This window comes from Pantoea sp. T14 (assembly GCF_036663535.1).
GTDB classification, from domain to species: Bacteria; Pseudomonadota; Gammaproteobacteria; order Enterobacterales; family Enterobacteriaceae; genus Pantoea; species Pantoea phytostimulans.
This window is the reverse complement of sequence record NZ_JAWUEB010000026.1, coordinates 57,672-173,014: the sequence shown is the minus strand read 5'-3', so window position 1 is coordinate 173,014 and position 115,343 is coordinate 57,672. Positions and strand designations below refer to the sequence as shown.

At 51.0% G+C, this 115,343-nt stretch carries 115 protein-coding genes, 1 tRNA gene and 3 pseudogenes (2 of these 119 cut by a window edge); 75 read left to right on the top strand and 44 right to left on the bottom strand.

All coding sequences use genetic code 11. The features are described 5' to 3' along the window. From SC127_RS15925 to SC127_RS15885, 9 genes are all read left to right on the top strand, one after another. Positions 1–820: the 3' portion of an HNH endonuclease signature motif containing protein gene (locus SC127_RS15925; RefSeq protein WP_215846556.1), read on the top strand. Its footprint begins 149 nt before the window's first position; the window shows 820 of its 969 coding nt (coding positions 150–969); the start codon falls outside the window, past its left edge; the stop codon is at positions 818–820. Between the two features lie 143 nt (positions 821–963). After that, the gene (locus SC127_RS15920) at positions 964–1,686 is read left to right on the top strand and encodes an RNA polymerase sigma factor FliA (protein ID WP_215846557.1); all 723 of its coding nucleotides are present in this window, start codon (positions 964–966) and stop codon (positions 1,684–1,686) included. Between the two features lie 50 nt (positions 1,687–1,736). Continuing rightward, positions 1,737–2,240 carry a flagella biosynthesis regulatory protein FliZ gene (gene fliZ, locus SC127_RS15915; RefSeq protein WP_215846558.1) on the top strand — a complete coding sequence of 168 codons (504 nt, stop codon included), beginning with the start codon at positions 1,737–1,739 and terminating at the stop codon, positions 2,238–2,240. Between the two features lie 139 nt (positions 2,241–2,379). After that, the gene (locus SC127_RS15910; protein WP_332627109.1) at positions 2,380–3,366 is read left to right on the top strand and encodes a D-cysteine desulfhydrase; all 987 of its coding nucleotides are present in this window, start codon (positions 2,380–2,382) and stop codon (positions 3,364–3,366) included. A 104-nt stretch (positions 3,367–3,470) separates the two neighbouring features. Further along, entirely contained in the window at positions 3,471–4,271 is an 801-nt protein-coding gene (gene tcyJ, locus SC127_RS15905) for a cystine ABC transporter substrate-binding protein (RefSeq protein WP_215846560.1), read from the top strand. Then, positions 4,271–4,939, top strand: a complete 669-nt coding sequence (gene tcyL / locus SC127_RS15900) for a cystine ABC transporter permease (RefSeq protein ID WP_215846561.1) — start codon at positions 4,271–4,273, stop codon at positions 4,937–4,939. Before tcyJ ends, tcyL begins: the two co-directional genes overlap by 1 nt. After that, complete coding sequence (tcyN, locus tag SC127_RS15895) at positions 4,936–5,688, top strand: L-cystine ABC transporter ATP-binding protein TcyN (RefSeq protein WP_243077692.1); 753 nt, start codon at positions 4,936–4,938, stop codon at positions 5,686–5,688. Before tcyL ends, tcyN begins: the two co-directional genes overlap by 4 nt. Positions 5,689–5,916: 228 nt before the next feature. After that, on the top strand, positions 5,917–7,008 hold the full coding sequence (locus SC127_RS15890; RefSeq protein WP_332627108.1) for an acyltransferase family protein: 1,092 nt from the start codon (positions 5,917–5,919) through the stop codon (positions 7,006–7,008). Positions 7,009–7,449: 441 nt separating this feature from the next. Continuing rightward, positions 7,450–8,535: an acyltransferase family protein gene (locus tag SC127_RS15885; protein WP_215846563.1), complete on the top strand. Its 1,086-nt coding sequence runs from the start codon at positions 7,450–7,452 to the stop codon at positions 8,533–8,535. 1,934 nt (positions 8,536–10,469) lie between these two features. On the opposite strand, the gene putA is transcribed toward SC127_RS15885, so the two are convergent. After that, positions 10,470–14,417, bottom strand: coding sequence for a trifunctional transcriptional regulator/proline dehydrogenase/L-glutamate gamma-semialdehyde dehydrogenase (gene putA, locus SC127_RS15880; protein WP_332627107.1), 3,948 nt, complete (start codon positions 14,415–14,417; stop codon positions 10,470–10,472). A gap of 449 nt (positions 14,418–14,866) precedes the next feature. Between putA and putP the strand changes: the two genes are divergently transcribed. From putP to phoH, 5 genes are all read left to right on the top strand, one after another. After that, positions 14,867–16,351 (top strand): sodium/proline symporter PutP, encoded by a 1,485-nt coding sequence (gene putP, locus SC127_RS15875; RefSeq protein WP_243077695.1) that lies wholly within the window; start codon positions 14,867–14,869, stop codon positions 16,349–16,351. A 195-nt stretch (positions 16,352–16,546) separates the two neighbouring features. Further along, on the top strand, positions 16,547–17,374 hold the full coding sequence (efeU, locus tag SC127_RS15870; RefSeq protein ID WP_243077696.1) for an iron uptake transporter permease EfeU: 828 nt from the start codon (positions 16,547–16,549) through the stop codon (positions 17,372–17,374). Between the two features lie 54 nt (positions 17,375–17,428). After that, entirely contained in the window at positions 17,429–18,547 is a 1,119-nt protein-coding gene (efeO, locus tag SC127_RS15865) for an iron uptake system protein EfeO (RefSeq protein ID WP_332627106.1), read from the top strand. 2 nt (positions 18,548–18,549) lie between these two features. Next, the gene (gene efeB, locus SC127_RS15860; RefSeq protein ID WP_332627105.1) at positions 18,550–19,824 is read left to right on the top strand and encodes an iron uptake transporter deferrochelatase/peroxidase subunit; all 1,275 of its coding nucleotides are present in this window, start codon (positions 18,550–18,552) and stop codon (positions 19,822–19,824) included. 576 nt (positions 19,825–20,400) lie between these two features. Next, positions 20,401–21,189 (top strand): phosphate starvation-inducible protein PhoH, encoded by a 789-nt coding sequence (gene phoH / locus SC127_RS15855; RefSeq protein WP_215846568.1) that lies wholly within the window; start codon positions 20,401–20,403, stop codon positions 21,187–21,189. Positions 21,190–21,326: 137 nt separating this feature from the next. On the opposite strand, the gene SC127_RS15850 is transcribed toward phoH, so the two are convergent. Together SC127_RS15850 and SC127_RS15845 are read right to left on the bottom strand one after the other, a co-directional pair. Next, positions 21,327–21,414, bottom strand: a tRNA-Ser gene (locus SC127_RS15850). An 11-nt stretch (positions 21,415–21,425) separates the two neighbouring features. Next, on the bottom strand, positions 21,426–21,644 hold the full coding sequence (locus SC127_RS15845) for a hypothetical protein (RefSeq protein ID WP_243077699.1): 219 nt from the start codon (positions 21,642–21,644) through the stop codon (positions 21,426–21,428). Positions 21,645–21,657: 13 nt separating this feature from the next. On the opposite strand from SC127_RS15845, the gene phoA reads away from it, so the two are divergent. Continuing rightward, positions 21,658–23,064 (top strand): alkaline phosphatase, encoded by a 1,407-nt coding sequence (gene phoA, locus SC127_RS15840; RefSeq protein ID WP_243077700.1) that lies wholly within the window; start codon positions 21,658–21,660, stop codon positions 23,062–23,064. Positions 23,065–23,210: 146 nt separating this feature from the next. On the opposite strand, the gene msrA is transcribed toward phoA, so the two are convergent. The 5 genes from msrA to eptA form a co-directional block, all read right to left on the bottom strand. After that, complete coding sequence (gene msrA, locus SC127_RS15835; RefSeq protein ID WP_215846570.1) at positions 23,211–23,744, bottom strand: peptide-methionine (S)-S-oxide reductase MsrA; 534 nt, start codon at positions 23,742–23,744, stop codon at positions 23,211–23,213. A 60-nt stretch (positions 23,745–23,804) separates the two neighbouring features. Next, positions 23,805–24,371 carry a flavin reductase family protein gene (locus SC127_RS15830; RefSeq protein ID WP_215846571.1) on the bottom strand — a complete coding sequence of 189 codons (567 nt, stop codon included), beginning with the start codon at positions 24,369–24,371 and terminating at the stop codon, positions 23,805–23,807. A 337-nt stretch (positions 24,372–24,708) separates the two neighbouring features. Beyond that, positions 24,709–25,800 (bottom strand): two-component system sensor histidine kinase PmrB, encoded by a 1,092-nt coding sequence (gene pmrB / locus SC127_RS15825; protein WP_215846572.1) that lies wholly within the window; start codon positions 25,798–25,800, stop codon positions 24,709–24,711. Next, the gene (pmrA, locus tag SC127_RS15820; RefSeq protein WP_243077701.1) at positions 25,797–26,477 is read right to left on the bottom strand and encodes a two-component system response regulator PmrA; all 681 of its coding nucleotides are present in this window, start codon (positions 26,475–26,477) and stop codon (positions 25,797–25,799) included. Before pmrA ends, pmrB begins: the two co-directional genes overlap by 4 nt. Beyond that, complete coding sequence (gene eptA / locus SC127_RS15815) at positions 26,474–28,114, bottom strand: phosphoethanolamine transferase EptA (RefSeq protein WP_332627104.1); 1,641 nt, start codon at positions 28,112–28,114, stop codon at positions 26,474–26,476. The genes pmrA and eptA overlap by 4 nt, the downstream gene beginning before the upstream one ends. 522 nt (positions 28,115–28,636) lie before the next feature. Here eptA and otsB point away from each other — a divergent pair. The 18 genes from otsB (at position 28,637) to flhE (ending at position 49,861) form a co-directional block, all read left to right on the top strand. Then, positions 28,637–29,425: a trehalose-phosphatase gene (gene otsB, locus SC127_RS15810; protein ID WP_332627103.1), complete on the top strand. Its 789-nt coding sequence runs from the start codon at positions 28,637–28,639 to the stop codon at positions 29,423–29,425. After that, complete coding sequence (gene otsA / locus SC127_RS15805) at positions 29,422–30,858, top strand: alpha,alpha-trehalose-phosphate synthase (protein ID WP_215846574.1); 1,437 nt, start codon at positions 29,422–29,424, stop codon at positions 30,856–30,858. The genes otsB and otsA overlap by 4 nt, the downstream gene beginning before the upstream one ends. 1,008 nt (positions 30,859–31,866) lie before the next feature. Then, positions 31,867–32,217 (top strand): flagellar transcriptional regulator FlhD, encoded by a 351-nt coding sequence (gene flhD, locus SC127_RS15800; protein WP_215846575.1) that lies wholly within the window; start codon positions 31,867–31,869, stop codon positions 32,215–32,217. After that, a complete protein-coding gene (gene flhC, locus SC127_RS15795; RefSeq protein WP_215846576.1) occupies positions 32,217–32,795 on the top strand; it encodes a flagellar transcriptional regulator FlhC in 579 nt (192 codons plus the stop codon). Before flhD ends, flhC begins: the two co-directional genes overlap by 1 nt. A 131-nt stretch (positions 32,796–32,926) precedes the next feature. After that, positions 32,927–33,814, top strand: a complete 888-nt coding sequence (gene motA, locus SC127_RS15790; protein ID WP_215846577.1) for a flagellar motor stator protein MotA — start codon at positions 32,927–32,929, stop codon at positions 33,812–33,814. Then, positions 33,811–34,755, top strand: a complete 945-nt coding sequence (motB, locus tag SC127_RS15785) for a flagellar motor protein MotB (protein ID WP_215846578.1) — start codon at positions 33,811–33,813, stop codon at positions 34,753–34,755. Before motA ends, motB begins: the two co-directional genes overlap by 4 nt. Positions 34,756–34,765: 10 nt before the next feature. Next, the gene (gene cheA, locus SC127_RS15780) at positions 34,766–36,748 is read left to right on the top strand and encodes a chemotaxis protein CheA (RefSeq protein ID WP_332627325.1); all 1,983 of its coding nucleotides are present in this window, start codon (positions 34,766–34,768) and stop codon (positions 36,746–36,748) included. Between the two features lie 23 nt (positions 36,749–36,771). Further along, positions 36,772–37,266 (top strand): chemotaxis protein CheW, encoded by a 495-nt coding sequence (gene cheW / locus SC127_RS15775; protein ID WP_215846579.1) that lies wholly within the window; start codon positions 36,772–36,774, stop codon positions 37,264–37,266. Between the two features lie 284 nt (positions 37,267–37,550). Continuing rightward, the gene (locus SC127_RS15770) at positions 37,551–39,218 is read left to right on the top strand and encodes a methyl-accepting chemotaxis protein (protein ID WP_332627102.1); all 1,668 of its coding nucleotides are present in this window, start codon (positions 37,551–37,553) and stop codon (positions 39,216–39,218) included. 366 nt (positions 39,219–39,584) lie between these two features. Beyond that, the gene (locus SC127_RS15765) at positions 39,585–41,147 is read left to right on the top strand and encodes a methyl-accepting chemotaxis protein (protein ID WP_243077705.1); all 1,563 of its coding nucleotides are present in this window, start codon (positions 39,585–39,587) and stop codon (positions 41,145–41,147) included. Positions 41,148–41,255: 108 nt separating this feature from the next. Continuing rightward, positions 41,256–42,932 (top strand): methyl-accepting chemotaxis protein, encoded by a 1,677-nt coding sequence (locus SC127_RS15760; protein ID WP_332627101.1) that lies wholly within the window; start codon positions 41,256–41,258, stop codon positions 42,930–42,932. Positions 42,933–43,014: 82 nt separating this feature from the next. Beyond that, on the top strand, positions 43,015–43,887 hold the full coding sequence (cheR, locus tag SC127_RS15755) for a protein-glutamate O-methyltransferase CheR (RefSeq protein ID WP_215846583.1): 873 nt from the start codon (positions 43,015–43,017) through the stop codon (positions 43,885–43,887). Then, positions 43,887–44,936, top strand: coding sequence for a protein-glutamate methylesterase/protein-glutamine glutaminase (locus SC127_RS15750; RefSeq protein WP_215848260.1), 1,050 nt, complete (start codon positions 43,887–43,889; stop codon positions 44,934–44,936). Before cheR ends, SC127_RS15750 begins: the two co-directional genes overlap by 1 nt. A 39-nt stretch (positions 44,937–44,975) precedes the next feature. Next, positions 44,976–45,365 carry a chemotaxis response regulator CheY gene (gene cheY, locus SC127_RS15745; protein WP_215846584.1) on the top strand — a complete coding sequence of 130 codons (390 nt, stop codon included), beginning with the start codon at positions 44,976–44,978 and terminating at the stop codon, positions 45,363–45,365. Between the two features lie 9 nt (positions 45,366–45,374). Beyond that, the gene (gene cheZ / locus SC127_RS15740) at positions 45,375–46,016 is read left to right on the top strand and encodes a protein phosphatase CheZ (protein WP_215846585.1); all 642 of its coding nucleotides are present in this window, start codon (positions 45,375–45,377) and stop codon (positions 46,014–46,016) included. A gap of 212 nt (positions 46,017–46,228) precedes the next feature. After that, positions 46,229–47,377, top strand: a complete 1,149-nt coding sequence (flhB, locus tag SC127_RS15735) for a flagellar biosynthesis protein FlhB (RefSeq protein WP_243077707.1) — start codon at positions 46,229–46,231, stop codon at positions 47,375–47,377. Further along, positions 47,370–49,469, top strand: coding sequence for a flagellar biosynthesis protein FlhA (gene flhA / locus SC127_RS15730; RefSeq protein WP_215846586.1), 2,100 nt, complete (start codon positions 47,370–47,372; stop codon positions 49,467–49,469). The genes flhB and flhA overlap by 8 nt, the downstream gene beginning before the upstream one ends. Continuing rightward, positions 49,469–49,861, top strand: coding sequence for a flagellar protein FlhE (gene flhE, locus SC127_RS15725; protein WP_215846587.1), 393 nt, complete (start codon positions 49,469–49,471; stop codon positions 49,859–49,861). Before flhA ends, flhE begins: the two co-directional genes overlap by 1 nt. 50 nt (positions 49,862–49,911) lie before the next feature. On the opposite strand, the gene argS is transcribed toward flhE, so the two are convergent. After that, positions 49,912–51,642, bottom strand: coding sequence for an arginine--tRNA ligase (gene argS, locus SC127_RS15720; protein WP_243078491.1), 1,731 nt, complete (start codon positions 51,640–51,642; stop codon positions 49,912–49,914). Between the two features lie 186 nt (positions 51,643–51,828). Beyond that, complete coding sequence (locus SC127_RS15715; protein ID WP_256449270.1) at positions 51,829–51,951, bottom strand: hypothetical protein; 123 nt, start codon at positions 51,949–51,951, stop codon at positions 51,829–51,831. 314 nt (positions 51,952–52,265) lie between these two features. Between SC127_RS15715 and SC127_RS15710 the strand changes: the two genes are divergently transcribed. Then, entirely contained in the window at positions 52,266–52,826 is a 561-nt protein-coding gene (locus SC127_RS15710) for a VOC family protein (RefSeq protein ID WP_332627100.1), read from the top strand. Here the strand turns inward: SC127_RS15710 and SC127_RS15705 are convergent. Next, on the bottom strand, positions 52,823–53,968 hold the full coding sequence (locus SC127_RS15705) for a MalY/PatB family protein (RefSeq protein ID WP_215846589.1): 1,146 nt from the start codon (positions 53,966–53,968) through the stop codon (positions 52,823–52,825). The genes SC127_RS15710 and SC127_RS15705 overlap by 4 nt on opposite strands. A gap of 86 nt (positions 53,969–54,054) precedes the next feature. Between SC127_RS15705 and cutC the strand changes: the two genes are divergently transcribed. Next, positions 54,055–54,807 (top strand): copper homeostasis protein CutC, encoded by a 753-nt coding sequence (cutC, locus tag SC127_RS15700; RefSeq protein ID WP_215846590.1) that lies wholly within the window; start codon positions 54,055–54,057, stop codon positions 54,805–54,807. A 167-nt stretch (positions 54,808–54,974) separates the two neighbouring features. Next, positions 54,975–55,826 (top strand): hypothetical protein, encoded by an 852-nt coding sequence (locus tag SC127_RS15695; RefSeq protein ID WP_215846591.1) that lies wholly within the window; start codon positions 54,975–54,977, stop codon positions 55,824–55,826. A gap of 27 nt (positions 55,827–55,853) precedes the next feature. Here the strand turns inward: SC127_RS15695 and SC127_RS15690 are convergent, their stop codons facing one another. Further along, positions 55,854–56,951 (bottom strand): glycerol dehydrogenase, encoded by a 1,098-nt coding sequence (locus SC127_RS15690; protein WP_332627099.1) that lies wholly within the window; start codon positions 56,949–56,951, stop codon positions 55,854–55,856. Positions 56,952–57,120: 169 nt separating this feature from the next. On the opposite strand from SC127_RS15690, the gene SC127_RS15685 reads away from it, so the two are divergent. Then, positions 57,121–57,744, top strand: coding sequence for a LysE family translocator (locus tag SC127_RS15685; protein WP_243077762.1), 624 nt, complete (start codon positions 57,121–57,123; stop codon positions 57,742–57,744). Positions 57,745–57,762: 18 nt separating this feature from the next. On the opposite strand, the gene cmoB is transcribed toward SC127_RS15685, so the two are convergent. From cmoB to SC127_RS15665, 4 genes are all read right to left on the bottom strand, one after another. Continuing rightward, positions 57,763–58,731, bottom strand: a complete 969-nt coding sequence (gene cmoB / locus SC127_RS15680; RefSeq protein WP_332627098.1) for a tRNA 5-methoxyuridine(34)/uridine 5-oxyacetic acid(34) synthase CmoB — start codon at positions 58,729–58,731, stop codon at positions 57,763–57,765. Then, a complete protein-coding gene (cmoA, locus tag SC127_RS15675) occupies positions 58,728–59,456 on the bottom strand; it encodes a carboxy-S-adenosyl-L-methionine synthase CmoA (protein ID WP_215846595.1) in 729 nt (242 codons plus the stop codon). The genes cmoB and cmoA overlap by 4 nt, the downstream gene beginning before the upstream one ends. 82 nt (positions 59,457–59,538) lie before the next feature. Further along, the gene (locus SC127_RS15670) at positions 59,539–59,934 is read right to left on the bottom strand and encodes an MAPEG family protein (RefSeq protein ID WP_332627097.1); all 396 of its coding nucleotides are present in this window, start codon (positions 59,932–59,934) and stop codon (positions 59,539–59,541) included. 68 nt (positions 59,935–60,002) lie between these two features. Further along, a complete protein-coding gene (locus tag SC127_RS15665; RefSeq protein ID WP_215846597.1) occupies positions 60,003–60,824 on the bottom strand; it encodes a DUF72 domain-containing protein in 822 nt (273 codons plus the stop codon). A 220-nt stretch (positions 60,825–61,044) separates the two neighbouring features. Between SC127_RS15665 and aspS the strand changes: the two genes are divergently transcribed. The 6 genes from aspS to ruvB all read left to right on the top strand — a co-directional run bounded on the left by aspS (position 61,045) and on the right by ruvB (position 66,529). Next, on the top strand, positions 61,045–62,823 hold the full coding sequence (aspS, locus tag SC127_RS15660; protein WP_215846598.1) for an aspartate--tRNA ligase: 1,779 nt from the start codon (positions 61,045–61,047) through the stop codon (positions 62,821–62,823). Continuing rightward, complete coding sequence (gene nudB, locus SC127_RS15655) at positions 62,823–63,254, top strand: dihydroneopterin triphosphate diphosphatase (RefSeq protein WP_215846599.1); 432 nt, start codon at positions 62,823–62,825, stop codon at positions 63,252–63,254. Before aspS ends, nudB begins: the two co-directional genes overlap by 1 nt. Before the next feature lie 241 nt (positions 63,255–63,495). Continuing rightward, positions 63,496–64,239: a YebC/PmpR family DNA-binding transcriptional regulator gene (locus SC127_RS15650; protein ID WP_332627096.1), complete on the top strand. Its 744-nt coding sequence runs from the start codon at positions 63,496–63,498 to the stop codon at positions 64,237–64,239. Positions 64,240–64,276: 37 nt separating this feature from the next. Beyond that, complete coding sequence (gene ruvC / locus SC127_RS15645; RefSeq protein ID WP_215846601.1) at positions 64,277–64,804, top strand: crossover junction endodeoxyribonuclease RuvC; 528 nt, start codon at positions 64,277–64,279, stop codon at positions 64,802–64,804. Positions 64,805–64,901: 97 nt separating this feature from the next. Continuing rightward, entirely contained in the window at positions 64,902–65,516 is a 615-nt protein-coding gene (ruvA, locus tag SC127_RS15640; RefSeq protein ID WP_215846602.1) for a Holliday junction branch migration protein RuvA, read from the top strand. 8 nt (positions 65,517–65,524) lie between these two features. Then, a complete protein-coding gene (ruvB, locus tag SC127_RS15635; RefSeq protein ID WP_243077767.1) occupies positions 65,525–66,529 on the top strand; it encodes a Holliday junction branch migration DNA helicase RuvB in 1,005 nt (334 codons plus the stop codon). Here the strand turns inward: ruvB and znuB are convergent, their stop codons facing one another. Both znuB and znuC read right to left on the bottom strand, forming a co-directional pair. Then, positions 66,530–67,315 (bottom strand): zinc ABC transporter permease subunit ZnuB, encoded by a 786-nt coding sequence (gene znuB / locus SC127_RS15630; protein ID WP_215846603.1) that lies wholly within the window; start codon positions 67,313–67,315, stop codon positions 66,530–66,532. Beyond that, positions 67,312–68,067, bottom strand: coding sequence for a zinc ABC transporter ATP-binding protein ZnuC (gene znuC, locus SC127_RS15625; RefSeq protein ID WP_215846604.1), 756 nt, complete (start codon positions 68,065–68,067; stop codon positions 67,312–67,314). Before znuC ends, znuB begins: the two co-directional genes overlap by 4 nt. A 77-nt stretch (positions 68,068–68,144) precedes the next feature. On the opposite strand from znuC, the gene znuA reads away from it, so the two are divergent. The 3 genes from znuA to lpxM all read left to right on the top strand — a co-directional run bounded on the left by znuA (position 68,145) and on the right by lpxM (position 71,549). After that, the gene (gene znuA / locus SC127_RS15620; protein ID WP_243077768.1) at positions 68,145–69,092 is read left to right on the top strand and encodes a zinc ABC transporter substrate-binding protein ZnuA; all 948 of its coding nucleotides are present in this window, start codon (positions 68,145–68,147) and stop codon (positions 69,090–69,092) included. Positions 69,093–69,107: 15 nt separating this feature from the next. After that, positions 69,108–70,439, top strand: a complete 1,332-nt coding sequence (mepM, locus tag SC127_RS15615) for a murein DD-endopeptidase MepM (protein WP_332627095.1) — start codon at positions 69,108–69,110, stop codon at positions 70,437–70,439. A gap of 126 nt (positions 70,440–70,565) precedes the next feature. After that, positions 70,566–71,549, top strand: a complete 984-nt coding sequence (gene lpxM / locus SC127_RS15610; protein ID WP_243077769.1) for a lauroyl-Kdo(2)-lipid IV(A) myristoyltransferase — start codon at positions 70,566–70,568, stop codon at positions 71,547–71,549. 37 nt (positions 71,550–71,586) lie between these two features. Here the strand turns inward: lpxM and SC127_RS15605 are convergent, their stop codons facing one another. From SC127_RS15605 to SC127_RS15595, 3 genes are all read right to left on the bottom strand, one after another. Further along, positions 71,587–72,819: an MFS transporter gene (locus SC127_RS15605; RefSeq protein ID WP_332627094.1), complete on the bottom strand. Its 1,233-nt coding sequence runs from the start codon at positions 72,817–72,819 to the stop codon at positions 71,587–71,589. An 86-nt stretch (positions 72,820–72,905) separates the two neighbouring features. Beyond that, on the bottom strand, positions 72,906–74,348 hold the full coding sequence (gene pyk / locus SC127_RS15600; protein ID WP_215846607.1) for a pyruvate kinase: 1,443 nt from the start codon (positions 74,346–74,348) through the stop codon (positions 72,906–72,908). A 116-nt stretch (positions 74,349–74,464) separates the two neighbouring features. Next, entirely contained in the window at positions 74,465–75,334 is an 870-nt protein-coding gene (locus SC127_RS15595) for a MurR/RpiR family transcriptional regulator (protein WP_332627093.1), read from the bottom strand. Between the two features lie 370 nt (positions 75,335–75,704). Here SC127_RS15595 and zwf point away from each other — a divergent pair, with 370 nt between their 5' ends. Further along, complete coding sequence (gene zwf / locus SC127_RS15590) at positions 75,705–77,180, top strand: glucose-6-phosphate dehydrogenase (RefSeq protein WP_243077772.1); 1,476 nt, start codon at positions 75,705–75,707, stop codon at positions 77,178–77,180. 191 nt (positions 77,181–77,371) lie between these two features. Continuing rightward, the gene (locus tag SC127_RS15585; protein WP_215846609.1) at positions 77,372–78,010 is read left to right on the top strand and encodes a bifunctional 4-hydroxy-2-oxoglutarate aldolase/2-dehydro-3-deoxy-phosphogluconate aldolase; all 639 of its coding nucleotides are present in this window, start codon (positions 77,372–77,374) and stop codon (positions 78,008–78,010) included. Between the two features lie 36 nt (positions 78,011–78,046). On the opposite strand, the gene purT is transcribed toward SC127_RS15585, so the two are convergent. Beyond that, positions 78,047–79,225 carry a formate-dependent phosphoribosylglycinamide formyltransferase gene (purT, locus tag SC127_RS15580; RefSeq protein ID WP_332627092.1) on the bottom strand — a complete coding sequence of 393 codons (1,179 nt, stop codon included), beginning with the start codon at positions 79,223–79,225 and terminating at the stop codon, positions 78,047–78,049. A gap of 165 nt (positions 79,226–79,390) precedes the next feature. Between purT and SC127_RS15575 the strand changes: the two genes are divergently transcribed. Beyond that, positions 79,391–80,047 (top strand): tellurite resistance TerB family protein, encoded by a 657-nt coding sequence (locus SC127_RS15575; RefSeq protein ID WP_215848263.1) that lies wholly within the window; start codon positions 79,391–79,393, stop codon positions 80,045–80,047. A gap of 116 nt (positions 80,048–80,163) precedes the next feature. Then, positions 80,164–82,227, top strand: a complete 2,064-nt coding sequence (locus SC127_RS15570) for a prolyl oligopeptidase family serine peptidase (RefSeq protein ID WP_332627091.1) — start codon at positions 80,164–80,166, stop codon at positions 82,225–82,227. Here the strand turns inward: SC127_RS15570 and exoX are convergent. Both exoX and SC127_RS15560 read right to left on the bottom strand, forming a co-directional pair. Then, positions 82,221–82,889 (bottom strand): exodeoxyribonuclease X, encoded by a 669-nt coding sequence (exoX, locus tag SC127_RS15565; protein ID WP_243077775.1) that lies wholly within the window; start codon positions 82,887–82,889, stop codon positions 82,221–82,223. The two genes, SC127_RS15570 and exoX, sit on opposite strands and share 7 nt — an antisense overlap. A 2-nt stretch (positions 82,890–82,891) precedes the next feature. Continuing rightward, entirely contained in the window at positions 82,892–83,122 is a 231-nt protein-coding gene (locus SC127_RS15560) for a DNA polymerase III subunit theta (protein WP_215846612.1), read from the bottom strand. A 151-nt stretch (positions 83,123–83,273) separates the two neighbouring features. Between SC127_RS15560 and copC the strand changes: the two genes are divergently transcribed. From copC to SC127_RS15545, 3 genes are read left to right on the top strand one after another with little or no spacing between them, the layout of a single operon-like run. After that, on the top strand, positions 83,274–83,651 hold the full coding sequence (copC, locus tag SC127_RS15555) for a copper homeostasis periplasmic binding protein CopC (RefSeq protein WP_243077776.1): 378 nt from the start codon (positions 83,274–83,276) through the stop codon (positions 83,649–83,651). 3 nt (positions 83,652–83,654) lie between these two features. Further along, complete coding sequence (copD, locus tag SC127_RS15550; RefSeq protein ID WP_332627090.1) at positions 83,655–84,530, top strand: copper homeostasis membrane protein CopD; 876 nt, start codon at positions 83,655–83,657, stop codon at positions 84,528–84,530. Between the two features lie 33 nt (positions 84,531–84,563). Beyond that, positions 84,564–84,911: a YebY family protein gene (locus tag SC127_RS15545; RefSeq protein ID WP_215848264.1), complete on the top strand. Its 348-nt coding sequence runs from the start codon at positions 84,564–84,566 to the stop codon at positions 84,909–84,911. 317 nt (positions 84,912–85,228) lie between these two features. On the opposite strand, the gene SC127_RS15540 is transcribed toward SC127_RS15545, so the two are convergent. The 3 genes from SC127_RS15540 to SC127_RS15530 are packed head-to-tail and all read right to left on the bottom strand — an operon-like array spanning position 85,229 to position 86,536. Continuing rightward, positions 85,229–85,735, bottom strand: coding sequence for a tyrosine-type recombinase/integrase (locus SC127_RS15540; RefSeq protein WP_332627089.1), 507 nt, complete (start codon positions 85,733–85,735; stop codon positions 85,229–85,231). Beyond that, positions 85,705–86,382, bottom strand: coding sequence for a phage integrase central domain-containing protein (locus SC127_RS15535; protein ID WP_332627088.1), 678 nt, complete (start codon positions 86,380–86,382; stop codon positions 85,705–85,707). The genes SC127_RS15540 and SC127_RS15535 overlap by 31 nt, the downstream gene beginning before the upstream one ends. 40 nt (positions 86,383–86,422) lie before the next feature. After that, positions 86,423–86,536, bottom strand: coding sequence for an excisionase (locus SC127_RS15530; RefSeq protein ID WP_332627087.1), 114 nt, complete (start codon positions 86,534–86,536; stop codon positions 86,423–86,425). Between the two features lie 338 nt (positions 86,537–86,874). Between SC127_RS15530 and SC127_RS15525 the strand changes: the two genes are divergently transcribed. After that, positions 86,875–87,000: a hypothetical protein gene (locus SC127_RS15525; protein ID WP_332627086.1), complete on the top strand. Its 126-nt coding sequence runs from the start codon at positions 86,875–86,877 to the stop codon at positions 86,998–87,000. Between the two features lie 55 nt (positions 87,001–87,055). On the opposite strand, the gene SC127_RS15520 is transcribed toward SC127_RS15525, so the two are convergent. The 7 genes and pseudogenes from SC127_RS15520 to SC127_RS15490 all read right to left on the bottom strand — a co-directional run. Then, positions 87,056–87,565, bottom strand: a complete 510-nt coding sequence (locus SC127_RS15520) for a hypothetical protein (RefSeq protein WP_332627085.1) — start codon at positions 87,563–87,565, stop codon at positions 87,056–87,058. After that, a pseudogene (locus SC127_RS15515) lies at positions 87,562–87,803 on the bottom strand (DNA polymerase III subunit theta). The gene SC127_RS15520 and the pseudogene SC127_RS15515 overlap by 4 nt, the downstream one beginning before the upstream one ends. A 17-nt stretch (positions 87,804–87,820) precedes the next feature. Next, positions 87,821–88,120 carry a hypothetical protein gene (locus SC127_RS15510; protein WP_332627084.1) on the bottom strand — a complete coding sequence of 100 codons (300 nt, stop codon included), beginning with the start codon at positions 88,118–88,120 and terminating at the stop codon, positions 87,821–87,823. A 3-nt stretch (positions 88,121–88,123) separates the two neighbouring features. After that, positions 88,124–88,444 (bottom strand): hypothetical protein, encoded by a 321-nt coding sequence (locus SC127_RS15505; RefSeq protein WP_332627083.1) that lies wholly within the window; start codon positions 88,442–88,444, stop codon positions 88,124–88,126. Between the two features lie 118 nt (positions 88,445–88,562). Continuing rightward, a complete protein-coding gene (locus tag SC127_RS15500; protein WP_332627082.1) occupies positions 88,563–88,724 on the bottom strand; it encodes a DUF1317 family protein in 162 nt (53 codons plus the stop codon). Between the two features lie 14 nt (positions 88,725–88,738). Further along, a complete protein-coding gene (locus SC127_RS15495) occupies positions 88,739–89,008 on the bottom strand; it encodes a hypothetical protein (RefSeq protein ID WP_332627081.1) in 270 nt (89 codons plus the stop codon). A gap of 30 nt (positions 89,009–89,038) precedes the next feature. After that, a pseudogene (locus tag SC127_RS15490) lies at positions 89,039–89,152 on the bottom strand (recombinase RecT); the annotation flags it as partial. A 363-nt stretch (positions 89,153–89,515) separates the two neighbouring features. On the opposite strand from SC127_RS15490, the gene SC127_RS22635 reads away from it, so the two are divergent. The 8 genes from SC127_RS22635 to SC127_RS15460 all read left to right on the top strand — a co-directional run bounded on the left by SC127_RS22635 (position 89,516) and on the right by SC127_RS15460 (position 93,285). After that, a complete protein-coding gene (locus SC127_RS22635; RefSeq protein WP_442955761.1) occupies positions 89,516–89,608 on the top strand; it encodes a recombination protein NinG in 93 nt (30 codons plus the stop codon). Next, entirely contained in the window at positions 89,571–89,768 is a 198-nt protein-coding gene (locus tag SC127_RS22630; protein ID WP_442955760.1) for a recombination protein NinG, read from the top strand. Before SC127_RS22635 ends, SC127_RS22630 begins: the two co-directional genes overlap by 38 nt. Further along, entirely contained in the window at positions 89,735–90,247 is a 513-nt protein-coding gene (locus SC127_RS15485) for a lysozyme (protein WP_332627080.1), read from the top strand. The genes SC127_RS22630 and SC127_RS15485 overlap by 34 nt, the downstream gene beginning before the upstream one ends. Next, positions 90,228–90,677 (top strand): lysis protein, encoded by a 450-nt coding sequence (locus SC127_RS15480; protein WP_332627079.1) that lies wholly within the window; start codon positions 90,228–90,230, stop codon positions 90,675–90,677. The genes SC127_RS15485 and SC127_RS15480 overlap by 20 nt, the downstream gene beginning before the upstream one ends. A 206-nt stretch (positions 90,678–90,883) precedes the next feature. Then, entirely contained in the window at positions 90,884–91,567 is a 684-nt protein-coding gene (locus tag SC127_RS15475; RefSeq protein WP_332627078.1) for a phage antirepressor KilAC domain-containing protein, read from the top strand. Continuing rightward, the gene (locus tag SC127_RS15470) at positions 91,564–91,737 is read left to right on the top strand and encodes a hypothetical protein (RefSeq protein WP_332627077.1); all 174 of its coding nucleotides are present in this window, start codon (positions 91,564–91,566) and stop codon (positions 91,735–91,737) included. Before SC127_RS15475 ends, SC127_RS15470 begins: the two co-directional genes overlap by 4 nt. A 118-nt stretch (positions 91,738–91,855) precedes the next feature. After that, on the top strand, positions 91,856–92,350 hold the full coding sequence (locus SC127_RS15465; RefSeq protein WP_332627076.1) for a hypothetical protein: 495 nt from the start codon (positions 91,856–91,858) through the stop codon (positions 92,348–92,350). 440 nt (positions 92,351–92,790) lie between these two features. Then, the gene (locus SC127_RS15460) at positions 92,791–93,285 is read left to right on the top strand and encodes a terminase small subunit (protein WP_332627075.1); all 495 of its coding nucleotides are present in this window, start codon (positions 92,791–92,793) and stop codon (positions 93,283–93,285) included. Positions 93,286–93,331: 46 nt separating this feature from the next. Here the strand turns inward: SC127_RS15460 and SC127_RS15455 are convergent, their stop codons facing one another. Further along, positions 93,332–93,550: a YegP family protein gene (locus SC127_RS15455; protein ID WP_442955758.1), complete on the bottom strand. Its 219-nt coding sequence runs from the start codon at positions 93,548–93,550 to the stop codon at positions 93,332–93,334. 98 nt (positions 93,551–93,648) lie between these two features. Between SC127_RS15455 and SC127_RS15450 the strand changes: the two are divergent. Further along, a pseudogene (locus SC127_RS15450) lies at positions 93,649–94,875 on the top strand (TerL protein); the annotation flags it as partial. Positions 94,876–95,276: 401 nt separating this feature from the next. On the opposite strand, the gene SC127_RS15445 reads toward SC127_RS15450, so the two are convergent. Then, entirely contained in the window at positions 95,277–95,606 is a 330-nt protein-coding gene (locus tag SC127_RS15445) for a tyrosine-type recombinase/integrase (protein ID WP_332627074.1), read from the bottom strand. A 420-nt stretch (positions 95,607–96,026) separates the two neighbouring features. Between SC127_RS15445 and SC127_RS15440 the strand changes: the two genes are divergently transcribed. Continuing rightward, positions 96,027–97,112 carry an acyltransferase family protein gene (locus tag SC127_RS15440; protein ID WP_332627073.1) on the top strand — a complete coding sequence of 362 codons (1,086 nt, stop codon included), beginning with the start codon at positions 96,027–96,029 and terminating at the stop codon, positions 97,110–97,112. A 629-nt stretch (positions 97,113–97,741) separates the two neighbouring features. On the opposite strand, the gene SC127_RS15435 is transcribed toward SC127_RS15440, so the two are convergent. Both SC127_RS15435 and SC127_RS15430 read right to left on the bottom strand, forming a co-directional pair. Beyond that, a complete protein-coding gene (locus SC127_RS15435; protein WP_332627072.1) occupies positions 97,742–97,972 on the bottom strand; it encodes a hypothetical protein in 231 nt (76 codons plus the stop codon). Positions 97,973–98,253: 281 nt separating this feature from the next. Beyond that, a complete protein-coding gene (locus SC127_RS15430) occupies positions 98,254–99,018 on the bottom strand; it encodes an SDR family NAD(P)-dependent oxidoreductase (RefSeq protein ID WP_332627071.1) in 765 nt (254 codons plus the stop codon). 320 nt (positions 99,019–99,338) lie between these two features. Between SC127_RS15430 and SC127_RS15425 the strand changes: the two genes are divergently transcribed. The 3 genes from SC127_RS15425 to SC127_RS15415 all read left to right on the top strand — a co-directional run bounded on the left by SC127_RS15425 (position 99,339) and on the right by SC127_RS15415 (position 100,235). Continuing rightward, positions 99,339–99,581, top strand: a complete 243-nt coding sequence (locus SC127_RS15425; RefSeq protein WP_243077779.1) for a hypothetical protein — start codon at positions 99,339–99,341, stop codon at positions 99,579–99,581. Between the two features lie 3 nt (positions 99,582–99,584). Beyond that, positions 99,585–99,905 carry a phage repressor protein gene (locus tag SC127_RS15420; RefSeq protein WP_215846617.1) on the top strand — a complete coding sequence of 107 codons (321 nt, stop codon included), beginning with the start codon at positions 99,585–99,587 and terminating at the stop codon, positions 99,903–99,905. A gap of 117 nt (positions 99,906–100,022) precedes the next feature. Then, positions 100,023–100,235 (top strand): DUF1272 domain-containing protein, encoded by a 213-nt coding sequence (locus SC127_RS15415; RefSeq protein ID WP_243077780.1) that lies wholly within the window; start codon positions 100,023–100,025, stop codon positions 100,233–100,235. 235 nt (positions 100,236–100,470) lie between these two features. On the opposite strand, the gene SC127_RS15410 is transcribed toward SC127_RS15415, so the two are convergent. Further along, positions 100,471–101,205 (bottom strand): class I SAM-dependent methyltransferase, encoded by a 735-nt coding sequence (locus SC127_RS15410; protein ID WP_332627070.1) that lies wholly within the window; start codon positions 101,203–101,205, stop codon positions 100,471–100,473. Between the two features lie 134 nt (positions 101,206–101,339). On the opposite strand from SC127_RS15410, the gene SC127_RS15405 reads away from it, so the two are divergent. Continuing rightward, positions 101,340–101,987: a metallophosphoesterase gene (locus tag SC127_RS15405; RefSeq protein WP_332627069.1), complete on the top strand. Its 648-nt coding sequence runs from the start codon at positions 101,340–101,342 to the stop codon at positions 101,985–101,987. Between the two features lie 3 nt (positions 101,988–101,990). Here the strand turns inward: SC127_RS15405 and rsmF are convergent, their stop codons facing one another. From rsmF to yebS, 3 genes are all read right to left on the bottom strand, one after another. Beyond that, the gene (gene rsmF / locus SC127_RS15400; protein ID WP_252515264.1) at positions 101,991–103,424 is read right to left on the bottom strand and encodes a 16S rRNA (cytosine(1407)-C(5))-methyltransferase RsmF; all 1,434 of its coding nucleotides are present in this window, start codon (positions 103,422–103,424) and stop codon (positions 101,991–101,993) included. 71 nt (positions 103,425–103,495) lie between these two features. Then, entirely contained in the window at positions 103,496–106,135 is a 2,640-nt protein-coding gene (locus SC127_RS15395) for a PqiB family protein (protein WP_243077783.1), read from the bottom strand. Next, the gene (gene yebS, locus SC127_RS15390) at positions 106,104–107,348 is read right to left on the bottom strand and encodes a membrane integrity lipid transport subunit YebS (protein WP_243077784.1); all 1,245 of its coding nucleotides are present in this window, start codon (positions 107,346–107,348) and stop codon (positions 106,104–106,106) included. Before yebS ends, SC127_RS15395 begins: the two co-directional genes overlap by 32 nt. Before the next feature lie 211 nt (positions 107,349–107,559). On the opposite strand from yebS, the gene SC127_RS15385 reads away from it, so the two are divergent. From SC127_RS15385 to htpX, 4 genes are all read left to right on the top strand, one after another. Then, positions 107,560–108,060, top strand: a complete 501-nt coding sequence (locus tag SC127_RS15385) for a GAF domain-containing protein (protein WP_243077785.1) — start codon at positions 107,560–107,562, stop codon at positions 108,058–108,060. 96 nt (positions 108,061–108,156) lie between these two features. Then, the gene (gene proQ / locus SC127_RS15380) at positions 108,157–108,849 is read left to right on the top strand and encodes an RNA chaperone ProQ (protein WP_243077786.1); all 693 of its coding nucleotides are present in this window, start codon (positions 108,157–108,159) and stop codon (positions 108,847–108,849) included. A 19-nt stretch (positions 108,850–108,868) separates the two neighbouring features. Continuing rightward, on the top strand, positions 108,869–110,914 hold the full coding sequence (gene prc / locus SC127_RS15375) for a carboxy terminal-processing peptidase (RefSeq protein WP_243077787.1): 2,046 nt from the start codon (positions 108,869–108,871) through the stop codon (positions 110,912–110,914). A 243-nt stretch (positions 110,915–111,157) separates the two neighbouring features. Then, positions 111,158–112,039 carry a protease HtpX gene (gene htpX, locus SC127_RS15370; protein WP_215846625.1) on the top strand — a complete coding sequence of 294 codons (882 nt, stop codon included), beginning with the start codon at positions 111,158–111,160 and terminating at the stop codon, positions 112,037–112,039. Positions 112,040–112,091: 52 nt separating this feature from the next. Here htpX and SC127_RS15365 read toward each other — a convergent pair whose 3' ends face one another. Beyond that, a complete protein-coding gene (locus SC127_RS15365) occupies positions 112,092–113,468 on the bottom strand; it encodes an MFS transporter (RefSeq protein ID WP_332627068.1) in 1,377 nt (458 codons plus the stop codon). Between the two features lie 197 nt (positions 113,469–113,665). Between SC127_RS15365 and kdgR the strand changes: the two genes are divergently transcribed. Beyond that, entirely contained in the window at positions 113,666–114,457 is a 792-nt protein-coding gene (kdgR, locus tag SC127_RS15360) for a DNA-binding transcriptional regulator KdgR (protein WP_215846626.1), read from the top strand. A gap of 30 nt (positions 114,458–114,487) precedes the next feature. On the opposite strand, the gene SC127_RS15355 is transcribed toward kdgR, so the two are convergent. Further along, on the bottom strand, positions 114,488–114,724 hold the full coding sequence (locus SC127_RS15355; protein WP_215846627.1) for a YobH family protein: 237 nt from the start codon (positions 114,722–114,724) through the stop codon (positions 114,488–114,490). Between the two features lie 213 nt (positions 114,725–114,937). On the opposite strand from SC127_RS15355, the gene SC127_RS15350 reads away from it, so the two are divergent. Then, the gene (locus SC127_RS15350) at positions 114,938–115,210 is read left to right on the top strand and encodes a YebO family protein (RefSeq protein ID WP_215846628.1); all 273 of its coding nucleotides are present in this window, start codon (positions 114,938–114,940) and stop codon (positions 115,208–115,210) included. Positions 115,211–115,227: 17 nt separating this feature from the next. Next, positions 115,228–115,343: the start of an MBL fold metallo-hydrolase gene (locus tag SC127_RS15345; RefSeq protein WP_332627067.1), read on the top strand. The gene runs 895 nt beyond the window's last position; 116 of the gene's 1,011 nt are visible here — the first part of the coding sequence; the start codon lies at positions 115,228–115,230; its stop codon lies off the right edge, out of view.

The following is a 115,343-nucleotide window of genomic DNA, read 5'->3' as shown; positions in this document are numbered from 1 at the left end:
CGCGGTGTTTGCCCATGAAGAGAGCAACAGTCCACAAGAGGATTTGCTGTTCATCTCTAACGACAATGAGCGCAAAAACTATCTGCGCCGTTTTGAGCACTATTTAAAGCAGCAACTGCCGTTTCTCTATTTCCGCCGCAGCGAGCAGGGCAAAAAAGAGAATCTTTGGCAGGTGATGGGAGAGAGTCGGGTTTACGCGATGATCGATCCGCACTCCGCGGTGGCGCAAAATCTTCTGACCAGTCGTGGCTATAAGCTGGTGCTGATGCGCCAGGATGAAGAAGAGGAGTACTGGCAGCTGTTTAACCCGCAGGCCAATCCCTGTTTCCCGCAGTCGCGACGCATTCAGTTCATTGTGGTCCTCAGCACGCCGCAACATAAAGTGCCCACAGCGGTAATGCCTGGAACAGAAGTGGGGCGGCGCGTCAAAGCCAAAGTTCTGCAACGTGCCAGTCAGACAGAATTCACCGCCGCAGTTAAAGCGCGCTATGGTGCCTGCGTGATCACCGGCACGCGTCTTACCGATCGTCATAACTGGCCGTGGGTTGAAGCCTGTTATATCGATACGCGTGAAAACGAAGAGGGCTTTTTAGCCGACAACAGCGTGGATAACGGCTTGTTTTTACGCAGTGATTTGCAGCGTTTATTCATTAACCGATTGATTAATATTGATGGTGAATCGGGACGGATTTATTTTCATCCGGGTGAAGAAGCGCTTGAAAGTATAAGCCCGTTTTATCAGGCGCTGGAAGGGCAGACCTGTGCATTGTGGGATGCTGTGCCGTCGGGCACGCGGCAGCGCCTGCTCGCGCTGCGCTAATCTATTTCACAGGGGGCGTAATCGTCGCCTCCTGATATAACAAATTTGAAATAACCTCGATTTACCCCGCCTATTCACCCAATCAAAAACCCTACAGAATTGGATAATCATGCCGATAACTTCATTAACGCAGGGTAGTCAACGTGAACAATCTCTATACCGCCGATGGCGTGATGGATAAGCATTCGCTCTGGCAGCGTTACGTTCCTCTGGTGCGGCACGAAGCGCTGCGCCTTCAGGTGCGTCTGCCAGCCAGCGTTGAGCTTGACGATCTGCTGCAAGCAGGTGGCATTGGTCTGTTGAATGCCGTGGAGCGCTATGACGCGCTGCAGGGCACCGCCTTTACCACTTATGCAGTGCAGCGCATTCGTGGCTCAATGCTGGACGAGCTTCGCAGTCGGGACTGGGCACCACGTAGCGTTCGTCGTAACGCACGCGAGGTAGCCGGTGCCATGCATCAGGTAGAACAGACGTTGGGGCGTGCTGCTACCGAGCAGGAAGTGGCTCAACAGTTGAATGTTTCGATGGAGGAGTACCGGCAGATTCTGCTGGACACCAACAACAGCCAACTCTTTTCCTACGACGAGTATCGAGAAGAACACGGCGACAGTGCGGAGCTGGTGACGGAAGGCCACGAAGAGGCTAATCCGCTTCATCAGTTGTTAGAAGGGAGTCTGCGTGAGCGCGTCATTGAAGCGATCGAAGCGTTACCCGATCGCGAAAAGATGGTGCTGACACTGTACTACCAGGAAGAACTGAACCTGAAAGAGATTGGCGCGGTGCTTGATGTAGGGGAATCCCGAGTCAGCCAACTGCACAGTCAGGCGATCAAACGCCTGCGTGCCCGACTTACGGGAGCGCGCTAGCAGTATCAGTTCCTGGCGATTCAAAAATATAAGAAACCGGGGACTCAGCAATGGGAGCCAAAACCAAAGCCAGACCGTTAAGTCGTTATCTTAAAGACTATAAACACAGCCAAAGTCATTGTTCGCATTGTGGCAAGGTATTAGATCGTATGGCGCTCGTTTTTCGCGGTCAGATCATCAATAAAGAGGCCATCGCTCGGATGGACCAAATGATTGATGAACCACTGTGGCTGAAACTTCAGCCTGAACTGACCGCGTTATGTCGTTTTTGCAGCGACATTTTTTGTAATACCCATCCAAACTATTTCGACATTATGGCGTTTAAGCAATATTTGTTCGAACAGACCGAAATGAGCCCCAGCACCATACGTGAATACGTGGTGCGGCTACGTCGGCTGGACGACATGTTGAAAGCCAAAAATTTCCCTGCCGACAGACTGCAAGGTAATAGCTGGCATGAGTGTCTGGAACGTGATTTACCGGATGCGGGTAATAACAATTACCGCATTGCGTTGCGTAAGTACGACCAATTTTTGGGTTGGCAGCAAAACTGAGGGGCCATTCGCGGCTGAATGGATAGCACGCGAGCAATGAATAGTTGCTCGCGTGCAGCGCCTCGCAGATTTACGGATGATCCTTTCCTCATCTTCTGCAACACTGTAAAGATCATTGCGCAATGCCTTGGAGGCAGCCTTGTCTTTACAACTTATTCATCAATTTCCTCGTCTGGAACTGCTTGGCGCACCCACGCCGCTTGAGCATTTACCCCGACTTTCCGACTATCTTGCCCGCGATATCTTTATAAAACGTGACGATGTCACGCCAGTAGCAATGGGTGGCAACAAACTGCGTAAACTCGAATTCCTGGCCGCTGATGCGCTGCGTGAAGGGGCCGACGTGCTGCTGACTGCGGGCGCAATCCAGTCCAACCATGTGCGGCAAACCGCGGCTGTCGCCGCTCGGCTGGGTTTGAAATGCGTTGCCCTGCTTGAAAATCCGATTGGTACTGCCTCAGAAAACTACCTCAGCAACGGGAACCGCTTGCTGCTTGACCTGATGGATGCCGAAATCGTCATGGTTGATGCCTTGTATAATCCTCATGAACAACTCGCTGAACACGCCACCCGGCTTGAAGCGCAGGGTTTCCGTCCGTATGTGGTGCCGGTGGGCGGCTCGAATACGCTTGGCGCGTTGGGTTATGTTGAATGCGCACAGGAGATTGCGCACCAAAGCGAAGGTGTGGTGGATTTCGCCGCTGTGGTGGTGGCATCAGGCAGCGCCGGAACCCACGCGGGTTTAGCGGTGGGTCTGGAGCACTTGATGCCAGAAACTGAGTTGGTTGGCATAACGGTTTCACGCACAGTAGAAGCGCAGCTGCCAGTGGTCGAGCGCATTCGTCAGCCGCTGGCAACACAATTAGCGCTAACCGCCAACGCGCCCATCACGCTCTGGGATGATTACTTTGCACCCCGCTACGGCGAGCCGAACGAAGAGGGCATGGCAGCGGTAAAACTGCTGGCGCGCCTTGAAGGTATCCTGCTCGATCCGGTTTACACCGGCAAAGCAATGGCGGGATTGCTGGATGGCATCAGTCAAAATCGCTTCCGCCGCGAAGGCCCGCTGCTGTTTATTCATACGGGCGGCGCACCGGCGTTATTTGCTTATCACCCTTCAGTCTGATACAGCAGGAAAAATCCAGTTTATAATCTAAAACTTACTCAGTAAGGCTCGGCAGCAAACGCTGCCGCACAACACACATCACATACTAATAAATTGGGGTGAATATGGTTTTTTCTCGTGTACGTCGCCAACTGGCGCTGGGCGTTATGGCGATGGCGCTGGTCGCCGGCGTTAACGTTAACACTTTTGCGGCAGAAAATTTGCTGAATAAAGTGAAAGATCGCGGCACGTTACTGGTTGGCCTTGAAGGAACGTATCCGCCGTTCAGCTTCCAGGATGAAAGCGGCAAGCTGACCGGTTTTGAAGTGGAGTTCGCCGAGCAGCTGGCGCAGCACCTTGGCGTGAAGGCCAGCCTGAAACCGACCAAATGGGACGGCATGTTGGCTTCGCTGGATTCTAAGCGTATCGACGTGGTCATCAATCAGGTCACCATCTCTGATGACCGTAAGAAGAAGTATGACTTCTCCACGCCTTACACTGTTTCTGGTGTCCAGGCGCTGACCATGAAAGCCAAAGCGGGCACCATCACTAAGCCTGAAGATTTGTCCGGTAAGAAAGTGGGTGTCGGCTTAGGTTCTAACTACGAGCAGTGGCTGCGAGATAACGTTAAAAACGTGGATATTCGTACCTACGATGATGACCCAACCAAATATCAGGATCTGCGCTCAGGCCGTCTTGATGCGATCTTGGTTGATCGTCTGGCTGCGTTGGATCTGGTGAAAAAGACCGGCAACACCATGGCCGTGGCGGGCAATGCGTTTTCACGTCTGGAATCGGGTGTAGCGCTGCGTAAAGGCGATGATGATCTGCTGAAAGCGATTAATCAGGCGATTGCCGATATGCAGAAAGATGGCTCACTCAGCAAGCTGTCCGAAAAATGGTTCGGCGCGGACGTGACTAAATAATGCAGGAAAGCTTACAACTGGTGCTGGATTCAGCACCCTTTTTATTAAAGGGCGCGCTGTTCACGCTGCAACTCAGCATTGGCGGGATGTTTTTCGGCCTGGTGCTGGGTTTCATCCTTGCGCTGATGCGCCTGTCGCACTTGTGGCCGATAAGCTGGCTCTCCCGCATCTATGTGTCGATCTTCCGTGGCACGCCGCTGATCGCGCAACTGTTTATGATTTATTACGGTTTGCCGCAGTTCGGCATTGAGCTGGATCCGATCCCGTCGGCGATGATTGGCTTGTCGCTTAATACGGCGGCGTATGCGTCAGAATCATTGCGTGGCGCAATCTCTGCGATTGAACGTGGCCAATGGGAAGCGGCCGCCAGTATCGGTATGACGCGTTGGCAAACGCTGCGTCGCGTTATTCTGCCTCAGGCTGCGCGTACGGCATTGCCGCCGTTAGGTAACAGTTTTATCAGCCTGGTAAAAGACACGTCGCTGGCGGCAACCATTCAGGTGCCGGAACTGTTCCGTCAGGCGCAGTTGATCACCTCGCGGACGTTGGAAGTGTTCACCATGTATCTGGCAGCATCATTGATCTATTGGGTGATGGCGACGCTGTTGTCTATGTTGCAAAACCGTCTGGAAGATCACGTTAACCGTCAGGATCGGGAGTCGAAATGAGTGCCATTGAAGTGCGTAAACTGGTCAAAACCTTCAACGGCCAAACGGTGCTGCACGGCATTGATCTTGACGTTGCCTCTGGTGAAGTGGTGGCGATTATTGGGCCGAGTGGCTCAGGAAAAACTACCTTACTTCGCAGCATAAACCTGTTAGAAGTTCCAGACAGCGGTCGCATCAAAGTGGGTGACATCACCATTGAAGCCGCGCTGGCGCAGAGTAAACAGAAAGAGCAGGTTCGTCGTTTACGTCAGCAGGTGGGCTTTGTCTTTCAAAGCTTCAACCTTTTTCCTCACCGTTCGGTACTGGAAAACATCATCGAAGGTCCGGTGATCGTAAAAGGTGAACCGAAAGCAGAAGCGATAGCCCGAGCGCGTTCACTGCTGGAAAAAGTGGGATTGCAGGGCAAAGAGGAGAGTTTTCCTCGTCGTCTTTCGGGCGGGCAGCAGCAGCGTGTGGCAATCGCCCGTGCGCTCGCGATGCGCCCGGAAGTTATCTTGTTTGATGAACCGACCTCTGCGTTGGATCCCGAGCTGGTTGGCGAGGTGTTGAACACTATACGGGCGCTGGCAGAAGAGAAGCGCACCATGGTGATCGTCACACATGAAATGAGCTTTGCCCGCGACGTAGCCGATCGCGCTATCTTCATGGACCAGGGCCGCATCGTTGAACAAGGTGACGCGAAGGCGTTGTTTAGCAATCCGCAGCAATCACGTACCCGCCAATTCCTCGAAAAGTTCCTGAATCAGTAATTATCTCGCCTTCCGCCAGGAAGGCGCATTACTGCTGTTAACTATTTCATCCAGGTATTATCTGAAAATAACGCAGAGATATGAGTGTAACTTCCTGAATTAGACCTTAATTCGGACAAACCTTGCCCGCTTAAACCCTGAAATTTTCCTTTTGGGATTCCACCTCATTGTGACTTTTTTTATAAATCTAAATAATTCTTTACAAATACATGGCATCAGGACATCACAATGAGTACGCCAGCGAAGAAAGAAGTTTTTTGGATTAACACCTTGAAAGGGGGGTGTATTTTGCTGGTGGTGTTACACCACACCATCATCACGACCTTTGCGCCCTCACTGCATTATCTGACTGCAGGCATTGCGCCGGCTGAATGGTGGGTCGCCTTTAATAAGTATCTCTCACCTTTACGAATGCCAGCCTTTTTCTTCGTTTCTGGTTTACTGGCCTGCAGCTCCATCGTCAAAAAAAGCTGGCAGGACGTTTTTACAAAAAAATTCAGCAATATCGTTTATCTTTACCTGTTATGGGGCGTGATTCAGTGGCTCTCTATTCACTACATCGCGACACATCTGGGTGAAAAGCTTTCGGGTACCAAGAATGCGGCTTACGCCGATACGCCGCTGGAGTTTGTGAAGCTGCTGATGCTGTCAATGACCAGCTTATGGTATCTCTACGCGCTGGCAGGTTTTTTCCTTGCTACCAAGCTGTTCCACAAACAAAAGATCGCCCTGGTGGTGTTGGCATTAGTGGCGAACTATGCGGCCCAATTCAATCTCATCCCCGGATGGGGCCCGGCCAGCGTGGCACAGAACTATCTCTATTTTCTGCTCGGCGTTTTCTTTAGCCAGGCGCTGGTTGAGTTAAGCAAGCTGGAAGGCCGCCACTGGGTGTGGTTAGCCGCGATCGCGCTAGTCGGCATTGCACATCATGCAGTCGGCCATTATAAAAATCCGTTCTATAGCTTACTGACCATCGTATTTGGCATTGTGCTGTGCCGCTTCCTCAATGAGCGCTTTAACATGGCATGGCTGAACTGGATTGGCCGCAACACGCTGCAAATCTATGTTTTGCACCGTATCTTCATTGAACTGCTGGGCCTGAGCGCGCTGACGCTGGCATTACATTATGGTTGGTTTGGCACGGCAGCCTTCAGTTGGACGTGGGCGTTAGTGATGCCAGTGTGCGGTGTCACGCTATGCGTGCTGATCTCTTTAGCGGTATGGTCAATACTTAATCGTGGTCCGGGACGCATGCTGTTTGTGTATCCGCGTTTACTGCGACAGCCCGTTAAACCTGAAGAGGTGCCTGGCGAACGTTAATCCCGATAAGGCCAGATATTCTGGCCTTTTTTATTTTATTCCTACACGTAATCCTACCCATTTAATTTTGCATAGCATATGTTTTATATTCTCGTTAAACATTTTGACGCATCTGACAAATCTTTTCTACTCGCCCACTTTATTCTGGTTTAATTGCCCTTAGGTTTCTCTCATTTAAATATGCTGCAGGCCATAATAGTCGAATTCATTTTCACTTCTTAGTGTTTAAAATTAAGCAGGATTATTTATGCGCAGCTAATGTAAAGAAACATGAGATAGCGTAAATAACTGTTTGTAACAGGGCCACTCCAAGACTTTTAAGAGTTTCGCTACATTCACCCATCCTTCATTGGCGAATAATCACCTAATAATTCTAAAAACCTAGTGCAATACCTCGCATTGTTTATTCAGCATTCTGTACCACACAGCAGGAGTCAATAAATGAACAACACCAAGTCAGATGAAATATTGTGGGTGAATACCCTAAAAGGCGCCTGTATTCTGTTGGTCGTGCTGTATCACACAGTATTGCCTGGGTTTGAAAGCACGCTGAAATATCTCTCTGCGGGATGGATTCCTGCTGAAATATGGGTGCAGTTTAATACTGTTTTGTCGCCGTTACGAATGCCAGCTTTTTTCTTTGTTTCTGGTTTATTGGCGACGAATGGAATTATGAAGCGGCCATGGAAACAGGTATTCACCAGCCGAATTACTAATCTATTCTACCTTTATATATTATGGGGATTCATTCAATGGTGGTCGATTGTTGGCATATCCACTGAAATTACCGGTCAACGTATTTCTCAAAACTTAAACGCTGCTTATGCAGGTTCTTTATTTGAATTTCTAAAATTAACCTTTATGGCCATGAGTACTTCCTGGTATTTGTACGGATTGGCGATATATTTCCTGTGTGCGAAGATGTTTCGCCAATATAAGTTGGCGCTGTTTATCGCGGCGGTGGTCCTTAACTATCTTGCTGTCGAGAAAATCATTCCGTATTGGGGACCGCAAAGCGTTGCGCAATATTTTCTGTTCTTTTTATTGGGCGCTTTTTGCAGCAGCACCATGTTGCGTCTCAGCGAATGGCGTCGTGAGAACTTCATGCCTTGGGCAATCTTGGCGGCGCTGGCGGGTATCCATGTGATTTTTGGACTCGATAAAAGTCTGTTTACCTGCATTATCGCGGTGTTGTTTAGTGTGGCCGCCTGTCGCTGGCTAAACCAGCATTTCAGTATGTCTTACATGAACTGGATTGGACGCAACACGCTACAAATTTATGTGATACATCGCATCTTCATTGAGTTCTTTGGCATGTCGGCGATTTTGTTTGCCCAACGTCACCATCTGTTTGAACAGGCCTGGTTTTCGTTTATATGGGCGTGCTTCTACCCGTTGGCTATCGTGGCCCTTTGTTCACTCTGTTCGGTTGCTGTGTGGTCGCTCACCAACCGTGGATTGGGGCAATCGCTGTTTATTTTCCCAACGTTGATTGGGATGAAGCGGAACCGCAGTCCGTCGGTGTAGCGGAGGGAGGGTGCCCAATGTGGGCACTTTCACGCTTGCAGCGGGCTAAGGTCAGTGCACGGAGTGCGGATTTTGCTTGCAGCGGGCTGTGCAGGTGCCTCACTTCGTGAAGAGGGCTCACTTCGTGAAGAGGGCTCACTCCGTGAAGATTCCGCCCGCCAGGCGCTGGGCAGTTTCATCTGCTCCGGGCAGGCGGACGTGTTAAGGGGCCTAAGCCAGCCCCTTAACAATCCCGGCGTCCGGCAGACTCTGCGCCACGCTTCGCGCGGTTCCCTCGTCACTCACCCGGCCTGACGGACCGGCTGGACTCGCCGTCCTGGCTCGACCCAGCCTCTTCGCGGCATCCCTGCCGCTCGCCCTGGCCTCCGCTCTTTCCTCAGCGCACCGTATGCCTCCGGCACCCCACCGCCTGCCACTTTCTTTTCTTTCTTACATACATCCTCGTCTGAAACCCCGATGCTTCAAAAATAATCTCAAATCTCAAATCTCAAATCTCAAATCTCAAATCTCAAATCTCAAATCTCAAATCTCAAATCTCAAATCTCAAAACTCAGTTCATAAAGTTAAAGCCCACAGACAGGGCTGTAGAAATTCAGTAACCGAAGACGCGAGAAGGCGGGATGGGTTTATGAGATTCACAGCAGTGCAAAACATAAAAGAAACGGTGCCGCTGCTGCCGCGGGATCTGCCAGAGGCCATTTCACTCGCCGAGAGAATGAGGGATTTCAGGACGAGCGGCAGGGATGCCGCGATGAGGACGGCGTGAGCCAGGGATGGCGAATCCGTCCGGTCCGTCAGAAATCGTGAAAAAACGAGGGAACCGCGAAGCGGCGAGGGGGCTGGCCGGAAGCGCGGGTCAAGGGTTGCCGCTCAGCAACCCTTGTCGGTCGCCCGCAGGGAGGAAATGAAACTGCCCGGTTGGCGGGCGAACGAAAAAGCCACCGCGCCCGGTTCGGCGCTTTGAACTCAGGCGCCGGTTCGCGCCCCGAACTTCGTGAAGATGCCTCACTTCGTGAAGATTCCGCCCGCCAGGCGCTGGGCAGTTTCATCTGCTCCGGGCAGGCGGACGTGTTAAGGGGCTTACGCCAGCCCCTTAACAATCCCGGCGTCCGGCAGACTCTGCGCCACGCTTCGCGCGGTTCCCTCGTCACTCACCCGGCCTGACGGACCGGCTGGACTCGCCGTCCTGGCTCGACCCAGCCTCTTCGCGGCATCCCTGCCGCTCGCCCTGGCCTCCGCTCTTTCCTCAGCGCGCCGTATGCCTCCGGCACCCCACCGCCTGCCACTTTCTTTTCTTTCTTATATACATCCTCGTCTGAAACTTTGATGCCTCAAAGCTCAAAGCTCAAAGCTCAAAGCTCAAAGCTCAAATCTCAAATCTCAAATCTCAAAGCTCAAATCTCAAAACTCAGTTCATAAAGTTAAAGCCTACAGACAGGTCTGTAGAAACTCAGTAACCGAAGACGCGAGAAGGAGGAATGGGTTTGTGAGATTCACAGCAGTGCTAAACATAAAAGAAACGGTGCCGCTGTTGCCGCGGGGTTTGCCAGAGGCCATTTCACTCGCCGAGAGAGTGAGGGATTTCAGGACGAGCGGCAGGGATGCCGCGAAGAGGACGGGGTGAGCCAGGATGGCGAATCCGTCCGGTCCGTCAGAAATCGTGAAAAAACGAGGGGACCGCGAAGCGGCGAGGGGGCTGGCCGGAAGCGCGGGTCAAGGGTTGCCGCTCAGCAACCCTTGTCGGTCGCCCGCAAGGAGGAAATGAAACTGCCCGGTTGGCGGGCGAACGAAAAAGCCACCGCGCCCGGTTCGGCGCTTTGAACTCAGGCGCCGGTTCGCGCCCCGAACTTAAGCGCCCGGTTCGGCGCTTTGAACTCAAGCGCCGGTTCGCGCCCCGAACCCAAGCGCCCGGTTCGCGCCCCGAACCTCCATCCTTACCCGATGGTCATCAGACTGGCATTCCCACCTGCGGCAGCAGTATTCACACTCAGTGAGCGCTCAATCAGCAACCGCTCCAGCAGCAAATTAGTTTCACCACGCGCAAAGCCCTGTACCGAAACAATCGCGCCGTTGCGCGCAGCAATCTGTTCGCAGAGCGTGCGGAGCTGATCGGCATCTCCATGATAAATCACCGCATCAAACGCTTCCGCCAGCGGATCTTTCGCCAGGCTAACGCGGGCTTTCACTGCGGCAGGCAGGCTTGCCAGCAAGGTGCGATGTAATTCGTCATCCGGCCACACCGCTGTGCTGCCGACGCTGGTTACCGCAGCCAGCTGAGTTAACGCATCCTGCTGGTTATCGGCCAGACACAACACGCTGTCGCGCGGTAACAGTGAGAAGGTGTTGCGCTCGCCGGTTGGGCCAGGCAGCAGACGTACCGTTCCGGCCTGCGCCAGATCGGCATACTGTTGACACAGCATCGCCAACTCCGGCTTCTCTTTTGCCCACTCGCTCAGCGCCTTATGCGGTTCCAGCAGCGCCTGACGCAGCGTGCTGTCTGCCGGGCGTTCAGCGTCCTGACGATCAAAGGTCAGACGCAGCGCGCCATCCGGGCGGTGAGAGAGCAAGCGATAGAGGTAAAGCGGGCCACCCGCTTTCGGGCCGGTTCCAGACAAGCCTTCGCCGCCAAAGGGCTGCACGCCCACCACCGCACCCACCATGTTGCGGTTAACGTAAAGGTTGCCGACTTTGGCATTGGCCGTCACCTGCGCGATGGTTTCATCGATGCGCGTGTGGACGCCTAGCGTCAGCCCGTAACCAGAAGCGTTAATGTGATCGACCAGTTTAGGTAAATCGTTGCGTGTGAAGCGCACCACATGCAGCACCGGACCAAAAACTTCTTTATCCAGATCACTGACCTGATCCAGTTCAATCAGCGTTGGTTTGATAAAGGTGCCGGTTGCCCACTCTTTGCTGTCCTGCGGGTTTTCCTGCACGGCCTGATACACGGTGAAGCCTTTATTACGCATCGCCTGAATGTGACGCTCAATGTTCTCTTTCGCTTCGGCATCAATCACCGGACCGATATCGGTTGAGAGGCGCTCAGGATTGCCCATACGACATTCTGCCATCGCACCGCGCAACATTTTGAGGGTGTGATCGGCAACATCGGCCTGGATACAGAGCAAACGCAAGGCAGAACAGCGTTGACCGGCGCTGTCAAAGGCCGATGCCACGATATCCGTCACCACTTGTTCAGTCAGCGCCGAGGAGTCGACGATCATTGCATTCATGCCGCCGGTTTCTGCAATCAGTGGGGTAGGACGGCCTTGAGGATCAAGGCGACCCGCCAGATTACGCTGCAGCAGCGTGGCGACAGCGGTTGAACCGGTAAACATCACGCCACGTACGCGCTCATCGCCGGTCAGCTGTGCGCCAACAGTTTCACCCTGGCCGGGCAAAAGCTGCAACACGCCAGCTGGAACGCCTGCATCCAGCAGAATCTGCACCGCCTGTGCGGCAATTAATGGCGTTTGCTCAGCCGGTTTAGCCAGCACGCTGTTACCCGCCGCTAACGCAGCAGCAATCTGGCCGGTAAAAATCGCTAATGGGAAGTTCCACGGGCTAATACAGACCACCGGGCCTAATGGACGATGCGTTTCGTTGTCGAAATCATCGCGCACCATGCCCGCATAGTAATAGAGGAAATCGACCGCTTCGCGCACTTCTGCAATGGCATTGTTGTAGGTTTTACCCGCTTCACGCACCAGGATGCCGAGCAGCTGTTGCATCTGGCTTTCCATGATCTCTGCAGCGCGTTCCAAAATGGCGGCACGCTCTTCCGGTGGCGTTGCGAACCAGATCGGACCCGCATTCACGGAGGCATCCAGTGCTTGCGACACTTCCTGCTCGCTGGCTTCACGTACGTGGCCCACAACATCATTTGGCGTGGCAGGGTTAATGACGGCACGGGTTTCACCCGCGATCAGTTCGCCATCAATAATCGGCTGTGCCACAGTGGGATGTGCCGCGCTGCTGAGCAGGGCGCTGGACAACGACGCAAGGCGATGCTCGTTGGCCATATCCAAACCGGCAGAGTTCACACGGTATTTGCCATAAAGCTCACGTGGCAATGGAATCTTCGGATGCGGCAGGCCAATAGCCCCTTCGCTGGCACCCATTTTTTCCACTGCGCTGACCGGATCGGCTACCAGCTCATCAATTGGTAACGACGTGTCAGCGATGCGGTTAACGAATGAGGTATTGGCGCCGTTTTCCAACAGACGACGCACCAGGTAAGCCAGCAGTGTTTCATGCGTACCTACCGGCGCATAAATGCGGCAAGGTCGATTCAGTTTGCCATCCGCAACTTTGCCCACCACCTGCTCGTAGAGCGGTTCGCCCATGCCGTGCAGGCACTGGAATTCATACTGGCCTGGATAATAGTTATTGCCCGCCAGCTGGTAAATGGCCGCCAACGTATGCGCATTGTGGGTCGCAAACTGCGGATAAATCAGGTTCGGCACCGACAATAATTTGCGGGCGCAGGCCAGATAAGAGATGTCGGTATACACCTTGCGGGTATAAACCGGATAACCTTCCAGGCCTTCCATTTGGGCACGTTTGATTTCGCTGTCCCAATAGGCGCCTTTTACCAGACGGATCATCAGGCGACGGCGACTGCGTTGCGCCAGATCGATCAATTCATCAATCACAAACGGGCAGCGCTTCATGTAAGCCTGAATCACAAAGCCGATACCGTTCCAGCCTTCCAGTTCTGGCTCGAAGCAGAGTTTTTCCAGCAGATCCAGCGACAGCTCCAGACGATCGGCTTCTTCTGCGTCAATGTTAATACCGATGTCATAAGAGCGCGCCAGCAGCGTCAGCGATTTCAGAATCGGATAAAGCTCTTCCATTACGCGTTCATATTGCGCGCGGCTATAGCGTGGATGCAGCGCAGAAAGCTTGATCGAAATGCCAGGGCCTTCATAGATGCCGCGCCCGTTTGAGGCTTTGCCAATCGCGTGAATCGCCTGTTGATAAGAGACCAAATAGGCTTTGGCGTCGCTGGCGGTCAGCGCGGCTTCACCCAGCATGTCGTAGGAGTAGCGGAAACCCTTCTCTTCCAGCTTGCGGGCATTCGCCAACGCTTCAGCAATGGTTTCGCCCGTAACGAATTGCTCACCCATCAAGCGCATCGCCATGTCTACGCCTTTACGAATCAGCGGTTCGCCGCTTTTCCCGATAATACGGTTAAGCGAATGCGAAAGATTCGCTTCGTTATGGGTAGAGACCAAACGACCGGTAAACAATAAACCCCAGGTTGCCGCGTTGACGAACAGGGAAGGGCTGCGGCCAAGATGCGATTGCCAATTGCCGTTGCTGATTTTGTCGCGGATTAACGCATCGCGGGTAGGCTTGTCAGGAATACGCAACAGCGCTTCCGCTAAACACATTAGCGCAACACCTTCCTGAGAAGAGAGAGAGAACTCCTGCAACAGGCTTTGCACCATCCCAGCGCGCCCAGTTGCCCCTTTTTGGTGCCGGAGCTTGTCAGCCAGCTTGTAGGCTAACTGATGGGTTTTTTCTGCCAGTGGAGCAGGAAGACGCGCCTGTTCCAACATCATCGGTACCGCATCCGTTTCTGGTCGACGCCAGGCGGCAGTCACCGTAGAGCGCGTAACCGACTGCGGCAGAATCTGCTCAGCGAAGTCAAGGAACGGTTGATGGGACTCGTCTGGCGCGGCTTCATCACCTTCTGCCGCGGCCAATGCCGACAGCGGAATTTCCGGCAGTGAAGTGCCCGTTTCAAGCTGGCCAAGATAGTTAAAAATCGCTTGCTTGATCAGCCAGTGCGGCGTGCGATCGATGCGTTGTGCGGCCAGTTTAATGCGCTCGCGAGTCGCATCATCCAGTTTTACACCCATGGTGGTTGTACCCATGACTCCAGTGCTCCTTAAAAGTGGTTCGGTACGGCGTGGCCAGCACTATCACTCATGTTGCAACTTTGTGCAACCATGTTAATCGTGAGCCAGATAGCAAGGTTTCCACGTCGTCGAATGTTAAATTTCAAAATGCGGCACAGATCTTGCTGCAAGAATCTGGCCAACGTGGCAGGCCAGAGAAACCGCGGGTTTTATAAGAACGTTCTTGGGTGCAACTCCAGATCTGTGAGCGAGTGCAACCTCTGAGCAATTTTTCGCAAACGGTTAGTGAAATCGCTGTAGCGCCTGTGTTAAATCCATTGTGCGCGTCACGCCTTTCCGGCAGGATACTGCGCCTCGGGGAAATGGCTCATGCCCTGATGAGGATACGCTGCCTGGTTACCCCGTTCCGGCAACCACCAGCAAGCGATTTCTCTGGGGAAATTAAATAATAAATGGAGAGACAGATGAGTATAAGCACACCAATGTTGGTGACCTTTTTGATTTATATTCTCGGGATGATACTGATTGGCTTTATTGCCTACCGTTCAACCAAGAATTTTGATGATTATATTCTGGGTGGTCGTAGCCTCGGTAGCGTTGTTACAGCCTTGTCCGCAGGGGCATCTGATATGAGTGGCTGGCTGTTAATGGGGTTGCCAGGTGCCATTTTCATTTCTGGTATCTCCGAGAGTTGGATCGCTATCGGCCTGATTATTGGCGCATGGCTAAACTGGAAAATTGTAGCGGGTCGCCTGCGTGTTCAAACGGAGCACCACAACAATGCCCTGACGCTGCCAGACTTCTTCTCCAGCCGTTTTGAAGATCACAGTAAAATTCTGCGTGTTATCTCCGCGATCGTTATCCTGGTTTTCTTCACTATCTATTGCGCCTCGGGCGTGGTGGCCGGGGCGCGCCTGTTTGAAAGCACCTTTGGCATGAGTTACGAAACCGCATTGTGGGCTGGCGCCGCAGCGACCATCCTCTATACGTTGGTGGGCGGATTCCTTGCGGTCAGCTGGACCGATACCGTGCAGGCCAGCTTGATGTTTTTTGCGCTGATTCTGACGCCTGTCATTGTGATTATCTCGGTCGGCGGCTTCTCAGATTCACTCGCAGTGATTGAAGCCAAAAGCCTCGAAAATATCGACATGCTGAAAGGGCTGAATTTTGTTGCGGTGATTTCGTTGTTGGGCTGGGGCTTGGGCTACTTTGGGCAACCGCATATCCTGGCGCGCTTTATGGCAGCGGATTCGCACCGCTCCATTCGTACCGCACGCCGCATTAGCATGGCCTGGATGATTTTGTGCCTGGCAGGTGCCGTGGCGGTCGGCTTCTTCGGCATCGCTTATTTCCAGAACAATCCATCACAGGCCGCAGGCGTGAGTGAAAATGGCGAACGCATCTTTATCGAACTGACGCGCATTCTGTTTAACCCATGGATCGCCGGTATCCTGCTTTCCGCCATTTTGGCAGCAGTGATGTCAACGCTGAGCTGCCAACTGTTGGTCTGCTCCAGCGCCTTGACGGAAGATCTCTATAAAGGGCTATTTCGCAAAAACGCCAGCCAGAAAGAGCTGGTTTGGGTAGGGCGCTTAATGGTGCTGTTGATTGCGATAATCGCCATTGCGCTGGCTTCGAATCCAGAAAACCGCGTACTGGGTCTGGTGAGCTATGCCTGGGCAGGTTTTGGTGCTGCCTTTGGTCCGGTTGTGCTGTTCGGCGTTTGCTGGAAGCGCATGAACCGCAATGGCGCGCTGGCCGGTATGGTTATCGGTGCCGTTACGGTGTTGGTATGGAAACAGTATGGCTGGCTGGATCTGTATGAAATCATCCCAGGCTTTATTTTTGCCAGCATCGCAATTGTGGTTTTCAGCCTGATGGGCCGTGCGCCGTCAGCCGAAGCCATGAAACGTTTTGATGCGGCAGAAGCGGAGTTCCAGACGAAATAACCTGCTTTCCTACCGAAGCCCGCCTTCTGACAAGGCGGGCTTTTTTTATGGCTTGTTACAAAGCTTCTTGCGACAAAAGCGAAATAATCTCACTCAGCAACTTGTTTTTTACTCAGCGATAATGATAATCGAACTCGTTTAGATTTACGAAAATTTACTTGTTATTGACGCTGCTTAACATTCAAGAGGTTGGCGATGTTTGTTCCGTTTCTCATCATGCTGCGTGAAGGCTTAGAAGCCGCATTGATTGTCAGCCTGATCGCCAGCTATTTGAAGCGCACCCAGCGTACTCAATGGTTTCCTGCCCTGTGGGCTGGCGTATTTATTGCCGCTGCGCTCTGCCTTGCGCTAGGTATCTTCATCAACGAAACCACCGGCGAATTTCCGCAAAAGCAGCAAGAGCTGTTTGAGGGCATCGTGGCCGTCATTGCGGTGGTGATTCTGACCTCAATGGTGTTTTGGATGCGTAAAGTGGCGCGCAACATCAAAGGCGAGCTGGAGCAGGCGGTCGATCAGGCGCTGACAAAAAAGGGCGGCGGCGGGCTAGCGCTCGTGTTGATGGTGTTTCTTGCGGTGGCGCGGGAAGGGCTGGAATCGGTATTTTTCCTGCTGGCCGCCTTTACGCAAGATGTTGGATACGCGCCACCGATCGGTGCGGTGCTAGGCCTGGCCACAGCGGTGATACTCGGCATGCTGCTCTATTGGGGCGGTGTTCGGCTGAACATGGCGCATTTCTTTCGCTGGACCAGCGTGTTTATTTTATTTGTCGCGGCGGGTCTGGCGGCGGGTGCGATACGCGCTTTTCATGAGGCGGGCCTCTGGAACCATTTTCAGGATGTGGCCTTTGATCTCAGTGGCACCTTATCTACGCATTCGCTGTTCGGCACCTTGCTGGAGGGCATATTGGGTTATCAGGAGGCGCCAAGCATCAGCGAAGTCACGGTCTATTTCTGCTATCTGATACCGTTTTTACTGCTTTTTTTCACGCCAACGCGACCGACCACATCAGCTGCCGTGCGCTAAGCCATTACTGAGCGCGCACCTCGCGCTCGCCATAATCATTAAAGGGACAGAATTATGATGACGCGTTTCCGCCGCAAGGCACTGCTGGCTTCGCTGCTGGCTATCTCTGGTTCAGCCGCAGCCGCAGCCGTTCCGCAGGTGACCGTTAGCGTGAATGACAAACAGTGTGAGCCGATGTCACTGACGGTAAAGGCGGGTAAAACCCAATTCCTGATCAAGAACAACAGCCAGAAAGCGCTGGAATGGGAAATCCTGAAAGGTGTGATGGTGGTCGAAGAGCGCGAAAACATTGCACCGGGCTTCAGCCAGAAAATGACGGCCACGCTGGAGGCTGGCGAATATGACATGACCTGCGGGCTGCTGAGTAATCCGAAAGGTAAGCTGATTGTCGAAGCCAGCGGTACAGCAACAGCGAAGAAGGGCGGCGATGTGATGCAGCTGGTTGGCCCGATTAGCGAATATAAAGCTTACGTTACCGGTGAAGTCGCACAGTTGGTTAGCGGCACGCAAGCCTTTACCGATGCGGTGAAAGCGGGCGATACAGAAAAAGCCAAAGCGCTGTTTGCCCCGACTCGTCAACATTACGAGCGCATTGAACCGATTGCAGAACTGTTCTCCGATCTCGACGGCAGCATTGATGCCCGCGAAGATGATTATGAGAAGAAAGCGGAAGATCCTAAGTTCACTGGTTTCCACCGTCTGGAAAAAGCGCTGTTTGCGGACAACAGCACCAAAGGTATGGAAGGTTATGCTGATCAGCTAAACAAAGATGTATTGGATCTGCAAACGCGCATCAGTGAGTTGGCTTTCCCGCCAGCAAAAGTTGTGGGTGGTGCCGCCGGATTGATTGAAGAGGTCGCTTCCAGCAAGATTTCCGGTGAAGAGGATCGCTACAGCCGCACCGATTTGTGGGACTTCCAGGCCAACGTTGATGGCGCACAGAAGATCGTTGAACTGCTGCGACCCATGGTAGAGAAAGCCAATCCACAGTTATTGGCGAAAGTGGAAGGTAACTTCAAAAAAGTCGATACCATTCTCAGCAAATACCGCACTAAAGAGGGCTTCGAATCTTATGAGAAGCTCACTACCGCTGACCGTAACGCGCTGAAAGGCCCGATTACCGCGCTGGCAGAAGATCTCTCTTTACTGCGTGGAACCTTGGGTCTGAATTAAGCATGAGCAATCAGCAGGATGACGCGCAACCCGCGCGTCGTCGTTTATTAAAAGGGTTAGGCTTGCTGGGAGGCGCGGCGGCGTTAGGCGGCGGTTGCCCGTTTCATGCTGCCGCCGAAAGCTTTTCTCCCGGCACGGTGACACCCAATGCGCGTCAGCAGGTGCAACCGTTTTATGGTCAGCATCAGGCGGGCATCATTACGCCACAGCAGGCATCAATGATGCTGGTGGCGTTTGACCTGTTGGCCAGTGACAAAGCCGATCTGCAACGCTTGTTCAGATTGCTCACGCAGCGTATCGCCTTCCTGACTACGGGCGGGCCCGCGCCAGTCGTCACAAACCCGCAACTACCGCCAATGGATTCAGGCATTTTAGGGGCGCAGATTGCGCCTGATAACCTTACCATCACCGTTTCGGTAGGCACGTCGCTGTTTGATGAACGCTTTGGTTTAGCTGCGCATAAACCAAAAAAGTTGCAGGTCATGACGCGCTTTCCTAACGATTCGCTCGACGCGAATCAATGCCATGGCGATCTGCTGCTGCAAATTTGCGCCAATACTCAGGATACGGTGATTCACGCGCTGCGCGACATTATCAAACACACGCCCGACCTGCTCGGCGTGCGCTGGCGGCGTGAAGGCTTTATCTCAGATCACGCCGCACGCAGCCTGGGCCAGGAGACGCCGATCAACCTGCTGGGTTTTAAAGATGGTAGCGCTAATCCCGATAGTCATGACGCTGCGTTGATGAAGCAGATGTTATGGGTCACTGATGACCAGGATGAACCCGCATGGGCGCGCAACGGCAGTTATCAGGCGGTGCGTATCGTCAGTTTCCATGTGGAAATGTGGGACCGTACACCATTGGGCGAGCAGGAGACCATTTTTGGGCGTGAGAAGCTGAGCGGGGCGCCGCTGGGCATGAAGCACGAACGCGATGTGCCGGATTACAGCCGCGATCCTGACGGTGAAGTCATTGCATTGGATGCGCATATTCGTTTGGCCAATCCACGTACCCCTGAAACTGACAGCAGTTTGATGCTGCGACGCGGTTACAGCTATTCAGCCGGCATCTCTGCTTCTGGTCAGTTAGAAATGGGCCTGTTGTTTGTCTGTTATCAGCACGATTTAGAGAAAGGGTTTATTACGGTACAGAACCGGCTGAATGGCGAAGCGCTGGAAGAATATATTCGTCCGATCGGTGGCGGATATTTTTATGTTTTGCCCGGCGTTGCTGATGAGCATCATTATTTAGCGCAATCGCTACTTGAAGCCTGATAGCATTTTAGCCACCACCTTCTGCTGCGCCGTCGGCAGGAGGTTTCTCGTCTTGCATCTGCCTTCTGAGTTTATTCAGGCAAAAATTTACGGATTCTCCTAATTTTTCCCAATAAAGATGAATATGGTAACTATCTGTTAAATATACTTAATTTAATTTAAATACGTAAATTTCTTACCCCGAATTACGCAATTTCTTTGCCGTCAGGTAAAATTAGAGTTGCAAACCCACGTGAAGATGATGCAATTTAATCCTTAAGCGTAATCAGACGTGTTGATGTATCACACTGGAGTTCGCGCATGGGTCGAACCTTATATGGACAGCTAAATGTAATTACCGCATCGCAATTTTTTGCGAGGGCTAATTTTCCCCTTGAACTCCACTTCTCTGACCTTTTCTTTCCAAATCGAATTCTTCGTTGTCCGGTGTACAGCAATGCTGTTGCGCTGCTGCATACCTTTCTTCATGGTCATCACGGCTTACAAGGAAGCCAATCAAAACCTCTAAAGCGTTCACGTAATCGCAAAGGGCCAATAGCCTGGAGCGGGAAATGAAACCAACTGTAAGGTGCCACTATGGGAAGACAGAAAGCAGTGATCAAAGCGCGTCGAGAAGCCAGACGAGTGCTTCGCAATGACTCTCGCAGTCATCGTCAGCGTGAAGAAGAATCGGTCACTTCGCTGGTGCAAATGGGTGGGTTAGATTCAATTGGCATGGCACGCGATGCGCGTGACCGGGGGCCAATTGAAGCTCGAAATGAAGCTCAGGCGCACTATCTCAACGCCATAGAAATGAAACAGCTGATTTTTGCAACTGGTGAAGCAGGTTGCGGTAAAACCTGGATCAGCGCCGCGAAAGCGGCTGAGGCCCTGATTCATAAGGATATCGACAGGATAATCGTCACGCGCCCGGTGCTACAGGCGGATGAAGATCTGGGGTTCCTCCCCGGAGATATCTCAGAGAAATTCGCTCCGTACTTCCGACCGGTTTATGACATTCTGGTTAAACGTCTTGGCGCATCCTTCATGCAATATTGTCTGCGTCCAGAAATCGCCAAGGTAGAGATCGCGCCATTTGCTTATATGCGCGGACGTACCTTTGAAAATGCGGTCGTTATTCTGGATGAGGCGCAAAACGTCACCGCCGCGCAGATGAAAATGTTTCTTACACGCCTTGGCGAAAACGTCACGGTAATCGTTAACGGTGATATTACCCAGTGCGACTTGCCCGCTGGGGTGCCTTCCGGTCTCGCAGACGCGTTAGCGCGTTTCGAAGAGGACGAGATGGTTGGCATTGTCCGTTTCGGCAAAGGGGATTGTGTACGTTCGGCGCTCTGCCAGCGTACGCTGCATGCTTACAGTTAGTCGTTGATTGTACTAGAGTTCGATTGAGTTGATGTAGCGCAAAACCCGGCTTCGGCCGGGTTTTTTTATGCCTTTATTATAAAAATAAAACGCAAAAAAAATGCCTGAACAGATGTTCAGGCATTTCTTTGAAATGTTGGCGGTGAGAGAGGGGTTCGAACCCTCGATACGTTGCCGTATACACACTTTCCAGGCGTGCTCCTTCAGCCACTCGGACACCTCACCACATTTTTTTGTTAACCGCGCTGGGTCAACGGGGCGGTACTATAGGGATCAGGCATAAAACGGTCAAGCACTATTTTTCTCTTTTCTTCTATTCGCTTAAGCTCTGAACGAATCGCTGTAGCGCTGCGCAGCTTGCTGATTTTGTCATCAAAATGACATCCTGCCGACACAAAAATATCACCAAACCGTCGCAAACTTAGCGCCTGAAATCTCTGGTAATTATTGCTCATAAGGAAAGACAACATGACTCAGGCTCGCTTATTGACGGTTTCTCTGCTCACCAGCTTACTCGCCACCTCCGCCATTGCTGAAACAAATACCTATTCTCGCGCAGCGCAAGGGGATCTCAGTCAGCACGGCGGAGCCCGACGTTTAACTGGCGATCAGACTGAAGCGTTGAAAGCATCGTTACGTAATACCACCGCGAAAAACGTGATTTTACTGATTGGCGATGGCATGGGTGATTCAGAAATCACTGCTGCGCGTAACGTAGCAGAAGGGGCGGGCGGTTTTTTCAAAGGCATTGATGCACTCCCGCTTACCGGACAATACACGCACTATTCACTGGATAAGAAAACCCATAAACCAAATTACGTTACCGATTCAGCAGCCTCAGCCACTGCCTGGGCAACCGGCACCAAAAGCTATAACGGCGCAATTGGCGTAGATGTGAATGGCAAAGATCAGGTCACGCTGTTGGAGTTGGCGAAAGCGGCGGGCAAGGCAACCGGTAACGTTTCGACCGCTGAGTTGCAGGACGCGACACCCGCCGCGCTGATGGCGCATGTCACGTCACGTAAATGCTACGGGCCGGAAAAAACCAGCGAGCTTTGCCCGACTAACGCGTTAGAACAGGGCGGTAAAGGCTCGATTACCGAGCAGATGTTGAAAACGCGGCCGGATGTCACCTTAGGCGGTGGCAGCAAGAGTTTCAATGAGGTGGCGAAGGCGGGTGATTATCAGGGGAAAACACTGAATGAGCAGGCCCAGGCGCTGGGCTATCAAATGGTCAATGACTGGCAAGGGTTGACCCGTATTACTACCGCCAACCAGCAGAAACCGCTGCTTGGGTTGTTTTCAGCGGGCAACATGCCTGTGCGCTGGCAAGGGCCAAAAGCCAGCTATCACGGCAATATTGATAAGCCGGTAGTCACCTGCGAAGTGAACAAGGATCGTCCGGTCGCAACACCTACGCTGGCGCAGATGACCTCGAAAGCCATTGAATTATTGAAAACCAATGAGAATGGCTTCTTCCTGCAGGTAGAAGGCGCTTCCATTGATAAGCAGGATCACGCGGCGAATCCTTGTGGTCAGATTGGTGAAACCGTTGATTTGGATGAAGCGGTACAGCAGGCGCTGGCGTTTGCGCGTGAAGAGGGCAACACGCTGGTAGTGGTGACAGCGGATCATGCACACAGCAGTCAGATTGTTGAAAATGGCACTAAGGCGCCAGGCTTGACCCAAGCCGTTAATACCAAGGATGGCGCGATTATGACCATTAGCTACGGCAACTCAGAAGAAGATTCGCAGGAGCATACCGGTTCACAATTGCGTATTGCGGCTTATGGGCCACATGCAGCAAACGTAGTGGGTTTAACCGATCAGACGGATCTGTTCTTTACGCTGCGTGATGCGATGGCGTTGAAGTAAGGCCGGGCAGCACCGCAATGAGCATAGTGCAGTGTCTTCCTCCCCCTTTATGGGGGAGGAACGAGGTGGGGACAGCGCACACCTCATAAAAAACGCGCTCTCCCGAAAGAGTGCGCGCCTCAATCAAAAACCACTGCGTCGAAAAACTACGCTTTCACGCGGTTAGCAAAACTTTTACGCAGCTTCTGCAATTTAGGTGGGATCACCGCCATGCAATATCCATTGCGCTGACCGGCTCCTTCCCAGTAATCCTGATGATACGCTTCGGCGGGATACCACTCTTTCAGCGGTTCAATGGTGGTCACCACCGGCACGGAATGATCCGCTTGAGCACGCTCAATGGCAGCACGCGCTTCCGCTTCCTGTTCTGCATTAGCAGGGAAAATTGCTGAACGATACTGTGTGCCAATATCATTGCCCTGACGATTAAGCTGGGTCGGATCGTGAGTCACAAAGCTAATATCCAGCAGGTCACCATAACTCACTTGCTCTGGATCGAAACCGATACGAATCGCCTCTGCATGACCGGTTGCGCCGCTGCAGACTTGCTCGTAGGTGGGATTGGGACGTGCGCCGCCGGTATAACCACTTTCAACGGACTCAACGCCAATCACATCCTTAAATACCGCTTCGGTACACCAAAAACAGCCGCCTGCGATCACTGCGTATTCGATTGCCATAATGCTTTACTCCTGTCAGGTCGAAAGGAAACAGGTGGGGGCGCGGTGCGCGCATTTCAACTAAATCAGCATCTCTGGCTTAAAATCCTTGCTCTTATCCAGCATCTTATCGCCCATGATGGTGAAGCGGCCTTCACCGGTGTAGTGCAGCGTCGTGGGAAATTCGGGCTGTTCCGCAACGTGCGCTTTAACGATTTCAAAGATAAACAGGTTGTAGTTATCGACCATGGAATCGTCGTAAAGCTGACATTCGAAACTGGCAAAACACTCAGCAATTAATGGCGCACCTACGCTGTGTGCCGGTTCGGCTGTTAAACCAAAGGCATCAAACTTATCGAGTTTATCGCCATGGCTGTTTCCGATAGCCACAACTTTATCGATGAGTTCAGCCGTAGGGAGATTCAACACGCATTGCCCGCTGTTACGGATCAGTTCGTGGCTAAAGTTCATGCTGGATATCATGCAGCCCACCAGCGAGGGAGAAAACTCCAAAACGGTATGCCAGCCGAGCGTCATGATGTCGCTCTGCTCCTCGAACTGCGAACTCAGCAGCAGCACCGGTCCAGGTTCAAGATATTTACGTGCTTTGCTCACGGGGAAGGTGTATTTGTGCATTCGTTGACTCATGGCTGCGCCTCTTTGATCAGAACCTAGCCATTAAGTGTAGAAGCCAAAAAAGAAGGCGGCTGAGCCGCCTGATTAAGATGTGATTAACCCCGCGTCAGAACGAGCGACCGACGCAAGACTGAAGAGGCGCAGCACGAATAAGCTCAATGGCCTGTTGTTTATCAGTTGCCAGGCCGTAACGTTGTTTTACTGGCCTAAGGTTTCCTTAATCTCCCGCTGGGATACTCTCCTCACTGTATAAAGGAGAGAACCATGAAACAGATTATTAATTCCACCAGCGAGATGGCGACACTGCTGTTTAGCCTGTTGGTTATTGTCGCTTTCCTTCACATTTGGTTTACGGCTTAACCTGGGGTGGCAGACTAAACTTCACCCATGCCCGGCAGCCTGAAGTGTGACGGCGATTCTCCAGGAAAAACTGACTTTTATGTAGCTGAACGATGCGGCTGACGATGCTCAATCCCAATCCAATGCCGCCATAACGACTGTCCATCCGAATAAATGCTTTGCTGAGTTCGCCACTTTTACTTTCATCGATACCGGGACCTTCATCTTCAACAATCAATGAAGGATGCGGCGCGTGGGTCACTTGCAGAGTAATGGTGCTGGCATGCGGGCTATAACGATGTGCATTTTCGACTAAATTACGTAACAGCATTTTCAATAGCGTGGCATCGCCACGAACAAATACTTCCTCTGCGACAACCAGCTTTAGCGACTGCTGATGAACCGCCAGCATGGTGCTGAGTTCATTCTCCATCGGCAGGACCACATCCTCAATTAACCCCACGTTTTGATAAGTACCCGACGTAAAAGATTGACCGGCGCGCGCCAGTTGCAGCAGTTGCGTCACGCTGTTGGTCATCTGATCAAGTCGCTGTAACAGCGGCTGCACGTTGATGTGGTTTTTGCGTTCAATCAACTCCAGATGCAGTCGCAACCCCGCCAGCGGGGTACGCAGTTCATGCGCCACATCCGCCGTAAAAAGCCGTTCTCGCTCGAGGCTGGTGGTCAGACGTGAAACCAGCTGGTTTATCGCCTGCGTCACGGCATTGATTTCGCGTACCGAACTGTCAGAGCGAAGCGGATCAAGATCTTCTTCGCTACGCTGTTCCAGCTGGCGTTGTAATTCTGAAAGCGGGCGGGTAATCCATTTCACCGCTTGATAGCAGAGCAGCAGCGTCATAATGATCATCACCAGGCTTGGCACCGCCAGGCTGGCGACGGCTTCATGAACCTCTTTCTCAACATGGCGATTCATGTTGCGATTTTCCAACGTCGCTTCAACCAAAAACTGAATTTGCTCTTTGCTTTCATGCCAGAGCCAGGCAACGCTAATCAACTGGCAAAACAGCAAAATTAATCCAATCGCGAGCAATAACCGAAAACGCAGCGTACTGCCGTTGTGCTGCTTAATAACGTTTCTCATTGGGTCTCATTGTGTTTAAGCGGCTGCACCAGCGCATAGCCGAAGCCTCGCACCGTGCGGATGGCGCCTTTGCCGATTTTGTCGCGCAAGTTATGAATGTGGACTTCGAGTGTGTTGGTTGAAGGCTCGGTCTCAAAGTTATAGATATCCTGATAAAGGATCTCGCGGTGTACCGGGTTGCCCGCTTTAAGCATCAGTCGTGACAGGATGGCGAACTCTTTTGGCGTCAAATCCAGCAGCTGTTCGGCAAGATGGATTTGCCGGTGTGTCATATCCAGCGTTAAGTTGCCGACCTGAACCTGGCTGTCACCCTGGTTCACATGGCGGCGGATCAGTGCCCGAATACGCGCTAACAGCTCATCAAGAGAAAAGGGCTTGATCAGATAATCATCAGCGCCCGCATCCAGCCCTGCAATGCGCTCACTGATGCTGTCGCGGGCGGTCAAAATCAGCACAGGCACTCTTTTTTTCTGTCGGCGCAGACGCAGTAAAAAGTGCAGACCATCTTCATCGGGCAAGCCCAAATCCAGCACCAGCAGACTATACATGCCGCTAGCGAAATGCGCTTCAGCGTCACGTACCGTGGAAACGCCATCACACACGTAACCTTCGCCTTCCAGCGCTAACATTAAACCCTGCAACAGCAGGGCATCATCTTCCACGATCAGAATCTTCATTTCGGTGTACTCCGACACATCGTCAAAATGTCATCCGCGGGCTTATATTCATGCGTGGCGGTGCCGGTTAATCCCAGCACGGTAGAAAACAGATTATCCTGCGAAAAATCATCTGTCGCCGCCAGTTTGCTCAGGCAAGACGCATTCACGCCATAACGATGCTGATAATCATCCGATAACCACAGCAGCATCGGAATATGCTTTTGTGTTGATGGCGCAATCGCATAGGGCAAACCGTGCAGATAGGCGCCGTTTTCACCCAATGATTCTCCGTGATCGGAAAGGTAAACCAGGCTGGTAGTGAACTGCGATTGATGCGCACGCAACAGTCCGATCGCCTTATCAACCACGTGATCAACATACAGCAGGGTGTTGTCATAGGTATTCACCAACTGCTGCTGTGAACAATCCTGAATCTGATTGGTTTCACAGGTTGGCGTGAACTGACGAAACGACGGCGGATAGCGATGATTATAGGTCGGGCCATGGCTGCCAATGGTATGCAGCACGATGATGCCGTTGCCTTTGAGCTGATCAATGTACTGCTCCAAACCATGAAACAGCACGTCGTCATAGCATTCACCTGCAATGCACATGCCGGGTAGATTCAGGCTGGTCATATCCTGATGCGGTACGCGGTCGCAGGCACCTTTACAGCCGCCATCGTTTTCATTCCACAGCACGCTGATCCCGGCGCGTTGAATAATATCCAGTAAACCTTCCTGATGGCTGGCCAGCGTTTCGTCATAATGCGCGCGCGGCATATTGGAAAACATGCAGGGCACCGACACCGCGGTTGCGGTTCCGCAAGAAACCGTGTGCGGGAAATAGATCACCTGATCTTTTGCCAGCAGCGGATTAGTTTGACGAGCGTAACCGGACAAAGAGAAGTTATCAGCCCGCGATGTTTCCCCTACGATCAAAATCGTCAGGTTCTTTTTTCCGCCTATCATTTGCGGTTGCTGGTGGGCGTCTTCACCAATCCTCACCAGCGGCAAATTCTCTAATTGATGGTGCCGGTAATAGGAGAGCGAGGCGGCAATGCTGTTGGAAGGGCTCAGCGCTTTAACCAGTTCGCGATGATTACGAAACATTGAGGCGTAATCTTTATAGAACAGCAGGGCGACTAACAGAATGAGCGCAGTAGAGAGCGCAATACTGATCAGGCGATAGAGCAAACTTTTCCAGTAAACGGCCGGTTTTTTAATGCGTACCAGAAAAGCCAACAGCGCCATCAGGCCACCCGTCAGCAGCAACGCAAACAACAATTGAGGCGTTATCAGGGCATAGCTTTCAGAAACAGTGGTGTCCAGCATGTTCACGATCATCGAACGGTCAACAATGATGCCGTAGGTCTGGATGAAATATTGCGCCGAAGCCGATAACAAAATGAACAGCGCAATGACAACGCGGTCCAGCCACAGAAAGGAAGCCAGCGTGACAACGATGTTGATCACACTGAAAGCGACCAGCGGCATGGAAACAAACACCAGCACCGCATGAAGGTCTGTCAGCGGCAATATCGCCAGTACCTGCCGGTAATAAGCAATGTTGAGGAAAACTGAAATATAAACAGAGAACAGAATCAGAAAAGTCAGGCGGTTTAGCACTGGCCTTTTCAACGGCAGCAAGGACATGGAAAGCACCAAATAATCAACAATGTGCAAGAGATTGCCGATTTAAGATTAGGAAAACCTTAAGAAGCTTAAGCTTTGGCAAAGAACGTCATGGGGTTGCTGAACGGTTTACTTTTGGTGGGGATATCACGCTTTCAAAAAGCGTTGCCTGAAGCAAAGAGCGGAGCACTGCTACCGTTAAAGATTGATACCGTTCTCCATTTCGAAAAATTCAAAAAATAAGCGTAGCGGCTGGCACAACATATGCATATTTGTGGCAAAAACCGACTTAGCGTCTACACTTTACGTCACGATGTATTTTTACAAGATGGCGTTATCAGCAAAAACGTATGCGTTTAAGGAGCGTGACTCATCATAACGGTGTGGTTTTTGGTTCTCCCTCCTTGCCCCCCGAATTGGCCTTGTGTCACCCCTGTTGCTGGTTTCCCCCTCTTTCAGAGACATCCTCTGGTTTTTAAGTCATCACGCGGTTAGCGTTGATAACCATTTTTTACAAGCAAATTGGAACAAAGGAGAAGACACGTGACCCAAGCGGCAAATCACTCTGCCACGTTACCGTCATTGAGCGGCGGTCTGTATGCCTTCTTTTTTGATGTAGATGGCACGCTGGCAGCGATTCAGTCCCGGCCAGAATCTGTGTTCATCCCTGCTAACGTCATTGATCAGCTGCAGCAGCTCTCGTCACTCTGCAACGGCGCATTAGCGCTGGTATCAGGACGACCTATTGCGCAACTTGATGCTTTATCCGCACCGTTAAAAACGCCTGCAGCGGGCGTACATGGTGCCGAACGGCGTGACTCACAAGGCGAATTTCATCGGATTACGTTGCCGGTAGAAGTGGAACAAACGTTACGAGAAGAGTTACAGCACGCCATGGCGCAATGGCCAGGAACGCAGCTTGAGAGTAAAGGCATGGCCTTTGCACTGCATTATCGTCAGGCGATGCAGCATGAACAGGATGTGATGCGTTTGGCTGAACAATCGGTGAAACGCTTTCCAGGACTGGCGCTTCAGCCAGGGAAATGTGTCGTCGAGATCAAACCGCAAGGCATAGATAAAGGCGCGGCCATTCGCGACTTTATGCAAAAACCCCCTTTTACCGGACGCATTCCGGTATTTATTGGTGATGACCTGACGGATGAGAAAGGATTTCTCACGGTAAACGCCATGCAGGGTATTTCCGTTAAGGTTGGCGAAGGCGCAAGCCAGGCGCGCTATCGACTGAATGATGTCGATGCCGTCTACGGCTGGCTGGAGCGCAGTTTATTACAATTAAAACATGACAACGTCGGTAAGGAGTTTAGGTTATGAGTCGTTTAGTGGTTGTTTCTAACCGTATAGCTATTCCTGATGGGTCAAAATCCAGCGCAGGCGGCTTGGCTGTCGGTATTCTTGATGCGTTGAAAAGCACCGGCGGCCTGTGGTTCGGTTGGAACGGTGAAATTAGCGAATTTTCTGGTGAAGAAGAAGATGATACTGCCCAAGTGGAACACGACGGCATTACTTACGCCTCTTTTCCACTGAGTCAGAACGACTATGATCTTTATTATTGCCAGTTTTCTAATACTGTCATTTGGCCCGCTTTCCACTACCGTCTGGATTTAGTCCAATTTCAGCGTGAAGCTTGGGACGGATATTGTCGGGTTAATGAAGAAGTTGCCCAGCGTTTAAAACCGCTGATTAAACCAGACGATATATTATGGATTCACGATTATCATCTGCTGCCTTTTGCTGCGGCTCTGCGCAAAGCGGGAATTAAAAACCGCATCGGCTTCTTCTTACATATTCCATTCCCTACGCCAGAGATCTTTAATGCACTGCCGCCGCATCAGGAATTGCTGGAAATGCTGTCTGAGTATGATCTGTTAGGTTTCCAGACTGAATCAGATCGCGTGGCTTTCCTCGACAGCATGAGTCAGCTCACTCAGATGCAAAATAAAGGCAATAATTTGCACCGTGCCTTTGGTAACACTTTTATGACCGAGGTGTACCCAATTGGTATTGAGCCGGACAGCATTAAAGAGATGGCAGAAGGGCCGCTACCGCCAAAAATGGCGGCGATGAAGCGCGAATTAGGCGATGCACGCAATATCATTGCCTGTGAACGTCTCGACTATTCCAAAGGTTTGCCAGAGCGTTTTCTGGCCTACGAAGCGCTGCTGGAAAATTTCCCAGAACACCGCGGCAAGATTCGTTATTCGCAAATTGCGCCTACCTCACGCGGTGACGTGCAGGCGTATCAGGACATTCGTCATCAGCTGGAAACCGAAGCCGGCCGTATCAACGGTAAATACGGTACGCTTGGTTGGACGCCGCTCTATTACCTTAACCAGCACTTTGATCGCCGTCTGTTAATGAAAATCTTCCGTTTAACGGATGTCGGTCTGGTTACGCCGCTGCGTGATGGCATGAACCTGGTGGCAAAAGAGTACGTAGCGGCGCAGGACCCTGATGACCCGGGTGTGCTGGTGTTGTCGCGTTTTGCTGGTGCCGCTAACGAACTGACATCTGCCTTGATCGTAAACCCTTACGATCGTGATGAAGTGGCGGCTGCACTCGATAGAGCCATTACGATGCCGCGTACTGAAAGGATTTCGCGCTACAACGACATGATGGCGGTGCTACGTAAAAACGACATTACCGCATGGCGTGAGCATTTCCTGAAAGATTTAGAAAGCCTCGCATCGCGCGATGATGAACAGGCATCAGAGAACAAAGTGGCAGCTTTTCCTAAGCTTGCTTGATTGATCTCAACAGCAGCACGCCAGGGACGGCATGCTGACACACTTTGCCCGGGTTAATCGGCTACATATCCTTCACTTTCCCTCTCTAACGCCTACTAACGTGACTAAACAATTAATAAGCGCAGCGAGATAATTTAGCTGCACTTTAGCTAAATAGCCTTCTGTCGCGTCTTTATCGCCATTCATACGCTTTTTTCTGCCCGATCCCTAAAGTTTTTACTACCAGCGCCGATAGTTCTTACGCACAAATGTATACATTCCACGATTCATTCACTCTGCTTATGTAACCCATTGTTACATCTGCTGTCTTACGCTAAACACTCATGCCCGACTGTTAACGTTTCGTTGCCTGAAAGCAGGAAAACCCCGCACTTTGCCTTAACGCTTCCATTACTCACACTGCGTAACATTACCTATAAGTGATTAATTTAAAAGAAAATTACTTGAGGGTTCTTTGGCATATTATTCTACTTATACTGTTTACGGTGGTCTTAAATAGGGCATTAAAACCATTAACACAGATAAAAGATCGCCTTAACTTCTCCCTCTGCAAAATAGAGTGCGAAAAGTCTTAATAAAACCTTTGAAAGGACTAATTAAGGCGTTTATAAGGTAAATTTGTACAAAAAGTAATCAACTGGTTGGTGATGGTGAAGCGTTACTGAAGAAATTTGCCTTAAAAGTGTGATCTACGTCACACTTTATCTAAAATTTCACGGGAGTGTCGTTGTATGTAGAAATCAGACGATATAGATTTGCCTTGTTTTAAGAATAGTCTTAAAAAAATGTAAGAAGACGTCACGGAAGATGGTTACAAACTCAAGAATAAAATGGCCTGGAGTTTTGACTTTAGACTGGTTCGGTTTCTCCAAAGAAACGAGACAGACTTCAATGACCATATGCTTTAAATGATTTTATTTTTGCCATCTTTAGATTTACCAACCAGCAGCTCGATACGCAGATATATATTTGCGGAAGTGTTTTGTCGCATCTCTCAGGATGGAAAAAATGGGCACATCTGAATTACTAAAACATATTTACGATCTTAACTTGTCATATTTGCTGCTTGCGCAGCGTTTAATAAACCAGGAAAAAGCGTCTGCAATGTTTCGCCTTGGTATTGATGAAAAGATGGCTAATGCTTTATCTGAATTAACGTTGCCAGAAATGGTTAAATTAGCAGAAACGAACCAATTGATTTGTCAGTTTCGCTTTTCCGACAGCACGCACATTAATCGCCTGACGCAAGAATCTCGTGTGGATGATTTACAACAAATTCATACGGGTATTTTATTATCCAGCCGTTTATTGCGTAATGCGTCTAAAGATGACGCGCCTGCTAAGAAGAGGGCGATGTAATGTCTGAGAAAAGTATTGTTCAGGAAGCACGTGATATTCAGCTCGCGATGGAGCTGATCACGTTGGGTGCTCGCTTGCAGATGTTAGAGAGCGAAACCCAGCTAAGTCGTGGTCGCCTGATTAAGTTATATAAAGAGTTGCGCGGCAGCCCACCGCCAAAAGGGATGCTGCCTTTTTCTACCGACTGGTTCATGACCTGGGAACAAAATATTCACGCGTCGATGTTCTGTAACGCCTGGAAGTTCCTGTTGAAAACCGGTTTGTGCAGCGGCGTTGATGCCGTCATTAAAGCGTACCGTCTTTATCTTGAACAGTGTCCGCAAGCAGACGAGGGCCCGCTGTTGGCGCTCACGCGCGCCTGGACCTTGGTACGATTCGTTGAAAGTGGCATGCTGGAATTAACAGACTGTAAATGCTGCAATGGTAGCTTTATTAACCATGCGCATCAGCCTGTTGGCAGCTTTGTATGCAGCCTTTGCCAGCCGCCATCACGTGCCGTAAAAAGACGTAAACTTTCTGCAGATACTGCCGATATCTTTCCACAACTGCTGGATGAACCGGTTAAACACGCCGTTTAAGTTTGTTCGCACTGTGGAAGCCATCCAGCAGCGGTTAATACCGCTGCTTTTTTTTTGCTTCCGATTTGCTAACAACCATTGCGGCTTTCTGGCTTAACTTCCCCAACACGTTACGGACGTAAGGAATTTTTGTGCTGATAATTTTGGGTTATATCGTGGTGTTAGCGTCCGTGTTGGGCGGCTACGCGCTGGTAGGCGGCCACTTGGGCGCGCTTTATCAACCCGCTGAATTATTAATGATCGGCGGAGCCGGGTTAGGGGCCTTTTTGGTCGGTAACAATGGCAAGTCTATTAAGAAGACCTTAAAAGCGCTGCCGCTATTAATGCGGGGTTCTAAATATAACAAAGCCATTTATATGGATTTAATGGCATTGCTGTACCGCCTGATGGCGAAATCACGCCAGCAAGGCATGTTATCGCTGGAAAGTGATATTGAAGATCCCAGTCAGAGTGAAATTTTTGCTAATTATCCGCGCATTTTAGCCGATAAGCAGCTGGTGGATTTTATTACTGATTATTTACGTCTAATGGTCAGCGGCAACATGAACGCGTTTGAAATTGAAGCGCTGATGGATGAGGAAATTGAGACCTACGAACACGAGTGTGACGTACCGGCTCAAAGTATAGCGGCGATAGGGGATGGCTTACCGGCATTCGGCATCGTGGCCGCGGTGATGGGAGTGGTGCACGCATTGGCTTCCGCCGATCGTCCGGCAGCCGAGTTAGGTGCGTTAGTGGCCCACGCCATGGTCGGCACCTTCTTGGGGATTCTGTTGGCGTATGGCTTTATTTCACCGCTCTCTTCGGTGCTGCGTCAGAAATGTGCTGAATCAACCAAGATGATGCAATGCATCAAAGTGACGTTGCTCTCAAGCCTGAACGGGTATGCGCCGCAAATTGCCGTGGAGTTTGGTCGTAAAACCTTGTACTCGGCTGAACGTCCCTCTTTCAGTGAACTGGAAGAGCACGTGCGTAACGCGAAGAACCCGGCGAAACAGACTTCGGATCAGAGCTCATGAATAACGGCAATCGCCCAATTGTGCTGGTTAAAAAGCGCAAGTCTCACAAACATGAAGGAAGTCATGGCTCGTGGAAAATTGCCTATGCCGACTTTATGACGGCGATGATGGCGTTTTTTATGGTGATGTGGCTGCTTTCAATCGCTAGCCCAAAAGAGCTGGTGCAGATTGCCGATTACTTCAAAACGCCCCTCAAAGTGGCGTTAAGTGGCGGGCCACGTAGCAGCGACAGCGTTAGCCCGATTCCGGGTGGCGGTGAGGATTACACCCAGAAAACCGGTGAAGTCAAAAAAGAACCGAATCTGGATGGGGAGAAACGCAAGCTGGATGACATTCGTCTGAATCGCCTGCGCGAAAAACTCGACCAGCTGATTGAGGCCGATCCGCGCCTTAAAGCGCTGCGTCCGCATTTGATTATCAACATGGTGGAAGAAGGGCTGCGCATTCAGATCATCGACAGCCAAAATCGACCGATGTTTAAAACCGGCAGCGCCGAAGTAGAACCTTACATGCGCGATATTTTGCGCGCCATCGCGCCGGTGCTAAATGACATTCCTAACCGCATTAGTCTGGCCGGGCATACCGATGATTTTCAATATGCTGGCGGCGATCGGGGATACAGCAACTGGGAGCTTTCAGGCGATCGTGCCAACGCTTCCCGTCGCGAATTAGTGGCTGGCGGCCTCGACAGCGGCAAAATCTTGCGCGTGTTGGGCATGGCCGACACCATGAAATTGAAAAACCGTGGCGGCAATGACGCTGTTAACCGCCGCATTAGTTTACTGGTGTTGAACCACGACACCGAAGCGGCAATAGAAAAAGAAAACGCAGAAAGTGATGCCGTCCAGATCAGCGATCCGGCGGCAATTGAACAGATTACCGCACCGCCAACACCAGAAGGCAGCGCGGTGAATACAGCAGCCCCGTCACAACCGAGGTGATCCCGTGAGCATGGACATCAGCGATTTTTACCAGACGTTTTTTGATGAAGCCGATGAGCTGTTAGCGGATATGGAACAACACCTGTTGGGACTTGATCCCCAGGAACCAGACTCCGAACAGCTTAACGCCATCTTCCGCGCCGCCCATTCTATAAAAGGCGGAGCCGGTACTTTTGGCTTTACGGTATTACAGGAAACCACTCATATCCTGGAAAACATTCTGGATGGTGCTCGTCGCGGCGAGATGCAGCTCAGCACCGACATCATCAACCTGTTTTTGGAAACCAAAGATATTATGCAAGAACAGCTCGATGCCTATAAAACCGCGCAAGAGCCAAACGCGGAAAGCTTCAAATATATCTGTGAAGCGTTACGCCAGCTGGCGTTAGAGGCAAAAGGTTTACCGGCCAACGTCGCTGTGCCCGCTGCTGCTGCGCCCGTCGAGGTTGCACCAAGCACCGGTGGGTTGCGTGTCCAGTTAGTCGATCTCAAAGAGCGCGAAGTCGATTTGATGCTGGAAGAGCTGGGCAACCTCGGCACGTTAAGTAACGTGCAGAAGGGCAGCAACTCTCTGGAAGTCAATATTGACGGCGTCGGCAAAGATGACATCGTTGCGGTGCTCTGTTTCGTGATTGATGAAGCGCAAATTCGTTTCCCTGAAGCGGCTCAAGCGGCTGAAGCGCCAATCAGCGCACCGGTCGTTGCCGCACCTGTTGTGGCAGCCGTTGAAACCGCGACCGTGACAGACATTCCGGTTGCGGCTAAACGCGAAAGCAAGCGCGTTGCTGCGCCCGCCAAAGCCAGCGAATCCAGCAGCATTCGTGTTGCGGTTGAAAAGGTCGATCAGCTGATTAACCTGGTCGGTGAACTGGTGATTACCCAGTCGATGCTGGCACAGCGTTCCGGTGAACTTGATCCTGTCGCACATGGCGATTTGCTGAACAGCATGGGACAGCTGGAGCGTAACGCCCGCGACCTGCAAGAGTCGGTGATGTCGATTCGTATGATGCCGATGGAATATGTATTCAGCCGCTTCCCGCGACTGGTGCGCGATCTTGCCAGTAAGCTGGGCAAGGAAATCGAGCTAACGCTGCTTGGAAGTTCAACTGAACTCGATAAGAGTCTGATCGAACGCATTATCGATCCGTTAACCCACTTAGTGCGTAACAGCCTCGATCACGGTATTGAAACACCTGAAAAACGCCTGGCTGCAGGCAAAGTGACCACCGGTAATTTAACACTGTCGGCGGAACATCAGGGGGGCAATATCTGCATTGAAGTCTCTGATGATGGTGCCGGTCTGAACCGTGAACGTATTCTCGCTAAAGCGCTCTCTTCTGGCCTGCCGGTCAGCGAAAACATGAGCGATGAAGAGGTCGGCATGCTGATCTTTGCACCTGGCTTCTCTACCGCTGAGCAGGTGACCGATGTGTCCGGGCGCGGCGTTGGCATGGACGTGGTGAAACGTAATATCCAGGAAATGGGTGGCCACGTTGAAATCGCGTCGAAGCAGGGCAAAGGCACCACCATCCGTATTTTGCTGCCGTTGACGCTGGCGATCCTCGACGGCATGTCCGTTCGCGTCGCTAACGAAGTGTTCATTCTGCCGCTTAATGCGGTAATGGAATCGCTCCAACCGCGTGCCGAAGAGCTGAAACCGTTGGCGGGTGGCGAATGCGTGCTGGAAGTGCGCGGTGAATATCTGCCACTGGTGGAATTGTGGAACGTATTTGATGTGCGGGGCGCGAAAACCGAAGCGACGCAAGGCATCGTCGTCATTCTGCAAAGCGCCGGCAAGCGTTATGCACTGCTGGTGGATCAACTGATTGGTCAACATCAGGTCGTCGTGAAGAATCTGGAAAGTAACTATCGTAAAGTGCCGGGCATCTCTGCGGCCACCATCCTTGGCGATGGTAGCGTGGCGCTGATCGTGGATGTTTCTGCGCTGCAATCACTCAACCGTGAAAAACGTGTGGCTGGCGCTGCCGCCTGATTGATAAAGAAAGGGTAAATAACATGACTGGAATGGCAACCGTGACAAAAATCGTTGGCGAAACCGTCGGCCAGGAGTTCCTGGTCTTCACGCTGGGCGATGAAGAGTACGGCATTGATATCCTCAAGGTTCAGGAAATTCGTGGTTACGATCAGGTAACACGTATTGCGAATACGCCAGAATTCATCCGTGGCGTCACCAACTTGCGTGGCGTAATCGTGCCGATTATCGATCTGCGCGTGAAGTTTTCCCAACCGGATGTGGAGTACAACGACAACACGGTAGTGATCGTGTTGAACCTGGAAAACCGCGTAGTAGGTATCGTGGTTGACGGGGTGTCTGATGTGCTGTCATTAACGCAAGACCAAATTCGTCCTTCACCAGAATTTGCCGTGACCATGTCTACTGAATACCTGACAGGGCTTGGCGCACTCGGCGATCGCATGCTGATTTTGGTCGACATCGAAAAGCTGCTGAGCAGCGATGAGATGGCGTTAGTGGATGGGCTGCGCGCCTGATTCTGCAATCACGGATCGGCCTTTGGTCGGTCCGTGATATACCCGTCCTACTTCAAGTCGCTGATGCGTTGGCTGCTCTTATTCACCCAAATTACTGACTTTGGTCAGCTCATTGGGGGTCACTCGTTTGCCGTCTTCCTGCGATTAGAATGAGTTAGGGTATAGTTCATTACTGAAACATTCACTTATAAATCAAATAATAATAGTTATCCTCTCTCTAATTTCTTCTCTCTGCTTGCCGATAATTCGTTCGTCTTTTATTACACATTTTTTCAGGGTCAATCATGTTATCAAAAATCCGTGTTGTAACCAGTTTACTGCTGGTGTTACTGATGTTCGGCTTGTTGCAGCTCATTTCCGGCTCAATTTTTTATAAAGCGCTAAGCCACGATAAGCAGAGTTTCGCGGTGTCGCAGTTAGCGAGCAAAAATACTGATGCGCTAAATGATGCCTATATGAACCTTAACCAGAGTCGCATTGCATTGACTCGCGTTCAGCTTCGTATGGCAACCAGCAAACTGTCCGGTAAAGAGGCCGATGTTGAAGCGTTGTTTAGCGACAGCCAACGTTTTCAGGAGCGTGGTGCTAGCTTCTATAAAACCTTTAAAACCACGCCAGATACGCCGGGACAAAATGCCCAGCTCAATAATCAGCTGGATGAATCCTACGCCGCGTATGCTGCTGCGTTAGGTCAACTGCATTCAGCGTTGATGGCTGAAGATATGGACGGTGCGGCTAAAGCGCCCGTAGCTCCCAGTCAAAGCGCTTTCCTGAAAATTTATACCGACTGGCGTACCGATCAAAACCGTCTGACCGCTGCGGGTGTCGAAGAAAACGCCCATGCTTACGATCGCATGTTAGGGATCCTCGGTCTCATCACTGCGCTGGTTATTATTATTATTGCGTTGTGTTGGGTCGGGATGCGCCGCGTGCTGATCAATCCGCTAAACAGCAATATCACCCATATCCAACACATTGCTCAGGGTGATTTGACCCAATCTATTGTGGTGGAAGGGCGCAATGAAATGAGTCAGTTAGCCGCGAGTCTGCATGAAATGCAGCAGTCGCTGGTGCGCACTGTGAGCAACGTGCGCGACGGTTCAGATGCCATTTTTACGGGCGCGAGCGAAATCTCAGCCGGTAACAACGATCTCTCTGCGCGTACAGAGGAACAGGCCGCTTCGCTGGAGCAAACCGCTGCCAGCATGGAGCAACTCACCGCGACCGTGAAGCAGAATGCTGAAAATGCACGTCAGGCATCCAAACTGGCGCTGAGCGCCTCAGAAACCGCGCAGAAAGGCGGTAATGTGGTGGATGGCGTGGTGAAAACCATGAGCGATATCGCCGGAAGTTCCAAGAAAATTGCGGATATTACCAGCGTGATCGATGGCATCGCCTTCCAGACTAATATTCTGGCACTGAACGCTGCCGTAGAAGCTGCGCGTGCTGGAGAGCAGGGACGAGGTTTTGCCGTAGTTGCCGGTGAAGTGCGTAATTTGGCCCAGCGCAGTGCGCAAGCTGCAAAAGAGATCAAAAGCCTGATCGAAGATTCTGTGAATCGTGTTAACACCGGTTCTGCCTTAGTGGGCACCGCAGGCGAAACCATGAGTGATATCGTCAGCGCGGTAACGCGCGTCACCGATATCATGGGTGAAATCGCGTCGGCGTCAGATGAGCAGAGTCGCGGTATTGATCAGGTAGGCCAGGCGGTAACAGAGATGGATCGCGTGACCCAGCAGAATGCCTCGCTGGTAGAAGAATCGGCTGCTGCAGCGGCTTCCCTGGAAGAGCAGGCCAGCCGTTTGAGTCAATCGGTTGCGGTGTTTAAAGTTCGCCGCGAGCAGGCTGTTCAGACGTTAACTAAGCCGATCCCGAGTGCTGCGCCTACGTTGAATACACCGCGTAAAGCATTGACTACGCCGGTTAATGATACGAACTGGGAAACGTTTTAAGCATTCTCTTTAGTACCGTGATGCGGGATTTTACACTCGCATCGCATTCAACATCCCGTGCTTTTCAGACGAAAAGCACGGGCCACTGCGTAAAGATGGCATAAACAGCGCCCTGTGGCGGACGCTTTACGCCGCGACCGAGCTTCCCACCTTCATAACCGCAACGTGCCGTTTGTTTTCAACATGTCTTCTCACGCCTTCCCTGAACGCATTACCCATCCCGCCGCAAATACCCACACAAAATAAACGACTACTTAGATTAATTACAAAAGTCAGTTGTTTTGTAAAACAGGGAAAACTCACTAACAAATCCCATTTCAGCGCCGATATAGCCGCTGCACCTTAACCAATTTTCCGGGGAAAAAGATGTTGAAACGAATAAAAGTGGTGACCAGCCTGATCGCAGTCTTGGTGATTTTTGGCGCTTTACAGTTACTTTCGGGCAGCCTGTTTTGGTCGGCTTTAAACAAAGATAAAGAAGCCTTCGCACTGTCACAAATCTCAACACGCAACGTCACAGCAATGAGCGATGCATGGATCGAACTTAACCAGACGCGTACCGTGCTCAACCGTGCGATGTTGCGTTTGCAAACCAACATGGCGTCGAAAATCAACGGCGGCAATCTAAATGACCTGATTAATCAGGCAAAACAACAGCTGGCAGTAGCCGATCGCTCTTTCCAGGTTTATTACAACTTACCGGGTACGCCAGGGTTCGATAACGTTATACGCGATCGCCTTGAGGCGGATTACGCAAATTACCATGATGGCTTAAAAGCGATGCTGGAACGTTTGCAGGCCAACGATCTGGAAGGGATGTTCAAACAGAACATCGAACAGAAACAGAACGACATGAAAGTCAGCTACAGCGAATGGCGTGCAAAACAGACTGAGCTTTCTGAGCAAGGTTTATTACAGAACCAAAAAGCCTTTACGCAGATGATGTGGTTGCTGGGTATTGTGGCGGCCTCGGTGATTGCGGTAATCGCTGCATGCTGGTTTGGTCTGCGTCAGGTTTTGATTCAGCCGCTGCATCGGGTGCTGGAGCATATTCGCGCTATCGCTGCGGGCGATTTAACCCAACCGATTAGCGTGGAAGGGCGCAATGAAATGAGCCAGCTGGCGGCAGGTTTACAGGAAATGCAGCAGTCGCTGATGAACACCGTCAGTGATGTGCGCGACGGCTCTGACGCAATTTTTACCGGTGCGAGCGAAATCGCGGCAGGAAATAACGACCTTTCTGCGCGCACCGAAGAGCAAGCGGCCTCGCTGGAGCAAACGGCTGCCAGCATGGAACAGCTTACCGCAACGGTAAAACAGAACGCCGACAACGCCCGTCAGGCCTCGCAATTAGCACTGACGGCATCTGAAACGGCACAGCAGGGCGGCAAAGTAGTGGATGGTGTGGTCAGTACCATGAAAGAGATTGCCGGCAGTTCGAAGAAAATCGCCGACATTATCAGCGTGATTGATGGCATTGCTTTCCAGACCAACATCCTTGCACTTAACGCGGCAGTAGAAGCGGCTCGCGCCGGTGAGCAGGGCCGGGGTTTTGCCGTGGTGGCCGGTGAAGTCCGCAGTCTGGCGCAGCGCAGCGCGCAGGCAGCGAAAGAGATCAAAGGCTTGATCGAAGACTCGGTTTCCCGCGTCAATAGCGGTTCGTTACAGGTGGAAAGCGCCGGTAGCACCATGAGTGACATCGTCGGCGCGGTGACTCGCGTAACCGACATCATGGGTGAAATCGCCTCTGCGTCTGACGAGCAGAGTCGCGGCATTGAGCAGGTGGGTCAGGCGGTGACTGAAATGGATCGCGTGACCCAGCAAAACGCCTCGCTGGTTGAACAATCTGCGGCGGCGGCGGCGGCACTTGAACAGCAAGCCAGCGCGTTAACGCAGGCCGTTTCGGTGTTTAAAACGGTTCGCACATAACCTCGGTATCTCCTTTCTGCGGCGGCGGGTCCAATCCGTGCCGCCGCACATAAAGTTCCCTTCACTCGCGCCGATAAACAGAAGTGAATCGCAACCAATGAGGTGTTTATGTTTAGTCGAGTACGAATTGTCTCCGGCCTGCTGTGCGTGCTGGCATTATTTGCCTTGCTGCAGCTGTTTTCCGGGGGAATGTTTTTCAAAACGGTAAGTTCTGACAAAGAGAACTTCGCTTATAACCAACGTCTGAGCACCTTACAGCAGGCGATGGGCACCTCATGGGTATCACTGGTTCAGGCACGTAACACCCTGAACCGTGCCGGGATCCGCTATCTGCAAGATGCACAAATGTCCGGTTCCGGTGCCAGCGTTAAAGAGTTAGTGGCGCTGGCCAGCAGCGAATTAAAACGCGCAGAACAGGGCTTCGATACCTTCAACGCCAACCTGTCAGAAAAAGGCAAAACCGCAGAAAACGTGTTGACGCTGCAAGCTAACTACAAGGCGTATCACGATGCGCTGGCTGAGCTGATCGTGTTTTTGAACAGCGGCAACTTCAAAGGATTTATTGACCAGCCTACGCAAAGTTACCAGGACAAATTCCAGACAGATTACGACGCGTGGATGCGTTACAACCTGGTGCTCGCCAAGCGCGGTGTGGAAGCCAATAACGACGCTTATCAACGTTCTATCTCTATCGTGATTGGCACATTGTTCGTCACGCTGTTGGTGATTGTGCTGGTGTGGAATGTGATGCGCAGCGTACTCATTCGCCCGCTGAAACAGAGCATGGAACATATTCAGCATATTGCGCGTGGTGATCTGACTCAGTCCATCGACGTTACCGTGCGTAACGAAATCGGTGAATTACTGAGCTCATTGCAAAATATGCAGCAAGAGCTGGTGCGCACTGTACGGACGGTGCGTGATGGTTCCGATGCGATCTATACCGGTGCCAGCGAAATCGCCGTAGGTAATAACGATCTCTCTTCACGTACCGAGCAACAAGCGGCCTCGCTGGAGCAGACCGCTGCCAGCATGGAGCAGCTGACCGCGACGGTGAAGCAGAACGCGGAAAATGCGCGTCAGGCTTCGCAACTGGCCCTTAATGCCTCCGAAACCGCGCAGCAGGGCGGCAAAGTAGTGGATGGCGTGGTCACTACGATGAAGGAAATCGCCGGTAGCTCGAAGAAAATCGCGGACATTACCAGCGTGATTGATGGTATCGCCTTCCAGACCAACATCCTCGCCCTGAACGCCGCTGTGGAAGCCGCACGTGCCGGTGAACTGGGTCGTGGCTTTGCGGTGGTTGCCGGTGAAGTACGCAGCCTGGCGCAGCGTAGTGCGCAGGCTGCAAAAGAGATCAAAGGGTTGATTGAAGATTCCGTGAGCCGCGTTAATACCGGTTCGGTGCTGGTGGAAAGCGCTGGCGACACCATGAGCGAGATCGTCAGCGCGGTGACGCGCGTTACCGACATCATGGGCGAGATCGCCTCTGCATCTGACGAACAAAGCCGCGGTATCGACCAGGTTGGCCTTGCCGTGACTGAAATGGACCGCGTCACGCAGCAGAACGCCTCGCTGGTTGAAGAGTCCGCAGCGGCGGCCGCAGCCCTGGAAGATCAGGCCAGCAACTTAAAACAAGCCGTATCAGTGTTCAATATTGGTAAAGAATTTGTCGCCCAGGCCGTTAACAAGACAACGGCGCCAAAAACTCTCCGATTGGATGCGCCGCTGGCGGTTGCCCGTCAGTCTGGTTCTCGTAGTGACGATAACTGGGAAACCTTTTAATCGCCTGGATGGCCCAGCCCTGAAACAGGGTTGGGCATAGCAGCAGATCGTTAATGTGTTTAGTTCAGTGCCAGGTGCAGAAATGAAGAAATCGACGTTATTGGATCAAAGTGAGGCGACGACGCTGCTGTCGCAAATGGTTCAGCGTTTACCGCTCTCAGATACGCATTTTCGTCGTATCAGCCAGTTGATTTATCAACGAGCAGGTATTGTGCTGGCCGATCACAAGCGCGAAATGGTTTACAACCGTTTGGTTCGCCGCCTGCGCACGCTGAACATAGATGATTTTGGTCGTTATCTGGCGTTGCTGGAACACGATCCTAACAGCGCTGAATGGCAGGCATTTATTAATGCATTAACCACCAACCTGACGGCGTTTTTCCGCGAGGCGCACCATTTTCCTATCCTCGCTGAACATGCACGTAAGCGGCAGGGCAGTTTCAATGTCTGGAGTACCGCTGCGTCTACCGGCGAAGAACCTTACTCAATCGCCATGACGCTGGCTGAAACGCTGGGTAGCGGGCCGGGTAAATTTCAGGTCCATGCCAGCGATATCGATACGCAGGTTTTAGAGAAAGCCGTGGCAGGTGTTTATCGCCATGAAGAGTTACGCACGTTGTCACCGGCGCAGTTGCAGCGCTTTTTCCTGCGCGGCACTGGTCCGCATGAAGGCATGGTACGGGTACGGTCTGAACTGGCCAGTACGATCACCTACGCCCAGCTTAATTTGCTGGCGAATGACTGGAAGGTGCCGGGGCCGTTCGATGCCATTTTCTGCCGCAACGTGATGATCTATTTCGATAAAGAGACGCAAGAAAAAATTCTGCGTCGGTTTGTCCCGCTGTTGAAGCCAGGCGGCATTCTGTTTGCTGGTCACTCAGAGAACTTTAGTCAAATCAGTAAAGAGTTTTGGCTGCGTGGGCAAACCGTCTATGGACTGACTAAGGAAAGATGATGAGCAAAATCACCGTGATGTGCGTGGATGACTCTGCGCTGATGCGTCAGTTGATGACGGAAATCATCAACAGTCATCCCGATATGGAGATGGTTGCTACCGCGCCCGATCCTTTAGTTGCCCGCGATTTGATTAAGCAGTTCAACCCGCAGGTACTGACGCTGGACGTAGAAATGCCGCGCATGGATGGGCTCGACTTTCTGGAAAAGTTGATGCGCTTACGTCCAATGCCGGTGGTGATGGTTTCTTCGCTGACCGGTAAAGGCTCGGAAATCACGTTGCGAGCTTTGGAGTTGGGCGCGGTGGATTTTGTCACCAAACCGCAGTTGGGTATTCGTGAAGGCATGCTGGCTTACAGCCAGATGATAGGCGACAAAATACGTGCGGCGGCGCGAGCGCAATTGCATGTGCGTACCTCAACGCCGGTGCCGGTCAAGCTGAAAGCGGGGCCGCTGCTGAGCAGCGAAAAGCTGATTGCGATTGGATCGTCAACCGGCGGTACCGAAGCGATTCGTCACGTGCTGCAACCGCTGCCGGCCACCAGCCCAGCGCTGCTGATTACTCAGCATATGCCGCCCGGGTTTACCCGCTCTTTTGCTGAACGCCTGAATAAGCTGTGTCAGATCACGGTGAAAGAAGCCGAAGATGGTGAGCGAATTCTTCCCGGTCACGCCTATATTGCGCCCGGCGCGATGCACATGGAGTTGGGCCGTAGCGGCGCTAACTATGTGGTGAAACTCAATGAAGGGCCACCGGTTAATCGGCACAAACCGTCAGTAGATGTGCTGTTTAGATCGGTGGCGAGTAACGCTGGACGCAACGCGGTGGGCGTGATTCTCACCGGGATGGGCAACGACGGCGCGGCGGGGATGCTGGAAATGCATCGTGCTGGCGCCTGGACCATCGCCCAAAGCGAAGCCAGCTGTGTGGTATTTGGCATGCCGCGTGAGGCAATTGCCGCAGGCGGCGTGAGCGAAGTCGTGGATTTAAGCAACATCAGTCAGCATATGCTGGCGAAAATTAGCGCCGGACAGGCATTGCGTATTTAACAGGCCCGTCCTGCCGGGCGAGATAACACAGGAGTAGATATGGCTGATAAAAACATGCGCTTTTTAGTGGTAGACGACTTCAACACGATGCGTCGTATTGTGCGTAACCTGCTAAAAGAGCTGGGCTTTAATAATGTAGAAGAAGCAGAAGATGGCGTTGATGCGCTGGCTAAACTGCGTGCAGGTGGCTTTGACTTTGTCATCTCCGACTGGAACATGCCGAATATGGATGGTCTGCAACTGTTGCAAACTATTCGTGCAGATGCAGCGATGAGCAGCCTGCCAGTTTTGATGGTCACCGCGGAAGCGAAGAAAGAGAACATCATTGCTGCCGCACAGGCCGGTGCCAGCGGCTATGTCGTTAAGCCGTTCACTGCGGCGACGCTTGAAGAGAAATTGGGCAAGATTTTCGAAAAACTGGGCCTGTAAGGAGATGTGATGAGCGACCTTCCGAAATCAACTGAGGATGCCTCGGCACACGACATTATTAGCCGCATTGGCTCGCTCACGCGTATGTTGCGTGAAAGTCTGCGCGAGCTGGGGCTTGATCAAGCCATTGCCGAAGCCGCCGAAGCAATTCCTGATGCCCGCGATCGTCTGGACTATGTGGTTCAAATGACGGCGCAGGCCGCTGACCGTGCGCTAAACTGCGTGGAAGCGGCACAACCGCATCAGGACAAAATGGAAGCCGGCGCAACCCAGCTGAAAGGACGTTGGGATGCATGGTTTGAAAACCCAATCGAACTGGCCGATGCACGTGAGTTGGTGACGGATACGCGCGAATACCTCGGTGCCGTGCCAGGTCACACGTCCTTTACCAACAAGCAGCTGCTCGAAATCATGATGGCGCAGGATTTCCAGGACCTTACCGGTCAGGTGATCAAGCGCATGATGGATGTGATTCAGGAAATTGAGCGCCAGTTATTAATGGTGCTGCTGGAAAACATGCCTGAAGTCAGCGCCGAGAAGCGTCAGGAAGGCACCAGCCTGCTGAACGGTCCGCAGATTCACTCCGATGCACCGGGCGTGGTCGCGAACCAGGATCAGGTTGATGATTTACTGGATAGCTTAGGCTTTTGATTTTGCTAAGGGTGTTTTACCTCCCAGTGTGGCGTTAAGTCGTTCAGGCTTAACGTCACACCGGCAGTTAGAAAGGTCCGCTTAACGGCGGACTTTCATCACATCTCTTTTCCATCCGCAAAAGAACAGCGCTTTTGCGCGTCTTATCCCCGCTTTAACCAAACTCAAATTTGGCATCCTATGCTCAGAATTCCACTCCACCGAGGTTTTTCGTGGCTGATAGCGACGAGGACAAAACAGAATCGCCCTCGCCCCACCGACTTGAGAAAGCGCGTGAGGAAGGTGATATTCCGCGTTCGCGCGAGCTGACGTCACTGTTAATGCTGCTGGCTGGCATCATGATCCTGTGGATGGGCGGCAACATGATGGCGCATCGATTAGCGGGCATGGTGGCTGCGGGTCTCCATTTTGACCATGGCATGGTGACGGATGACAAAATCATCATTGCCCATATCAGTAGCCTGATCGGCCAGGCAATTCTGGCGCTGCTGCCTTTAATGGGTGGTTTGGTGTTAGTGGCGATTGCTTCTCCGATGCTGCTTGGCGGTATCGTCTTCAGCGGCAAGTCGATCAAAGTTGATTTCACCAAGCTCAATCCGTTGCCAGGTTTTAAGCGCATGTTTGCCGCGCAGGCCTGGACTGAACTGTTTAAAGGGATTTTGAAAACCATCCTGGTGGGGTCGGTAGGCGTTTGGTACATCTTGTCACACTGGCCGGAAATGCTGCGTTTAATCAGCGAGTCGCCAACCAGCGCGCTGATTCACGGCATGGATATGATTGCGGTGTGCTGTGCATTAGTGATCCTTGGGCTGGTGCCGATGGTGGGTTATGACGTTTTTTGGCAGCTCTACAGCTATTACAAAAAACTGCGTATGTCTCGCCAGGAAATTCGCGATGAACACAAACAACAAGAGGGCGATCCGCACGTTAAAGGGCGTATTCGTCAGCAAATGCGCGCCGCTGCGCGCCGTCGCATGATGGCTGATGTGCCAAAAGCCGACGTCATCGTGACTAACCCAACGCACTATTCTGTGGCGCTGCAATATAACGAGAAAAAAATGAGTGCGCCGAAAGTCGTCGCAAAAGGCGCAGGGGAAATTGCTTTGAGAATTCGTGAACTGGGGGCTGAACATCGCATCCCGGTTTTGGAGGCACCGCCGCTGGCGCGTGCGTTGTATCGTCATACTGAAATTGGTCAACATATTCCCGGCGCGCTGTATGCGGCGGTGGCGGAAGTGCTGGCGTGGGTTTGGCAGTTGCGTCGCTGGAAACGCGAAGGCGGCCTCATCCCAACCAAACCAAAAGATCTGCCGGTTCCGGTAGATATGGACTTTGCAGGAGAGAACAGAAACGATGGCTAATCTGGCCGCAAAATTGCGTTTACCGGGAAACTTTAAAGATATGCAATGGCAGGTATTAGCCGGTCCGGTGCTGATCCTGATGATTCTGTCGATGATGGTGTTGCCTCTGCCACCGTTCATCCTCGACCTGTTGTTTACCTTTAATATCGCGCTCTCCATCATGGTGCTGCTGGTGGCGATGTTTACCCAGCGCACGCTGGAGTTCGCGGCGTTCCCTACCATTCTGCTGTTCTCCACCTTACTGCGACTGGCGCTGAACGTCGCCTCAACCCGTATCATCCTGATGGAAGGGCATACCGGCGGGGCGGCAGCGGGCCGGGTAGTGGAAGCGTTTGGCCACTTCCTGGTGGGCGGTAACTTCGCCATCGGTATCGTGGTCTTCATCATTTTGGTGATCATTAACTTTATGGTTATCACCAAAGGTGCGGGCCGTATCGCCGAAGTGGGCGCGCGCTTCGTGCTTGACGGGATGCCCGGCAAGCAGATGGCGATTGATGCCGACCTCAACGCGGGTTTGATTGGTGAAGAGGAAGCCAAACGCCGTCGTATGGAAGTGACGCAAGAAGCGGACTTCTATGGTTCGATGGACGGTGCCAGTAAGTTTGTGCGTGGTGATGCTATCGCGGGCATCATGATCATGGTGATTAACGTGATCGGCGGCCTGTTGGTGGGTGTGGTGCAGCATGGTATGGATGTCGGTCATGCGGGTGAAACGTACACGCTGTTGACTATCGGTGACGGCCTGGTTGCACAGATTCCCGCACTGGTCATTTCAACGGCAGCGGGTGTTATCGTAACGCGTGTTGCGACCGATCAGGATGTTGGCGAGCAGATGGTTGGCCAACTGTTCAAGGATCCCCGGGTATTAATGCTGAGTGGCGGCGTCATCGGTCTGCTTGGTCTGGTGCCGGGTATGCCAAATCTGGTGTTCCTGATGTTTACCGCTGCGCTGTTGGGTCTGGCGTGGTGGCTGCGCGGACGTGAAATGCAGCCGAAGAAAAGTGCCGAGGCGACCAACAGCATCAATAAAACCCAGAATACCCCGGCAACCGCAGCGACTGCGGAAGCGTCCTGGACTGACGTACAACTGGAGGACACGCTGGGCATGGAAGTGGGTTATCGCCTGATTCCGATGGTCGATCACCTGCAAAATGGCGAGCTGTTAGGCCGTATCCGCAGTATTCGTAAAAAAGTGGCGCAGGATGTTGGCTTCTTGCCGCCGGTGGTGCATATCCGTGACAACATGGAACTGCCGCCTGCGCGCTACCGTATTCTGATGAAAGGTGTGGAAATTGGCAGCGGTGATGCTTATCCAGGACGTTGGATGGCGATTAACCCAGGCACGGCGGCAGGTACTTTGCCGGGCGAAGCCACGGTGGATCCCGCCTTTGGTCTGGCAGCAATCTGGATTGACAGTGCGCTGAAAGAGCAGGCGCAGATTCAGGGCTTTACCGTAGTTGAAGCCAGTACCGTGGTCGCTACGCATCTGAATCATCTGATTGGTCAATACGCCAGCGAGCTGTTTGGTCGTCAGGAAGCGCAGCAGTTGTTGGATCGCGTAACGCAAGAGATGCCGAAACTCACTGAAGATTTAGTGCCAGGCGTGATCTCCCTGACCACGATGCACAAAGTACTGCAAAACTTGCTGATAGAACGTGTATCGATTCGCGATATGCGCACCATTATTGAAACGCTGGCGGAACATGCGCCGATTCAGAACGATCCACAAGAACTCACCAGTGTCGTACGCGTAGCCTTGGGCCGCGCGATTACGCAGCAGTGGTTCCCGGGTAATGATGAAGTGCAGGTTATTGGTTTGGACGCCACGTTGGAGCGCTTGTTATTACAGGCGTTACAAGGCGGTGGTGGACTTGAACCGGGCCTTGCCGATCGCCTGTTAAGCCAGGCGCAAGATGCATTACAACGCCAGGAGATGCTGGGCGCGCCGCCAGTATTGTTGGTGAATCATCCGCTACGTGCGTTGCTGGCACGCTTCCTGCGCCGCAATCTGCCGCAACTGGTGGTGCTGTCAAACATGGAGCTGAGCGACAATCGCCAAATTCGCATGACGGCGACCATTGGAGGCAAATAATGAAACGCTGGCTGTGGCTGCTGTGCATGTTACCGCTTTGTTCCCAGGCTGCGGGCGGCGCATGGCACGCGAGCGCTAATGGCCCGCTGTTGGCGAATCGAGGCGGCTGGCAACGTTCGCAGCCTTTACTGCCGCCGAAAAATACAGACGGTTATATCGACGTTGTGAACTGGCGTTATCAACTCAGCAAACCTGCGCCAGCGGGACTGGAAGTGAAGCTGTGCGCAGCGCAGCGCTGCACTTCGCTTGACGGAGGCAGCGGCAGCACTCGCGGCCTGGCGCATCTGTCGGCAGACGAAACCTTGCATATGGTATTTGGTTTTGCCGGTACGGGACGTTTGCCGCCGGGCTTGCGCGTGGTGAGCAGTGAAGTGATGGTGAACTACCGCTAAGACGCGGTGAAATGCATAAAAAACCCCGCCGAAGCGGGGTTTTTTTGTGTTTACATACGTTCGACGGTTTCGATACCCAAGGTATCGAGACCTTGCTGCAAGGTTTTAGCAGTAAGCGCCGCTAGCTGCAAACGGCTCAGGCGGGTACGTTCTTCTTCCGCGCTGAGAATGGGGCAATGCTCATAGAAGCCAGAGAAGAGACCCGCGAGGTCATACAGGTAAGCACACATCACATGCGGCGTACCATCACGCGCGACTTGGGTGATCACTTCTTCGAACTGCAACAAACGGGTCGCCAGCAGCGCTTCGCGATCTTCAGTGATAAACAGATCGGCATCCAGCGTTTCTGCATCGATACCCGCTTTGCGGAAGACCGACAGCACGCGAGTGTAGGCATACAGCAAGTACGGGGCAGTATTGCCTTCAAAGGCCAGCATGTTATCCCAGTCGAAGATGTAATCCGTGGTACGGCTTTTCGACAGGTCAGCGTATTTCACGGCGCCAATACCGACGATTTCCGCCAGCTGTTTCACCTCTTCTTCACGCATCTCAGGATTTTTCTCACGCACCAGCGTGTAAGCACGCTGATAAGCTTCATCCAGCAGATCGGCGAGTTTAATGGTGCCGCCGCTACGCGTTTTGAAAGGACGTCCATCTTTACCTAACATCATGCCAAACGCATGGTGCTCAAGCGGCACATTCTCCGGGACATAACCCGCTTTACGCACGATAGTCCATGCTTGCAGCAGATGCTGATGCTGACGAGAATCGATGTAATACAGCACACGATCGGCATGCAGTGTTTCATAACGGTATTTGGCACAGGCAATATCGGTAGTGGTGTAAAGGTATCCGCCATCCTTTTTCTGGATGATAACGCCCATGGGATCGCCTTCTTTGTTCTGGAACTCATCCAGAAACACCACGGTTGCGCCTTCGCTTTCGACGGCTAAGCCTTTCTCTTTCAGATCGCTGACGATGCCTGGCAGCATATCGTTGTAGAGGCTTTCACCCATGACATCTTTACGGCTCAGCGTCACGTTCAGACGGTCATAAATTTTCTGGTTCTGACTCATGGTGATGTCGACCAGCTTCTTCCACATCTCACGGCAATAGGCATCGCCACCTTGCAGTTTTACCACGTAACCACGTGCACGCTCGGCAAACGCAGGATCTTCGTCATAGGTACGTTTCGCTTCACGATAAAACTCTTCCAGATCTGCCAGCGCCATTTCTGCATGATCTTCGTTCTGCTGCTTCTCAAGAAAGGCGATCAGCATGCCGAACTGCGTTCCCCAGTCGCCAACGTGATTAGCACGAATCACGTTATGTCCCAGAAACTCCAGCGTGCGTACGGCGGCATCACCGATGATGGTGGAGCGCACGTGACCAACGTGCATCTCTTTCGCGACATTGGGCGCAGAGTAATCGATCACGATAGTTTGAGGTTCTGCCAGCGTCACGCCTAAACGAGGCAAACGCAGCGCTTGCTTAGCGTTTTCAGCCAGCCATTGACGGTCAAGGAAAATATTGATGAAGCCCGGTCCGGCAATCTCAACTTTGCTGGCGATGCCTGTCAGATCAAGATTCTGCAACACGGTCTCAGCTAATTGTCGCGGCGCTTGTCCCAGTTTTTTCGCCACGGCCATAATGCCGTTTGCCTGATAATCACCAAACTGAACCTTGGCTGACTGACGAACCTGAGGTTCGCAATCGGCGGGCGCGCCGGCTAAAACCATTGCCTGACTGACTTTTGCGGAAAGAAGTGCCTGAATATTCACCGAGTTACCTTCATATGCTGAAAAACGCTCGTCTGAACGATGACGAGCCGTCATCATCATCTTGCCTGGCGTTAATGACCCAGACAAAACGGAAAAAAATGAGGGGGAAAGTATACGTGAATTGTCTGTGGGCGTCAGCAGTTGGATAAAGCAGGGAAACAGAGCCTAAAATGTTTCCCGCTTGATTTAACGACGGCGCAGATGGCGGCGAGGATTTTTAACACTTTTGTCTTCACGCACCTTCCAATGGCGGGAAATAGCAAATCCCATCAGTGCGATTAGGACTGCGACAACAATTAGCATGGTCATTGAGCTATTCCTTTGAGTTGTGTTAGGTCAAATTTATAAGAAAGACCGCATGGCTGCAATTGTTCTCTGCCCAAATAAGACTTATCTCATTGTATTAAAGAAGCTGATACAAAACATGTAGTTAAGGTGTTTTCATCCAGAAACTGCTGGACCTAAAGAGAGGATAAATCCGAATTAAAAGGTCTGTTTATATCCTTTTGCGGCAATTTACGCGTCAAATCGGATGAATCCTACGCTTTTGGTGTCCCTAACTCAGCGCTGACAGCATGTTATATTGATTAGAAATATTGCATTATTTAAGGAGATTTTACGCAGTGAAGACCACTTTTCCCCCACAATTAGACGATTTAAAGGCAGATTTAGTGCGATTCGAGAAATCGTTAGAGAGTTTTTCTGAACGCTTAGGTCTCTCATTAGGCGATCTCGAATCTGATCACATTGCTGTTCGTTGTCACCAAAACGCAACGGCAGAGCGCTGGAAGCAGGGTTTTTTACAAATTGGCTGTCAGTTTTCTGAAGCGATGATCAACGGCCGGCCGATTTGCCTGTTTAAGTTACATCAGCCCATTCAGGTCGCTGGCTGGCAACTGGATGTGATTGAACTGCCTTGGCCAGGTGAAAAACGCTATCGTCATGAAGGGTGGGAACATGTTGAAATCGTCCTGCGCGGCGAACCTGAAACGCTGGGCATGCGAGCGATGGCGCTGTTATCAGATGACGCGCTAACGCAGCCGGGCATCTCATTTAAAACCAGTTCGCCGAAAGGAGAAAATGAACGTTTGCCCAACCCGACCTTAGCGGTAACAGATGGGCAAACCACAATAAAGTTTCATCCGTGGCGACTGGAAGAGATTGTCGCCAGCGAGGCAGATTAAACGCGGGCGTTGACGGCTTTGCCCAGCCGCACTACCGCTTCTTCCAGCAGCGCACGGGTGCAGCCAAAATTCAGCCGTACAAACTTATCATCGCCAAAGTCACGACCTGGTGAAAAGCCAAGTCCATATTTTTCAAAATAGAGCGCCGGGCTGGCGACGTTGAGCGCGCTGGCATCGATCCAACCCAAATAGGTGGCTTCGGGTGATGTCATCGTCAGGCCCGGCAGCGCATTGACCTGCTCGACCAGCCAGTCGCGATTACGCCGTAAATAGACGAGTTGTGCTTCTAACCACGCATCGCCGTCCCGCCACGCGGCTTCGGCAGCAACCAGCGACAGAATATCCACGGAAGGGACAATGCCCTGACGCACGCGATTGAAGCGGGCACGTAATTCAGCATTAGGAATGATCGCCAGTGAAGCGCCCAATCCGGCGATGTTGAAGGTTTTTGAGGGGGAAATAAGCGTAATGCTGCGCTGCGCGGCATCTTCACTGAGCGAGGCGAAAGGAATGTGCTGCACGCCCGGTTCCAGCAATAAATCGCAGTGAATTTCATCGGTGCAAACAATCAAATCATGTTGCTGAGCAAAAGCAAGCTGCGCTTCCAGTTCATCACGACGATAGACAGTTCCGCCAGGATTCTGTGGGTTACACAGCATCAGTAATTTCTCTTTGCCACTCATCTGTTGGTTGGCGGCATCAATGTCCATGACCCAACGATGCTCGTTAAGCACTAACGGCAGATTCAGCTGGCCGCGTTCAGCGAGTTTGGCAGCACCGCGAAAGGGCGGATAAATGGGCGTTGGCGCAACGGTGATTTCATCGGCTGCGGTAAACGCGCGAACCGAAATATTTAACCCGCTGACGACGCCCGGTAATGGAACGATCCATGCCGGATCGACGTGCCACTGATAGCGCGAGGCGAAGCGCTGAACGGCAATATCAATCAAACCGTTTGGCTTATCGCCATAGCCAAAAATTCCATGTTCAACGCGGGCTTTGATCGCGTCGATAATGCACTCGGGCGAACGGAAATCAGTATCAGCTACCCACAATGGCAGAATGTCCTGGTCCGCATATTTGTGCCATTTAAGGCTATCGCTGTGACGACGGTCTATCCGTTGGTCAAAATTGAATGCCATAGTTACCTTTCCGCGTAAAATCATTCCAGCAGTCAGACTAACCGATGAACTTGGTTCGAACCAGACGTCATGTAAAGGAGAAGAGAATGACCAAACTGGAAATTTGTTGTTACGGCGTGGATTGCGCAATGACCGCGCAGCAGGCTGGAGCCGATCGCGTTGAGCTGTGCGCAGCGCCGCGTGAAGGGGGATTAACACCCTCGGCTGGGACGCTGGAAGCAGCCCGACGCGAACTTTCGATTCCGGTTCATCCGATTGTCAGGCCGCGCGGTGGCGATTTTTGCTATACCGCCCGCGAATTTGAAGTAATGAAATCGGATGTGGCGTTGATCCGTGAATTGGGCTTTCCGGGGCTGGTGGTGGGAATGCTGGATGAAGATGCCCACATCAACCATGCGCAAATGCGGCAAATCATGGCGCTGTGCGACGGCGTTTCAGTGACATTCCATCGTGCATTTGACCTGTGCCATAGTCCTAAACGTGCATTGAAGGAGTTGACCGATCTCGGCGTCGCGCGCATTCTGACGTCAGGCCAGCAGCAAAGCGCGGAAAACGGAATTGCATTGTTGAAGGAACTAAATGATCTCAGTGAAGGTCCTATTATTATGGCAGGTGCAGGCGTTCGCCTGAGTAACCTACAGAAGTTTCTCGATATGGGCATTCGTGAAGTTCACAGCTCGGCCAGCCACCTTGTGGTATCGCCGATGCGTTACCGAAAAGCCGGTGTTTCAATGTGTTCTGAAGCCGAAACCGATGAGTTCAGTCGCTATTGCGTAGATAGTGATGTGGTGGAAGCGATGAGAAGTGTGATGCAGATGAACAGCGTTCGGGTCGCCTGAATCACCCCAGATTTTGCCGCGCAGCACGCCGATCATTGACGTGATGTTTGCAAGTACCAAACCCCAGCACGCTTGCTGGGGTATTTTTTGCCTGCTATTTACGCTTTTTCCCGCCGATAAACGCCGTTGCGATTACACTTAACGTACTGTTGTCTGGGACTTACATCATGAAAAGCTTCCTGATCTCTGCCGTATCCTTGTTAGCGGCTGCGTTGAGCAGTCCACTTTTTGCGGCCAGCAATTGCGGACCACAAAGCGGCGTCATTGCCAGCAGCAATAACTGGATTATGTTAGGCGGCAGTGCGAAAGGTGCAGTGCGGCAGGTCATCGCCGGAGAATTTGGCAAAGATGTAAACTCGCAAAAACGCGTGCTCGGTCAGTTTGATCCCTGCGGCGATTTGATGGTTGCCGATGTCAGCTATGACAAGAATGAGCGCAACGTGATTCTCAGCATGGAGCAACATATTGCTCGGGTACAAGGCGGTTGGGTTGCAGAGTATGCCTATTTGGTCAAAGTGCTGAAGGAAGGCAAAGAAGTGGTGGTCGACAATCGTCAGGGCACCATCAACTGGCAAATGGGCAAAAACGGTAACATTGTCAGCTCCTCAGACAAATTTATCAGCATGGGACAAAACGGTTTCACTGACACCACGTATCGCTACGACGCACAGTATCGGCTGGAAAAAAGCGTGGCGCGCGGCACCGATGAAATGACCAACGGTGAAAACCATTATCGCTGGAATCCGCAAGGGTTAGTGGTAAGCGCCAGTTCATCGCGCAGCAAAGATACCTATACCTACGATCAGCAATTCCGTGAGTTGCGCCTTAATGGCACTGCCAGCACACCGGTCAGTACAATCCGTTCGGTAGATGAGTGTCAATTGTGGGACGAAGTGGGAAACTGCACACTGAGTTACCTGCACGAAACCGAAATTTTCGATAAAGGCACGATTGAGCGACACCTTAGCTCAGCATACAAATATCAGTATTGGGATAATCCGGCAGCGTCAGAAGAATAGGGCGATCCACCGATCGCCCCGAACAGATTAGTTAACTGTTTTACTAAACGCGTCCAACGCCACAATCGCATTAGCGATATCTTCTGGCGAGAGATTCGGGTTGAGGTTTTTCAGCGTGTCGCCGTCACTGTTGGCTAGCGCACCGATTTTAACTAAATTCTCCCAACTCTCGTTTTCCAGATGCAACGCTTTCAACGTGGTAGGCATATTGATGGAGCGATAGAAGCGAATATAGCGGGCAATCTCTTCATCCGGGCGCTGTTCTAATACCATTTGCGTTAACGTGCCGTAAGCGACTTTCTCGCCGTGCGTGAAGTGATGAATCTCGCCGTCGATGGCCGTAAAGCCGTTGTGGATCGCATGGGCACCCGCCAGTCCACCATTTTCAAATCCTAAACCGGAAAGCAGCGTGTTAGCTTCCACTACCGCTTCCACCGCAGGAGTGACACGCTTTTCACTAACGGCGGTATAGGCACTGAAACCCCATTTCAGCAGCGTTTCTTCACAGGCACGCGCAATCGCCAAACCGGCAATGGTGGGATCGCCGTTGACCATTGATTTCGCATGTGAGCGGGCCACGGCTTGTGCTTCGACCCAGGTTGCCAAACCATCGGCAATACCTGAAGCAAATAGTCGCGCAGGCGCATTGGCGCACACGGCGGTATCGACCAACACCAAATCAGGGTTTTTGTTGTAAAAGCGATAGCTTTCAAACACGCCGCTGTCGGAATAGATCACTGAAAGGGCGCTACAAGGCGCATCGGTTGAGGCGATCGTCGGCACAATCACCACCGGCTGCTTCAGTTCGTCAGCAATGGCTTTCACCGTATCCAGCGTTTTACCGCCGCCAAGGCCAACGATCACATTACAGCCTTGCGCTTTGGCTAATTCGCTCAGGCGGTTAATTTCGTTGCTAGAGGCTTCGCCATTGAACTGTTGCCAGACGAAGTCGATATTGGCGGTTTTCAGCGCCTGTTGTGCACGCTCACCAATCAATTTCCAGACGATATCATCCGCGACCAGAAAAGCATGATTGCCCAATTCAGCGATGTAAGGACCCAGTTCGTCCAACACACCAGCGCCTTGCACATATTTACGGGGTGAAGAGAAGATAAATTTACTCATGATCACAACTCCTTGATATGAAAATAGAAGGCCGATAACAGCCTGGCACAAAATGCGTTCGCTGCTTTAGTACTAGCTGGGGTAATGAAAATACGTCTCATTTATTACGTTAAGGTTACACCAGCCACAGATCTTGCTATGTTGTGCTGAATCAATCAGGACGCTATACATGACCACGACTTTAATCTCTTTTCTGTTCGCCATTACGATTTTGACGCTAACACCAGGATTCGACACCGCGTTGGTACTGCGATCTGCTGCGGCGCAGGGATGGAAGCGTGCCAGCGTGACGGCATTGGGCGTGACGTTAGGCTGTTTGCTTTGGGGTGTGGCAGTGGGATTAGGATTGGGCGCGCTGCTGCTGGCCTCTGAAATAGCCTACAATTTGCTAAAATGGCTGGGCGCAGCGTATCTGCTCTATCTGGGATTGAAGCTGCTGTTTAACCCTCGTAGCCAACCTGAAGACGTTAAAAGCAGCGATTCCGCACAGCAGCGTTATCTCACCTGCTTTAGCCGTGGATTGCTCGGTAACCTGCTCAACCCCAAAGTGGGGGTTTTCTACGTGACCTTTTTGCCGCAATTTATTCCTGCTGGCGCGTCGGTGGCGTTATGGTGCACGTTGATGGCGCTGGCGCATATGCTGTTGGGCTTGGTGTGGAACGCGGTGCTGATAGGGGGCAGTCACTATTTTTCCCGCCATTTGCGTCAGCCCCGCATCTTAAAAATAATGGATCGTTTGACGGGTTGCGTGTTTATTGGATTTGCGGCGAAGCTGGCCTTTTCTCGTCGGTAACAGCCTCGCCGGTAAAGATTACGGCTTGGTGGCGACTAACACGGCACGCAGCGGAGCGGGATAACCTTCCACCGTTTTGCCTGGATCGTTGGGATCCAGGAACTCGGCCAGCGATTCGCTGATCATCCAGTCGGTGCGGCGCTGTTCATCGGTGGACGTCACCGCATAATCCACGATACGCACATCAACGAAGCCGCTTTTTTCTAGCCAGCTTTTCAACGCTTCGGCAGACGGAATAAAGAATACATTACGCATCTGCGCATAACGTTCGCCTGGCACCAGCACCTGATTCACATCGCCCTCGATCACCAGCGTTTCCAACACCAGTTCACCACCGCTCACCAGCTGATTTTTCAGCTGAAGCAGGTGATCCAGCGGCGAACGGCGATGATAGAGCACGCCCATGGAAAATACGGTATCAAAGGCTTGTAAAACGGGCAGTTGTTCAATGCCGATGGGCAGCAGATGTGCACGCCGATCGTCATTCAGCAGTTTTCGCACCGCCTCGAACTGGCACAAAAACAACTGCATGGGATCGATGCCCACCACAAAATGTGCGCCTGCACCGATCATGCGCCACATGTGATAACCGCTGCCGCAGCCCACATCCAGAACCGTACGACCGGCTAACGAGGAGATGTGCGGTAACACCCGTTCCCATTTCCAGTCAGAACGCCATTCCGTATTAATTTCAGTGCCGTACAACGAATAGGGGCCTTTGCGCCACGGCATCAGGTTGCGCAGCAATTTCTCAATGCCTTGACGATGACGATCGCTGATGTCGTCGCGATCCGCGCTCACGCTGTGTAATAAATCCAGACGTTGCGGCTCAAGCAGCGGTAAATATTCCAGCGACTTATACCAGTCGCGGAAGTGCCCATGCAGGTTTTCACGTTGCCAGGTGCTGATTTGCCCAGGCAAGACTTCAAGCCATTGGGCGAGCGGGCCGACGGCAATTTGCTGATAAAAACGGCCAAAATCGATCATTTCAACGCCACCAACGAACCAAAATTAAAACACTGGAACCACAGCTCAGCATGCGAAAAGCCCGCCGCTTTCAGACGTGCTTTATGTGCTTCCACACTGTCAGTCAGCATCACGTTTTCTAACATGCTGCGTTTTTGGCTGATCTCCAGCTCGCTGTAGCCGTTAGCGCGTTTGAAATCGTGATGCATGTTGAACAGCAGTTCACCCACTTCCGCATCTTCAAAGCTGAACTTCTCAGAGACCACTAACGCACCGCCCGGATTCAGACCTTGCCAGATCTTCTTCAGCAGCGCTAAGCGCGCTGGCGGTTCAAGGAATTGCAGCGTGAAGTTAAGCACCACCATTGAGGCGTTGGTGATCTCGATATCGCGGATATCGGCTTCCAGCACCGTGACCGGTGTGTCAGCGCGAAACGCATCAAGATGGCGACGGCAGCGCTCGACCATTGCCGGCGAGTTGTCCACGGCAATAATGGTACAGCCCGGCACGTGAATATTGCGGCGCACCGATAAGGTCGCCGCGCCTAACGAACAGCCAAGGTCATAAACCTGGCTATCGGGCTGAACGAAGCGTTCTGCCAGCATGCCAATCATCGAAATGATGTTGGAGTAGCCGGGCACCGAGCGCTGAATCATGTCGGGAAAGACTTCAGCCACGCGCTCGTCAAAGGTCCAGTCGCCCAGTTTATCGATGGGCGCGGAAAATAGCGTATCGCGGTCAGACATAACGAAAAATCCGAAGAGAGGGCGGAAAGGGCGCTATTCTGGCAGAAACTGCCGCAGGCTGCACCCGTTAAGCCTGCACCGTTTAATGTAGCGTCACCACCAATTCCCACGGCAGGTAAATCAGGTTGAAAATGGCCATGCCGCACAGGGCAAAAAGCGTGAGCATCATGCCATATTTACGTCCTTTCATGACGCTGTGACGTAAACCGTGAGCGTGAAGTAAGCGACCCATGAAAAACAGCAGTGCAGTCAGATGAATCATCCAGATGTCCGCGCCGTTCATTTCCATGACGATCAGCAGCAGCAACGCAAGCGGAATGGTTTCGATGGCATTTCCATGAATGCGAATCGCCATTTTCAAATCGTAAACGCCGCCATCACCATAAGCCACGCGATATTGCCGGCGGTGGCGCACCACATCCAGCGTAAACTTCATCACTAACAAGGCACCTAACACCACATACAACGCGCTAACCATTAAAACTCCAGAAATCGTGCTAAGGCAGCCATTCTAGCCAGCCAGGCGTTCACTGTCCCGCTGAATACTTAAAACAGTGAATCCTGTTGCGGCCAGTCGGGCCCGCTACCGATGCTGGGATCTAACTGCTGTAACTGCGGCCAAAGCGCTTGTATCAGCGGAAAAACCTCCCCCATATCGGGGGTGTGTAGAAAGAGCAGGGGATCGCTGTTTTGCTGCCATTCCGCCAGTTTATTCAGCCAAATTTGAAACAGCGGTACGCTCTCTTCCACACTGTCGCTGCCGATAAACCGCACCATCGGCTGTGATCCCGTGCGCAGTGCATGGGGCGGAACGCGCGGTTTTTGCTGGCGCGCATGCAGTGCAGCGGGATGTTGCGAGGTTGAAGCATGCACCGGTCGGCTGTCGAGGATGACGCGATTAACACCGCGTTCCAGCAGCCCGCTATTTAATCTGCGTTCCGCTTCCCCTTTTGCAAAGAATTCGGGATGTCGAACCTCAACGCCATAAGAGAAACGGCGCGGCAAGCTGTCCAGAAACTGCCACAGTTGATCGAGTTGTTGCGGTGAAAAGCGGGCGGGCAACTGCAACCAATATTGCCCGATGCGATCGGCAAGAGGATCGAGCAGACGCAAAAATTCCTCGAGCAAATCATCGCTGTGCTGTAACGCGGCCTGATGACTAATGGTGGCAGGGAATTTGAAGCAGAAGCGGAATTCATCATGTGTCATGTCGCGCCAGCGCAATACCGTTTCAGCATTCGGTAACGCGTAAAGCGTGGTGTTACCCTCAACACAGTGAAAGAGGCGCGCATAATCCGCCAGGTTCTCAATTCCCCAACGTTTCCAGTGCGAATGCTGCCATTGCGGCAGGCCGATACGAAGCGTCACGCCATTTCTCCTGGCTCAAAGTCGATGACAAATTATCCTTTATAGTAGCCAGTAGGTGCAAACAGGCGAAATGCAGTAATGAAATGCCCGCTTTGGCGCGGCTCTACTTATCCTGTTTGCCTTTTTCCATTATAATGACCGCCTTTTTTGCGACAGCATCTCAAATGGTTACGCGGCCTGATGCTGTCAGCTGCAGCGGTGAAGTTTAAAGGATGGTGTTATGCGTTCAGAATATTGCGGACAGCTCAATCTGTCTCATGTAGGTCAGCAAGTCACTCTTTGCGGCTGGGTCAACCGCCGTCGCGATCTGGGAAGCCTGATATTTATCGATATGCGCGACCGTGAAGGCATCGTGCAGGTGTTCTTCGATCCCGATCGTCAGGATGCTTTCAAGCTGGCGTCTGAACTGCGCAACGAATTCTGTATCCAGATCACCGGAACCGTGCGTGCGCGTGACGACAAAAACAAAAATGCCGAGATGGCAACCGGCGAAGTGGAGGTGTTTGCTGAAGCGCTGACTATCATCAATCGCTCCGAGCCGCTGCCACTCGACTCCAATCAGAACAACAGCGAAGAAGCGCGCCTGAAATACCGCTACTTGGATCTGCGTCGTCCAGAAATGGTTCAGCGTTTGAAAACCCGCGCGAAAATTACCAGCTTCGTGCGTCGCTTTATGGATGATGAAGGCTTTCTCGATATTGAAACCCCAATGCTGACCAAAGCCACGCCAGAAGGTGCGCGTGACTATCTGGTGCCAAGCCGCGTGCATAAAGGCAAGTTTTATGCGCTGCCGCAATCACCTCAGCTGTTCAAACAGCTGCTGATGATGTCGGGTTTTGATCGCTATTATCAAATCGTTAAGTGCTTCCGTGATGAAGACTTACGTGCCGATCGCCAGCCAGAATTTACCCAGATTGATGTGGAAACCTCTTTCCTGAGCGCGCCACAAGTGCGTGAAATTATGGAACGTTTAATCCGTAATCTTTGGCAAGATGTGAAAGGTGTGGATCTGGGTGCGTTCCCGCAGATGACCTTTGCGGAAGCGATGCGCCGTTACGGCTCAGACAAGCCAGACCTGCGTAACCCAATGGAACTGATTGACGTGGGCGACCTGCTGCAAAACGTCGAATTCCAGGTGTTCTCTGGTCCGGCTAACGATCCAAAAGGTCGCGTTGCCGCGCTGCGTGTGCCAACCGGTGCCCAGCTGAGCCGCAAGCAGATTGATGAATACGGCAAGTTTGTGGAAATTTATGGCGCCAAAGGCTTGGCGTGGATGAAGGTCAACGATCGTGCGAGTGGCCTTGAGGGCGTTCAAAGCCCGGTGGCGAAATTCCTGAATGCGGAAATCGTTGAAGAGATTCTGAATCGTACCCGCGCACAAGATGGCGACATCATTTTCTTTGGTGCTGATCGCGCCAAAGTCGTAGCTGATGCGCTGGGCGCGCTGCGTCTGAAAGTGGGGCGTGAGCTGAACGTCACTGATGAGAAAGCCTGGGCACCGCTGTGGGTGATCGACTTCCCGATGTTTGAAGAAGATGAAGAGGGCGGCCTGGCAGCGATGCACCACCCATTCACTGCGCCGAAAGAGATGAGCGCAGAGCAGCTGGCAGCAGATCCTACGCTGGCAGTAGCCAATGCCTATGACATGGTGATCAATGGTTATGAAGTGGGCGGCGGTTCGGTGCGTATCCATCACGGCAAAATGCAGCAAACCGTGTTCAGTATTTTGGGTATCGAAGAGCATGAGCAGCGTGAGAAGTTTGGCTTCCTGCTGGATGCGCTGAAATTTGGTACGCCGCCGCACGCAGGTCTGGCGTTTGGTCTGGATCGTCTGACCATGCTGCTGACCGGCACCGACAATATTCGCGACGTCATTGCGTTCCCAAAAACCACTGCCGCGGCGTGTCTGATGACTGAAGCCCCTAGCGAAGCCAACCCCGCTTCGTTGCTGGAATTAGGTATTCAGGTCGTTAAGAAAGAAAAGCCAGAGTCGAAATAATGGTGTACAAACACCCGGTTTCAGTGCTGGTGGTTATTTATGCGCAAGATACTGGCCGGGTGTTAATGCTGCAACGGCGTGACGATCCCGATTTTTGGCAATCAGTCACGGGTAGCCTTGAGGCGGGAGAGATCCCCCTTCAGGCTGCACAGCGAGAAGTGGAAGAAGAGCTAGGGATTGATGTGTTGGCTGAGCAATTAACGGTAGAAGATTGTCAGCGTCAGATTGATTTTGAGATCTTCCCGCATTATCGCCATCGTTATGCGCCGGGAACAACGCACAATCGCGAACACTGGTTTCGGCTGCAACTGCCAAATGAACGCGATATTGCGCTGACTGAGCATCTTGCTTTTCGCTGGATTGCACCCGCAGACGCAGCAGTACTGACCAAGTCCTGGAGTAATCGCCAGGCAATTGAAGAATTTACCTGAATGTCTGCCGCCGCGCGTTTTTTCGGTGGCAAATTCGTTAAGGTTTTAATGTTACCGGTGCAGGCTCACTGAACTGCACCTCAGAATGAAACAGTCGGGCGTAATCGGCGCAGCGAGGTTGCTGACCGCCAGCGCAGAGCAACCGGAGCGTACTTCTGTACATGAGGATTGCGAGCACTGCCGGAAAGCAAAATCGTTAGCAAGATAGCCTGCACCATGCCAAGTTCGGAGAAAATGTAAAATGGCAGGACACAGTAAGTGGGCAAACACCAAGCACCGTAAAGCGGCGCAAGACGCTAAACGTGGCAAAATCTTCACCAAAATCATTCGTGAACTGGTGACCTCAGCCAAGCTCGGCGGTGGTGATCCTGGCTCTAACCCGCGTCTGCGCGCCGCCATGGACAAAGCGCTGTCAAACAATATGACGCGTGACACCATGGATCGCGCCATTGCACGTGGTGTGGGCGGCGATGATAACGCCAACATGGAAACCATCATCTATGAAGGTTACGGCCCGGGCGGCTCAGCCATCATGATTGAATGCCTGAGCGATAATCGCAATCGTACTGTTGGCGAAGTGCGTCACGCCTTCACCAAAACCGGCGGTAATCTCGGCACTGATGGATCGGTGGCGTATCTGTTCAGCAAGAAAGGCGTGATCTCTTATGAGCCAGGCCGCGATGAAGATCAGGTCATGGAAGCGGCGCTGGAAGCCGGTGCTGAAGATGTGGTGAGCTACGATGACGGCACCATTGATGTCTTTACCGCGTGGGAAGAGATGGGCGCTGTACGCGATGCGTTGGAAGCTGCTGGCTTCAAAGCGGATACCGCAGAAGTGGCGATGATACCTTCAACCAAAGCGGAAATGGATGCGGAAACCGCGCCAAAACTGCTGCGTTTGATCGACATGTTGGAAGATTGCGATGACGTGCAGGAGGTTTATCACAACGGTGAGATCTCCGACGAGGTCGCGGAAGCGCTGTAATGGCGTCAGGCTATAAACACATAACCGGAGGCGCGTAATGGCGATCATCTTAGGTATCGATCCCGGTTCGCGTATCACCGGTTATGGCGTGATTCGTCAAACAGGTCGCCAGCTTACCTATTTAGGCAGCGGCTGTATTCGCACTAACACCACAGATTTGCCTCCGCGCCTGAAGCTGATTTATGCAGGCGTTAGCGAAATCATCACTCAGTTTTCGCCTGACTACTTCGCCATCGAACAGGTGTTTATGGCAAAGAATGCTGATTCTGCGTTGAAGCTGGGACAGGCGCGTGGCGCGGCGATTGTCGCTGCGGTAAACCATGATTTGCCGGTGTTTGAATATGCGGCGCGTCAGGTGAAGCAAACCGTGGTGGGAAAAGGAAGCGCAGAAAAAGCACAGGTACAGCATATGGTGCGTACTTTACTGAAACTGCCTGCAAATCCACAAGCGGATGCAGCGGATGCGTTGGCAATTGCAATAACCCATTGTCATATCTCGCAAAATGCGGTGAAAATGAGCGATAGCAAACTGGTAATGACCCGCGGCCGTTTGCGAACGACCTAATTGCGAGGGATCACGCAAGCGATACAGGCTGGATATTCATCCAGCCTTTTTTATGTTATAAAATCCGCCACATACTCTTTATAAAGGAAGTGTTCAGGTGATAGGTCGTCTACGGGGCAATATTTTAGAAAAGCAGCCGCCGCTGGTGCTGATTGAAACCAACGGTGTGGGTTATGAAGTACACATGCCAATGACCTGTTTTTATGAGTTACCTGAACTCAACCATGAAGCGGTGATTTTTACCCATTTCGTGGTGCGTGAAGACGCACAGCTGCTGTTTGGCTTCAACAGCAAGCAAGAGCGCGCTTTGTTCCGCGAGCTAATTAAAGTCAATGGCGTGGGGCCAAAACTGGCGCTGGCGATTCTTTCGGGTATGTCGGCTCAGCAATTTGTTAACGCGGTGGAAAAAGAAGAGATCGCTGCGTTGGTGAAACTGCCAGGCGTAGGCAAGAAAACTGCCGAACGTTTGGTTGTTGAGATGAAGGATCGCTTCAAAGGCATGCATGGCGACCTGTTTGGCGGCGATTCAGCTTTTGCCCTGACCACGCCAAGTACCGCGCCGGCGACCAATGACGCAGAAGGCGAAGCGGTTGCAGCGCTAGTAGCGCTGGGTTATAAACCGCAGGAAGCGAGCCGCATGATCAGCAAACTCGGCAAACCTGATGCGGATTGCGAAACACTTATCCGCGAAGCGCTTCGCGCTGCCATTTGAGGTAATTCATGATAGAAGCCGATCGCCTGGTCTCTGGAGCCAGCGTTATTGAAGATGAAAGTATTGATCGCGCGATTCGCCCTAAGCTGCTGGCCGAATATGTTGGCCAACCGCAGGTGCGAGAGCAGATGGAGATTTTCATCAAGGCGGCGCAATTGCGCGGCGATGCGCTTGATCATTTGTTGATTTTTGGCCCGCCGGGTTTAGGTAAGACCACGCTGGCAAATATCGTTGCTAATGAAATGGGCGTGAACCTACGCACAACATCTGGTCCCGTATTAGAAAAAGCGGGCGATCTGGCGGCGATGCTCACTAACCTTGAGCCTCACGATGTTCTGTTTATCGATGAAATCCATCGTCTGTCACCGGTTGTGGAAGAAGTGCTTTATCCGGCGATGGAAGATTACCAGTTAGACATCATGATTGGTGAAGGGCCGGCTGCACGCTCCATCAAGCTTGATTTGCCCCCCTTTACCTTGATTGGCGCCACGACACGAGCGGGTTCATTGACTTCGCCGTTGCGCGATCGCTTCGGCATTGTGCAGCGTCTTGAGTTTTACCAGGTTAAGGATTTGCAGCACATTGTCAGCCGTAGTGCAGCCTGTTTAGGGTTGGCGTTGAGCGATGAAGGGGCGTTGGAAATAGCACGCCGTTCGCGTGGCACACCGCGTATTGCAAACCGATTACTACGACGTGTTCGTGACTTCGCAGAAGTGCGAGCCAACGGTGATTTAAGCGGTGAAGTCTCATGTAGCGCGCTGGACATGTTAAATGTCGACAGCGAAGGATTTGATTACATGGACCGTAAACTTCTGCTGGCGATCATTGATAAATTCACTGGCGGCCCGGTTGGCCTGGATAACCTGGCGGCTGCGATTGGTGAAGAGCGCGAAACCATCGAAGATGTGATTGAACCGTTCTTGATCCAGCAAGGTTTTATTCAACGCACACCACGCGGCCGAATGGCCACGCAGCATGCTTATCGTCACTTTGGTATAACGCGAGAAAGCTAATTACACCGCCGGCTTGCGCACCATGCTGATGATGAACAGGATGGCGGCGCACAGCACCACAGAAGGGCCGGCTGGCGTATCGTAAAAGGCGGAGAAAGTCAGTCCGCCTGTCACCGCAATAATTCCGATGATCACCGCAATACCTGCCATTTGTTCGGGCGAACGCGCAAAGCGGCGCGCCGTGGCAGCAGGAATGATCAGCAGCGACGTAATAATCAGCGCGCCGACAAATTTCATTGCCACACCAATGGTTAGGGCAGTCACCAGCATCAGTATCAGACGTGTGCGCTGGATGTTAACCCCATCGACTTGTGCCAGTTCTGGGCTAATAGTCATCGACAATAGCGAGCGCCATTGCCACGCCATTACGGCCAACACCAGCACCACGCCTGCGCCCATAGTCCATAAATCTTCAGGCGTTACTGCCAACAGGTCACCAAAAAGATACGCCATTAAGTCAACGCGTACGTTTTTCATCAAGCTGACAACGACCAAACCCAGAGAAAGTGCGCTATGGGCCATAATCCCAAGCAGCGTATCGATGGCAAGATGCGGACGACGTTCCAGCCAGACCAAACCCAGCGCTAAGCAAACGGTGACCACTATCACGGCATAATAAGGATTAACGCTGAGCAATAAACCAAAGGCTACGCCGAGCAGTGATGCGTGTGCCAGCGTATCGCCGAAGTAGGACATCTTACGCCAGACAACAAAAGAACCCAGCGGTCCGGCCGCCAGCGCTAACATCACGCCACCTAACCAGCCCGGTAATAACAACTCAATCATGATGGACCTTGTCCTCTGCGTAAAACGATACGTCCTTGAAGATCGTGACGATGATTATGGTGATGACGATAAATCGCCAGTTGTTGTGCCTCACGTGGGCCAAACATGGCAATAAACTCGGGATGCTGAGATACCGCTTCAGGTGTGCCTGAACAGCAAATGTGATGATTCAGGCACAGCACTTCGTCGGTTTTAGCCATCACTAAATGCAGGTCATGAGAAACCATCAAAACGCCGCAGTTGAGTTCCTTGCGTAACTGATCGATTAAGTCATAAAGCGCGACCTGACCGTTTACATCAACACCTTGGGTAGGCTCATCAAGGACCAAGATCTGCGGCTGATTAAGTAGGGCGCGTGCCAATAAAACGCGCTGGGTTTCACCACCCGAAAGCTTTTGCAGCGGTGATTTCAAAAGATGGCCCGCCTGAACACGCTTTAATGCAGGCAGAATGTCTGCAGCTGTGCTGCCGCGAGACAGACGCATAAAGCGTTCAACGGTGACCGGCAAAGTCGGATCAATATGCAATTTTTGCGGGACATAACCGATACGCAAACCCGCGGCTCGCTGGACGTTGCCGGAATCAGGCGCTAATAGCCCTAAAACTACGCGGACAAGCGTGGATTTACCCGCACCATTTGGGCCGAGCAGAGTAAGAATGCGGCCTGGCTGCAAGTCAAGGCTAACGCCAGATAACACCGTGCGCTGACCATATTTTACCGATACGTTTTCAAGAGTTACGAGTGAGGACATAGTATTTACAGGTTGCACACAATTTAGAATGTTATAATATCACATCCCATCACTTACTCACGATGGAAAGTCGCATTATGTTACATAAAAAAAAGGGTCGCTTCTTCGCCTTTTCTGCCTTCTCCTTAGCGGCTGCAATGTCGCTTCCTGCACACGCTAATATCGTTGCCTCAATCAAGCCTGTGGGGTTTATTGCCGCGGCCATTGCCGAAGGTGTGACGCCCGTTGATGTTTTGCTGCCAGATGGCGCATCAGAACATGATTATGCTTTACGCCCCTCTGATGCAAAACGCTTAAAAAACGCGGACTTAGTGGTTTGGGTCGGCCCTGACATGGAAGCGTTTATGAGCAAATCAGCGGCGGAATTACCCGCTAAAAAAAATCTCGAAATTGTCGATATACAAGGAGTTAGTGCGTTATTGATTAGCGGTGATGATGAAGATGAGCACCACGAACAAAATAAATCTGAAGATCAAGACTCGTCTCACCATCATCATGATCACGGACAATATAATATGCACGTGTGGATGTCCCCAGAGATAGCAAGGAAAACCGCGGTTGCAATCCATGGAAAATTATTGGAACTTATGCCGCAAGATAAAGCCAAACTTGACGCCAACCTGCAGCAGTTTGAGACAGAATTGGCGGATACGGACAAACGCATTGGCGCGCAACTCGCACCGGTCAGGAACCAAGGGTATTACGTCTTTCACGACGCTTACACTTACTTTGAGAAACACTACGGACTTTCGCCCACTGGGCATTTTACCGTAAATCCTGAGATCCAACCGGGCGCACAGCGTTTACATCAAATACGAACACAGTTGGTTGAGCAAAAGGCCGTTTGCGTCTTTGCTGAGCCACAATTCAGGCCGGCAGTCATCGATGCTGTTGCCCGGGGAACGCAGGTGCGTAAAGGCACACTCGACCCATTAGGCACAGACATCAGCTTATCAAAAGACAGCTATATGAAATTTCTCTTACAGCTGTCAAGCCAGTATGAGACCTGCCTGAAAGGAGCTTAGAGGAAAAGGTAAAAAGTGCTGCAGTTAGCCCGCTCTGTCGCCCTCGCATTTAATAATTTGCCGCGTCCCCACCGCGTAATGCTGGGTTCATTAACTGTTGTGACATTGGCCGTCGCCGTGTGGCGGCCTTATGTCTACCATCCTACCGATGATGTGATGCCGATTGTTCGAACCATCGAGTTGGACAAAAACGAGCTTCGCACGTTGTTACCGGAAGCCAGTGAGCCGATTGATCAAAGCACACCAGAACCGGATGATGAATTGCCTGCGGACGACATCGATAAAGATGTCCCTGAAACCAGCGGTGTCCACGAATACACCGTTTCTTCTGGCGATACATTGAGTAGTGCCCTTAATCAATACGGAATCGATATTAGTAATATCAACGCATTGGTGAGCAGCGATAGCGATCTGCGAAATTTACAAGTGGGCCAGCAACTTAGCTGGACGCTGGCCGATGATGGCAGCCTGAAAACGTTGTCTTGGGAAATTTCTCGTCGTGAAACCCGCACCTATGAGCTTACCGATACAGGTGGCTTTAAGATGCAGTCTGAAATGCAGAAGGGCGAATGGCGAAACAACGTATTGCAAGGTGAAGTGCGGGGTAGCTTTGCCGCCAGCGCACAGCGTGCTGGCTTAAGCAGCAGCGAAACCAGCGCCGTAATTAAAGCACTGCAATGGCAAATGGATTTCCGCAAACTGCGTGCAGGCGATCAGTTCAGCGTATTGATGTCGCGAGAAATGCTGGATGGCAAAAGTGCGCAAAGTCAGCTGTTGGGCGTGCGTTTGCGCTCGGGTGGTAAAGATTATTACGCTTTCCGTGCAGAAGACGGCAAGTTTTATGATCGTAATGCATCGGGCCTTGCTCGTGGGTTTATGCGTTTTCCAACCGTTAAACAGTATCGCGTTTCATCGAACTTCAACCCACGTCGTTTGAATCCGGTCACGGGGCGCGTCGCACCGCATAAAGGCGTCGATTTTGCTCTGCCAATCGGTACGCCAGTGCTGGCGGTAGGCGATGGTGAAATTGTTGTCGCGAAGAACGGTGGTGCAGCAGGTAACTATGTGGCGATTCGCCATGGTCGTCAGTATATGACGCGCTACATGCACATGAAGAAGGTGCTGGTAAAACCAGGGCAAAAAGTGAAGCGTGGCGACCGTATTGGTTTGTCAGGTAACACGGGACGCTCAACCGGCCCACACCTGCACTTCGAAATCTGGATCAACAACCAGGCGGTCAATCCTCTGACGGCGAAACTGCCGCGTATGGAAGGATTGACCGGCAAAGAGCGCACCCAGTACATGGCTCAGGTAAAATCCTGGCAGCCTCAGTTGGGACTTAAGTAAGCGTTTTTTGAGCAGGAATGCGAAAAACCGACGGTTATTCCGTCGGTTTTTTCATATCTGGTGCGGGATGATTGCAAATTTGCACGTCGCCACTATCATTAGCCGGTCATTGATTGAGGCGAGTGCATGGAAACCCGTAAAAAAAATAACATCGAGTTTATTCCCGTTTTTGAACGTTCATTTCTCAAACCTAAATACTGGGGCAATTGGCTGGGGATTGGTGCCTTAGCGGGTATGGCGATGTTACCTGCCAAAGTGCGCGATCCTATCCTGGGTAAATTAGGGCGGTTCACGGGTAAACTTGCTAAAGGCGCGCGGCGCCGTGCCTTGATCAATCTCTATTACTGCTTTCCAGAATTGAGTGAAGAACAGCGCGCTGAAATTGTTGATCGCATGTTTGCCACTGCGCCTCAAGCCATGGCCATGATGGCAGAGCTCGCCATACGTGGCCCGGGACGTGTTCATCAGCGGGTTGAATGGCATGGTCGTGAAATTATCGACCAGATGCAGGCTGAAAAGCAGAATGTGATTTTACTCGTTCCACACGGTTGGGCGGTGGACATTCCTGCGATGCTGCTGGCTTCAGAAGGCCAACCGATGGCAGCCATGTTCCACAATCAAAGTGATCCTTTGCTGGATTACGTCTGGAACAGTGTGCGTCGTCGCTTTGGTGGTCGTCTGCATGCACGCAACGACGGCATTAAACCTTTTATCGGTTCGGTGCGTCAGGGCTATTGGGGCTATTATCTTCCCGATCAGGATCACGGCGCTGAGCACAGCGAGTTTGTCGACTTTTTTGGCACCTATAAAGCGACGTTACCGGCCGTTGGCCGCCTGATGAAAGTGTGTCGGGCACGCGTGGTGCCGCTGTTCCCGGTTTATAACGAAAAGACCCATAAACTGGAAATCTATGTACGCCCGCCAATGGATGATTTACTCGACGCAGATGACTACCATCTGGCGCGCCAGATGAATGAAGAAGTCGAAGTATTCGTTCGACCGCATCCAGAACAATATACGTGGATTTTGAAGCTGCTTAAAACGCGCAAAGAGGGCGATATTGAACCTTACCAGCGCGATGAGCTTTATCCTCGTCATCCTCGTAAGTAACAAAAAGGCCGCTGTTGCGGCCTTCCTCTCAAGAAGCTTATAGAGAAGTCACCTGAGCACGTTTTTTACGTTCTCGCAGAAACAGCGTGACTAATCCAAACCACAGCACACCGCTAATAAAATTGATCAGGCTAAACCAAGGCGTGCCGCCGCTGAAATAGCCACTTTTCGCCAGCTCAATGCCGATAGCCAGCGTCATGATGCTGATCATTCCAAGCATTGCTGCCACGCTGCCTTTGCCCTCGCTGCTGGCGTAAAGCGTTAAGCGATACAAACCCGCGTTAACCATGCCTGCACCAAATGCATATAGGCTCAGACCAGCGGTCAGGAACAAATAGCTGTGCCTGTTTAGCAGGCTTGCCAGTAAAGCGATGCTCAATCCAATAAGAATCGGCCAGGCGGCAAATTTTACCGGTTGCTCGATCGGCACACGTCCTGCCAGCTTGCTCAGCGTCAGGTTTCCCGCGATCATTGCCAGGAAAACAGGCAGTTGCAGCAATGCGTATTGCATACGCGATAAGCCTTCATCGTGCATTAAAATCACCGGTGACAAGGCAACCCACGTCAGGATCGGAATAAACACTAATCCTATAGCAAACGAGCCATACATCACCTGACGATCTTTCGCCAGCCGCGCATAGCTGCGGGCCAGATTAGGCAATGCCACGGAGTGGCTGCGATCGCCTGCGGTTTCTGGCATAACACGCCACAACACCACAAAAGCCAGAATGCTGCAGGCTGCAAACAGCCAAAACATGCTGCGCCAGCTGCCAACCGTTAACCATGCGGCTCCGGCTAAAGGACCCGCCAGTGGCGCAAGCAGCGCGACATTAGCCATCAGCGCCATCATGCGCACCGCTAACGCCTCATCAAATGCTTCCTGAATGGCGGCATAGCCCACCGCGCCAATGAAGCAAAGGCTAATACCCTGCACAAAGCGCAGGCTAACGAATTGAGTAATATTGTCGACCCAAGTAGTTAAAATACAGGCAGCAGCAAAAAACAGAATGCCAAATAACATGACGGGACGACGGCCAAACTTGTCTGACAGCGGTCCCAGCAGCCATTGCAGCACGACGCCGCCCATCAAATAGGCTGTTAATGAAGTAGAAACCCATTCTGGGCCGACGTTGAATTCGTTTGTCACGATCAGCATGCCGGGCTGAATCATGTCATGCGCAATATAGGTGGCAAATTCAAACAGAACCAACGCCAACGGAAACAGCAATATGCGTCCGCTCAATTGGCTGATGGGTTTAAAGCGGGCCATCTGGCCTCCTTGTCAGAAAAATAAAAACGCGACTGCCAGGCAGTCGCGTTGTCCATCATACTAAAGCCGCTGTCAGGTGCGTGAAATTAATCCACGCGCAGAATACGGCTGGTATTGGTGGTGCCGGTGGTGCTCATCACATCGCCTTGAGTCACAATCACCAAATCGCCTGAAACAAGGAAGCCCTTGTCGCGCAGCAGATTTACCGCATCATGCGCAGCAGCAACGCCGTCATTGTTGCTGTCGAAAAACACGGGCGTGACACCACGATAAAGCGCGGTCAGATTCAACGTACGCTCGTGACGTGACATGGCAAAGATCGGCAGGCCAGAAGTAATACGTGATGTCATTAATGGCGTACGGCCCGATTCGGTCATGGTGATAATAGCGGTTACACCTTGCAGATGGTTTGCTGCGTACATTGAAGACATGGCAATCGCTTCTTCAATGTTGTCAAACTGCACTTCTAAACGGTGTTTAGAAACGTTAACGCTGGGGATTTTTTCTGCGCCTAAGCAGACTTTTGCCATTGCAGAAACGGTTTCAGCTGGATACTGCCCAGCCGCGGTTTCTGCTGAAAGCATCACTGCATCCGTTCCATCCAATACGGCATTGGCAACGTCCATAACTTCTGCGCGAGTCGGCATTGGATTGGTGATCATCGATTCCATCATCTGAGTTGCGGTGATGATGGTACGGTTCAGCTGACGAGCACGGCGAATCAAGGCTTTTTGAATACCGACCAGTTCTGGATCGCCGATCTCCACACCGAGGTCGCCACGCGCAACCATCACGACGTCAGACGCCAAAATGATATCATCCATCGCTTCCTGGCTTGCTACGGCTTCAGCTCGCTCAACTTTAGCCACCAACTTTGCTTCACAGCCCGCATCGCGTGCCAGACGGCGCGCGTAGTTCATGTCTTCACCACTGCGAGGGAACGACACGGCGAGGTAATCGACGTTGATTTTTGCTGCAGTAATAATGTCTGCTTTGTCTTTCTCGGTCAGCGCTTCTGCTGACAGACCGCCGCCCAGCTTATTAATGCCTTTATTGTTGGACAGTGGGCCGCCAACCGTGACTTCGGTAAACACTTTCATGTCCTGAACTTCGAGGACTTTCAACTGCACACGACCATCATCAAGCAGCAGGATATCGCCAGGCACCACGTCGGCAGGCAAGCCTTTATAGTCGATGCCAACACGCTCTTTATCGCCTTCGCCTTTGCTCAGATTAGCGTCAAGCAAGAAGCGATCGCCAATGTTCAGGAAAACTTTGCCTTCTTTGAAGGTAGATACGCGAATTTTCGGGCCTTGCAGGTCGCCCAGAATGGCCACATGGCGACCCAATTTGGCGGCAATTTCACGCACTTTATCGGCGCGCATTTGGTGATCTTCTGGCGTGCCGTGGGAGAAGTTGAGTCGCACAACGTTTGCGCCAGCAGCAATGATTTTTTCGAGGTTATTATCGCGATCAGTCGCTGGGCCGAGGGTTGTTACGATCTTGGTTCTTCTGAGACGTCTTGACATGAAGGACTCCGTTAACAATTTAGCATGTCCCTTCGTTTGGACACGGTGTGGTCATTTATTCTATATGATCGACAGGGTGTGATACGACTCACATTGTAAATGTGATGTTAATTTTTTTATGAGGCGTCTTTATCCAGCCGAAGCGGCTTGTCATAACGCGACTCTTTTAAAGCGTCTTTTACCCTTTTTAGATTTTCACGGAACGGCGTACCGCGCTCCAGTGTAAATCCGGTGGCTAAAACATCGATCACGGTTAACTGCGCCAGGCGTGACACCATCGGCAAATAAACATCAGTATCTTCCGGTACATCAAGCGCCAGCGACAGCGTAGCGTGCTGGGCAAGAGGTGAGTCAGGAGAGGTGATGGCAATCACTGTGGAACCGTTTACACGCGCCAAGCGAGCCAGTTCTACCATATTTTTTGTGCGTCCAGTATGTGAAATGAGAACAAACACTTCGTCCACACGACTATTTATGCAACTCATGCGCTGGATCACAATATCTTCCGACCAGATGACGGGCAAATTAAAGCGCAGAAATTTACTGAATGCGTCATGGGCTACCACAGCAGAAGCGCCGAGACCAAAGAACGCCACTTTATGCGCTTTAGTCAGATGCAGCACCGCCTGATGAATTGCGGCCATATCCAACTGATTGCGCACGCGTTGCAAACCTGCGAGGGCGGAGTCAAAAATCTTATGGCTGTAGCTTTCCACATCGTCGTTTTCTTCGACATCTCGGCTCACCCAGCTGTGACCTTTAGCCAGACTTTGCGCCAGGTGCAGTTTAAAGTCGGGAAAACCGCGCATACCCAAGCGATGACAAAAACGATTCACCGTGGGTTCACTCACTTCAGCGGCTCGCGCCAGCGTGGCGATGCTGGAATGGATAGCATCCTGTGGCGCAGCAAGAATTTGTTCGGCTACTTTGCGTTCAGATTTGCTTAGCGCAGCCAGCTGCGCCCTGATTTTATCCAGCATATTCATAACCCAATGAGCGTTATCACTTTTATCGATTTCAATTATTGCTGTCGCTCAAAGCAATTAACAGGGAATATAGCGCGTTAGCAATAGCAACGACGCAATGTCGGACAAGTTCGACAGGCATTTTTTTGACATAATTCACCCCGGATTGGGTTTTGCTCTGACAACATCAGATACAGAAAAAATCAGGTAAAGCGCACGTGACAACACACGCGCAGGCGCAATCCGGTACAGAGTTAACGCTGTTGACCCCAGCGATCCGGTTTACCTGGCTCGGGGAAAAAAGTACATTGTGCTGAAAGAGAATTACAACATGGACCCGGTTGCTGAGGACGCATCGCCACCGGGTTTATCCTGCAACGAGGAGAGGAAAATGGCGGTAACACAAACAGCCCAGGCATGCGATCTGGTGATTTTCGGTGCCAAAGGCGATCTTGCACGCCGTAAACTGTTGCCTTCACTGTATCAGCTGGAAAAAGCGGGTCAGATTCATGAAGAAACTCGCATTATCGGCGTAGGCCGTGCTGAGTGGGATAAAGCGGAATACACCAAAGTCGTTCGTGAAGCGCTCGAAACTTTTATGAAAGAGAAGATTGACGAAGCGCTGTGGGATAAGCTTAGCGGCCGTCTCGATTTCTGTAATCTCGATGTGAATGACACCACGCATTTCCCAAAACTGGGCAAAATGCTCGATCAAAAAAATCGTACCACCATCAATTACTTTGCTATGCCACCCAGCACGTTTGGCGCAATTTGTCAGGGCCTCGGTACCGCTAAGCTCAATGCCAAACCCGCTCGCGTTGTGATGGAAAAGCCACTCGGCACTTCTCTGGACACCTCGAAAGAAATCAACGACAGCGTGGGCGAGTATTTTGAAGAGAGCCAGGTTTTCCGTATTGACCATTACCTCGGCAAAGAAACCGTACTCAATCTGCTGGCACTGCGTTTCGCCAACTCTATCTTCGTAAATAACTGGGATAATCGCACAATCGATCACGTGCAGATTACCGTCGCGGAAGAAGTGGGCATCGAAGGACGTTGGGGTTACTTCGACAAAGCGGGTCAGATGCGCGACATGATTCAGAACCACTTGTTGCAGATCCTGACGATGATTGCCATGTCGCCACCTTCTGACCTCAGCGCGGACAGTATTCGCGATGAAAAAGTCAAAGTGTTGCGTTCACTTCGCCGTATCGATCAAACCAACGTACGGGACAAAACCGTACGTGGACAATACACCGCAGGTTTCGTACAAGGTAAAAAAGTGCCGGGTTACCTGGAAGAAGAGGGTGCCAACAAATCCAGCGCCACTGAAACCTTTGTGGCGATTCGCGTAGATATTGATAACTGGCGCTGGGCGGGCGTGCCGTTCTACCTGCGTACCGGTAAGCGTTTGCCAACCAAATGTTCTGAGGTTGTGGTCTATTTCAAAAATCCTGAAATGAACCTGTTTAAAGATTCCTACTCAGAACTGCCACAAAACAAACTGACCATTCGTTTGCAGCCGGATGAAGGTGTGGATATCGAGATTCTGAACAAGGTTCCTGGCCTCGATCACAAGCACAAACTGCAGACAACGAAGTTGGATCTGAGCTACTCCGAAACCTTCAACCAGTCACATCTGGCGGATGCGTATGAACGTTTGCTGCTGGAAACTATGCGCGGCATTCAGGCGCTGTTTGTACGTCGCGATGAGGTGGAAGCAGCGTGGACGTGGGTAGATTCGATTATCGACGCATGGGCGGCCGATGGCGACTCCTCCAAGCCTTATCAGGCGGGAACCTGGGGGCCAGTGGCTTCCGTCGCCATGATTACCCGTGATGGACGCTCGTGGAATGAGTTCGAATAATTAAAACAAGTTGGCCCGCCGCGTGCGGGCCTTTTTGTATCTGGCGTTGCTTCAAATAATTGAACTGGCGTTTCAAAAATCGGTGAGTTCAATGGACGGCCCGGAAGCCAATCATGTATGGTAGTTGCGCTAATTCACAGGGTTGTCAAAGTCGGGCGGCTAAATCCGACATTCTCAAGCAAGGGGAAGTGATGAAAAACTGGAAAACGAGTGCAGAACAGATTCTGAAAACCGGACCTGTTGTCCCGGTTATCGTGGTTAACAAGCTGGAACACGCAGTACCCATGGCGAAAGCGCTGGTGGCGGGCGGTGTGAAAGTATTGGAAGTGACGCTGCGCACGCCTGTCGCGATGGATGCATTACGCGCGATGATCAAAGAAGTGCCAGACGCGATTGTCGGTGCGGGCACCGTGCTCAACACGCAGCAGTTACAAGAAGTGACTGAAGCGGGCGCTCAGTTTGTTATCAGCCCGGGCATTACCGAATCACTGTTGAAAGCAGCGGTGGATGGCCCGGTTCCACTGATTCCGGGTATCAGTACCGTCTCTGAATTGATGACTGGCATGGATTATGGTCTGCGCGAATTTAAATTCTTCCCGGCCGAAGCCAATGGCGGCGTGAAAGCGTTACAGGCGATCAGCGGGCCTTTTCCGCAGGTGCGCTTCTGCCCAACTGGCGGCATCTCGCCGGCCAATTATCGTGACTATTTGGCGCTGAAAAGCGTGTTGTGTATTGGCGGTTCATGGCTGGTGCCGAACGATGCGCTGGAAGCTGGTGACTGGGATCGTATTACTCAGTTGGCGCGTGAAGCTGTCGAAGGCGCGAAATAACCGGCGTGCGGTGAGCGTGAAGCTCACCGCATGGCATTAACCCTGAACGGTGATTGACGCCGCGCTGGCCACTGCACGTGCAATCGCCTGATCGGTCGTCTCTCCGCTGGCCAACGCCACACCTAAGCGACGCTGTCCATCAATCTCTGGCTTGCCGAACAGACGAACCTGTAAACCTGCGCCCAGTGCCGCTTCGACATTCACGAATTGAATGTTTTGACTGGTCAGTTGCGGCAGAATAACGGCCGAGGCCGAAGCGCCGTATTGACGAATACCGCCAATCGGTAAACCCAGGAAAGCGCGAACATGCAGGGCGAACTCAGAAAGATCCTGCGAAATCAGCGTGACCATGCCAGTATCATGCGGGCGCGGTGAAACTTCACTAAACACCACATCATCGCCACAAACAAACAGTTCAACGCCAAAAAGGCCATATCCGCCGAGCGCTTTTACCACTTGCTCAGAGATGGCTTGCGCACGCTTCAGCGCCAGTTCGCTCATCTTTTGCGGCTGCCAGGATTCGCGATAATCCCCCTCTTCCTGACGATGCCCAATGGGCGCGCAGAAATGAATGCCATCCACTGCACTGATCGTCAGCAGCGTAATTTCAAAATCAAACTTCACCACACCTTCTACGATCACGCGACCTGCGCCGGCACGGCCGCCTTGCTGCGCGTAATCCCACGCTTTGTCCAGCTGGCTGGCTTCACGAATAAAGCTCTGACCTTTGCCGGATGAACTCATCACCGGCTTAACGATGCAGGGGAAACCGATTTCAGCTGCGGCTGCATTGAAATTGGCCTGGGTATCGGCGAAGCGGTAACTGGACGTTGGCAGTGACAACTCTTCAGCGGCAAGGCGTCTAATGCCTTCGCGATTCATGGTCAGACGTGCGGCACGCGCCGTCGGCACCACGCGCTGACCAAGCTGCTCCAGCTCAACCAACTTTTCGGTGGCGATAGCTTCGATTTCCGGCACCACAAAATCCGGTTTCTCGAGTGCAATTACTGCGGCTAACGCGTCGCCATCCAGCATGTTGATGACGTGGCTACGATGCGCAACGTGCATCGCTGGCGCATCGGCGTAACGATCGACGGCAATCACTTCCACACCCAAACGCTGACATTCCAGCGCCACTTCTTTGCCCAGTTCGCCTGAGCCCAACAGCATCACGCGCGTTGCAGCAGGGCGCAGCGCAGTTCCGAGAGTTGTCATAAATTCACCTAAGCAGTCAAAATGCGCGCGCAGTATAAACGAAAACGTTTGCGTACTCATCCTTCTCTGTTGTCTGCACGCTTTTTCCTTACTTTTCTCGCTCTGACGTTTCCTGACATCCTGTTCGTCAGGATGGGGAGCTAACAACACGATCAGGAGTGGATGATGAATAATTGGTTGCAACAAATTCAGTCGGTATTGGCGAAGAAAAGTGGAAGCGGAAAATCGTCTGGCGGATTAAGCGACATGCTGGCCCCCGGCGCGTTGGGAGGCTTAGCGACGATGTTGATCGCCAGCAAGTCGTCACGCAAGCTGCTCACCAAATATGGCGGAAAAGCACTGCTGCTTGGCGGGGGTGCCGCAGCGGGAGCGGTATTGTGGAATAAGTACAAACAGCGCATACGCGAATCCCATCAGGACGAGCCTGGCTTTGGTACGGCGCAGACGCCGGTTGATCTTCGCGCTGAGCGGCTGGTTACCGCGCTGGTCTTTGCTGCGAAAAGTGACGGCCATATTGACGAGCAGGAGCGCGCAGCCATCGAACAAAATATTCACCAATCAGGTTATGGTCAGGATGCAGAGCGTTTGATTCAGCAGGCGATGAATCGTCCGCTTGATCCTCAATGGTTGGCAGCGGAGGTGAAAAATGAAGAAGAGGCGTTGGAACTCTACTTTCTCAGCTGTGCGGCGATCGATGTTGACCATTTTATGGAGAAAAGTTATCTCTCGGCATTGGGTGATGCACTGAAGATTCCCCAGGATGTTCGCGATGATATTCAAAAAGATATTGCTGAGGAAAAAGCCCGCTTACCAGCCAGCTAATCTGCCTCTGGCGACAAAAAAGGGGTCTGTCACCGCTCCGTTTACATGTCTTCGCTTGGCATCTTCGGTCAGAGATGCCACGCTTACAGATCATTACTTTCACGGAGACGGATGTCATGAAAGCACCCATTGCGAAAAAAATTCCTCATGAAATGTCGCTGCATGGTAAAACGCGCGTCGATAATTATTATTGGTTGCGCGATGACAAACGTGAAAACAGCGAAGTGCTCGATTATCTGCGAGCAGAAAATAATTACGGCAAGAAAATCATGGCTTCGCAGCAGCCGCTGCAAGATCGGATTCTTAAAGAGATCATTGGCCGCTTGCCACCGCAGGACCATTCAGTGCCTTACGTAAAAAATGGCTATCGCTACCAAAGTCGTTACGAAAGCGGCAATGAATACGCAGCCTATTATCGGCAGCCCGCCAGCAGTGATCCTGACGATGAGTGGACGCTATTACTCGACGCCAATCAGCGTGCTTCCCACAGTGATTTTTACACGATGGGCGCGTTACACATCAGCCCAGACAATAAAGTCATGGCGCTGGCAGAAGATTTCCTTTCGCGGCGTCAATACGGCATTCGCTTTCGCAACCTGCAAAGCGGCAGTTGGTATCCTGAAGTGCTGACAAATGCCTCTTCCAGCTTCGCCTGGGGCAATGATTCGCGTACGGTTTATTATGTGCAAAAACATGCACAAACTTTGCTCTCGTATCAGGTGTGGCGACATGAGCTGGGTACGCCACAGGCGCATGACCAGTTAGTTTACGAAGAGAAAGATGATACGTTTCATCTCAGCGTACATAAAACCACCTCGAAGCAATTTATTCTGATCGTGCTTTACAGCACGACAACCAGCGAAATTCAGTTAATAAATGCTAATTTCCCTGATGCCCAGCCGCAGGTGTTTTTGCCACGCCGCAAAGATCATGAGTACAGTCTTGATCACTACGATCATCAGTTCTTCATTCGATCAAATCGAGACGGCAAAAACTTTGGTTTGTACCGCACACGTTATCTGGCGGAGTCGCGCTGGGAGACCATTATTCCAGCACGCGACCATGTTGTGATGGAAGATTTTCAGCTCTTCACCGACTGGCTGGTGGTAGAAGAGCGGCAACGCGGTTTAACCAGTTTGCGTCAGATCAACTGGGCCAGCGGTGAAACCAGCGGTATCGCCTTTGACGATCCCACTTATGTGACCTGGCTGGCGTACAATCCAACGCCGCGTACCAGTAAACTGCGTTATGGCTACTCATCCATGACCACGCCAACCACGCTGTTTGAGCTGGATATGGATACTGGCGAGCGTCGTATTCTTAAACAAAGCGCCGTCAGCAACTTCAATGCAGACGATTATAAAAGTGAACATCATTGGATTACTGTCAGTGATGGCACTGAAGTGCCGGTATCGCTGGTGTATAACCGTAAACACTATCAGCCCGGCCAAAATCCGATGCTGGTCTATGGCTACGGCGCTTATGGCAGCAACATGGATGCAGACTTCAGCGTCAGCCGCCTGAGCCTGCTGGATCGTGGATTTGTCTATGCGCTGGTGCAGGTGCGTGGCGGCGGTGAACTGGGGCAGCAATGGTACGACGGTGGGCGTTTACTGAATAAGATGAACAGCTTCACTGATTTCATTGATGTTACTGATGCACTAGTCAAACGCGGTTTCGCCCATCCTGAGCGACTCTTCGCCATGGGCGGCAGCGCAGGGGGTTTATTGATGGGCGCGGTAATCAACCTGGCGCCTCAGCGTTTCCATGGTGTGGTCGCGCAGGTGCCTTTTGTGGATGTAGTCACCACCATGCTTGATGAATCCATCCCGCTGACTACCGGTGAATATGATGAGTGGGGCAACCCCAACGATGCGGAGTATTATCGCTACATTCGACAATACAGCCCGTATGATAACGTTGAGGCAAAAGCTTATCCGCATCTGCTGGTCACCACCGGCCTGCATGATTCCCAGGTGCAATATTGGGAACCTGCAAAATGGGTCGCAAAGCTCAGAGAGCTGAAAACTGACAATAACCTGCTATTGCTCTGTACCGATATGGATTCCGGTCATGGCGGTAAATCGGGCCGTTATAAAGCTTATGAAGGTGTGGCGATGGAGCTGACCTTCATTATCGCGCTAGCGCAGGGCAGCTTGCCCGAAGCACACGATTACTGAGCCTGACTGAGATATTTACGCAGCGCCTGCCGCAACGGTGGGCGCAAATCTTTGACGTTATCCAGCATCCATTTTAAATATCCCGGATCTTTCCTCGCAATCACGGCCACGGCTTGCCCACGATATTTGCCAAACGGCAACACATCGCCTGACTGCTCTGCAGGCTGACAGCGCTGCATCATTTGCGCCGCATCCCAGCCAGAGGCTTCCATAATGCGAATCAACAGCGCAGCAGTAACATAACAGTCATAAAGCGCACGGTGTGCATGCAACTCAGCAGGTGGCGTCACCTCGAGTTTCAAACTGTGGCGCAGCGCCTGATTACCATATTTGATGCCAGGCCACAGCTGACGCGCCAGTGTCATCGTGCAAATCCATTCGCCATGCATTTCCGGCAACATACGGCGATCAAAACTGGCATTGTGCGCGACGTAAAACGGGCTGCCATGATAGCGATCAATCGCTTGCTCAATGGTCGGTTTTCCGATCACCATCGCTTCGGTAATGCGATGCACAGCCATAGCCTGGCGACTGATGGGGCGATCGGGTGAGATTAAATCGCTCATTGGATTAACGATCTGCCCATCGATCACGTCCACCGACGCAACTTCGACAACCCCGCCTTGTAAGCCACAGGTTTCGGTATCAATCACTCGCAACATAATTATTTCTGCTTCGGTTCGTAGGGCAGGCGAGACAGGCTCAATGAGGCTTGGCGGTAATGCATTAACCGCTGACGAAACCAGTCACGCAGCGCTTCAGGCTGTTCGTTCGCCACCATTTCGGCCACGACTGGCATGTTATAACGCTCTTTGAACGCCACGCCGGCAGCGGCTAAATCGACGTTCACTTTGTCTTTCTCTTCCTGCGAAAGCAGGGCAAGGTTCTGACTCATGGGGTTCTCCTGATGATGTCGGGCAAAAGTAATGTTTTCCCCGGTTTGAATCAAGGGTAAAGGATCGCACTGCTGGTCTCGACACCCTAAAAACAGCAGCGTATCCTTGCGCCACGTTTGCCGTGTTAGTTGCATTTAAAAGGATGATCTCATGCAGAAAACCCGTGTTTCGCGAGTAGTAATCTCACTGATTGCTACCAGCGCGCTAGCCTTTAGCCAGTTTGCGTCCGCACATGCACATCTTCAGTCATCCGTGCCCGCAGCCAAAGCCGACGTGACGCACTCAACGAAATCGCTGACACTGACCTTTACGGAAGATGTCGAAGCCGCATTTAGCGGCGTTGAGATCGTCGATGCGCAACAGAAACCTGTCGCCAGCGAGAAGGCGAAGCGCGATGCTAAGCAGCACGATCGTCTGGTTGTTGAACTCGCTCAGCCGCTTCCGGCAGGCCATTATCAGGTGAACTGGCATGTGTTGTCGGTTGATGGTCATAAAACCAAAGGCAGCTACCGCTTTAACGTGAACTGATCGGTGACAACGTTGTGGGTTTTGCTGCGCATGTTGCATTTTATCGCCGTGATGGTACTGACGGGTAGCGCATTTTACACAGTCTTGCTGGCACCTGCGCGCTATCGCTATGCGCTGGCGGGACATTTGCATCGCGTGTTGCAGTGTAGCGTCTGGCTGGCTTTAACAAGTGCGCTGGCGATGCTGGCAGCACAAAACGTGTTGATGAGCGGCGACTGGCATAATCTCAGCGACGTCGATATTTGGTTGGCCGTGTTCGATACGCGGTTTGGTGCGGTATGGCAATGGGAAATCCTGTTCGGGCTGGGCGGAGGTTTCACGCTGCTGCTGCGTGGCCGCGTTCGTCAGCAAGCTTTGCTGTTGTTCGGCATTTTACAGTTGTTATGCCTGGCGTTGATTGGTCACGCCGCCATGCACGATGGCGTTGCAGGCATGTTGCAGCAGATAAATCACGCGCTACATTTGATAGCTTCAAGTTTTTGGGCTGGTGGACTGCTTCCACTGTTACTGCTAATGCGAGAAGCACGGCGAATTGATTATCGAACTGATGCCATCCGTACCATGATGCGATTTTCTCGTTATGGTCATCTCGCGGTCGCATTGGCATTGATAACGGGACTGATTAACAGCCTGGTGATTGCTGGCTGGCCGCTGATCTGGCGCGATAATATCTACGTCACGCTGTTGCTGTGCAAAGTGGCATTGGTAACAATAATGGTGCTGGTGGCCTTAATAAACCGTTACTGGCTGGTGCCACGTTTTCGTCTGGCGGGCAGCGGAACGCAGCAAAAATTTATTCGCATGACGCAGCTCGAATTGCTGTTGGCATGCGGGGTGGTTGGACTGGTTAGCGTATTTGCTACGCTTTCACCAGCCTGAATGTGAACAAAACGAATGTGTACAAGGTAGGCTATTTTGTTGAAGAAAGTGATTCCCGCAATCCTGTTGTTCTCTGTCTGCGGCCAGGCGCTGGCGGCTCAAATCATTACCGTTAGCCGCTTTGAGATCGGCAAAGATAAGTGGCCCTTTAATCGCGAAGAAGTGATGTTGACCTGTGAGAAAGATGGCTCGCTTTTCGCCATTAACCCCAGCACTCTGATGCAGTATCCGCTTAACGATCTTGCTGATGCACAATTCAAAGCGGGGCAGGTGAAAGCCCAACCCATCAGCGTGATTCAAACCGAAGATAAAGCCAATCCAGGCAACATGATGAGCTTGCAGCCTATTGTTGATCGCGCTCAGGCGCTGTGCGGTAAGTAAATTCTCAGGGTGCAGCGTTGCGTTGCACCCGTTTCATGCACTTTTCTGCCGTCCGGATCACAAACTGATCCGCTTTCTGCCCCTCACAGCCCGGTCGGCTGGAAAATCTACCACTCTGTTCTAATCTTAAGATGCAAGGCGAAACCGCCTTCATTAATGCCAACTTTTAGCGCACGGCTCCTCGAGAGCCATTTCCCTGGACCGAATATAGGAATCGTATTCGGTCTTTTTTTATCTGTTTGATTTAGAAGGATAAAAAACGAAATGGTCGAAATTTGTCCGAATATCCAATATTCGGTTTAAACCATTACGTATTCCTACCCACGTGAATCAAAATACTTTTTGGTCATGGCGAAGTTTTTATGGCCGAGATATCTCTGTGCAAAATCTTCTCCATTTTCTACTCCAAAGAGCCGGCTTGCAAGGCTTCGTATTTCATGAAAAATCGGCGGATTTGGTCCGAACTGGATCCCGCTTAACTCCCTCGCATCTGCAAACGCGCTGGTCATTGCATCCGGCATAACCGGTCCCGCTTTGCGCCCACCTTTTCTGACCGAAGAATAAATGAGATTGTTGGATGGATTCCCATTTCTGCAATTCTCAATAACATTCTCCACATTTAATCCAACCTTCTCCAAATGCAATGTTACCGGCAGAGCTAATTTATGCCCGGTTGTACTTTGCGTCACAAATAGTTGCCCATCCACCACATCGCTGAATTTCATCCGTGTTACATCCTCACGGCGCTGACCGGTTAAGATCACGATATTCATGGCGGATTGAAGCCAGCCACCTATTGAGGCTGCAGCCTTACGGATCGCCAAAAAGTCATCGAGCGATAATCTCTCACGCTTAACCTCTGGCGGGGCGTTTTGGTTGGCTCTACAGGGTTGCGCTCAATTACACCTTCCACAACTGCTTCTCTAAATACATCCAGAAGACATGAGCGGAGAGCAACGGCCATGCTGCGCTTCCCGCATTCCACATACGTTTCCAGAAACATTGCGATATGCCGGGTGCTTATATCTTCCATAGCCTGACGCCCAAACTCAGCCTGAAGTGTGGAGAGTTGATTGCTACGAATTTTCATTGTGCCTGGCTTTAAAATCCTGCGATCGAGGATAACGCTATACCGCTTTAGCCATTTACTAAAGGTAAAGATAGGAGCCTCTTTCAGGAGATCAAAAAGCGCGGAAGGCAGATAGTTTTCTTCTATATAGCTATTAGCCTCGATCACCTGGGAGACGGCCTCCTCACGTGAAATGCGCCCGAGTGATATTTCCTGCCCTGTTACCGGATTGCGCCAATAGCAACTCTGTCTAATTTTTCGGTATGTCAGGTTCCGTGGCAGATTAGCTGTCGTAGCGTTCCGGCCGTTTAGACATTCTTTAGCTTCTCCAGCAGACTTCCCTTTTGGGCGGTTTCGTATAGGCGGGCTTTCGCGCCATCTTGCTTTTCCGAGGATCCACATAAACAGAATCCGGTTCCAGCTTATATTATTTGCCGTGCAACTACGGGCAAGGATAAATTCTTCCCTCTTGCACCCAGCGACGAAGGGTCGAAAGGGAAGGCGACTGAGAATATGTCTCACACGCCCATTCCTGCAAGTTGAGTAGCTTTGCCATTTTTCCTTCGGGATGTTGTACCAGGTTTTGAGCACAAATTAACCAATGTCATTATATAGCCACAATCCTACCCATTTAATCTCTAGGTGCATTACCGATGAACCATGCGATGATGACTGAGAGAGGGCTAGATTGGTGAGCATCTAGCCAGGTGAGCAAGGCTCGTCGTGGGTGGTTGTCATTTTGCAGCGGCGAACTCCTTATCAACCTGACGCACATAGAACGACAACCAGCGCTTGGCTGGAAATGTATTAGGCGGTAGGTATTGAACAGTCTTTGCGTGTTTATCGAGAAGGGTGGTAATGATGCTGTCGTGTTCCGAACGAGGCCTGCCGTCTATGGCTTTGATCATTTCAGCCCGACACTTCCGTCCAACCGAGCGTTTTCTCGTACAGGATGAAGTCATTGGCGTCGCCTTCGACTGTGTATTTGTCACCGATTCCAATATGCATTTTGGTCTGTAGGCAATAAAAAACCGCCTCGGTGGGCGGCTGCGTAATTACATGATTGAAATGATATTTAACCCTCTGTCTCATTCAGAAAATCAAAGAACCTTAAGTTATCCATCCATAACTGGATGATTTCTCTCGATTCCTTAAATCCCTTATGAGACTTCAAAAAGGCATCAGGCATGTTATGTGCCTCTTTCATTTCTGTTGTAATTTCATGAGATAATTGATCTTTAAAGAAAGTTTTAAATCTTTTTATTTCTTCAGGCAACATATTAAAGCTAGATTCTTTTATTCGCTGTTTGGCTGAGTCAATTGCATAGGTAACATTAGCCGCCTGAGTAAATGACCAGTCCTGCCCTTGAGCATTTTTAACACTTTCATTCGCTTTGCTTGCATCAGCTTTAATTAGCTCAATTAAATGCCTTTCCCGTTCAAATTTTAAAGATTCCTTTTGCTGATTAAATGAATCTTTAGCGGTCTTTCGGCTTTGAATTGCCGCATAAGCTGCGGCTCCGGCAGATACTACGCCTCCTATGGCTGCGAAAAAGTCAATGTAGTCCCCATGATGCCAACTCAATCCTTCGGCTCCTTCTGATAAATAGGATCAGTACCGCGCGGGTACTGCAGCGCAACGTTTCTGTAATGCTGCAAACGCTCACGGAAATATTCTCTCAGCGCTTCCGGTTGCTGCATCTCCACTTCATGCGGATAACTGGCTGGTTTAAACGCTCCTTGTAAGCCACGCCGGATGCTGCCAAATCAACGTTGACCTTGTCGCGTTCTTCTCTGCTACATTTAGCCAGATTGTGTGACAAGTTAACCTACGAGAAATTTATCCTAAGACTTCTGGTTCAATAAAACCGCCCCAAACCCTCATTCTAACTATCTCATCTATTCGATAAGCTTTTGAAATCCTGCCTTCGTCAAACTCACTTATTCTTGTAAATGGCTGGTGGTTAATACCATTTATAGCAATCTCATTTCCTTCATCATCTATCAACTGATAGTTGGGCCTGATACCTTCGCCTGTCATTCCGATTCTGACTGATTCAGCTTTATGGAAACGTGCTGCTTTAGCAATACCTTCGACATGTCCGGAGACCCACTTACTTACTTCCATTTTATAATTCATGGCTTAGCTCCATTTTTTATATCTGGCTGCGCTTAAAAATAAAGGATGTTGCTTCAGTCTGACGCCTACCTGGTCAAGTGCGTATCCCTGAGCTTCCATAATCTGCCTGACCATTTTCCCTAACATTTGCTTAATACGGTCGCTTTTTACTTCTTCACCAAATTGTTCTAAAAGGCTTGGTTGAAGAGGCTCAAGAGCAGGCTTTGATAGATAAGTTGCCGTTTTCATGATGAGCACAGCATCATGCGAGTTAAGAAACTCCCATAATTCTTTGCCCAATTTGGTATCGGCAACATCAGAAAAACTTCCAGTAGTAAATTTCATGTATCCCTCCGCTTTTTGTATATATCATATATGACATGTACTAATTGACACGTCAATTGAAGCTAAGGGGGAATTTGCCCTTATGCCGCTGTCTGGCTCAATGCCGCAGCGGCAATAGTTAACTGTGCTTGCGCTTCTGCTCATTGCAGAACTCAGCAATCTGCTGAGCCAGTATCTGATTTTTGCAAATGGAGCCATCAGGCAGGCGCCATCCCAGGCACCTGTTGCTGTAAGGCAGGGTCACAGTGCCGACCCTGATTGCGTCATTTAAACGCCTCATGAATGCTCAGCCTCTTAAATCTCCGCTTTACGAATCAGGAATACGTCAGTGGCCTTTTCGAGAATGGCTGACTCATTTTCCAGAACTCGCGCGGCGTACTTGTAGCACTTGTCGAGACCCGCCAGGGACTCAGCGTCCGCGGCTTTGATAAAATTGGCAAGCAGCTCATCCGGCGTGCGTGGCATGGCGGCGGTGTTAGTTGGCTCAAGATTAACTTCGCGCTCTGGTTGCTTTGGCTCTGATTTGTTGTTGATCAGGCTATTCAGTTCATAGCGGCTGCGCACCGGTGTAACATCGCGTTACGCAAGTTGCGATGGCTCAAACTCATCCGAGGTATAAACGCCAAGAATCACGTCCGGGCAGTAGAGGCGCGCCCAGTATTTGACGGCCAGATATGCCAGCTGCTGCCTGGGCGAAGTTTTCCATACGCCTACTACCAACTACGCTGGCTGGATGCAAGATGCAAACTTCAACATGTGCGGAGAGAAAGCGATGAGGAAAGTCAGGAAGAGCTGTAAGAACCCTGTTTGCCGCGAATGTTTTCACCCAGCCTTTTCAAATCAAACGTGGTGCTCACCAGAATGAGGAACGGTAAAAGCGCTAGTCAAGAGAGATAAAGACCGGCACAAAGCGATACAGGAAGCAGAACGATGACGAAAGTAAGAAGCCCAGTAGGAAAGAGGCAGTATTCAAATCCGCAAGTTAGCACAACAACCCCTCAGTTACTTCCATAAGCAAGCCTAGTCGACCTTTAACGAACTCTCCACACCCGTGATGCCGGTCAGTTATGTATCAGCTGTGGCCGCAACGCTGGTGCCAAGTTGAATGCGGGTCACTACCGGACGGTTGGAGCAAGCAAAGAAACCCGCTACGACGAATCCTGAGCATTGCAACTCGTATCTCTCTGGCAATATCGGCAAATACCAGCTCAGACTCATCGAGAAGATTGGGCAGGCCGCTTTCGATCGCCTGATGGGCCCACTGCGCCGGAACTCACCGAGGATTAACCTATGGCTATGTCAAACGGCCTGCGCAACAAACTGATTGCAGCAGCGGGTGGCGGCTCTATGTTGATCGCTACTGTATTCCTTGGCGGTAAGGATGGCGTAGAAGGGCGTGTGTATGAGCCTTACAAAGATGTGGCTGGCGTATGGACTGTCTGTGACGGTCATACCGGTAACGACATCATCAAAGGTAAAAAGTACACGGACCGCGAATGTGAGCGCCTGATGTGGAATGACCTGCAACCCGTAAAGAAGGCCGTAGACGGAATGGTAAAGGTGCCGCTCGGCGAATATCAGCGGGCGGCACTCTACAGCTTCACATATAACGTCGGGACGGGTGCCTTCTCAAAATCTTCACTACTGAAAAAGCTCAACGCCGGAAACGCCGATGGTGCCTGTGAAGAGCTGCGCCGCTGGATTTACGCCGGAGGGCAGAAGTGGCGCGGACTGATGAACCGCCGCGATATGGAACGCACCATGTGCCTGGCGGAGAGTGTTGATGATCTGGCTGGTAAATAACTGGCGTGCGCTGTTGTGGTTCCTGCTTTGCCTTTGCATTGCGGCGTTTGCTTCGGTAGCTAACTACTACCACAGCAAATACAAATCAGCATCCCACCTGGCGGAAACGCGACAGGAAACAATCAACGATATGCAGCGCCGCCAGCAAAGTGTTGCTGCTCTCGATGCCAAATACACACAGGAGCTAGCTGATGCTAAAGCCACTATCGAGCAGCTGCATGACGATGTTATTGCTGGCAAGCGTCGGTTGCAGCTCAACGCCACCTGCACGAAGCAATCCACCGCCTCCTCCGGCATGGATGATGCAGCCCGCGCCCGACTTACTGACGCCGCTCAACGGGATTATTTCACCCTCAGAGAGCGAATCGAAACAGCCGGAAAGCAAATAGCCGGTTTGCAGCAGTACGTCAGAGAGCAGTGCCTGAAATAAAAAATATTTATTGACCGCACTTTGCAAAGCACAAAGTCCATTAAATGAGTCTCGCGCAATGCGGGACTTTTTTATGCGCCTCGCACGCGCAAATATCAACCCCTAAGCCTACAGAAAAGCAAGCCTGAGATTAGCCGTAAATGGTGCATCTTAGGGGGCGGCTTAATCTGTGCGACAGGCTTGTTTCTCTATAGGAGTACCAGCTCATGCAACAGCCAGTAAATGATCAGGCTCTGACGATGACCAGCCGTGAAATAGCGGAAGTAACTGGCAAGCGTCATCCCGATGTAAAGCGCGACATAGAAACTATGATGGAACAGCTTCAGGAGGATGTGAGCAAATTTGCTCGTATCTATCTGGACACCATGAACCGCAAGCAAACCGAGTATGTTCTGGATCGCGAACATACAGAATGCCTTGTGACAGGGTATAGCGCATTGCTGCGCATGAAAGTGATCAAGCGGATGCATGAGCTTGAAGAGTTAGTACGTATCCCACAGACATTACCTGAAGCGCTCCGCCTTGCTGCTGACCTCGCAGAGCAAAAGGCGGAACTGGAAAACAAGCTCGCAATTGCGGCACCAAAAGCTGATTTTGTTGATAGCTACGTCGAGGCATCAGGAGCTATGGGTTTTCGTGAGGCTGCAAAGTTGTTGAAGATTAAAGAAACTCAGTTCCGCTTGTTTCTGGTTGAACACGACATTATGTATCGACTTGCAGGAAAGCTTACGCCATATGCTCAGCATCTGGACGCTGGTCGCTTCACAGTTAAAACCGGTGAGAATCAACACAACGGGCACGCCTTCACACAAGTTAAGTTCACGCCGAAAGGTATTCAGTGGATTGCCGGATTACTGGTATCCAATAAGCTGAGTAGTCGGGCTGCATGACAAAAGATGAAGTGCAGCAACTTGAAACCATCTGCCGCTATCTAAAGGATGGTTTTAAGGATTTGAACTGTGGGCGCATTGCGGTCGGCGCATCTAATGTCGAGAAAGCTGAGGTTCTTCTTGATGCCCTACTGGCTATGGAAGAGGCAAAAAATAGGAGAATTGGTTGAGAGTCTCTTCCTCAACGGCTTTCATCACAAGGCGCATTTGCGAATAAACTGATATTTTACTTAAAGATTTCTCACCGATTGTCGATTAATAAATGCATATCTCAATCGGAAGAAAATCATGAAAAACTCATTGATTGCAGGCTTAATTGGGGCTTTATCTCTGGTTAGCTTTAATGCTAGTGCTGAATGGATGACTAAGGTTGAAGACGACCTATTTTCAGGCGGCAAGCAAGCCATGATGTACGGCACAATTTCACAGATAAATGGAATTATTTTTGACTGCACCAAAGATGAGCTCTCATTATCTTACGTTGAAAAAGGCCCATTTAATGCAAAGGAGCCCATCCCCTTAGCTATCATTGTGAAAGTGGATGGCAATGATCCTCTGAAGTTAGAAGGGAATTTCAAAAAGCGTAATGATGAGTATATGCAAGCCATATCCAACCAAGCGGATATTGTTCAAGTTCTATCTCAATTGAAGCAAGCAAAATCAAAATTTCTTATAGGCTTAAACGTGCAGGCAGTAAATAAAAAAATGAGTTTTACTGCGGATGTCGTAGGGTCTACTAAAGCTGTGAATGACTTTGCTGAGGCTTGTGAAATTAAGCTTTGAAGCAGGATGAAGTGAATAAGAAATTAGTTATCAGACCGCCTTCGGGCGGTTTTTTTATTGGAGTGAATATGCCTGATACCTATCGCAAATTGCATCATACTAACTACTAAATCAGGCGTGAAGGGCTGATGAGCCGTTCACATACTGATATAGCAGTTATGCGCCACCCAACTGTGTAATGATTGCTATCGCTGCACAAATAGCTGCATACCCGTTGTATCTGGATTGAAGTTGAAGCGATAACACAAGGTTATGCAAATCTACGGGGTCCATGTTCTCTCCCAGCGTCAGTACAGCAGTATGAGGCTTTACCCTAGATTTTACATATGCTGATCCTATCCATAAGCCGGCCGATAAGAGGCTGAAAAAAAAAGGCAGAAAGTGCTTATCCATTAGCCAAGCCAGCATATGAACCATTTTATCCTCCAAGGTAATAAACAATGGCACTCACTGACAAACAAGAAATGTTCTGTCGCGAGTACCTCATCGATTTGAACGCCACGCAAGCGGCCATTCGGGCGGGGTACAGCGATGGTTCAGCACGCAACCAAGCGCACCGCCTGATGACAAATGACGACATTTTGCAGCGTATCGCAGAATTAAATCATGATCGACTCAAGCGAACCAATATTGATGCCGACTACGTGCTAAGGCAGGCGGTCAAACTTCATGAACGCTGTATGCAGAAAGTTGAACCAATCACTGACCGCCGTGGTGAAGAGATTACAGATGAGCAGGGCAGAACAATATTTGGCTTTGACGCCAAAGGTGCCGTCGCTTCTCTTAAGCTCATTGGTGATCACATAACTGTGCAGGATTTCAAGCAGCAGAGATCAACCGAGATTACCGGGGCAGATGGCGCACCGGTGAAAGTCGACGTTACCAGCATGGCACCACAGGAAGCAACAGAGCATTACAAAAAAATGATGTGTTGAAATTAAAAGGGGCTGCCAACCCCTGAAATTGTTTTTTGCTGTGATATTAAGTTTCGTCACGAATAACAGTTGAAGGCCCATTATTCTGCACAGCGGCAATGCCGCGTTGGGCGGCCTGCTTTGATGAATACATTTCGCTAGTTGCAATGACTTCATTATTGTCAGCTTTGAGCACGAAATAGTATTCCTGATCGTCGCCTAAAAGCGTTCTCGCCATTGATAAGCCCGCCTTAGGCTTACTCTTTTTAATAACGTAATAGCCCATGAGGTATCTCCTGATACCGACGCCCCACGCGCCGGTTACTTCAATATTCCCTGGTGCTAAACGAACGTCAAATCCAATTTATAAAGGCTTATTGTGCAATGCCGATCCCTTTCCCCTTCGACTTCAAAAAGCCGGACTACGCTCAGGTTTTTGAGTGGCGGATGGAGAGGCTTCAGCGCATCCGCTCTAATCCTGAAATGCTGCCAGCTCTGCGGGCGTTCTATCGTGATAACCCGGCTCAGTTCATCATTGACTGGGGCATGACGACAGACCCGCGAAATCTCGATTATGGTTTGCCAGTGACCATCCCATTTCTATTGTTCCCTAAACAGGAAGAGTGGATTGACTGGATAATGGATCGCCGACGTGGCATGGAAAACGGCATCACAGAAAAGAGCCGCGAGATGGGCCTTAGTTGGACATCAATCGGGTTAGCCTGCTCTCTGTGCTTATTCAACAAAGAAATGGTGATTGGATTCGGCTCTCGTAAAGAAGAGTACGTGGACAGTACCGGCGACCCGAAAATGCTTTTCTGGAAGGCTCGCAAGTTTGTTGAAACGCTGCCCATTGAGTTTCGTGGCAGTTGGAATGAGAAGAAGCACGCCCCTTACATGCGCGTGGAGTTTCCCGACACTGGCGCAGTGTTGAAAGGCGAGGCAGGCGATAATATCGGACGTGGTGACCGTACAACGCTTTATTTCGTGGATGAGGCAGCATTCCTACAACGCCCATTATTGATTGACGCCGCGCTATCGCAAACGACGCGTTGTCGTATCGACCTTTCATTTGTTAACGGCATGTCTAACCCCTTCGCTCAGAAGCGTCACGGCGGTCGCATCCCAGTATTCACATTCCACTGGCGAAGCGACCCACGTAAAGACGATGCCTGGTACGACAAAGAATGCGCAAAGATTGACAACCCTGTTGTCGTGGCGCAGGAGCTTGAGCTGAATTACAGCGCATCTGCAGAAGGCGTCCTTATCCCTAACGAATGGGTACAGGCGGCTGTTGATGCGCACATCAAACTTGGTATCACATCAACCGGACAGCGACTTGGGGCTATGGACGTGGCTGACGAGGGGCGCGACAAAAACGCATTCTCATGGCGTCACGGCTTTCTCCTGGAAGATGTAAAAGAGTGGTCCGGCGTAGGTAGTGATATTTACAGCTCAGTAGTTAAGGTTTTTGGCTACTGCGACCACAACAACCTTGATGCATTTCGGTTTGATGAGGATGGCTTAGGTGCCGGTGTTCGTGGTGACGCAAAAGCTATCAACGAATTGCGACAACCAGAAGGTCGCCCATACATTCTTGCAACCACTTTTTGGGTGAAGCGGCGATCGGCAGATTTATGTATCAGGCCATCATCACGGAAGAGGGTGAGGCGATAGAAGGAGAGTCACTGGAAGATGTCAAGATTGTGGGCAAGGTGACATATGAGGTGCTGAGGATGCATGATGATGTGAGGTCAGTGATTTGAATCGTCCCGAAATTTTCCCGAACCCGATCCGAATAAGTTGGTAAGCGTTTGATCTGCAAAGTGTGCAATGGTAAGTGTTGCAACCAATAAAAGAGGTGCTTTTGTCATGTAACCATCTGATGCATAACAGAAAAACCTCTTTACATCGCAAACGGGAATCGTATTCGGTCTTTTTTTGTTTAGTATTTGGCATCAATGACTTATCGTAAAATTAACGAGTTAAACCCCATCCTGTTACCCTCTGTTCTACTCTGCTGGAACCTTTGCCGCCACTTTACCGCCATTATTCTTGGCCATTAACGCCAATGGATTACAGCGAATTGCATCTTCCAAATGATCAGGTGCGAAGTGGGCATAACGCATTGTTACCCTGATATCTGAGTGTCCCAAGATGCGCTGCAGAACGATGATATTTCCCCCGGCCATCATAAAGTGACTGGCGAAGCTGTGACCTAGAGCGTGGCTCATATTGCCATTCGATAATTCAATGCCTGCCGGACGAATGACGCGATAAAACTGGCGATAACGCTCAGCAAAAAACAATGTCTTTACCTTGAAGCTCTTTATCCAACGCATCGACTACCGGCACCGTGCATCTCTTTTTCCCCACGGTATTAATGAAACTGATTTTTTGGGCGATAACTGCGATGCCTTTAAGCTGGCGCTTAACTCCAGCGGCAACCGGTTGAGGCTTGATAATCAGCGAATAATCGGAGTTGCAGTGAACCGAACAAGCTGCAAAGAGTTTTTAAATTTATGCCTCGGTCAGCGTGATGATAATAGATATCTGATGCAATCCATTTTGAAGGTGTGTTCAGTGTGTCAAGCCAGGCGGGATGGTGCATGAGTTAGAGTTTTGTTGGTTAGAGAGTGAACGCAAATGAAACCTACAGAACCTTACAGATATCGTTTTTCTTTGGCTATTAAGTTTCAGATGATATAAATGTACCTTCTTTACACTATCAAAACGATAAACTTACAAACAGAGCTGCTTATATGAAATCTAATTTACTGAGAAGCGTGCAAGCTCTCAGAGGCCTGGCTGCATTAAGTGTCATGTTTTTTCATTTTCGATGGAATTTGAACAGTACTTATCCGGGAATAGGAGACATGCTATTTGGCTGGGGTGCAACTGGGGTGGATTTGTTTTTTTTGATTAGTGGTTTTGTAATTACTCTGTCAGCTAAAAAAGCTGTTCCGGGTGTTCGCGGCGCTTTAAATTTTCTTAAAGGCCGTGCCTTACGTATATTACCCGCATACTATATCATTTTGTTAATTACCTTTTTCTTGTCCGGTGCTATGAGCACATTTCATTATCCTGATAAAACGCTTAATTTTATCAGTGCTCTAATTTTTCAACCTATTTATCAATATAATGGGCCTTTCTATCTAGATGACAGTGGTATGTATGGTATTCGCTGGACTCTCAACTATGAACTCTATTTTTACATAATTGTTGGGCTGTTAATTGCTGTGCCATTTCGTAAGCTGACTACTTGGCTATTCTTTTTTGCAACACTTATTGTAATACCTCTGGTTGGGTTTAATTCTTTTACTTTTTCACCTGAAGGTTATCAAACAGGAGTAGCGCAGCTAAATTTTGTGACAAATCCAATGATATTCCTTTTTATTGCAGGTGTGTTCATTGGCCTGCTTTATCCGCTGCTTAGCCGGTTAAACGGGGTAATGATGGTATGTTTACTTGCAGCATCATTTACAATGACTTTTGTTTTATTTCGTAATGGTATGTTTGTTGGTCACGGACTGCTTAGTTCTGGCTGGCTTTATTTTCTGATTTTGATGACAGCCATTGGTTCTGAAAAAATAATCGGGAAATACATTCCTGAATTCTTAATTAGGCTTGGCGATATCTCTTATTCTCTTTACCTGATACACACACTAATGAATACCGGCATTGGTAAAAGATTTGGAAGTATCGGAATTGAAGATGGTTTGTCAAGGTTCTTCATCTCATGTGTTCTTTCTCTGATTTTGGCCTGGCTTTCATGGCGTTTTATTGAAAAGCCTTTTCTTTCAATGCACAGGATAAAAAGCCAGCAAGAACAACCGCAAACAGCTTAACATTTTATATAGATTGCCTTTCTCATAAGGAAGGCAATTTTATTGTCGAAGAAGCCTATTAACTTCCCCATAACCTCTTAATATCTTCCCATTTTAAAGACAGGCGAAAACACCTCCGGCTCAGCGTCGATAATTGCTATCTACTAAATTCTCGCAAGAGAGGGCGTTTCACATCATTGGGGTTGCACCGGCCCATAATATTTGGGGGCGGTGTAGTGTCGATTGCTTGCACGGTTTGAAGGTGTTTGATTGAGCGTCGGCCTGTCTTCATCGGTAATGCTGCCGAGCAACTGTTGCGTCTGCCACGGCTGCGTTTTTCCATTGGCTTCGCTGAAGCGTGCTGCCTTATCTGCTTCTCAAGTAAGTGATAAGCGCGGTTCATCGCTGCAATCTGAGCATTATTTTCGGCGTTTAGTCGATTCGGCGGTGAAATTTTTCATAGTAGGATAAAGGTTTGCAATGGCTTTGGTCTGTTCAACATGCGTAACCAGAGCGAGTTTAGCAACGCGATGGTTGCCAGTGCTTTGTTAGCGATGAGCTGAGCAGGCTCGCCGTCGTCGTACAGGCGCTCTTATGCTCTGAACTAAAAAAACCGCCTCAGTGGGCGGCGGCTGTTTTGAGTGAAATAATTAACTTAACATCGTCGGCTGCCAGTGATTTATAGCAGCTATGACTTCATACTCATTTAATGGCGCATTATGGGCGATAAGATATTGTGCTGGGCCATAGGAGAATACCGTTAATTCATAAGGCTCATTATCGAGAGTAATGCTGTCATGAAAATCAGGAACACCTTCATACTTTTGGAGGGTGACTAAAGGTTCTGGTTTACCTTTAAATATCAACATGTCATGTTTCATTTTCCTTACTCCTTGTTATGCAGCGTGCCTAACTACTTATTATAGAATTACAGTGAGATGTTGCGCGCTGTGAGAATTACCGGTAATAAACGTCTCGATATCACAAGATCATTACGTATTTTGTTCTGCTGTTCACATAATCCCGCACATATCACTGAATCATTTGCCGTCCAGGGACTTTATCGACGACCAAAACTTACCTAAGGGGCATGTTCTGTGCCTGTGTTTCTCTTTGCCACCTAGCCGGGAAAAAGGCGGCATCTGAAGCACCGCCACTGTCCTTAAGCCTGCTTTGGCTGACCATTTGATGCCGTAATGCCGCCATCAACCGGTAGATTCACGCCGGTGATGTAGCGCGCATCATCGCTGGCGATAAATGCAATAGCGCTGGCAATATCTTCTGGCTCGCCCGCGCGTTTTAAGGGAATACGATCATAAAATTTGTTCAGTAATTCCTGATCGTCTTTCATATCTTCGGTTAAATCAGTCAACGTAAATCCGGGGCAAATAGCGTTCACGCGTACATTGTCTGCGCCGTAATCCATTGCCAGCGATCGGGTAAAGTTGGTTACCGCGCCTTTCGCCGCATTATAGACACTCATTCCCCAATCACCGCCTAATCCTGAAACAGAGGAGATATTGACGATATTGCCTTTAGTCTTTAATAACGCCGGGACAAAATAGTGCACACAGTGGAATACGCCATCCAGATCGACTTTCATCAATTTTTTCCAGTCGTCGAGTTCAATTTCATGGATGCGACCTTGCACCACCACGCCGGCGTTGTTAACTAAAACATCAACGCGACCATATTTATCCTGTACGCTTTCCGCCAGGCTTTTTACCTGTTCAGCCTCAGAAACATCACAAGGCACCACAAGGTGATCTCCCTTGCTTAACGATGCCAGTGTGGTTTCAAGTTTATTCTCAGTGCGACCGACTAAAACGACAGAAGCCCCTTCGTCAGCAAAACGTTTAGCGGCGGCTTCACCGATGCCGGAACCTGCGCCAGTGACCACAACGACTTTTCCTGTAAATCTGGACATGTTGCCTCCTTACTGATGGCGTTACTTTTGGCGTTAAACATACGAGGATCAAGCCTGGCATTCATGCCGTGGAGTTCAAGCGAAGCAGAAAATGTAGCCGTAACATTTTGTGTTTGAATACTCAGCCTGTTCGCTATAAAGCTGATGAGCTGCAGAAATAGGCTTTTTATAACAGCGCTAAACGTCAGCGAGTGAACCCACCACAGAGAAAATAAATTCCATTAATGATCAATCGCCTATCTCAAAATCTTAGCGTCTCGCTTGATCATATCAATCGATTGCGATTACTGTGTTTATATACAGCTAAATTGTGAGGGATAATGATGAGCAGAAGAGACGACATTGAGTCAGCGTTTCGGGCAGCCATTGAGATAGATGCGCGTGGACGACAGATTGTGACAACTGATGAGTTTTGCCGACAGCTTGCAAAGCGCAACCACAGCTGGAGCCACGGTGAGTGCAACAAATGGATTGAGTATTATCAAAGTGGTTTTAAAGATCTCACGCCTTATGAAAACGTCCACCGTATATTTGCGCTGCGTAATATGGCTTACGTGAGGTGATCGATGGCATTCGAATCACCGGCACAGGATTATATCGAGAGTCGCCTTAATCTTAATGCTTTGTTTATTCCGCATCCTGAAAATACCTTCAGAGTCGATACCTGTAATGGTTTTGTGTTGATAGATCGTGCCGCGGCTCTCCGCGCAGGTGACATGATCGCTTTCCAATATGATGGTCATTCGATGCTGGGAAAAATAGATCACGACAGGATCACGCCTGTTGAAGGCGAAGCCATCCAGGGCGAGGCGCTTGAAGCTGTAATTGTTCTGGGAAAAATGTGTTGCGAAGTGCTGAAGGTGTTTGAGCCAGATGTGCCGATTTAGCGGTTAATAAAGTCATCAGCATCATGTCCTACGGATGCGCATTCATGTCCATAAATGGTCTCGACATGGCTGTGACAGACTGAGATGCTCTGTTGAAAATAAACAGGGGAATTTTACATGCTTGAACTGCGACCTAACTGCGAACATTGTGATACCGACTTACCAGCCGAATCGCGTGAAGCGCTGATCTGCTCGTTTGAATGCACTTTCTGCACGGCCTGCGCTGAGCAACACTTGCAGCATATCTGTCCGAACTGTGGCGGCGAACTGGTGCGGCGCCCGATTCGACCCGCTGAAAAGTTAATAAAATATCCTGCAAAAACGCGGTAATGAAAACAGGCTGATTTAGAAAGATGTGAGTGATAGTTAATATCATTCAACCTGTTTGGCCGGTGTTGTTTGGCCGGTATTGTTTGGCAGGTATTGTGCCAATAAAATTCTGTTGTCCCTAAAAGCCGAACACCTTTGATGAGTGCCGAAGATAAGCGCCGGAAGGGGCATCACACAAAAGCTGCTGTCTTGAGTGATGATCTCTATTTGGCAAAGCGCTTAACCGAAAACACGCTTAACGCGGTTTATGTGCAGCCAGCAGAAACAGCATGGGACGCTCTCGCTCTTCAGCTAAAGCAGGATTAATCGCAATCTGCTCATCAGTCGGGCCCCATTCATTAAGATGATCAATGATGAAACTGTGGGCAATCAACGCATTGATCCAGCTTGAAAGCTTACGATGATGCTTTTTCACCCCTTCAGCAAACCAATGACTAAAACGTTCACCTTCTTGCTGATAATGGTTCACAGGCCAGGATTTTGCTTGCTGCGCATCCTCTATCCAGCCTTGCTGATGAGGTGCTGTATAAATGGGATGTTCGCAGGAAAACAGCAGTTTTCCACCCGGTTTCAAGGCTGTAAAAAGCATGGAAAACAGCCCATCAATATTTTCCAGATAATGCAGCGCCAGTGAACTGTAAGCCAGATCGTAATGTGCAGCGGGAAGTTGCAATGTTTCCAAATCGACACGCTGATAAACGATGCGTTCGGCATCGCCCAATGAGTGAGCCTTCTCCAACATTTTTTCTGAAACATCCAATCCCAACACGCTCGCTGCGCCTTGTTCAATCGCATAACGGCAAAACCAGCCGTAGCCGCAACCCAAATCAACCACCTTTTTATCGTGTAGCGTTGGAAGCAGTGCACGCAACGCGGGCCATTCTGGTGCGCCATCCAAACCCTTTACTGATCGATCCAGCGTGGCGTAACCGGAAAAAAACTGTGGATCGTCATAAATATTTTGGCTCATTGAACACTCCTTTTTTGCAGAGCAAAGAAGTGTAGGGCGATCAACGCTGGGTTAACAGGGCTGACATTGAGCGCGATCACAGCGTCTATAATTTTAATTATCTGCATTTCACGTTTTCAGCCCAGGGTTAAACGATGAATTATCAATATCTGAACGGTGAGAACTGGCAAAAGATTTGGATCGTGGGTGACTTGCACGGATGCCGTAGCCAACTCGATACCTTATTACAGGCACATGACTTCGATAAGCAGCAAGATTTGTTGATTTCTGTGGGTGATTTGATTGATCGCGGCCCTGACAGCTTAGGCTGCTTAGCGCTACTTGAAGAGCCGTGGTTCCGTTGCGTGCGGGGAAATCATGAAGAAATGGCGCTTAATGCGTTACAGGGTCACGAATCGCAGTTATGGGAGATGAACGGCGGTGGATGGTTTTGGCAGTTAAAAGGCGCAGAAGTAATTACTGCGCGACATGCCCTTAATCGATTAAAAGAGATACCGCTGATACTGCATCTGCAGCTTGAAGAGCAGATTGTGGTGGTTGCGCATGCCGATTATCCAGCGGAACATTATGCCTGGGAGCAGGCGGTAAACTGGCATGACGTGGTGTGGAGCCGCAGGCGTATTGACGGGTTGCAGCAGGGAAGGCGCGACACAATACCGGGTGCCGATGCCTTTTACTTTGGACATACACCGCTCCAGCACCGGCTCGACGTAGATAATCTTCACTACATCGACACTGGCGCGGTGTTTGGTAACCATCTTACGTTAGTACAGGTGCAGTAATAATCAGCGGAACAGCCGTCCATCACGTACCAATTCTCGTGGGTAACTATTTTTAATGCGGCTACCCACTTTCTTGGCTAAACCCAGTGGTTGCTGCTGATAGGTGACAATCATTTCATCTCGCGTGGGCGCGACTTCAGGATAGACATCGCGACCGTGATACCACTCTTCCGCTTCGGCTGCGCTGAGCTCGAAAGTCTGATTTTCGTCTGGCTGCGCCAGCGCAATCACAGCTTCATGTTGCCAGCGATACCCTTTGGCGAATGTCTCAGCCAGCTTCAGACCAATGCGTGAAAAGCGTACTTTGCCAAGCATGGGCGTAACGTGAGTGGGGAAAAGCCAGATTTCTTTGTCGCGTTGCCAAAGCGTCAGCGATGCGTCCCACGTCAAAGAGACCGCTGCGGCAGCCTGAACGATCTCGCTTTCCAGCTTACGGCTGACATGTGAAAAAGGCAGTTTACCGACTTTATAGGTTGGTTCAGGCATCGGCTCAACAGAAGCCAGCTTGCGCAGACGCGCCACAAAAAAGCCTTCGCTGTCGAATAAGTGTGGGAAGACGTGCAGATAGCCTTCTACCGTCGCGGCCTGAGCTGCGCCCGCGAAAAGATCGTTAAGTGGCGTGATTTCAACGGCATCAGGATAGCGTTCCAGCAGCCAGGCAATGACCTGCTGATTTTCAATCTGATTTAGCGTACAGGTGGAGTAGACCAACGTGCCACCCGGCTTTAAGGCATGGAAAGCGCTATCGATCAAATCGCGTTGCGTTGCAGCAATCTCAGCGGTGCTCTCTAACGACCAGTTCTTCATTGCATCGGCATCTTTACGAATGACGCCTTCACCCGAACAGGGCGCATCAAGCAAAATAGCATCGAACATTTCAGGCAGCGCAGGTCCGAAAACGCGGGCATCGAAATGCGTCAATGCTGTATTACTCACGCCACAACGGCTGATATTAGCGTGCAAGACTTTTACACGACTGGATGAGAATTCATTAGCGAGGATCACGCCGTGATTATTCATTCGCGCTGCGATTTGAGTTGTTTTTGATCCCGGGGCAGCGGCCATGTCCATGACTGTTTCCGCATTGCTGACGGCATCAAACAGCGCTGTCACGGGCAACATCGAGCTGGCTTCCTGAATGTAGAACAGGCCACTCAGATGTTCTGCCACGCTGCCTAAGGGCAAACTTTCATCTTCTCGCGTAATCCAGAATCCTTCATCGCACCAGGGAACCGGCGTTAATTGCCAGTCATAATGGGCGGTTTGGGCCAGGAAATCAGCGACGCTGATCTTCAACGTATTAATGCGAATGCTGCGACGAAGCGGTTGCTGACAAATGGCAACAAATGCCTCGAACGCGGCTTCGTCCGGCAGGTTTTGGCGCATTAAGGTGAGAAAATCGGCGGGTAAAAGCGAAGAAGAGTCCGACACAGGCAATATCCAATAGAAGCAAAGGCGGGAAGTGTATCACGCAGAAATGAAACGGGCAGCCAGGCTGCCCGTTTTGCTTACGGTTGATTGGGATCCGGTATCGCTGTGCCCCAGTTGCGCCACGCTTTCGGCGCTTCATCCTGCAACAGGAAGTGTTTATTCGCCGTGGCCTGCGGAGCCAGCGGCACCGTTGGCGGCGTGGCAAACTGAATGCCGCCGCGAATAAACTGCTGGAACGTCCCCGTTTTCACCACGCCACCGACCAGGCCGAAGTCGAGGTTATAGCCGGAAGCCAGCCAAAACACGGAGTTGTTGCGCACCAGATGTTGATATTTCTTGCTGATGCGCAGAGCGATTTGTACGCGATCGGCCATGTTGCCCAGCGATGTACCGGTCACGGTACCCACTTCTACGCCACGGAACAGCACGGGAGTCCCCAGCGACAACGAGCCCGCTTCAGACGCATCGACATAGATATTCAGACCGTTGAGGTAACGCGAATCGGTGATGGTGCTTTCCTGCAGCTCGAAAATACGTGCGGCATTGCCTTTGCCGGGATCCACGTTAACGTAGGGCTGCAACAAGGTTTCCAGATGATTCACGCCGGTAGCGGAGATCTCTGGAGATACCACCGAGAAGCGGCTACCGTTGCGCGCAAAATCCTGAACGTATTCGGGATAGAGCACCGCTTTTGCAACAACCTGATTGTTGTCTTTACTCAGCGACAACGACTCAACCTGTCCTACATTAATGCCAAGATAACGAATAGGCATGCCAGCAGACAATTTGCTGCCATCATAGGTGTGCAGGGTAATTTGGCTACCCACCGCACGCGCCGCCGTTTCAGAAGGATAAAGCACGCGTTTAGCGCCTTTATTTGAAACTGCGCCACTCATATTATCGAAACTGATCGCACCTTTAAGGGCACGATTAAGTGGCGACGCCTGCACGGTCAACCCGCTGCCGTTGAGCTGGACGCGCGCGCCTCCTTCAGCCCAAAATACGCTTTCATTGGTCAGCAGCTTGCGATATTCAGGCTGGATGTGTACCGCGATTTCAAAAGCATTTGCCCGCGGTGTCACTTTAGTTATTTCACCCACCTGATATTTACGGTAAAGCACCACAGAACCTGCCTGAACGTCCGGCAAGCTGTTCGCCGTTAGCATTAATGTGGTAGACGGGCCATCGCCTGTAATGCCTTCGGCTGCTTTATCTGCATCAGCAAATAGCGGGTAGTTTGCTTTCACATTACCTTGCTTGCCTGGGTCTAAACGGATGCCACCGTCAACCCACTCACGGGCGCTGGCACCGATCACTTGCATACCGTCCAAACCAAATTTCACATCAAGACGACTGTTAACGATAAATTTACTGTCGCCATGTACCAACTGGCGATATTCAGGATTAACGGCAACCACAAAATTAACGCCATTCTCATCCAGACTTCGCGACATCACTTGCCCAATCTGCATGCCGTGCAGCATCAACGGTTGACCGGCGTCGACACCGTAACTTTCTGGTGCGCTTAATTTAACGGTAAGCACGTTCGGTTTTTGCAGCAGCGATTCGTTTGCTGGCAGCACGGCAAAATGCTGTTGTGGTTGACCTTCACCGGGAATCAGTTCAAACGTATTGCCGGTTAACAAGCTGCTAAGGCTGGTATCGGTCAGACTAATTTTGGGACTGCGCATTTCAATACGCGTTTCGCTACGCATCAGGCCGACTACCGAAGGATCAATCGTTAATTCGCCGGTGACTTTACCGCCATCTTTCAGATTCAGCTTGGTGAGCGTGCCTACTTCAAGTCCTTGGTACATTAGCGGCGTGCTGCCCGCTTTTAGATTGTTGCCATTTGGCAGATCTAACGAGACGGAAACGCCACGCTGGCTTTGCGCTAAATCGGGATAGAGCTGATAGTTTTGATCGGCTTTGGCGGTTTCAGCACCGTCGGGTGAATCAAACGCAATAGCGCCATTAACCAGCGCTGCCAGGCTCTCAAGCTTCACTTTCGCGCCACTTAAACTGATATCAGCATTGACGCCAGAGACATTCCAGAAACGGCTGGTGGTTTTCACCAAATTATTGAAACGACGATCAATCAGGACATCAATGCTGACGCCATCGGTATCATTATTGATGCTGTAGTCGTAGACCCGTCCTACAGGAATTTTGCGGTAGTAGACCAGCGATCCTGTACTCAGCGCGCCTAAATCGGGTGCATGCAAATGGATCAATAACTCGCCAGTATTAACCCGGTATTTAGGCTGAGTGTCCAGTGCAGTGAAATTTTCGCTGGCTTTACCTTTGCCTGGCATCATGCCTATGTAATTCCCCCCAACCAGCGCATCTAATCCAGAAACCCCCGCCAGCGAAGCTTTCGGCGTGACCAACCAAAATTGCGTATCTTCACGCAGTGCATCGCGCATATCGCTTTTGATGCTGGCCTTGATTTGAATACTGCGATAGTCATCACTCAGATTGATGCCCTGCACGGTGCCCACTTCAACGCCTTGATAACGTATTGGCGTGCGTCCCGGCACGATGCCATCCGCCGTCTGGAAGTTAATTGTGATAGTGGTGCCGCGCTCTTGATAATTTGTCCACAGCAGCCAGCCCGCAATCAACATTGCGATAATCGGCAGCAGCCAAAAAGGCGAAATTTTACGCTTGTTGCGCAGCGTGGCGTTAGTCGGTGTAGTCGGCGTTTCCTGTTGCATGTGCATCCCAGAGCAGGCGGCTGTCTAGCCACTCAACAGACATAATGGTCAGGATCACGGCGGCGCCAAAATATAAAGCGGCCGGTCCCATGGTAAAAGCCAGCAGTTGATCGCGATTGACCAACGACATGGTTAATGAAATGACAAAGAGATCCAGCATTGACCAGCGTCCAACCCAAGTCACTACACGCAGCAAGCGAACGCGCGTTTTCAGGCCTTGTTCACACCGGAAATGAATGCTGAGTAGCAGCGTTAACATCACCAATACTTTGGTAAAAGGCACCAAAATACTGGCAATAAAAACGATGGCGGCGACCGGAATATTGCCGGAGCCTAATGATAAAATACCGGAGAAAATGGTGTCTTCACGCCGCGAACCGTTGAGATAGACCACTGAAATGGGCAGTAAATTGGCGGGAATGAGCAGCACAATGGATGAAATCAGCGCAGCCCAGGATTTTTGCAGGCTGTGACGGCGGCGAAAATCCAGCGGGGTATGACAGCGTGGACAGCGTCCGCGTGCATCGGGGACACCGGTATTGTGGCAATTCAGGCAAACCTGAAGTTTATCACGCGCGGCGTTACCGGGTTTCTGCGGATAAAAGTGGTCCCATAATTGCTCAATATTAAGGTGAATCAGCGTTATTAAGCTTAAAAGCGTCAACGCAATATAGGCCGCTAAGCCATAGCCCAACTCCAGCGTCGCATAATCCTGAACTTTGATAGAGGCAACGGCAATGCCAATCAAATAGATATCCAGCATTACCCACTCTTTGAGCTTTTCAAGCATCAATAAAACGGGGCGCAGATTCATGCCAAGTTTGTGACCGATACCGAGATAGCAAATACCCGCAACGAGCGTGACAGGCGCGCCAATAGTACAGAACGCCACCATAGAAGCTGTTAACACGTCACCTTGTTGCGTCATCTGCACAACGCCTTCCAGCAGGTTGGCATTGATGCGCATGCCGAGCAGGCGAATATCAACCAGCGGCAGGCTAAAAGCGAAAGGCATCAACACAATCATGGTGGCAGCCATCGCCATTAATCGGGTTATAGACCAGTCGTGCCCGCTCATAATTTGCGCATTGCAGCGAGGGCAATATGCAGACTGGTGCGATTTCACATCCGGTAAGGAAAAAAGGGTATCGCATTGCGGGCAACGCTGATAACGTGCGTGAGGCAATGTCTGGCTGATAGCGTGAATTTTCATAGGGTGATGCAAGTTTCGCTCATCGTGTGTGACACAAATCGGTCGTTAAGACGTTGCCGGTGTGCTGGTTTCGGGCATCACGCTTCGATCCACAGAATGCTAAGGTTATAGCAACTAACGCTATGATTCACCTTGTCGCTCTGGATATTTAGTGCTTATTTTTAACGAGCGAACCTAAACTCGCTCAGTTGTCATTGGTAATGGTTAAATAATGAACAAAAATGCCTTTTACGCCGATTTGAATCGCGATATGCGCGCCTTGCTGGCCGGAGAAACGGCCTTTCTTGCCGCGATGGGTAATTTTAGCGCGCTGTTGTATGAGCGTCTCGATGGCGTGAACTGGGCAGGTTTCTACCTGCTAACGGAAGCTGACACCTTAGTGTTGGGGCCGTTTCAGGGCAAGATTGCCTGTGTACGAATCCCTGTAGGCAAAGGGGTTTGTGGAACTGCACTGGCTGAAGACAAAGTGCAACGCGTTGATGATGTGCATGCATTCCCAGGTCATATCGCCTGTGATGCTGCAAGCAACGCGGAAATTGTGATTCCTCTGAAAGTGAATGGCACTCTGGTTGGTGTCCTTGATATCGACAGTGTTGAATACAATCGCTTTGATAGCGATGACGAAGCGGGGTTAGTCACCCTTACTGATGGGCTTTGCGAAGTGCTTGCGGGCAGCGACTTAGAAAAATATCTGCAGCTGACGCGCAGCTAATCGACTGGATCACATGGCATTTAGCGATGTTGTCATTATAATGTCGCCTGTTCATGCCTGCTCTGGTCGGCAAACCCGTTGTAATCAGGAAATTTCATGGAAAATCAACCTAAGTTGAATAGCAGTAAAGAAGTCATTAGCTTTCTGGCGGAGCGCTTTCCGCACTGCTTTAGCGCTGAAGGCGAAGCGCGTCCGCTCAAAATCGGCATCTTTCAGGATCTGGTAGAGCGTGTTCAGGGCGAAATGGGTCTGAGCAAAACTCAGTTACGCTCTGCGCTGCGTCTTTATACCTCTAGCTGGCGTTATCTGTACGGCATTAAAGCCGGTGCAACGCGTGTTGACCTCGACGGTAACGCCTGTGGCGTATTGGACGAGCAGCATGTAGAGCATGCGCGTAAGCAGCTGGAAGACGCCAAAGCGCGTGTTCAGGCGCAGCGTGAGCAGCAGCGTGCCGCCCGCCGTGAAGCGGGTGAAGGTGAAGAGGGCGCAGCAACACGTCGTCCCCGCAAACCTGCACCTCGCAAGCCCGCTGAAGGCGATGCTGCGCGTAAACCGCGTCCGCAAGCTGAGCGTGCGACAGCTTCACAGAATCGCAAACCGGCGCCACGCCCGGAGCAGCCTAAACCCATCACTGACACCTCAACTTTACAACCCGGCCAGAGTATTAAAGTTAAAGCAGGCAAAAGTGCAATGGACGCTACCGTTCTGGAAGTATCGAAAGACGGCGTTCGGGTACAGCTCGCTTCCGGCATGGCAATGATTGTGCGCGCAGAACACTTACAGTTCTGAAACGGAGGCTGACCCCGGCATGAACACCCTTTTTAAAATTGGACTTATTGCGGGCCTGCTGTTGTCAGGCCCTTCCTTTGGTGCGGAGAACATTACCCGCGCCGACCAGATTCCACAGCTACACGAAGATGCGCAAGATCCCACCGTCAGTGAACGTGTTACCTCACGTTTTACGCGTTCACACTATCGTCAGTTCGATCTGAATCAGGATTTTTCAGCGAAAATTTTTGATCGCTACCTGAATATGCTCGATTACAGCCATAACGTGCTGTTGGCGTCCGATATTGCCCAGTTTGCTAGCAAGAAAACCACGTTGGGCGATGAGCTGAGAAGCGGCAAGCTGGACGTATTTTACGATCTCTATAATCTGGCGCAGAAACGCCGCTTTGAGCGCTATCAATATGCGCTGAGCGTGCTGAACCGCCCAATGAATTTCACTGGCAATGACACCATCGACATTGACCGTGCCAAAGCGCCCTGGCCGAAAGATCAGTCTGAGCTGAACGCGCTCTGGGATGCGAAAGTTAAATACGATGAGTTGAGCCTTAAGCTGGCAGGCAAAGACGACAAAGAGATTCGCGAAGTGCTAACCAAGCGCTATAACTTTGCCATTCGTCGCCTGGCCCAAAGTAACAGTGAAGACGTTTTCCAGCTGGCAATGAACTCTTTTGCTCACGAAATCGATCCGCACACGAACTATTTATCGCCACGCAACACTGAACAGTTCAATACCGAAATGAGCCTTTCACTGGAAGGTATCGGCGCGGTGTTGCAAATGGATGATGATTATACCGTCATTAACTCGATGGTCGCAGGTGGACCCGCAGCGAAAAGCAAATCGATTACGGTGGGCGATCGCATTGTAGGTGTCGGCCAACCAGGCAAGCCAATGGAAGATGTTATTGGCTGGCGTCTGGACGATGTCGTCGCAAAAATCAAAGGTCCGAAAGGCAGTAAAGTTCGCCTTGAAGTGTTACCCGCCGGTAAGGGCACCAAAACCCGCACTGTTACGCTGACGCGCGAAAAAATTCGTCTTGAAGATCGTGCTGTGAAGATGTCGGTGCATAACGTCGGTAAAGAAAAAGTGGGCGTGCTGGATATTCCAGGCTTCTACGTTGGCCTGACTGATGACGTTAAAGTGCAACTGCAAAAACTTCAGAAGCAGAATGTCGACAGTATCGTTATTGACCTGCGTACCAACGGTGGCGGGGCCTTGACGGAAGCCGTTTCATTGTCCGGTTTGTTTATTCCAAGCGGCCCGGTTGTGCAGGTGCGTGACAATAACGGTCGCGTACGTGAAGACAGCGACAACGACGGCGTTGTTTATTATAAAGGCCCATTGGTTGTACTGGTTGATCGCTTCAGTGCTTCCGCTTCTGAGATCTTTGCTGCAGCTATGCAGGATTACGGCCGCGCGTTGATCGTCGGTGAGCCGACCTTCGGTAAAGGCACCGTTCAGCAGTATCGCTCGCTGAACCGTATTTATGATCAAATGTTGCGTCCAGAATGGCCAGCGCTGGGTTCAGTGCAGTACACCATTCAGAAGTTCTATCGCATCAATGGCGGAAGTACGCAGCGCAAAGGTGTGACGCCTGATCTGCTGATGCCAACCGGCGTAGAAGCGGCGGAAACCGGCGAGAAATTTGAAGACAACGCATTACCGTGGGATAGCATTAATGCAGCAACCTACGTTAAATCTGGCGATGTTAAGCCGCTGGTTCCGCAATTAACGAAAGATCACGCTGATCGTATCGCTCAGGATCGTGAATTCCAGTACATCATGAAGGATATTGCGCGTTTCAATGCGATGAAGGAGAAACGCAATAGGGTTTCCCTCAATCTTGCTCAACGTGAGAAAGAGAACCATGAAGAAGATGCGTTACGTCTGGAACGAATCAATGCGCGTTATCAGGCTGAAGGCAAGAAACTGCTGAAGAACCTGGACGATTTGCCGAAAGATTACAAAGAGCCCGATCCTTATCTGGACGAGACGGTAAATATTGCCAACGATCTCGCGAAGATGGATAAGGCCCAGCCAGAAGCACAAGCGGCTAGCGCGAAGTAACCGCTAAGCGTTAATAAAAGCACCGCCTGGCGGTGCTTTTTTTTGGCTGCGATTTGGTATTTTCGGTCACTAATTAGCGTGGCTAAACGAGATGAAATTTTGCGCAGTGGGCAAAACAAGATTAAATGTAAAGTTATGTCTTTTTAGGCACTTAAACATTAAGGTTGCTTGAAAACCCGCGCAATGCTCATAGGATATGTATCCGCGCATATGCGCGTGAACTACTGAGGAAGATTAACAAATATGATGCGTATTGCTCTTTTCCTGATGACCAACCTGGCTGTGATGTTGGTATTCGGGCTGATTCTCAGCCTGACAGGGATCCAGTCAAGCAGTGTTCAAGGCCTGATGATTATGGCAGGTCTGTTTGGCTTCGGCGGTGCGTTTGTTTCACTGCTGATGTCGAAGTGGATGGCGTTGCGCTCGGTCGGCGGTGAAGTGATTGAACAACCACGCAATGAAACAGAGCGTTGGTTGGTTGATACTATTGGTCGCCAGGCGCAGCAGGCAGGTATTAAGATGCCGCAAGTCGCGATCTATCATGCACCGGATATCAACGCCTTTGCTACCGGCGCACGTCGTGATGCGTCGTTGGTGGCGGTTTCAACCGGTTTACTGCAAAACATGAGCCGTGATGAAGCAGAAGCGGTACTGGCACATGAAGTGTCGCATATTGCCAATGGCGATATGATCACCATGACGCTGATCCAAGGCGTGGTGAACACCTTCGTGATCTTTATTTCACGTATTCTGGCGCAAATCGCGTCTGGCTTTATGTCAGGCAATCGTGACGGAGAAGAGAACAGCAACGGGAATCCGCTGGTCTATTTTGCGGTCGCAACTGTGCTGGAACTGGTTTTTGGCATTCTTGCCAGCATCATTACCATGTGGTTCTCTCGTCATCGTGAATTCCACGCGGATGCGGGCTCGGCCAAACTTGTCGGTCGTGAAAAGATGATAGCTGCACTGCAACGCCTGAAAACCAGCTACGAACCGCAGGAGCCAAGCAGCATGATGGCTTTCTGTATCAACGGTAAAGGCAAGTCGTTCAGTGAGTTATTTATGTCTCACCCGCCGTTGGACAAACGCATTGAAGCGTTACGTAGCGGTCAATATCTGAAGTAATTCGCACTAAATGAAAAGGCGACGGAAACGTCGCCTTTTTTGTGCCTGACGATCAGCGGGTCGCGCGGTCTTGTGTCATGCGCGACAGGCTAATGATTGCCGCTACGCTGGAAAATGTCCCTGCCAACAGCAGCGATGCATGGGTGCCATTATCACCAAACAGATTAAATAACAGTGCAACCAAGGCCGCTCCCATGCTTTGGCCTAATAATCGTGCCGTGCCCAGCATGCCACTGGCACCGCCGCTGCGATTACCTGGAGCCGAAGTGATAATCGTATGATTATTTGGCGATTGAAACAGACCGAAACCTGCCCCGCACAGCACCATGCGCCAGATGATATCCCAGTCCTGCGGTTGTGAAGGCAACATTGCCAGCAAGAACAAACCCGTCGCGAACACCGCCAAACCAATTCCACCCAATAAGCCTGCATGAAAGCGTTCAATCAAACGCCCCGCAATAGGCGCTAATACCATGGTTGCCAGCGGCCACGGCGTCAACAGCAAGCCCGTTGCCACTTCATCCCGGCCTAAAACGTTTTGTAGGAAAAAGGGCAGTGAAACCATTGCCAACATCTGGGCGCAAAAAGAGCAGACTGACGTGCCCAGCGACAGGCTAAAGATCGGAATGCGCAGCAGATCAACCGGCAGCAACGGTATCGGCATACTCAGTTGGCGACGGATAAAAAACCAGCCGACAATGATCAACGCGATAACTTCGCCAGCCACCAGCAGATGACTCAGTCCCTGCGAAAAGCCGCTTAACGCTGAAATCAGCAGTCCAAAGAACAACGCATTCATGATGGCGCTGGGAATATCGAATTTCTGTGATTTGGTTTTTTGCGTGTTGTCCGGTAAATAACGCAGGGCGAACCACAGCGCAATCAAGCCAAGCGGAATGTTAATCAGGAACAGCCATTTCCAGCTTGCCACCGAAAGTATGGCTGCGGCTACGGTCGGGCCTGCGGCCGTCGAAACTGCCACGATCAGCGAATTGATCGCCATGCCGCGTCCCAGATAGCGCTGAGGATAGATGATGCGTATCAGCGCCGTGTTCACGCTCATTAATGCAGCACCACCAAACCCTTGCAGTACGCGAGCAAAGGTTAACATCGTCAACGAAGAGGAGAGGGCGCAAAACAGCGAAGTGGCGATAAACATCGCCAGACCAACCTGATAAACGCGCCGATAACCCAGCATATCACCCAAAAATGAGAGCGACAGCAGTGAAACGATGATTGCGATTTGATAGGCATTCACAATCCACACGGATTCAGCCGGGCTGGCATTCAGCTCGCGGGAAATCGTGGGCAAAGCCACATTTGCAATCGCGCCATCCAGCACCGCCATAGTAATGCCTAAGGCGATAGTGAGAATGGCACCATAACGTTGCGGAACCGGTAATCCGTCTTGAGCAAGGGAAGGAGACATAGAGCTGAGTAGCGCCAATAAGTAAAGTAGGTGAATATCATCATGCTAATGAATTCACAGAGCAAAAGCATCGCGTTTACGCATAAATTTTATCTTAAAATATGTCTTGTGACGTAAACGATTGCCGTCGTGCCGGGCATAACTCTATACTGGTCCCTCGTTCCGTTTTTTTTGAAACATATTTGGAAAGGTGCAAGATGTCCTTAGCTGATAACGACAAACAGCCCGATTCGGTCTCCTCGGTACTGAAAGTGTTTGGCATTTTGCAGGCGCTCGGCGAAGAACGCGATCACGGTATTACAGAACTCGCGCAGCGCGTGATGATGTCAAAAAGCACCGTGTACCGCTTCCTCCAAACCATGAAGTCACTCGGTTACGTTACGCAGGAAGGTGAAAGTGAAAAATATTCGCTGACGCTTAAACTGTTCGAGCTGGGAGCCAAAGCGTTGCAAAACGTTGATCTGATCCGCAGTGCTGACGTGCAGATGCGAGAGCTGTCGCGGCTGACGAAAGAGACCATTCATCTCGGTGCGCTGGAAGAAGACAGCATTGTCTATATCCATAAAATCGACTCGCTGTACAACCTGCGTATGTACTCGCGCATCGGCCGCCGTAATCCTTTGCATACCACCGCCATTGGCAAAGTGTTATTGGCATGGCGCGATCGTAGTGAAGTAAAAGAGATTTTGAGCGAAGTTGAGTTTAAACGCAGTACGGCCAACACGTTGGTCAGTGCGGAATCTTTGCTTGAAGTTCTGGACCAGGTAAAAGTTCAGGGTTTTGGTGAGGACAATGAAGAGCAGGAAGAGGGTTTACGCTGCATTGCGGTGCCGGTGTTCGATCGTTTTGGCGTCGTGATTGCCGGGCTAAGTATCTCTTTCCCAACGATTCGCTTTTCTGAAGATGCAAAACAGGATTATGTGGCGATGCTGCATCGGGCGGCACGCACGCTTTCTTCTGAAATGGGATATCATCAGTACACATTCTAAAAAAGCGGGCTGATTAGCCCGCTTTTTTAATTAATTATCAACCACTTCACCACTTTTCTTCAGTAGCGGGCAATCTGTAACGCCAACCACACCGCTGTCGGTATGCAGATATTGTGCGGTAATCACGCCACGCGCAGTCAGGTAACTACACTGCAATCCCAGCCCGGCAGCGTTTTTATTACTGCCTGTCAATACACCGTAGCCGGTGAGAAGCATTGCCATCCAGATAACGCCGATCACCACGATCGCCCGAATAAAAAGTTTCATTTTGTCTCCTTGTGATACATAACGCAGCTATCCGCTTATTGCTGCTACTCGTGATAATAACAGCATGCCTCGCTTTTCTCGCTGAATCGATCAGAGATAACTGAAACGGGAAAATCTGCATTGCAGCCGTACCCATTACCATTTGGCCTTGCTACAGGTAGAATGCGCGGTTGAACTGTTCTTTAGCACAAGCAAGGGTAAGACGAGGCCGTTATGAATGATTTAGCCGCAAATTCGGGTCCACTGGTCAGTTATGGCGTATGGATTATTATCCTGATCGTGGCGTTTATCGCCTGGTTTTTCATCAACCGGGCCAGCGTACGTGCCGGTGAGCAGATTGAGCTGTTGCAATCTCTGCTGGAAGAACAAAAAAAGCAAAACACCTTGTTGCGTCGTTTAGTCGATGCTCAACCGGGCGCCGAAGAAAAGAAACATGGGGAAGAACAGGATAAGCGAGATTTTATTCGTCTGATTCCAGAACGTTAATCATTAATGGAGGCTGGATGGCTTGGAAAAATCCCTGGTTTGATGGAAGTAAACCGCACCATACACCTGAAGGCTTTCGCAATCTCGAACCTGATTTGCGCCAGAGCGGTGATTTAAAACGCTGGCGCAAAGA

Coding starts and splice junctions, on each gene's coding strand:
- fliZ (WP_215846558.1), top strand. CDS start 1,737: ATGGGAGCCAAAACCAAAGCCAGACCGTTAAGTCGTTATCTTAAAGAC.
- tcyJ (WP_215846560.1), top strand. CDS start 3,471: ATGGTTTTTTCTCGTGTACGTCGCCAACTGGCGCTGGGCGTTATGGCG.
- tcyL (WP_215846561.1), top strand. CDS start 4,271: ATGCAGGAAAGCTTACAACTGGTGCTGGATTCAGCACCCTTTTTATTA.
- tcyN (WP_243077692.1), top strand. CDS start 4,936: ATGAGTGCCATTGAAGTGCGTAAACTGGTCAAAACCTTCAACGGCCAA.
- SC127_RS15890 (WP_332627108.1), top strand. CDS start 5,917: ATGAGTACGCCAGCGAAGAAAGAAGTTTTTTGGATTAACACCTTGAAA.
- SC127_RS15885 (WP_215846563.1), top strand. CDS start 7,450: ATGAACAACACCAAGTCAGATGAAATATTGTGGGTGAATACCCTAAAA.
- putA (WP_332627107.1), bottom strand. CDS start 14,417: ATGGGTACAACCACCATGGGTGTAAAACTGGATGATGCGACTCGCGAG.
- putP (WP_243077695.1), top strand. CDS start 14,867: ATGAGTATAAGCACACCAATGTTGGTGACCTTTTTGATTTATATTCTC.
- efeU (WP_243077696.1), top strand. CDS start 16,547: ATGTTTGTTCCGTTTCTCATCATGCTGCGTGAAGGCTTAGAAGCCGCA.
- efeO (WP_332627106.1), top strand. CDS start 17,429: ATGATGACGCGTTTCCGCCGCAAGGCACTGCTGGCTTCGCTGCTGGCT.
- efeB (WP_332627105.1), top strand. CDS start 18,550: ATGAGCAATCAGCAGGATGACGCGCAACCCGCGCGTCGTCGTTTATTA.
- phoH (WP_215846568.1), top strand. CDS start 20,401: ATGGGAAGACAGAAAGCAGTGATCAAAGCGCGTCGAGAAGCCAGACGA.
- SC127_RS15845 (WP_243077699.1), bottom strand. CDS start 21,644: ATGAGCAATAATTACCAGAGATTTCAGGCGCTAAGTTTGCGACGGTTT.
- phoA (WP_243077700.1), top strand. CDS start 21,658: ATGACTCAGGCTCGCTTATTGACGGTTTCTCTGCTCACCAGCTTACTC.
- msrA (WP_215846570.1), bottom strand. CDS start 23,744: ATGGCAATCGAATACGCAGTGATCGCAGGCGGCTGTTTTTGGTGTACC.
- SC127_RS15830 (WP_215846571.1), bottom strand. CDS start 24,371: ATGAGTCAACGAATGCACAAATACACCTTCCCCGTGAGCAAAGCACGT.
- pmrB (WP_215846572.1), bottom strand. CDS start 25,800: ATGAGAAACGTTATTAAGCAGCACAACGGCAGTACGCTGCGTTTTCGG.
- pmrA (WP_243077701.1), bottom strand. CDS start 26,477: ATGAAGATTCTGATCGTGGAAGATGATGCCCTGCTGTTGCAGGGTTTA.
- eptA (WP_332627104.1), bottom strand. CDS start 28,114: ATGTCCTTGCTGCCGTTGAAAAGGCCAGTGCTAAACCGCCTGACTTTT.
- otsA (WP_215846574.1), top strand. CDS start 29,422: ATGAGTCGTTTAGTGGTTGTTTCTAACCGTATAGCTATTCCTGATGGG.
- flhD (WP_215846575.1), top strand. CDS start 31,867: ATGGGCACATCTGAATTACTAAAACATATTTACGATCTTAACTTGTCA.
- flhC (WP_215846576.1), top strand. CDS start 32,217: ATGTCTGAGAAAAGTATTGTTCAGGAAGCACGTGATATTCAGCTCGCG.
- motB (WP_215846578.1), top strand. CDS start 33,811: ATGAATAACGGCAATCGCCCAATTGTGCTGGTTAAAAAGCGCAAGTCT.
- cheA (WP_332627325.1), top strand. CDS start 34,766: ATGGACATCAGCGATTTTTACCAGACGTTTTTTGATGAAGCCGATGAG.
- cheW (WP_215846579.1), top strand. CDS start 36,772: ATGACTGGAATGGCAACCGTGACAAAAATCGTTGGCGAAACCGTCGGC.
- SC127_RS15770 (WP_332627102.1), top strand. CDS start 37,551: ATGTTATCAAAAATCCGTGTTGTAACCAGTTTACTGCTGGTGTTACTG.
- SC127_RS15765 (WP_243077705.1), top strand. CDS start 39,585: ATGTTGAAACGAATAAAAGTGGTGACCAGCCTGATCGCAGTCTTGGTG.
- SC127_RS15760 (WP_332627101.1), top strand. CDS start 41,256: ATGTTTAGTCGAGTACGAATTGTCTCCGGCCTGCTGTGCGTGCTGGCA.
- cheR (WP_215846583.1), top strand. CDS start 43,015: ATGAAGAAATCGACGTTATTGGATCAAAGTGAGGCGACGACGCTGCTG.
- SC127_RS15750 (WP_215848260.1), top strand. CDS start 43,887: ATGAGCAAAATCACCGTGATGTGCGTGGATGACTCTGCGCTGATGCGT.
- cheY (WP_215846584.1), top strand. CDS start 44,976: ATGGCTGATAAAAACATGCGCTTTTTAGTGGTAGACGACTTCAACACG.
- cheZ (WP_215846585.1), top strand. CDS start 45,375: ATGAGCGACCTTCCGAAATCAACTGAGGATGCCTCGGCACACGACATT.
- flhA (WP_215846586.1), top strand. CDS start 47,370: ATGGCTAATCTGGCCGCAAAATTGCGTTTACCGGGAAACTTTAAAGAT.
- flhE (WP_215846587.1), top strand. CDS start 49,469: ATGAAACGCTGGCTGTGGCTGCTGTGCATGTTACCGCTTTGTTCCCAG.
- SC127_RS15715 (WP_256449270.1), bottom strand. CDS start 51,951: ATGACCATGCTAATTGTTGTCGCAGTCCTAATCGCACTGATGGGATTT.
- SC127_RS15705 (WP_215846589.1), bottom strand. CDS start 53,968: ATGGCATTCAATTTTGACCAACGGATAGACCGTCGTCACAGCGATAGC.
- cutC (WP_215846590.1), top strand. CDS start 54,055: ATGACCAAACTGGAAATTTGTTGTTACGGCGTGGATTGCGCAATGACC.
- SC127_RS15695 (WP_215846591.1), top strand. CDS start 54,975: ATGAAAAGCTTCCTGATCTCTGCCGTATCCTTGTTAGCGGCTGCGTTG.
- SC127_RS15690 (WP_332627099.1), bottom strand. CDS start 56,951: ATGAGTAAATTTATCTTCTCTTCACCCCGTAAATATGTGCAAGGCGCT.
- SC127_RS15685 (WP_243077762.1), top strand. CDS start 57,121: ATGACCACGACTTTAATCTCTTTTCTGTTCGCCATTACGATTTTGACG.
- cmoB (WP_332627098.1), bottom strand. CDS start 58,731: ATGATCGATTTTGGCCGTTTTTATCAGCAAATTGCCGTCGGCCCGCTC.
- cmoA (WP_215846595.1), bottom strand. CDS start 59,456: ATGTCTGACCGCGATACGCTATTTTCCGCGCCCATCGATAAACTGGGC.
- SC127_RS15670 (WP_332627097.1), bottom strand. CDS start 59,934: ATGGTTAGCGCGTTGTATGTGGTGTTAGGTGCCTTGTTAGTGATGAAG.
- aspS (WP_215846598.1), top strand. CDS start 61,045: ATGCGTTCAGAATATTGCGGACAGCTCAATCTGTCTCATGTAGGTCAG.
- nudB (WP_215846599.1), top strand. CDS start 62,823: ATGGTGTACAAACACCCGGTTTCAGTGCTGGTGGTTATTTATGCGCAA.
- SC127_RS15650 (WP_332627096.1), top strand. CDS start 63,496: ATGGCAGGACACAGTAAGTGGGCAAACACCAAGCACCGTAAAGCGGCG.
- ruvC (WP_215846601.1), top strand. CDS start 64,277: ATGGCGATCATCTTAGGTATCGATCCCGGTTCGCGTATCACCGGTTAT.
- ruvB (WP_243077767.1), top strand. CDS start 65,525: ATGATAGAAGCCGATCGCCTGGTCTCTGGAGCCAGCGTTATTGAAGAT.
- znuB (WP_215846603.1), bottom strand. CDS start 67,315: ATGATTGAGTTGTTATTACCGGGCTGGTTAGGTGGCGTGATGTTAGCG.
- znuC (WP_215846604.1), bottom strand. CDS start 68,067: ATGTCCTCACTCGTAACTCTTGAAAACGTATCGGTAAAATATGGTCAG.
- znuA (WP_243077768.1), top strand. CDS start 68,145: ATGTTACATAAAAAAAAGGGTCGCTTCTTCGCCTTTTCTGCCTTCTCC.
- lpxM (WP_243077769.1), top strand. CDS start 70,566: ATGGAAACCCGTAAAAAAAATAACATCGAGTTTATTCCCGTTTTTGAA.
- SC127_RS15605 (WP_332627094.1), bottom strand. CDS start 72,819: ATGGCCCGCTTTAAACCCATCAGCCAATTGAGCGGACGCATATTGCTG.
- pyk (WP_215846607.1), bottom strand. CDS start 74,348: ATGTCAAGACGTCTCAGAAGAACCAAGATCGTAACAACCCTCGGCCCA.
- SC127_RS15595 (WP_332627093.1), bottom strand. CDS start 75,334: ATGAATATGCTGGATAAAATCAGGGCGCAGCTGGCTGCGCTAAGCAAA.
- zwf (WP_243077772.1), top strand. CDS start 75,705: ATGGCGGTAACACAAACAGCCCAGGCATGCGATCTGGTGATTTTCGGT.
- SC127_RS15585 (WP_215846609.1), top strand. CDS start 77,372: ATGAAAAACTGGAAAACGAGTGCAGAACAGATTCTGAAAACCGGACCT.
- purT (WP_332627092.1), bottom strand. CDS start 79,225: ATGACAACTCTCGGAACTGCGCTGCGCCCTGCTGCAACGCGCGTGATG.
- SC127_RS15575 (WP_215848263.1), top strand. CDS start 79,391: ATGAATAATTGGTTGCAACAAATTCAGTCGGTATTGGCGAAGAAAAGT.
- SC127_RS15570 (WP_332627091.1), top strand. CDS start 80,164: ATGAAAGCACCCATTGCGAAAAAAATTCCTCATGAAATGTCGCTGCAT.
- exoX (WP_243077775.1), bottom strand. CDS start 82,889: ATGTTGCGAGTGATTGATACCGAAACCTGTGGCTTACAAGGCGGGGTT.
- SC127_RS15560 (WP_215846612.1), bottom strand. CDS start 83,122: ATGAGTCAGAACCTTGCCCTGCTTTCGCAGGAAGAGAAAGACAAAGTG.
- copC (WP_243077776.1), top strand. CDS start 83,274: ATGCAGAAAACCCGTGTTTCGCGAGTAGTAATCTCACTGATTGCTACC.
- SC127_RS15535 (WP_332627088.1), bottom strand. CDS start 86,382: ATGTGGATCCTCGGAAAAGCAAGATGGCGCGAAAGCCCGCCTATACGA.
- SC127_RS15530 (WP_332627087.1), bottom strand. CDS start 86,536: ATGGCAAAGCTACTCAACTTGCAGGAATGGGCGTGTGAGACATATTCT.
- SC127_RS15525 (WP_332627086.1), top strand. CDS start 86,875: ATGGCTTTGATCATTTCAGCCCGACACTTCCGTCCAACCGAGCGTTTT.
- SC127_RS15510 (WP_332627084.1), bottom strand. CDS start 88,120: ATGAATTATAAAATGGAAGTAAGTAAGTGGGTCTCCGGACATGTCGAA.
- SC127_RS15505 (WP_332627083.1), bottom strand. CDS start 88,444: ATGAAATTTACTACTGGAAGTTTTTCTGATGTTGCCGATACCAAATTG.
- SC127_RS15500 (WP_332627082.1), bottom strand. CDS start 88,724: ATGAGGCGTTTAAATGACGCAATCAGGGTCGGCACTGTGACCCTGCCT.
- SC127_RS15485 (WP_332627080.1), top strand. CDS start 89,735: ATGGCTATGTCAAACGGCCTGCGCAACAAACTGATTGCAGCAGCGGGT.
- SC127_RS15480 (WP_332627079.1), top strand. CDS start 90,228: ATGATCTGGCTGGTAAATAACTGGCGTGCGCTGTTGTGGTTCCTGCTT.
- SC127_RS15475 (WP_332627078.1), top strand. CDS start 90,884: ATGCAACAGCCAGTAAATGATCAGGCTCTGACGATGACCAGCCGTGAA.
- SC127_RS15470 (WP_332627077.1), top strand. CDS start 91,564: ATGACAAAAGATGAAGTGCAGCAACTTGAAACCATCTGCCGCTATCTA.
- SC127_RS15465 (WP_332627076.1), top strand. CDS start 91,856: ATGAAAAACTCATTGATTGCAGGCTTAATTGGGGCTTTATCTCTGGTT.
- SC127_RS15460 (WP_332627075.1), top strand. CDS start 92,791: ATGGCACTCACTGACAAACAAGAAATGTTCTGTCGCGAGTACCTCATC.
- SC127_RS15455 (WP_442955758.1), bottom strand. CDS start 93,550: ATGGGCTATTACGTTATTAAAAAGAGTAAGCCTAAGGCGGGCTTATCA.
- SC127_RS15445 (WP_332627074.1), bottom strand. CDS start 95,606: ATGCGTTGGATAAAGAGCTTCAAGGTAAAGACATTGTTTTTTGCTGAG.
- SC127_RS15440 (WP_332627073.1), top strand. CDS start 96,027: ATGAAATCTAATTTACTGAGAAGCGTGCAAGCTCTCAGAGGCCTGGCT.
- SC127_RS15435 (WP_332627072.1), bottom strand. CDS start 97,972: ATGAAACATGACATGTTGATATTTAAAGGTAAACCAGAACCTTTAGTC.
- SC127_RS15430 (WP_332627071.1), bottom strand. CDS start 99,018: ATGTCCAGATTTACAGGAAAAGTCGTTGTGGTCACTGGCGCAGGTTCC.
- SC127_RS15425 (WP_243077779.1), top strand. CDS start 99,339: ATGATGAGCAGAAGAGACGACATTGAGTCAGCGTTTCGGGCAGCCATT.
- SC127_RS15420 (WP_215846617.1), top strand. CDS start 99,585: ATGGCATTCGAATCACCGGCACAGGATTATATCGAGAGTCGCCTTAAT.
- SC127_RS15415 (WP_243077780.1), top strand. CDS start 100,023: ATGCTTGAACTGCGACCTAACTGCGAACATTGTGATACCGACTTACCA.
- SC127_RS15410 (WP_332627070.1), bottom strand. CDS start 101,205: ATGAGCCAAAATATTTATGACGATCCACAGTTTTTTTCCGGTTACGCC.
- SC127_RS15405 (WP_332627069.1), top strand. CDS start 101,340: ATGAATTATCAATATCTGAACGGTGAGAACTGGCAAAAGATTTGGATC.
- SC127_RS15395 (WP_243077783.1), bottom strand. CDS start 106,135: ATGCAACAGGAAACGCCGACTACACCGACTAACGCCACGCTGCGCAAC.
- yebS (WP_243077784.1), bottom strand. CDS start 107,348: ATGAAAATTCACGCTATCAGCCAGACATTGCCTCACGCACGTTATCAG.
- SC127_RS15385 (WP_243077785.1), top strand. CDS start 107,560: ATGAACAAAAATGCCTTTTACGCCGATTTGAATCGCGATATGCGCGCC.
- proQ (WP_243077786.1), top strand. CDS start 108,157: ATGGAAAATCAACCTAAGTTGAATAGCAGTAAAGAAGTCATTAGCTTT.
- prc (WP_243077787.1), top strand. CDS start 108,869: ATGAACACCCTTTTTAAAATTGGACTTATTGCGGGCCTGCTGTTGTCA.
- htpX (WP_215846625.1), top strand. CDS start 111,158: ATGATGCGTATTGCTCTTTTCCTGATGACCAACCTGGCTGTGATGTTG.
- SC127_RS15365 (WP_332627068.1), bottom strand. CDS start 113,468: ATGTCTCCTTCCCTTGCTCAAGACGGATTACCGGTTCCGCAACGTTAT.
- kdgR (WP_215846626.1), top strand. CDS start 113,666: ATGTCCTTAGCTGATAACGACAAACAGCCCGATTCGGTCTCCTCGGTA.
- SC127_RS15355 (WP_215846627.1), bottom strand. CDS start 114,724: ATGAAACTTTTTATTCGGGCGATCGTGGTGATCGGCGTTATCTGGATG.
- SC127_RS15350 (WP_215846628.1), top strand. CDS start 114,938: ATGAATGATTTAGCCGCAAATTCGGGTCCACTGGTCAGTTATGGCGTA.